101 protein-coding genes, 1 tRNA gene and 1 pseudogene (1 of these 103 running past the window's edge) are annotated in these 115,343 nt (G+C 43.3%); 38 read left to right on the top strand and 65 right to left on the bottom strand.

Annotated elements, in window-relative coordinates; translation table 11 throughout:
* The 3 genes from MHM87_RS05910 to MHM87_RS05900 form a co-directional block, all read right to left on the bottom strand.
* Positions 1 to 240: the 5' end (the start) of an ATP-binding protein gene (locus MHM87_RS05910; protein WP_239258060.1), read on the bottom strand. It extends 903 nt beyond the left edge of the window; 240 of the gene's 1,143 nt are visible here — the first part of the coding sequence; its start codon is at positions 238 to 240; its stop codon lies beyond the left edge, outside the window.
* A 136-nt stretch (positions 241 to 376) separates the two neighbouring features.
* The gene (locus MHM87_RS05905) at positions 377 to 1,840 is read right to left on the bottom strand and encodes a sigma-54 dependent transcriptional regulator (RefSeq protein ID WP_239258058.1); all 1,464 of its coding nucleotides are present in this window, start codon (positions 1,838 to 1,840) and stop codon (positions 377 to 379) included.
* 163 nt (positions 1,841 to 2,003) lie between these two features.
* Complete coding sequence (locus MHM87_RS05900) at positions 2,004 to 2,804, bottom strand: flagellin (protein WP_239258057.1); 801 nt, start codon at positions 2,802 to 2,804, stop codon at positions 2,004 to 2,006.
* Between the two features lie 233 nt (positions 2,805 to 3,037).
* Between MHM87_RS05900 and pseB the strand changes: the two genes are divergently transcribed.
* The 6 genes from pseB (at position 3,038) to MHM87_RS05870 (ending at position 8,596) form a co-directional block, all read left to right on the top strand.
* Positions 3,038 to 4,036, top strand: a complete 999-nt coding sequence (gene pseB / locus MHM87_RS05895; RefSeq protein WP_239258056.1) for a UDP-N-acetylglucosamine 4,6-dehydratase (inverting) — start codon at positions 3,038 to 3,040, stop codon at positions 4,034 to 4,036.
* Positions 4,036 to 5,205, top strand: a complete 1,170-nt coding sequence (gene pseC, locus MHM87_RS05890; RefSeq protein WP_239258177.1) for a UDP-4-amino-4,6-dideoxy-N-acetyl-beta-L-altrosamine transaminase — start codon at positions 4,036 to 4,038, stop codon at positions 5,203 to 5,205. The genes pseB and pseC overlap by 1 nt, the downstream gene beginning before the upstream one ends.
* Before the next feature lie 73 nt (positions 5,206 to 5,278).
* On the top strand, positions 5,279 to 5,986 hold the full coding sequence (pseF, locus tag MHM87_RS05885) for a pseudaminic acid cytidylyltransferase (RefSeq protein WP_239258055.1): 708 nt from the start codon (positions 5,279 to 5,281) through the stop codon (positions 5,984 to 5,986).
* On the top strand, positions 5,980 to 7,041 hold the full coding sequence (gene pseG / locus MHM87_RS05880; RefSeq protein WP_343213314.1) for a UDP-2,4-diacetamido-2,4,6-trideoxy-beta-L-altropyranose hydrolase: 1,062 nt from the start codon (positions 5,980 to 5,982) through the stop codon (positions 7,039 to 7,041). The genes pseF and pseG overlap by 7 nt, the downstream gene beginning before the upstream one ends.
* Positions 7,042 to 7,051: 10 nt before the next feature.
* On the top strand, positions 7,052 to 8,104 hold the full coding sequence (gene pseI / locus MHM87_RS05875) for a pseudaminic acid synthase (protein WP_239258053.1): 1,053 nt from the start codon (positions 7,052 to 7,054) through the stop codon (positions 8,102 to 8,104).
* A 24-nt stretch (positions 8,105 to 8,128) separates the two neighbouring features.
* A complete protein-coding gene (locus MHM87_RS05870) occupies positions 8,129 to 8,596 on the top strand; it encodes a GNAT family N-acetyltransferase (protein WP_239258052.1) in 468 nt (155 codons plus the stop codon).
* 79 nt (positions 8,597 to 8,675) lie between these two features.
* On the opposite strand, the gene MHM87_RS05865 is transcribed toward MHM87_RS05870, so the two are convergent.
* From MHM87_RS05865 to MHM87_RS05830, 8 genes are all read right to left on the bottom strand, one after another.
* Entirely contained in the window at positions 8,676 to 9,287 is a 612-nt protein-coding gene (locus MHM87_RS05865; protein WP_239258051.1) for a pseudaminic acid biosynthesis-associated methylase, read from the bottom strand.
* A gap of 47 nt (positions 9,288 to 9,334) precedes the next feature.
* Positions 9,335 to 12,709 (bottom strand): 6-hydroxymethylpterin diphosphokinase MptE-like protein, encoded by a 3,375-nt coding sequence (locus MHM87_RS05860; RefSeq protein ID WP_239258050.1) that lies wholly within the window; start codon positions 12,707 to 12,709, stop codon positions 9,335 to 9,337.
* A 316-nt stretch (positions 12,710 to 13,025) separates the two neighbouring features.
* A complete protein-coding gene (gene fliS, locus MHM87_RS05855) occupies positions 13,026 to 13,451 on the bottom strand; it encodes a flagellar export chaperone FliS (RefSeq protein ID WP_020743050.1) in 426 nt (141 codons plus the stop codon).
* Between the two features lie 18 nt (positions 13,452 to 13,469).
* On the bottom strand, positions 13,470 to 14,897 hold the full coding sequence (gene fliD, locus MHM87_RS05850; protein WP_239258048.1) for a flagellar filament capping protein FliD: 1,428 nt from the start codon (positions 14,895 to 14,897) through the stop codon (positions 13,470 to 13,472).
* A gap of 10 nt (positions 14,898 to 14,907) precedes the next feature.
* Positions 14,908 to 15,375, bottom strand: coding sequence for a flagellar protein FlaG (locus tag MHM87_RS05845; protein WP_239258046.1), 468 nt, complete (start codon positions 15,373 to 15,375; stop codon positions 14,908 to 14,910).
* 91 nt (positions 15,376 to 15,466) lie between these two features.
* Positions 15,467 to 16,288: a flagellin gene (locus MHM87_RS05840; protein ID WP_020743047.1), complete on the bottom strand. Its 822-nt coding sequence runs from the start codon at positions 16,286 to 16,288 to the stop codon at positions 15,467 to 15,469.
* 724 nt (positions 16,289 to 17,012) lie between these two features.
* Positions 17,013 to 17,837: a flagellin gene (locus tag MHM87_RS05835; RefSeq protein WP_239258044.1), complete on the bottom strand. Its 825-nt coding sequence runs from the start codon at positions 17,835 to 17,837 to the stop codon at positions 17,013 to 17,015.
* Between the two features lie 705 nt (positions 17,838 to 18,542).
* The gene (locus MHM87_RS05830) at positions 18,543 to 19,364 is read right to left on the bottom strand and encodes a flagellin (protein ID WP_020743045.1); all 822 of its coding nucleotides are present in this window, start codon (positions 19,362 to 19,364) and stop codon (positions 18,543 to 18,545) included.
* 239 nt (positions 19,365 to 19,603) lie between these two features.
* Here MHM87_RS05830 and MHM87_RS05825 point away from each other — a divergent pair, with 239 nt between their 5' ends.
* Positions 19,604 to 20,590 carry a hypothetical protein gene (locus MHM87_RS05825; RefSeq protein ID WP_239258042.1) on the top strand — a complete coding sequence of 329 codons (987 nt, stop codon included), beginning with the start codon at positions 19,604 to 19,606 and terminating at the stop codon, positions 20,588 to 20,590.
* On the opposite strand, the gene flgL is transcribed toward MHM87_RS05825, so the two are convergent.
* The 13 genes from flgL to MHM87_RS05760 all read right to left on the bottom strand — a co-directional run bounded on the left by flgL (position 20,587) and on the right by MHM87_RS05760 (position 33,472).
* On the bottom strand, positions 20,587 to 21,810 hold the full coding sequence (gene flgL, locus MHM87_RS05820) for a flagellar hook-associated protein FlgL (protein WP_239258041.1): 1,224 nt from the start codon (positions 21,808 to 21,810) through the stop codon (positions 20,587 to 20,589). The two genes, MHM87_RS05825 and flgL, sit on opposite strands and share 4 nt — an antisense overlap.
* 7 nt (positions 21,811 to 21,817) lie before the next feature.
* Positions 21,818 to 23,860 carry a flagellar hook-associated protein FlgK gene (gene flgK / locus MHM87_RS05815; protein ID WP_239258040.1) on the bottom strand — a complete coding sequence of 681 codons (2,043 nt, stop codon included), beginning with the start codon at positions 23,858 to 23,860 and terminating at the stop codon, positions 21,818 to 21,820.
* Positions 23,861 to 23,876: 16 nt separating this feature from the next.
* Entirely contained in the window at positions 23,877 to 24,827 is a 951-nt protein-coding gene (gene flgJ, locus MHM87_RS05810; protein ID WP_239258039.1) for a flagellar assembly peptidoglycan hydrolase FlgJ, read from the bottom strand.
* 60 nt (positions 24,828 to 24,887) lie between these two features.
* Positions 24,888 to 26,000 (bottom strand): flagellar basal body P-ring protein FlgI, encoded by a 1,113-nt coding sequence (locus MHM87_RS05805; protein WP_014948600.1) that lies wholly within the window; start codon positions 25,998 to 26,000, stop codon positions 24,888 to 24,890.
* 22 nt (positions 26,001 to 26,022) lie between these two features.
* Positions 26,023 to 26,703, bottom strand: coding sequence for a flagellar basal body L-ring protein FlgH (gene flgH / locus MHM87_RS05800; RefSeq protein ID WP_014948599.1), 681 nt, complete (start codon positions 26,701 to 26,703; stop codon positions 26,023 to 26,025).
* A gap of 11 nt (positions 26,704 to 26,714) precedes the next feature.
* On the bottom strand, positions 26,715 to 27,503 hold the full coding sequence (gene flgG, locus MHM87_RS05795) for a flagellar basal-body rod protein FlgG (RefSeq protein ID WP_014948598.1): 789 nt from the start codon (positions 27,501 to 27,503) through the stop codon (positions 26,715 to 26,717).
* A 46-nt stretch (positions 27,504 to 27,549) separates the two neighbouring features.
* Positions 27,550 to 28,293: a flagellar basal body rod protein FlgF gene (locus tag MHM87_RS05790; RefSeq protein WP_014948597.1), complete on the bottom strand. Its 744-nt coding sequence runs from the start codon at positions 28,291 to 28,293 to the stop codon at positions 27,550 to 27,552.
* A 224-nt stretch (positions 28,294 to 28,517) separates the two neighbouring features.
* Positions 28,518 to 29,903, bottom strand: coding sequence for a flagellar hook protein FlgE (gene flgE, locus MHM87_RS05785; protein ID WP_014948596.1), 1,386 nt, complete (start codon positions 29,901 to 29,903; stop codon positions 28,518 to 28,520).
* Between the two features lie 14 nt (positions 29,904 to 29,917).
* Positions 29,918 to 30,604 (bottom strand): flagellar hook assembly protein FlgD, encoded by a 687-nt coding sequence (gene flgD / locus MHM87_RS05780; protein WP_012517628.1) that lies wholly within the window; start codon positions 30,602 to 30,604, stop codon positions 29,918 to 29,920.
* Positions 30,605 to 30,635: 31 nt separating this feature from the next.
* Positions 30,636 to 31,058, bottom strand: coding sequence for a flagellar basal body rod protein FlgC (gene flgC / locus MHM87_RS05775; protein WP_012517627.1), 423 nt, complete (start codon positions 31,056 to 31,058; stop codon positions 30,636 to 30,638).
* A 2-nt stretch (positions 31,059 to 31,060) separates the two neighbouring features.
* Positions 31,061 to 31,495, bottom strand: coding sequence for a flagellar basal body rod protein FlgB (flgB, locus tag MHM87_RS05770; protein WP_014948594.1), 435 nt, complete (start codon positions 31,493 to 31,495; stop codon positions 31,061 to 31,063).
* Between the two features lie 201 nt (positions 31,496 to 31,696).
* The gene (locus tag MHM87_RS05765; RefSeq protein ID WP_014975874.1) at positions 31,697 to 32,527 is read right to left on the bottom strand and encodes a protein-glutamate O-methyltransferase CheR; all 831 of its coding nucleotides are present in this window, start codon (positions 32,525 to 32,527) and stop codon (positions 31,697 to 31,699) included.
* A gap of 15 nt (positions 32,528 to 32,542) precedes the next feature.
* A complete protein-coding gene (locus MHM87_RS05760) occupies positions 32,543 to 33,472 on the bottom strand; it encodes a chemotaxis protein CheV (protein ID WP_014948591.1) in 930 nt (309 codons plus the stop codon).
* Positions 33,473 to 33,749: 277 nt separating this feature from the next.
* Here MHM87_RS05760 and flgA point away from each other — a divergent pair, with 277 nt between their 5' ends.
* The 3 genes from flgA to flgN all read left to right on the top strand — a co-directional run bounded on the left by flgA (position 33,750) and on the right by flgN (position 35,369).
* Positions 33,750 to 34,466, top strand: a complete 717-nt coding sequence (gene flgA / locus MHM87_RS05755) for a flagellar basal body P-ring formation chaperone FlgA (protein ID WP_014948590.1) — start codon at positions 33,750 to 33,752, stop codon at positions 34,464 to 34,466.
* Between the two features lie 102 nt (positions 34,467 to 34,568).
* A complete protein-coding gene (flgM, locus tag MHM87_RS05750) occupies positions 34,569 to 34,898 on the top strand; it encodes a flagellar biosynthesis anti-sigma factor FlgM (protein WP_014948589.1) in 330 nt (109 codons plus the stop codon).
* Between the two features lie 39 nt (positions 34,899 to 34,937).
* Positions 34,938 to 35,369 carry a flagellar export chaperone FlgN gene (gene flgN / locus MHM87_RS05745; RefSeq protein WP_039234146.1) on the top strand — a complete coding sequence of 144 codons (432 nt, stop codon included), beginning with the start codon at positions 34,938 to 34,940 and terminating at the stop codon, positions 35,367 to 35,369.
* Between the two features lie 145 nt (positions 35,370 to 35,514).
* On the opposite strand, the gene MHM87_RS05740 is transcribed toward flgN, so the two are convergent.
* On the bottom strand, positions 35,515 to 36,000 hold the full coding sequence (locus MHM87_RS05740; protein ID WP_014948587.1) for an LPP20 family lipoprotein: 486 nt from the start codon (positions 35,998 to 36,000) through the stop codon (positions 35,515 to 35,517).
* Between the two features lie 300 nt (positions 36,001 to 36,300).
* On the opposite strand from MHM87_RS05740, the gene MHM87_RS05735 reads away from it, so the two are divergent.
* Both MHM87_RS05735 and MHM87_RS05730 read left to right on the top strand, forming a co-directional pair.
* Positions 36,301 to 37,482: a flagellar assembly protein T N-terminal domain-containing protein gene (locus MHM87_RS05735; RefSeq protein ID WP_239258038.1), complete on the top strand. Its 1,182-nt coding sequence runs from the start codon at positions 36,301 to 36,303 to the stop codon at positions 37,480 to 37,482.
* A 683-nt stretch (positions 37,483 to 38,165) separates the two neighbouring features.
* Positions 38,166 to 38,242: transfer RNA gene (locus MHM87_RS05730), tRNA-Arg, on the top strand.
* Positions 38,243 to 38,462: 220 nt separating this feature from the next.
* Here MHM87_RS05730 and MHM87_RS05725 read toward each other — a convergent pair.
* From MHM87_RS05725 to MHM87_RS05705, 5 genes are all read right to left on the bottom strand, one after another.
* Positions 38,463 to 39,164, bottom strand: a complete 702-nt coding sequence (locus MHM87_RS05725) for a hypothetical protein (RefSeq protein WP_239258037.1) — start codon at positions 39,162 to 39,164, stop codon at positions 38,463 to 38,465.
* A gap of 70 nt (positions 39,165 to 39,234) precedes the next feature.
* Positions 39,235 to 40,989: a hypothetical protein gene (locus tag MHM87_RS05720; protein WP_239258036.1), complete on the bottom strand. Its 1,755-nt coding sequence runs from the start codon at positions 40,987 to 40,989 to the stop codon at positions 39,235 to 39,237.
* Positions 40,990 to 41,034: 45 nt separating this feature from the next.
* Complete coding sequence (locus tag MHM87_RS05715; protein ID WP_239258035.1) at positions 41,035 to 41,313, bottom strand: hypothetical protein; 279 nt, start codon at positions 41,311 to 41,313, stop codon at positions 41,035 to 41,037.
* 502 nt (positions 41,314 to 41,815) lie between these two features.
* Positions 41,816 to 42,601 carry an HNH endonuclease gene (locus MHM87_RS05710; protein ID WP_239258034.1) on the bottom strand — a complete coding sequence of 262 codons (786 nt, stop codon included), beginning with the start codon at positions 42,599 to 42,601 and terminating at the stop codon, positions 41,816 to 41,818.
* A 538-nt stretch (positions 42,602 to 43,139) separates the two neighbouring features.
* On the bottom strand, positions 43,140 to 44,483 hold the full coding sequence (locus tag MHM87_RS05705) for an ATP-dependent RecD-like DNA helicase (RefSeq protein ID WP_239258033.1): 1,344 nt from the start codon (positions 44,481 to 44,483) through the stop codon (positions 43,140 to 43,142).
* A gap of 200 nt (positions 44,484 to 44,683) precedes the next feature.
* Here MHM87_RS05705 and istA point away from each other — a divergent pair.
* Both istA and istB read left to right on the top strand, forming a co-directional pair.
* Positions 44,684 to 46,220 (top strand): annotated as a pseudogene (istA, locus tag MHM87_RS05700) (IS21 family transposase).
* Between the two features lie 8 nt (positions 46,221 to 46,228).
* Complete coding sequence (gene istB, locus MHM87_RS05695) at positions 46,229 to 46,975, top strand: IS21-like element helper ATPase IstB (protein ID WP_053103831.1); 747 nt, start codon at positions 46,229 to 46,231, stop codon at positions 46,973 to 46,975.
* On the opposite strand, the gene MHM87_RS05690 is transcribed toward istB, so the two are convergent.
* Genes MHM87_RS05690 through MHM87_RS05670 form a run of 5 tightly spaced genes read right to left on the bottom strand, consistent with a single transcriptional unit; the run spans position 46,963 to position 53,753 of the window.
* On the bottom strand, positions 46,963 to 47,757 hold the full coding sequence (locus tag MHM87_RS05690) for a helix-hairpin-helix domain-containing protein (RefSeq protein WP_239258031.1): 795 nt from the start codon (positions 47,755 to 47,757) through the stop codon (positions 46,963 to 46,965). The genes istB and MHM87_RS05690 overlap by 13 nt on opposite strands.
* Entirely contained in the window at positions 47,754 to 48,263 is a 510-nt protein-coding gene (locus MHM87_RS05685; RefSeq protein WP_239258030.1) for a hypothetical protein, read from the bottom strand. Before MHM87_RS05685 ends, MHM87_RS05690 begins: the two co-directional genes overlap by 4 nt.
* Positions 48,250 to 48,945: a hypothetical protein gene (locus MHM87_RS05680; protein ID WP_239258029.1), complete on the bottom strand. Its 696-nt coding sequence runs from the start codon at positions 48,943 to 48,945 to the stop codon at positions 48,250 to 48,252. Before MHM87_RS05680 ends, MHM87_RS05685 begins: the two co-directional genes overlap by 14 nt.
* The gene (locus MHM87_RS05675) at positions 48,935 to 52,303 is read right to left on the bottom strand and encodes a hypothetical protein (RefSeq protein ID WP_239258028.1); all 3,369 of its coding nucleotides are present in this window, start codon (positions 52,301 to 52,303) and stop codon (positions 48,935 to 48,937) included. The genes MHM87_RS05680 and MHM87_RS05675 overlap by 11 nt, the downstream gene beginning before the upstream one ends.
* Before the next feature lie 46 nt (positions 52,304 to 52,349).
* Positions 52,350 to 53,753 carry a tyrosine-type recombinase/integrase gene (locus MHM87_RS05670; protein WP_239258027.1) on the bottom strand — a complete coding sequence of 468 codons (1,404 nt, stop codon included), beginning with the start codon at positions 53,751 to 53,753 and terminating at the stop codon, positions 52,350 to 52,352.
* Between the two features lie 211 nt (positions 53,754 to 53,964).
* On the opposite strand from MHM87_RS05670, the gene MHM87_RS05665 reads away from it, so the two are divergent.
* The 10 genes from MHM87_RS05665 to MHM87_RS05620 all read left to right on the top strand — a co-directional run bounded on the left by MHM87_RS05665 (position 53,965) and on the right by MHM87_RS05620 (position 66,089).
* Positions 53,965 to 54,573, top strand: coding sequence for a restriction endonuclease subunit S (locus MHM87_RS05665; protein ID WP_239258026.1), 609 nt, complete (start codon positions 53,965 to 53,967; stop codon positions 54,571 to 54,573).
* Between the two features lie 8 nt (positions 54,574 to 54,581).
* A complete protein-coding gene (locus MHM87_RS05660) occupies positions 54,582 to 56,132 on the top strand; it encodes a type I restriction-modification system subunit M (protein WP_239258025.1) in 1,551 nt (516 codons plus the stop codon).
* The gene (locus tag MHM87_RS05655; RefSeq protein ID WP_239258024.1) at positions 56,122 to 57,384 is read left to right on the top strand and encodes a restriction endonuclease subunit S; all 1,263 of its coding nucleotides are present in this window, start codon (positions 56,122 to 56,124) and stop codon (positions 57,382 to 57,384) included. The genes MHM87_RS05660 and MHM87_RS05655 overlap by 11 nt, the downstream gene beginning before the upstream one ends.
* On the top strand, positions 57,384 to 57,617 hold the full coding sequence (locus MHM87_RS05650; RefSeq protein ID WP_239258023.1) for a DUF2188 domain-containing protein: 234 nt from the start codon (positions 57,384 to 57,386) through the stop codon (positions 57,615 to 57,617). Before MHM87_RS05655 ends, MHM87_RS05650 begins: the two co-directional genes overlap by 1 nt.
* An 8-nt stretch (positions 57,618 to 57,625) precedes the next feature.
* Complete coding sequence (locus MHM87_RS05645; RefSeq protein ID WP_239258022.1) at positions 57,626 to 58,900, top strand: nucleotidyltransferase; 1,275 nt, start codon at positions 57,626 to 57,628, stop codon at positions 58,898 to 58,900.
* Positions 58,901 to 58,907: 7 nt separating this feature from the next.
* Positions 58,908 to 59,522 (top strand): SLATT domain-containing protein, encoded by a 615-nt coding sequence (locus MHM87_RS05640; RefSeq protein ID WP_239258021.1) that lies wholly within the window; start codon positions 58,908 to 58,910, stop codon positions 59,520 to 59,522.
* Positions 59,522 to 62,815 carry an HsdR family type I site-specific deoxyribonuclease gene (locus tag MHM87_RS05635; RefSeq protein ID WP_239258020.1) on the top strand — a complete coding sequence of 1,098 codons (3,294 nt, stop codon included), beginning with the start codon at positions 59,522 to 59,524 and terminating at the stop codon, positions 62,813 to 62,815. The genes MHM87_RS05640 and MHM87_RS05635 overlap by 1 nt, the downstream gene beginning before the upstream one ends.
* Positions 62,816 to 62,827: 12 nt before the next feature.
* Positions 62,828 to 63,619 carry a SprT family zinc-dependent metalloprotease gene (locus MHM87_RS05630; protein WP_239258019.1) on the top strand — a complete coding sequence of 264 codons (792 nt, stop codon included), beginning with the start codon at positions 62,828 to 62,830 and terminating at the stop codon, positions 63,617 to 63,619.
* 398 nt (positions 63,620 to 64,017) lie between these two features.
* Positions 64,018 to 64,809, top strand: a complete 792-nt coding sequence (locus MHM87_RS05625) for a potassium channel family protein (protein ID WP_239258018.1) — start codon at positions 64,018 to 64,020, stop codon at positions 64,807 to 64,809.
* Positions 64,810 to 64,883: 74 nt separating this feature from the next.
* Positions 64,884 to 66,089: an SH3 domain-containing protein gene (locus MHM87_RS05620; protein WP_239258017.1), complete on the top strand. Its 1,206-nt coding sequence runs from the start codon at positions 64,884 to 64,886 to the stop codon at positions 66,087 to 66,089.
* A 187-nt stretch (positions 66,090 to 66,276) separates the two neighbouring features.
* Here the strand turns inward: MHM87_RS05620 and MHM87_RS05615 are convergent, their stop codons facing one another.
* The 4 genes from MHM87_RS05615 to MHM87_RS05600 form a co-directional block, all read right to left on the bottom strand.
* The gene (locus MHM87_RS05615; RefSeq protein ID WP_239258016.1) at positions 66,277 to 68,997 is read right to left on the bottom strand and encodes a hypothetical protein; all 2,721 of its coding nucleotides are present in this window, start codon (positions 68,995 to 68,997) and stop codon (positions 66,277 to 66,279) included.
* Positions 68,994 to 69,323 (bottom strand): hypothetical protein, encoded by a 330-nt coding sequence (locus MHM87_RS05610; protein WP_239258015.1) that lies wholly within the window; start codon positions 69,321 to 69,323, stop codon positions 68,994 to 68,996. Before MHM87_RS05610 ends, MHM87_RS05615 begins: the two co-directional genes overlap by 4 nt.
* A 142-nt stretch (positions 69,324 to 69,465) precedes the next feature.
* On the bottom strand, positions 69,466 to 69,687 hold the full coding sequence (locus MHM87_RS05605) for an AbrB/MazE/SpoVT family DNA-binding domain-containing protein (RefSeq protein ID WP_239258014.1): 222 nt from the start codon (positions 69,685 to 69,687) through the stop codon (positions 69,466 to 69,468).
* A 152-nt stretch (positions 69,688 to 69,839) separates the two neighbouring features.
* Positions 69,840 to 71,120: a hypothetical protein gene (locus MHM87_RS05600; RefSeq protein WP_239258013.1), complete on the bottom strand. Its 1,281-nt coding sequence runs from the start codon at positions 71,118 to 71,120 to the stop codon at positions 69,840 to 69,842.
* A gap of 112 nt (positions 71,121 to 71,232) precedes the next feature.
* Between MHM87_RS05600 and MHM87_RS05595 the strand changes: the two genes are divergently transcribed.
* The 3 genes from MHM87_RS05595 (at position 71,233) to MHM87_RS05585 (ending at position 73,748) form a co-directional block, all read left to right on the top strand.
* Positions 71,233 to 71,463, top strand: a complete 231-nt coding sequence (locus tag MHM87_RS05595) for a helix-turn-helix transcriptional regulator (protein ID WP_239258012.1) — start codon at positions 71,233 to 71,235, stop codon at positions 71,461 to 71,463.
* Between the two features lie 587 nt (positions 71,464 to 72,050).
* Positions 72,051 to 72,791, top strand: a complete 741-nt coding sequence (locus tag MHM87_RS05590; protein WP_239258011.1) for a DUF2971 domain-containing protein — start codon at positions 72,051 to 72,053, stop codon at positions 72,789 to 72,791.
* 111 nt (positions 72,792 to 72,902) lie between these two features.
* Positions 72,903 to 73,748 carry a hypothetical protein gene (locus MHM87_RS05585; protein WP_239258010.1) on the top strand — a complete coding sequence of 282 codons (846 nt, stop codon included), beginning with the start codon at positions 72,903 to 72,905 and terminating at the stop codon, positions 73,746 to 73,748.
* An 85-nt stretch (positions 73,749 to 73,833) separates the two neighbouring features.
* Here the strand turns inward: MHM87_RS05585 and MHM87_RS05580 are convergent, their stop codons facing one another.
* The gene (locus MHM87_RS05580) at positions 73,834 to 74,172 is read right to left on the bottom strand and encodes a hypothetical protein (RefSeq protein WP_239258009.1); all 339 of its coding nucleotides are present in this window, start codon (positions 74,170 to 74,172) and stop codon (positions 73,834 to 73,836) included.
* 73 nt (positions 74,173 to 74,245) lie between these two features.
* A complete protein-coding gene (locus MHM87_RS05575; protein ID WP_239258008.1) occupies positions 74,246 to 74,479 on the bottom strand; it encodes a hypothetical protein in 234 nt (77 codons plus the stop codon).
* A 468-nt stretch (positions 74,480 to 74,947) separates the two neighbouring features.
* Between MHM87_RS05575 and MHM87_RS19860 the strand changes: the two genes are divergently transcribed.
* A complete protein-coding gene (locus tag MHM87_RS19860) occupies positions 74,948 to 75,073 on the top strand; it encodes a hypothetical protein (RefSeq protein ID WP_262385737.1) in 126 nt (41 codons plus the stop codon).
* Between the two features lie 161 nt (positions 75,074 to 75,234).
* Entirely contained in the window at positions 75,235 to 75,822 is a 588-nt protein-coding gene (smrA, locus tag MHM87_RS05570; protein ID WP_239219880.1) for a DNA endonuclease SmrA, read from the top strand.
* A 169-nt stretch (positions 75,823 to 75,991) separates the two neighbouring features.
* On the opposite strand, the gene MHM87_RS05565 is transcribed toward smrA, so the two are convergent.
* Together MHM87_RS05565 and purL are read right to left on the bottom strand one after the other, a co-directional pair.
* Positions 75,992 to 76,132, bottom strand: a complete 141-nt coding sequence (locus MHM87_RS05565) for a hypothetical protein (RefSeq protein WP_162889815.1) — start codon at positions 76,130 to 76,132, stop codon at positions 75,992 to 75,994.
* A gap of 259 nt (positions 76,133 to 76,391) precedes the next feature.
* Positions 76,392 to 80,279, bottom strand: a complete 3,888-nt coding sequence (purL, locus tag MHM87_RS05560) for a phosphoribosylformylglycinamidine synthase (RefSeq protein WP_239258007.1) — start codon at positions 80,277 to 80,279, stop codon at positions 76,392 to 76,394.
* Between the two features lie 176 nt (positions 80,280 to 80,455).
* On the opposite strand from purL, the gene mltF reads away from it, so the two are divergent.
* Entirely contained in the window at positions 80,456 to 81,859 is a 1,404-nt protein-coding gene (gene mltF, locus MHM87_RS05555) for a membrane-bound lytic murein transglycosylase MltF (RefSeq protein WP_239258006.1), read from the top strand.
* A 267-nt stretch (positions 81,860 to 82,126) separates the two neighbouring features.
* Positions 82,127 to 82,282 carry a hypothetical protein gene (locus MHM87_RS05550; RefSeq protein ID WP_014975860.1) on the top strand — a complete coding sequence of 52 codons (156 nt, stop codon included), beginning with the start codon at positions 82,127 to 82,129 and terminating at the stop codon, positions 82,280 to 82,282.
* A gap of 101 nt (positions 82,283 to 82,383) precedes the next feature.
* On the opposite strand, the gene tadA is transcribed toward MHM87_RS05550, so the two are convergent.
* Positions 82,384 to 83,007 (bottom strand): tRNA adenosine(34) deaminase TadA, encoded by a 624-nt coding sequence (tadA, locus tag MHM87_RS05545; protein WP_239258005.1) that lies wholly within the window; start codon positions 83,005 to 83,007, stop codon positions 82,384 to 82,386.
* A 323-nt stretch (positions 83,008 to 83,330) separates the two neighbouring features.
* Here tadA and MHM87_RS05540 point away from each other — a divergent pair, with 323 nt between their 5' ends.
* Complete coding sequence (locus tag MHM87_RS05540) at positions 83,331 to 83,558, top strand: hypothetical protein (protein WP_014997581.1); 228 nt, start codon at positions 83,331 to 83,333, stop codon at positions 83,556 to 83,558.
* Between the two features lie 54 nt (positions 83,559 to 83,612).
* On the opposite strand, the gene MHM87_RS05535 is transcribed toward MHM87_RS05540, so the two are convergent.
* The gene (locus tag MHM87_RS05535) at positions 83,613 to 85,580 is read right to left on the bottom strand and encodes a cation:proton antiporter (protein ID WP_239258004.1); all 1,968 of its coding nucleotides are present in this window, start codon (positions 85,578 to 85,580) and stop codon (positions 83,613 to 83,615) included.
* 263 nt (positions 85,581 to 85,843) lie between these two features.
* On the opposite strand from MHM87_RS05535, the gene MHM87_RS19975 reads away from it, so the two are divergent.
* Positions 85,844 to 86,743 (top strand): GGDEF domain-containing protein, encoded by a 900-nt coding sequence (locus MHM87_RS19975; protein ID WP_014975856.1) that lies wholly within the window; start codon positions 85,844 to 85,846, stop codon positions 86,741 to 86,743.
* A gap of 125 nt (positions 86,744 to 86,868) precedes the next feature.
* Here the strand turns inward: MHM87_RS19975 and tilS are convergent, their stop codons facing one another.
* The 17 genes from tilS to rpsB form a co-directional block, all read right to left on the bottom strand.
* On the bottom strand, positions 86,869 to 88,194 hold the full coding sequence (gene tilS, locus MHM87_RS19970; RefSeq protein ID WP_239258003.1) for a tRNA lysidine(34) synthetase TilS: 1,326 nt from the start codon (positions 88,192 to 88,194) through the stop codon (positions 86,869 to 86,871).
* A 286-nt stretch (positions 88,195 to 88,480) separates the two neighbouring features.
* Complete coding sequence (gene accA / locus MHM87_RS05520) at positions 88,481 to 89,437, bottom strand: acetyl-CoA carboxylase carboxyl transferase subunit alpha (RefSeq protein WP_014948567.1); 957 nt, start codon at positions 89,435 to 89,437, stop codon at positions 88,481 to 88,483.
* Positions 89,438 to 89,505: 68 nt separating this feature from the next.
* A complete protein-coding gene (dnaE, locus tag MHM87_RS05515; RefSeq protein WP_239258002.1) occupies positions 89,506 to 92,970 on the bottom strand; it encodes a DNA polymerase III subunit alpha in 3,465 nt (1,154 codons plus the stop codon).
* A 4-nt stretch (positions 92,971 to 92,974) separates the two neighbouring features.
* Entirely contained in the window at positions 92,975 to 93,547 is a 573-nt protein-coding gene (gene rnhB, locus MHM87_RS05510; RefSeq protein WP_014948565.1) for a ribonuclease HII, read from the bottom strand.
* Positions 93,540 to 94,688, bottom strand: a complete 1,149-nt coding sequence (gene lpxB, locus MHM87_RS05505) for a lipid-A-disaccharide synthase (protein WP_156077997.1) — start codon at positions 94,686 to 94,688, stop codon at positions 93,540 to 93,542. The genes rnhB and lpxB overlap by 8 nt, the downstream gene beginning before the upstream one ends.
* A gap of 2 nt (positions 94,689 to 94,690) precedes the next feature.
* Positions 94,691 to 95,461, bottom strand: a complete 771-nt coding sequence (gene lpxA / locus MHM87_RS05500; RefSeq protein WP_014948563.1) for an acyl-ACP--UDP-N-acetylglucosamine O-acyltransferase — start codon at positions 95,459 to 95,461, stop codon at positions 94,691 to 94,693.
* Between the two features lies 1 nt (position 95,462).
* Positions 95,463 to 95,912 carry a 3-hydroxyacyl-ACP dehydratase FabZ gene (gene fabZ, locus MHM87_RS05495; RefSeq protein ID WP_014948562.1) on the bottom strand — a complete coding sequence of 150 codons (450 nt, stop codon included), beginning with the start codon at positions 95,910 to 95,912 and terminating at the stop codon, positions 95,463 to 95,465.
* Between the two features lie 193 nt (positions 95,913 to 96,105).
* Positions 96,106 to 96,621 carry an OmpH family outer membrane protein gene (locus MHM87_RS05490; RefSeq protein ID WP_014948561.1) on the bottom strand — a complete coding sequence of 172 codons (516 nt, stop codon included), beginning with the start codon at positions 96,619 to 96,621 and terminating at the stop codon, positions 96,106 to 96,108.
* Between the two features lie 62 nt (positions 96,622 to 96,683).
* Positions 96,684 to 99,161, bottom strand: a complete 2,478-nt coding sequence (gene bamA / locus MHM87_RS05485) for an outer membrane protein assembly factor BamA (protein WP_014975852.1) — start codon at positions 99,159 to 99,161, stop codon at positions 96,684 to 96,686.
* Positions 99,162 to 99,219: 58 nt separating this feature from the next.
* Positions 99,220 to 100,572, bottom strand: a complete 1,353-nt coding sequence (rseP, locus tag MHM87_RS05480; protein ID WP_239258001.1) for a sigma E protease regulator RseP — start codon at positions 100,570 to 100,572, stop codon at positions 99,220 to 99,222.
* On the bottom strand, positions 100,566 to 101,753 hold the full coding sequence (gene ispC, locus MHM87_RS05475) for a 1-deoxy-D-xylulose-5-phosphate reductoisomerase (protein ID WP_239258000.1): 1,188 nt from the start codon (positions 101,751 to 101,753) through the stop codon (positions 100,566 to 100,568). The genes rseP and ispC overlap by 7 nt, the downstream gene beginning before the upstream one ends.
* On the bottom strand, positions 101,753 to 102,616 hold the full coding sequence (locus tag MHM87_RS05470; RefSeq protein WP_014948557.1) for a phosphatidate cytidylyltransferase: 864 nt from the start codon (positions 102,614 to 102,616) through the stop codon (positions 101,753 to 101,755). Before MHM87_RS05470 ends, ispC begins: the two co-directional genes overlap by 1 nt.
* A gap of 54 nt (positions 102,617 to 102,670) precedes the next feature.
* The gene (gene uppS / locus MHM87_RS05465; protein ID WP_014948556.1) at positions 102,671 to 103,453 is read right to left on the bottom strand and encodes a polyprenyl diphosphate synthase; all 783 of its coding nucleotides are present in this window, start codon (positions 103,451 to 103,453) and stop codon (positions 102,671 to 102,673) included.
* Between the two features lie 9 nt (positions 103,454 to 103,462).
* Complete coding sequence (frr, locus tag MHM87_RS05460) at positions 103,463 to 104,020, bottom strand: ribosome recycling factor (RefSeq protein ID WP_014948555.1); 558 nt, start codon at positions 104,018 to 104,020, stop codon at positions 103,463 to 103,465.
* A gap of 23 nt (positions 104,021 to 104,043) precedes the next feature.
* Positions 104,044 to 104,781 (bottom strand): UMP kinase, encoded by a 738-nt coding sequence (pyrH, locus tag MHM87_RS05455; RefSeq protein WP_014948554.1) that lies wholly within the window; start codon positions 104,779 to 104,781, stop codon positions 104,044 to 104,046.
* A 237-nt stretch (positions 104,782 to 105,018) separates the two neighbouring features.
* The gene (tsf, locus tag MHM87_RS05450; RefSeq protein ID WP_014975850.1) at positions 105,019 to 105,891 is read right to left on the bottom strand and encodes a translation elongation factor Ts; all 873 of its coding nucleotides are present in this window, start codon (positions 105,889 to 105,891) and stop codon (positions 105,019 to 105,021) included.
* A 121-nt stretch (positions 105,892 to 106,012) separates the two neighbouring features.
* Entirely contained in the window at positions 106,013 to 106,744 is a 732-nt protein-coding gene (gene rpsB, locus MHM87_RS05445; RefSeq protein ID WP_014948552.1) for a 30S ribosomal protein S2, read from the bottom strand.
* Between the two features lie 412 nt (positions 106,745 to 107,156).
* On the opposite strand from rpsB, the gene map reads away from it, so the two are divergent.
* The 3 genes from map (at position 107,157) to dapD (ending at position 111,745) form a co-directional block, all read left to right on the top strand.
* The gene (gene map, locus MHM87_RS05440) at positions 107,157 to 107,951 is read left to right on the top strand and encodes a type I methionyl aminopeptidase (RefSeq protein ID WP_239257999.1); all 795 of its coding nucleotides are present in this window, start codon (positions 107,157 to 107,159) and stop codon (positions 107,949 to 107,951) included.
* A gap of 321 nt (positions 107,952 to 108,272) precedes the next feature.
* Complete coding sequence (glnD, locus tag MHM87_RS05435) at positions 108,273 to 110,924, top strand: [protein-PII] uridylyltransferase (RefSeq protein WP_049585981.1); 2,652 nt, start codon at positions 108,273 to 108,275, stop codon at positions 110,922 to 110,924.
* Entirely contained in the window at positions 110,921 to 111,745 is an 825-nt protein-coding gene (gene dapD / locus MHM87_RS05430) for a 2,3,4,5-tetrahydropyridine-2,6-dicarboxylate N-succinyltransferase (protein ID WP_014948549.1), read from the top strand. The genes glnD and dapD overlap by 4 nt, the downstream gene beginning before the upstream one ends.
* Before the next feature lie 130 nt (positions 111,746 to 111,875).
* On the opposite strand, the gene MHM87_RS05425 is transcribed toward dapD, so the two are convergent.
* The 3 genes from MHM87_RS05425 to MHM87_RS05415 all read right to left on the bottom strand — a co-directional run bounded on the left by MHM87_RS05425 (position 111,876) and on the right by MHM87_RS05415 (position 113,709).
* Positions 111,876 to 112,325, bottom strand: a complete 450-nt coding sequence (locus MHM87_RS05425) for a flavodoxin domain-containing protein (RefSeq protein ID WP_014975847.1) — start codon at positions 112,323 to 112,325, stop codon at positions 111,876 to 111,878.
* A 66-nt stretch (positions 112,326 to 112,391) separates the two neighbouring features.
* Positions 112,392 to 113,231, bottom strand: a complete 840-nt coding sequence (gene truC, locus MHM87_RS05420) for a tRNA pseudouridine(65) synthase TruC (RefSeq protein ID WP_239257998.1) — start codon at positions 113,229 to 113,231, stop codon at positions 112,392 to 112,394.
* Entirely contained in the window at positions 113,224 to 113,709 is a 486-nt protein-coding gene (locus MHM87_RS05415; protein ID WP_239257997.1) for a YqcC family protein, read from the bottom strand. Before MHM87_RS05415 ends, truC begins: the two co-directional genes overlap by 8 nt.
* A gap of 66 nt (positions 113,710 to 113,775) precedes the next feature.
* Here MHM87_RS05415 and MHM87_RS05410 point away from each other — a divergent pair, with 66 nt between their 5' ends.
* Both MHM87_RS05410 and MHM87_RS05405 read left to right on the top strand, forming a co-directional pair.
* Positions 113,776 to 114,825: a DUF3549 family protein gene (locus MHM87_RS05410; RefSeq protein WP_239257995.1), complete on the top strand. Its 1,050-nt coding sequence runs from the start codon at positions 113,776 to 113,778 to the stop codon at positions 114,823 to 114,825.
* The gene (locus MHM87_RS05405) at positions 114,826 to 115,128 is read left to right on the top strand and encodes a DUF3301 domain-containing protein (protein ID WP_049585979.1); all 303 of its coding nucleotides are present in this window, start codon (positions 114,826 to 114,828) and stop codon (positions 115,126 to 115,128) included.
* The last annotated feature ends 215 nt before the right edge of the window (positions 115,129 to 115,343 follow it).

Here is a 115,343-nt window from a genome sequence, read left to right as displayed (position 1 = left end):
TAACAGTGCTTTCGCTTGTTCATTGGCTTGGCGTACGATCCCTTTGCCGTCTATAACGATAACGCCCGCAGGCATTACCTGAAGTAAGTGTTCAAGTCGACTCGCCTGCAACCGTAAAGACGAAATATCGTCACTGCTTGAGGGGTCGTATTCATCACGAGATATCGCATTATCAATACTATCTAACGCATAGCTTGATGCTGAGTACTCAGTTGATTGTGGTGTGCTGTCAAAAGCCATATTGCCCTCGTCAAATTGCAGACGCTGTTAAACTATGACTTAGATAAAGCAGAAGATGTGCCAATTCATCATTGGCTTATTTTTCAGTTAGATAGGATGAAATTATAGAGGAAAGCGCAACGTCAATTACCTGACATTACGCTTCTTCAGTACGTTGAATATCGTACTTCCGCATTTTCTCGACGAGCGTTGTTCTGCGCATACCAAGTTTGTCGGCAGCTCGAGCCACCACCCAATCTTGATTGTCTAACGCCTGTCTAATGAGGTTTACTTCCAACTCGGAAAGGTACTCTTTGAGATTAACCCCCTCCTCAGGTAAAGATGAAGAAACCATTCCGTTCAAACCCTCATGGCTTTGCTCGTTAAGATCTTCTTCAGGCTCTTGCGCGGCCGCTTCAGCAAAGAGTGCATTGAATGCTTCACGCTCAAGAATTTCTTCGGGATAATCAGGCTCGTAAGCCTGTATATCACCGTATTGATATTTCTCAGGTAAATCGGCGATATCAACGATTTGACCAGGATAAAGAATAGTTAAGCGTTCAACCAAGTTAGACAGCTCACGAACGTTGCCCGCCCATTCGTGCTCCATTAACGAGGCGATCGCTTGCTCGGTAAAGCGCACACCTTCCACCCCATCACCTTGGATACGACTATTTAGCTCTTGGAGCAGTAAGGGGATATCGTCTTTTCTTTGTCTAAGTGCAGGGCTATCAATTGGGAACACGTTGAGTCGGTAATACAAGTCCTCACGGAACTTGTCTTCACTGATCATGGTTTCCAAATTGCGGTGCGTCGCGGCGATGATGCGTACGTTACACTGAAGGGGCTTGTTGCCGCCTACGCGCTCGAAGGTACGCTCTTGTAACACGCGCAATAATTTAACCTGCATCTGAAGCGGCATATCACCGATTTCATCCAGAAACAACGTACCGCCTTCCGCTAACTCAAAACGGCCTTTACGCGCGCTGATTGCGCCAGTAAACGCGCCTTTTTCGTGACCAAACAGCTCGCTTTCCAGCAGTTCGCCAGGAATGGCACCGCAGTTTACCGGAATAAATGGCCCGTCTTTGCGTTCAGATAAGAAGTGAACATTACGTGCAACGACCTCTTTACCTGTTCCAGACTCACCTAGAATCAAGACAGTGGCATCAGTTGGAGCAACCTGTTCAACTAATCGACGAACTATTTGTATTTGTTCGCTTTTACCAATAAGGCTTCTAAACAGTCGCGTCTTTGTTCCTGCTGTACGAGATAAACTCGGTTTGCGCCTTGAGTATTCTTGGCAACGATGGATAGCTTGGGTCAAAACGGGATAGGTTAATGGCGTTGCAATAACGCTAACGAGATTACAACTCGCTGATGCTTGGCTATTATTTTCAACCAATGCTACAAATGGTATGTGAGGAAACTTCTCAACCAGTCCGCTGACTATGGCTGGCGATATGTGCTCTATAAGAACAGCATCAGCTCCACTATCTTGCAAATACCGTTCGCAATCACTAAAGCCTCGCGATTGACACGATTCTCCCATGAAGGTAACAATAGTTTCCAAGTTTTGAATAAGTTCCTGGTTGTCACTAACCAGCAAAATGTTCTTCATCAATTCCCCGAGAACGCTTTGTTATTATTTACAGTTTAGCGCATTTATAAATTGTAACGACAAAAGATCGGAGCGCAACCGCTGTTTTCGGAAATGTATCAATAAAAAAAGCAGGTTACCCTGCTTCTTTCGATTAATTTTAGCAAAATTAACGTATGTTGGTTTAACTCAACAGTGATAAAACCTGACTTTGCTGCTGATTCGCTTGCGCTTGAACGGTTAGCGCCGCTTGACCAAGCATATCGTTTGACGCCTGCTGTGACACAGCTTGAGCAAAATCAAGATCTTGTATGCGACTACGCGCTTCAGCGGTGTTTACATTAGCTTGAGTAAGAGAACGCGCCGCACTTTCGAAACGGTTTTGAGTAGCACCTAAATCGCCTCGCGCGTTACCGAGCGTTTCAATTGCAGCATCGGTTGCACCTAGCGCATCTTCAATGCTAGTGCCAGATGTAATATCGATAGACAACACATCGTTTAATTGAGCAGCAACATCCTGTGTATTGACGCTAATTGATTGACCCGCACTTGAACCTGATTGGAATTCAAGTGAGCCATTTTCAGATAGTAACGGCTTGCCAGCAAAATTCGTCTGCTCAATGGTTTGGGAGATATTCTCTTGTAGCTGTGTTATTTCAGATTGGATAGCACGGCGATCGCCACTGCTCAAAACACCATTACCAGATTGTAAGGTAAGTTCGCGAATGCGGTTAACATCGTCATTGATGCTGCCTAAACCACCCTCTGCAATCTGCGCCACCGAAATTCCGTCGTAAACGTTATTAATAGCCTGGCGGTTGCCTTCTACTTCTGAAGTTAACCGGTCGATGATTTGCTGGGCTGCTGCGCCGTCAGTTGCATCGTTAATTTTCTTACCACTGGCAAGCTTCTCAAACAGGTTATTTTGCTTTTCTTGGATTTGACCAATAAGCGAGTTACCTGAATCGGAACCTATTTTAATCACGAGGCTACCCTATTAAACTTTCACTTAATATAGTGTAGTAAATAGACAGAAGAATAACGAGTGACTGTTTTTTTAAAGGGTATGAAAATGAATACCCAACGGCTCAACGGTATCGTTACTGTTGAGTATTTCACTTTTTATTTAAGGAAGACTCGTTAAAAACTAATGGTTTATGGCATTGTTGCCGACACATGATATATTTAAACGATAATCATAAAAATCGTGGGCGATCTATGTTTGACGGCAAGTCTATATTGATAACAGGTGGTACAGGTTCGTTCGGTCATAAATACACCGAAAATTTGTTATCACGCTATAACCCCAAGCGCTTAATTATATATTCGCGTGACGAGCTAAAACAGTTCGAAATGCAGCAGAAATTTAATGCTCCCTGCATGCGCTACTTTATCGGTGATGTGCGAGATAAAGACCGCCTTACGCGCGCAATGCAAGGGGTAGACTACGTTATCCATGCTGCCGCCATGAAACAAGTTCCGGCTGCTGAATATAATCCTACGGAGTGCATCCGCACTAATATCGATGGCGCTGAAAACGTTATAAACGCAGCTATTGATAACTCGGTAAGCAAAGTTATCGCGCTGTCGACCGACAAAGCAGCTAACCCCGTTAATTTGTACGGTGCGACTAAGCTCGCTTCCGATAAGCTGTTTGTTGCAGCAAATAATATGGTTGGCGCGGGCAGACCTCGATTTTCTGTAGTGAGATACGGAAATGTAGTGGGCTCTAGAGGCTCGGTTGTTCCATTTTTCAATAAGCTCATTGAAGAAGGCACTGACCATATTCCGGTTACGCATAAAGATATGACGCGATTTTGGATAACACTTCAGCAGGGCGTCGACTTTGTTTTGAAGAATTTCGAGCGCATGATGGGTGGCGAAATATTTGTGCCCAAAATACCGTCAATTAGAATTACCGATTTAGCCGAAGCCATGGCACCAGGTGTACCAATTAAGATAGTGGGTATTCGACCTGGCGAGAAACTTCACGAAATGATGTGCCCTGGCGACATGGCCTTTCACACTTTCGAATATGACGATCACTTTGTCATTGCGCCAGCTATCAAATTTTTTAATAGAAGCAACGACTTCAAAACTAACGCTCTCGGTGAAAAGGGAAATTCAGTAGTTGATGGTTTTGAATACGTGTCAGACACAAACTCTCATTTTCTTACGGTAGATGAAATATTGACGTTTGATCAGGAAGGTAAGTGATGATTCCTTATGGCAAACAGCATATAGATGATGAAGATATCAAAGCGGTTGTTGAAACACTAACATCTGATTGGCTTACCCAAGGTCCCAAAGTTCCTCTGTTCGAAGAAGCGATGTCTGAATACTGCGGAGCGAGATATGCTGTTGCTGTTAATAGCGCTACTTCAGCGTTACATTTGGCTTGCTTAGCACTATCGGTGGGAGAAGGTGATCGAGTTTGGACATCCCCTAACTCATTTGTAGCCTCGTCAAACTGCGCTCTTTACTGCAATGCTATCGTCGACTTTGTAGACATTGATCTTGAAACCGGCAACATGTGTATAAATGCGTTAAAAAACAAGCTGAGAAAGGCAAAAGAAACAAACACATTACCAAAAGTCTTAATTCCTGTGCATTTTGCAGGGCAATCGTGTGATATGGAGAGTATAGCCACTCTTGCGTCGCACTATGGGTTTCGAGTCATTGAAGATGCATCTCATGCCGTGGGAGCAAAGTACAAGAATAGCTTAGTAGGTAGTTGTAAATATGCCGACATTTGCGTTTTTAGTTTTCACCCTGTAAAGATCATAACCACCATGGAAGGTGGAATGGCAATGACAAATGATCCAGCACTAGTAGAATCAATGCGGATGGGCAGAAGCCATGGTGTCACTAATGCTAAAGAGTCAATGACGAAACCTTCTCATGGTCCTTGGTTTTACCAACAAGTTAGTCTTGGCTATAATTACCGAATGAACGATATTGAGGGAGCGCTAGGGGTTAGCCAAGTCAAAAAGCTCTCAGTATTTATAGAGAAACGGAATTCAATCGCAAAAAGGTACGATGAACTATTCAAGTCTTGCCCGCGAATTCTCCCTCTAATTGTTAGTGGCCAAAGCTACTCTAGCTATCATCTGTATGTCGTTCGTATATTGGATATTAGTCAGGAACAAAAAAAGACAATTATTGAGCGTCTTAGAAACGCAGGAATCTTCGCACATTTGCACTACATTCCCATTCATACTCAGCCATATTATGAGGCATTAGGATTTAACGCTGGAGACTTTCCTAACGTAGAGCAATATTACCAACAGGCAATCACCTTACCTATGTTTCCAGATTTAACATCTTCACAAGTTGACTTTATTGTCGATAAACTAATCACATTGCTTGACGAACTCGACGAATAATTTTGGCATTATAACTTTGATTCCCAATTGTGTTAGTGTCTGAGATGTTTTTTGAAAGTGAATATCCAAAAAAATGAATATCGCTATAATTCCCGCTAGAGGCGGAAGCAAACGCATTCCAAGGAAAAATGTTACTCGCTTTTGCGGAAAACCAATTATTGCTTACTCAATTGAAGCTGCAATAAACAGCAAGTTAATAGATAGAGTCATCGTCTCTACGGATGACTATGAGATCGCAAACGTTGCAAAAGAATATGGAGCCGAAATTCCTTTTATGCGAGATAAATCTCTCGCTGATGATATGACAGGTACCACTCCAGTTATCCGCTCTGCGCTAAGTGACTACATAGCCCTTAAAAATAATGTTGAATACTGTTTATGTCTATATGCTACCGCGCCTTTCGTCACTGCGCAGCTATTAGATCAATCGTTAGAGTTGCTGCAACAAACAAAAGCGGATTACGTGTTTACCGCCCATCGGTTTTCCTTTCCTATACAAAGAGCCTTACTGGAGGATGAAATTGGTAACATCCGGCCCTGTAGCGCTGTAGATATTAACAAGCGTTCTCAGGATCTACCACATGCTTATCATGATGCTGGGCAACTTTATGCTGCGCAAGCATCGACGTGGTTAGATACGTCTAAAGCAATATTTTCTGAACGCTCACGAATGTTAAAGCTTCCTTCCCATCTAGTTCAAGATATTGATACATTCGAAGACTGGAAGCGAGCAGAAGTGATGTTCAGAGTACTTAAAGAAATGGGAGAACGCAAATCTTAAAAATTGCTTTTAGAGTGGACGCAAGCCCAGAAATAGGCACGGGTCATGTTATGCGATGCCTCACATTAGCCAAGTGCATTCAAAATATGCTGGACGCCTCCGGCACTCTCTATCGCATAACTTTTGTAAACTCTGAAAAATCGACCCTGTTGAAAGAGCGTTATGGCCTATGTAACATCAATCATGAAGTTGTGCAGCAAATCGATAGCAATGTTAAGCATGTGAACGCTGACATATGGATAGTTGATCATTACCAACTAGATGAAACATTCGAACAAAAACTTTCGTTAACTGGCGCGAAAGTGATGGTTATCGATGACTTAGCAAACCGCCGTCACTATTGCGATTTACTGCTGGATGTCAACTTTTCCGATAAAGGTAATCGATATGAAACGTTAGTTCCTCATAAATGCAAAATGCTGCTCGGCCCAGAGTATGCACTATTGCGACAGGAGTTTTATGAACAGCCAACTCATGATTTTATAAAGCGTGATCCAGTTCGAGTGTTAGTTTGTTTTGGCGGTAGTGACCCCACTAACATGACATCCATAACGCTTGATGCTATCGCGTCGATTAAAGATCTTCAATTAGAGGTCGATATCGTTATTGGAAGCGGTCATAAAGCGAAAAGAGATGTGATAGCTAAGGTCAGTCAAATAAACCTGATTACTAAGCACAACTTACGTTTACATATAGATTGTGACCGAATAGCGGAGCTTATGAAAAAAGCGTCGCTAATGGTTGGTGCGGGCGGTTCAATGCATTGGGAACGCTGTATCTCAGAGCTCCCTGCTCTCGTTATATGCGTGGCAGAAAACCAAGTTGCGACAACGCGATGTTTATCAAAAAAAAACGTATGCAAATACCTCGGATTTTGGGATCAGGTGTCTGTAACTGACGTTGCAAGAGCCCTTGTGTTGTTACTACAATCACCGCACACATTACGGGCTATGTCTAAATGCGCTGGTAATATAGTTCCTCGACACAGTGGTACTCCTTGCGTGACCAAACACGTTTTATCATTACTAGAGCCTTTACCTTTACAACAAGCATGAGAGAAAGAAAGTGAACACCATAAAGATTGGACCATTCAGCATAGGTAAAGATGAGCCTCCGTTTATTATTGCTGAGTTATCAGGTAACCATAATCAAAATTTAACACTTGCTTTAGAAATGGTAGACGCTGCCGCGGACGCTGGCGTTAGTGCTATAAAACTACAAACCTATACCGCCGACACTATGACTATCGACATCGAGGGTGGTGAATTTTTTATCGATGACAAACAAAGCCTTTGGAGGGGCCGCTCGCTATATGAGCTGTACGAAAAAGCACATACTCCTTGGGAATGGCATAAAGCGATATTTGAAAGGGCGAAAGAAAGAGGCATTGTTGCATTTAGCACGCCTTTTGATGCAACGTCAGTTGATTTTTTAGAAACACTAGACGTTCCATGCTATAAAATAGCATCATTTGAAAACACGGATCATGAATTAATTGCTAAGGTCGCTAAGACGGGTAAACCTGTAATATTGTCTACTGGCATGGCAAGCCTTACTGAGATATCCGAGGCTGTAGAGGTACTTGAGCGGAACAATTGTCAGGAATATGTTCTTCTTAAATGCACCAGCCAGTACCCTGCTGACCCGATAAACGCAAACCTAGCAACACTCCCGCACCTACAGCAATTGTTTAACTGTCATGTAGGGATATCAGACCATACCACGGGTATTGGTACTGCAATTACCGCAACAGCTCTCGGTGCAACCGTTATAGAGAAGCACTTTGTAATAGACAGAAATGCAGGCGGTGTAGACGCGGCATTTTCCCTTGAAGCGGATGAATTTGCTCTTTTAGTCAACGAAACAAAACGTGCACGCGTTGCTATTGGCAAAATTTCATATGGATGCACAGAATCAGAAATAAACTCGCGGAAACTTAGGCGGAGCCTATATATTGTAAAAGATATCAAGGAAGGGGAAATACTCACGCGAGCGAACGTTCGAGCTATTCGCCCAGGTCTTGGCCTGCCAATAAAACACCTAAAACATATCCTTGGGAAGCAGGTGTGCCGGTCAGTTAAGAGGGGCAGTCCTCTTTCATGGAGCATTATCCGATAGCGCCTTTTTGAACGGAAGATACATATGTTGACCCGCTTCGTGACATGCGACGATGCAGAATACCTGTTTAAGTGGCGCAACAATCCGCACACAATTGCCATGTCGATAAACTCGATGCCGATCACCTGGAGTGAGCATATTGAGTGGCTCCAACATGCCCTTAATGATGAGAAAAAGTTGCTTATTTTGTGTTACTTGGAAAATTCCGCCCCTGTTGGATTTGTTCGTTTTGATGTGCATCATCACTATGCAGAAGTATCGATCAACCTTAATCCACGTTGCAGAGGAAAGGGGTTAGCTAAAAGATGCTTAATGGCAGCTTTAGTAAGATTTAAAAACAAATTTCAGAGACCTACGGTAATAAAAGCACGTATAAAAATTAAAAATGAAGCAAGTAAGCGGCTTTTCACTGGCGCTGGATTTTCATATCTGAGGACACGAGATAACATCGCGTTTTTCATGCTGGATCTCACAGCTTGCCCAAAGAGTTAAAAATCTTAAAACTTTTTAGTATGCTATTACGCGCGAGTATTCAAAACTAAGATTCTCTTCACTCAGCAGCAATGGTGTATTACTTTTCTAGAAGAAACCACGTAATGTCGTCTTGTGGCGCCCAGTTGTCACGTTTATACAGAAAACCATAGTCAACAAGTTTCATTCCATAACGCTCAATCAGGTCGCCAGCAAAATCTCGCTTAAATAGCTTGTCTTGTTCGCCCCGATAAGTAATGACGGTAGGGGATGGATTATAATATTCAGCGACAAGAACATAACGACGAGAGTTTTCTACTAAGTTGTCATAAACGCAGTGTAAAAATTCTGGATTTATATGGATAAGCACACCAGCAGTAAATGTTAGGTCAAATTTATCAGTACTTATCTTTTCAAGAATTGAGCCTGTAACAATATCCGCGACCCCCTGTTTTTCTGCTAGCTTCGCTGCTTTTCTATTTATTTCATATCCCTTTAAGGACAACGCGGGTTGTAGCTTTTTGAGTGCAACTAAATTCAAGCCAATATTACAGCCTAACTCAAGCGCAGATGTCACATTGTTTGCCGAACGCAACATTTTCGACCACATTGCAACTTTGGAAAGGAGCAGTGATTCAGAGTCATTTCTATCGCTATAACTATCTCCAAAATTACCCGCCCAGAATTGTTCTTGTTCTGTTTTATAGGCCACTGTTTTTATTCCCCTTTTCTAAAAACTTCATCAGACTTAGTACAGCTTCATTTTCTTTTATGGTCACGTACAAGAATTTGTGTAATCTCAAGATTTGCGCTTTTCAAAAATGGTACATACCTGAAACGATCTCCAGCTCCTGTAGATTTTTCACTTTCTCCTAGCAGAGCCTGAGAAAACACTAAAAAGTGATAGGCTTCATAAATGTGAAAAGAAAGTGGGGTTCCTAAACTCGGATTTAGTGACAAAGCCTGTTCAGTCCTATTTGAAGGAAGCTTCGGCACAACAACCTCAATATCTCGATGACATGTAATAGCCAATAGCGAGATGTAACAAATATAATGCTCTATTGACTCAAATTCTGTATTTTTCCAGTCACACATCTTTAGATACTCTGGAATGTAAATAATAGTATCGCCGGCATTCTTCACTTGAAGAGCCTGCCCAATATATTTTTCTTCGAATATAAGATGACAAATTTTAGTGTCAGACAATATAGCTGCTCTTTTTTGACCATCAAATTTCGTAATCACTACTTCGGTTTTATTATTTTCACGTATGTCGAGAGCTAGCGAATTGATCGCATGTTCTAAACCGACTTCGTAGTTTTCTGTGCTGACATATATTCCATTATCTAGGTAATAATCATTTGTCACCGCTTTTTGTCGCTCTTCAGGAAAACTCGTAATAAAATCCAGCTCGTAGGGCACAACATTCATACTCTGATATATTGTTACTAAAAACTCTCGCCAATGGCTTAATATCCCACCTACCAGCTCTAAGCACTCTTCGTCATCCATTATATTGAGCGCTTTACTCAGCGCCGTATTTATGTAATTGACAGAACCATTGAGGTAATAAAGAACGACTGGCTTTCCCTCACGATAATAATCAAATAGTATTTTACGCTGTTCTAAAATTAGCTTTTCAACGACCTCTCGAGTGTCGACTTCGACACCAGCACGGACTCTCAACTTATCTATGCCCTCTAATAAGTCTGTACTCTTGATTCTTTCTTCGAATCGTTCTATAAATCGCTCACAATCTAATGTTTGAAACGCCTCGTTTTCAAGCCAGTTTGTAAGTTTTCTTCTCGAATCTGGCGTAGAGGTAATTAAGACATTCTTTGGATCGAGCGGAATAGTACCTTTAATTTTTGCACCATCGTTTAAGTTATATACTTCAGCATCACTAGAAGAAAGAGTTCGCTCAATCACTGCTTTCGACATTTTGAATTCATATTTCGTTTTGACGTATGGCCTGAGGTTACCTTCAACAACAATCGATGTATTATTTTCTTTTTGATAATCGTAAAGCTCATTACCATTTGAGGTATAGTATCCTGAGTGCTTAGAGTGATGATGCTTTAAATCGACAAACCCCATATCTACGCCAAGCAAATAAATCTGCTTAAACCCAACTTCAACGACAAAGTCAATCGCGAAATTGGATACTGTGGGGTAAGAGTTTCTGAGCGTTGAAAAATTAAGTTCACTCATAAGCGACGTAAGCATTAATGTTGCTGCTTCACCATTTTTAAGTGATAAAAAGGCATCTTTGTAAAGACTTGCCGTATCTGGATGAACTCCGTTTCCACTAATAAGTTTAACCCGTTTTAAAAACTCCCTGTCTTTAATTCGTGCGGTCCAATCAAAAGTCGAACGATTCACTTCGATATCAGCGTGATAATCAGGAACTATATTATGTTTATGTAGGGCCTGTAGCGCCGTTCCACAACTTATGACGATTACGTTTTCTCTTTCAGCTTTCAGAAGGGGAAATAAATTATCTAGCGAAGGGCCATTGCCAACAATAAAAACAGGGACATCTTCAAGTTCCCGCGGCGACTTTTTACGTTCAAGCAAAAATTTCACTCTATTTTCTACTGCCCACTTCGAATGAGAAATAATATAACGGGAGTTTTCAAAATTATCACCAAGACCTACAATGAGTTTTAAGTCTTCGCGTAGGTTCGATAACGTAGGTTCAAGAATGTCGTTGTCATAGCTTTTAAAAAGATAAGTATTTGCAAGATGATAAGTACCTACATTATGAAACTGCGTAAGAAAATCTTGGACCAGATTCGAGCCATCATCACCTATATTTAGATATATTCTTCCACCGCTTTTATCTATTTGCTCTAAAATTTTATGCCAATCAATAGCAAACAAGGATCCATAGAAAAAATCTCTGTTTGGCTCATAAAGAAAAAGCTTTTCAACATCATGAGACTTCATAAGAAATTCGAGCTGATAACCAATACCCAGGCCGAACATTAATACTGACTTTATTTTTTGCCCTATCGAAGCGCTCTCACTTTTATAATTGCGAAATTCCTTTTGCACTCTCATTACTGTTTGGTGGTGATAGTATGGTGATAACTTGCCACCTGCATACCCCAAAATCAGTTCATCTTTGCTAGGATTATCTCTAAACAGCTTATATATTTCTTCAGATTCGCCAACGGGGTCATCTCCTAAAAGAAACTCTCCCCATTTTATGTTCTTTAAATTGGCTTTTTGGTCTCGGTTTACAACGACTTGCCAATGCTTGGTTCTATAATTTTTGAACTCAGATGCAATCTCTGGAAAGTATTTCTCAAAGGCCTTCATATTACTTTCGAATAATTGATGAGTATCGGGTAACTTATGCCAGTTCTTAGTATCGACAACGGGAGCCCACTTTGGCAGGTAACTTTCAAAGCCTTTTTTTTCGACCGTCTCTCTTAGATCCATAGAAAGAAGCCAGTTATTCGATACTAATTCATCAAAAATATCATCGAAAGCGCTATTATGATAATGAAAATATACTGCAAAACGATCCAAAGAAAAGGCTTGCTTTAACTCACTTAGATCACTGAAAAGGCTCTTACCATTATTTGGTATCTGGAAATAGAGCGAAATATTTTGTTCTTGAGCATAATCAAAAATCTTTGGCCAGAAACCAGAGTAAAGCGAGCAGCCAAGGAAATCCGGGTTGGGTTCATAAACCACAAGGTGCTTTGGCTTCAATTTTATAATAAGATCGTAAATATGTAAGCCTAAACCAATACCGAAAACAACGAGACCATCGAGCTTTTGCGTATTAACTGCCTCATCTTTCAATCTTGTCTTACCAAGCTGCAGTACATAGGGACTAAGGAGAAAACGCTCTACATGAGCTGAGATAGCGTTGGTTCTATTAGGACCGTAAAACACGTTTCCAGATTCATATTCAACAATATCTAGCTCGCTTTCACGGTTTATATAAACTGAATGGTGACCATTTCCGCTTTGTTTAATAAGAGAATAGATCGAAGGAACAATACGCTGAAAACATCTTAAACTCTGATTGAAGTTTTTATTAATTAATGAGGAAAAAGACTGTTCGCGCTTCTCTTGTGTTTCGTTTTCAGTGAGGAATAGTTGGATTGCTTTACGCATCTTTATCTGTATCTCTTAACCGCAGCTTCATTTCTCTTAAGCTTTATTACCTCACTTTTTGCATCATGGAGCAAGCGTGAAGTAAGGTCTTCAAGGTATCTATTGGCGTTTAGCTCATTTTCTACAAAATTTCGCCTAGCTTCACCTCTGAGTTTTTTTATCTCCCTTATAACAACTTTGTGCCGAAGTTGAGTAGCGTAAGCAAACTCTTCCGAAAATCTATCAATGTCTAGGAGGTACTGCTGAATTCTCCAATTGACAATCCGCAAAAACAGTGGACTATGCTGATGGTTTAGGTCGACGGTGAAGCCTTCACTCATCCAAGACTTTCTCTTTGTTGGTTCGCATACGCTTCTTGCTTCGCGCTTTCGGGTATCTGAGCCCAAGCATCTCTTATTGGCTCTAATAAACTATAGGATTCATCCAACGGCTCCACCGAATTATGCAAATGCGCCTCATTAATTCTGTCTAAAATATAGCTATACAAAGAATATAAGTTATTAGAGATTTCACCGCCCGCATTAAAATCTAAAGTATCTCTTAGGTGCATGATGATAGAGGTCGATTTAGATATAAAACCCGATTTTGCAACTAAATCCTTACGTTCTATTGCCCCCTTTGCATAGGCAATTCGATCTAACGCACCTTGAATTAACAATAACGTGAGTTTGTGAGGGTCCGCTGTTGAAATATCTTGCTTCAGATTACCTTTTTGATATGCCTTAATGCCTCGTAATGACATAGTAACTCCAATTATTTTTTAAATAAGCGCTGCAAATAGAGCAGAACCAGTTTGATTAAGCTGCGCAACTGTTTTGTCTAAATTCACATATTTTGATCTCACAGTTTGCTCAAAACTGATCATGCGTAATTCAAGTGCTTCTCGGGCTGAATTGATGTTTTCCCGACTTTCCTTCGCACTTTTTTCTCTCAAGCTGATAAGCCCGTCAGAAGAAGAGAATTCATCGACAAAATTGTATATCCTTACCGCAATTCCTTCATTCTCATCTGTAAATAGTTTTGCAATATCATCAAAATTATCTTCAAGCGCATCCTTAAGACGCTCCTCTCCAGAGCCTAATCCAAAATCACTAGACCCAATCTCTAACTTGCCATCTTTATCAAGTTCTACCCCAAGCCGGAAGAGCCCACCCAGAGAAGAATTGCTTACATTCTCACTGACTATTTTTGCAAGGCCAGATTGCATACCTCTTAGAAGAGAGTCGCCTGCCAAGGCTCCATCATCCTCTAGGCTTGACTCGCCATATCGAGTAAGCCTTCCAATTTCATCGATTAACCCATTGTAGTTATCAACGAAATCTCTAATTTTTTGTTCCAATCCCTCTTTATCAAAACCTATTCCTAAAGTTGATGCGAGGGCTGCACCATTAGCGTCTTTAGGAGATAGCTCATTGACAGTGAAAGAAACGTTTTGAATAGTATTGTCAAACTCGTTGCTACTACTTTCAACGGTAATCCCGTCTACTGTTGCAATGGCATTTTTTGCTAACTCAATATTATTCGCTGAGATATTAGACGCACCTCCTCCCGTCGAGAGTCGGTCCAGCTCTGCGTTATCGTTTGTGATAGAGAGGTCGTTACCTGCTCCGGTCTCCTCTGAAACAAAAACAAGTCTTGGTCCTTCAGCAGTTCCGGTTTCAATAATATTAGCAGTCACACCAAAGTTATCAGCAGAATTGTTTACCAACTCCCGTAAGTCTGCAAGCGAGGTTGTGCTATCGACAGTTATAGTAAAGCTTTTATCTGTATTTACCGCGAACGTCAAAGAACCGGTTCCTCCAGATAAAAGTGCGTCTGAACTCGACGAAAAATCGCCAGCGTTAGTCGTTATCCGGCTTCCTGCTGACAACTGATCCACCGTTATGGAATAACTGCCTCTTAATGCAGAAGAAGACGCTTCGGCAGAGAGAACATCATTATCCTCTGAAGGGTTTTTGACGGTTGGTTCCCTACCGTTTATGTCGCTATCAGTGCGGAGTTCGTCTACTGAATCTTTAAATTCAGATAGCTTAGACTTTATTTGGCCTAGACCAGAGATTTCGGCTTCTACAGCCTCTTCTCTCGCGTTTAAGCTTTCTTCCTTTGGCTGCCTTTCAGCCGAAATAAGCTGTTGTACCAAATCATCTAAAGCTAGCCCTGAGCCAACACCTAATGATTGTATCGTCATAATTTACCCCTCAGACTTGTTGATCAATGAACATTCCTACCGTTTGTCCAATATCGTTTTGCAAGTCTTTAATTCTTTCAGCGAGTTCGAGAACATCCTCAGAAGGAATCTGTCTTATAACCTCATCGGATTGCGCGTCTTTCACGATTACCACAGAGCGATTAGTTTCCTCGTCTATTGAAAATGCAAGATCCCGATTTTGAGTCTTTAAAAAAGATTCTACCTTCTTAGTCGCCTCATCAAGCGTAATTTTCGCTTCTGATGACTCGTTATCGGCGATTATTCGGCTTACTTGAGTAGAAAATTGATCATTACTCGCTATAAGTTCATTTGCATTTGTGTTTTTAGACTTATTCTCACTGTCCAGTTCTTGAGAAATAACACCAGTCTCTGATTTTACTCGTATTTGAGGCTCGACACCTCTCCCCATAGAGGGCGAAGCAAATACTTGACCACCTTGCATATTTTGAATTTTCACGAACTATCTCCCCATCTAAAACACAAAAACGAGTGCTCGCAATAAAGCGGGCCCCCGTTTCTGAATTACTGTGCGACTTTTAGAGTATAGCTTACCCGAGCAAAGACAGCGCGGTTTGTGGACGCTGATTAGCCTGACTAAGTACAGAAACAGATGCCTGCTGAATTATCTGGTTTCTAGTCAAAGCCGCTGTTTCAGCAGCGAAATCTGTATCTTTTATCTGAGAACGCGCCGCTGAAACATTTTCTGAGATGTTACTTAAATTTCTGATTGTTGATTGAAAACGATTTTGTAGTGCGCCAAGCTCCGCACGCTGAGCTCCCAATACCGACAGCGCAGCATCCACTTCGGCAAGCATACTAGATGCTCCACCGGCAGAAAGGACATCTCCATCTATCGATAAGCCATTAGCACCAAACCCACCTGTTCTTGAAAGGTTCACGCTAATCGTCTGATTAGCGTTTGCACCAACAAGAAATTTTGCGGAAAAGCCGCCTGCAAGCAAAGTAACGCCACCGAATTCTGTTGTTGCTCCCACTCGAGAAATTTCTTGACGAAGTGCCGAAACCTCTTCTTGCAATGCTTTTCTATCAGCTGTGCTGTTTATACCGTTTTGCGATTGTACAGCAAGCGTTCGTATACGCTGGAGAGATGTAGTTGTCTCCTGTAACGCTCCCTCTGCAGTTTGAGTAAGCGAAATAGCATCGTTGGCATTTCTTACGGCTTGATCTAAACCTTGAATTTGTGACGTCAGTCTGTCAGTAATCTGCAAGCCTGCAGCATCATCAGATGCACTATTTATTCGAAAACCTGAGGAAAGACGTTCAAAAGATGTATTCAATTTATCACTAACGTCAAAAAGCTGACGCTGTGCATTTATTGATGATACGTTAGTATTTACAAATAAAGACATGTTACTACCTCCAAGAGACCTGACCGTACGTATTTAAGCCAGCTCTTTCCAGTTAAAACTAGCAAGGTCACTACGCTTACTAATCCATCATTAATAAAAAAGTATATTACCCCTCAACAATGGTATCGGCTCAAACTTTAAGTTCTTGAGCTTTTTTTTCATTATTTTGAATAAATAATTCGGCAATAATTTAAATTACTGTTTTTTATAATAAAAATATGCACGTGAATTACGTTATACACTGATATGAGAGTGCTTTTGTTGAAACCTATACCATCGCTTCAATTGGGCAAATGATACAAAGTATTCGAGCAATTGAGGTTCAGATACATCAACGAGGCTTGTTTGCTACGACTAGGGATAGATGAAATAATTTTTTCGACAATTAGAAGCAGAACCCAGGAAGACAAACAGAAAATTGGTACCATTATTGCATTAATCCAAATGAATTCTAGCGTTGCTCTACTGGAATTTGAGATTGGTGAGACGATTCGGCGATTATAAAAAAGGCCGAGACGTTCATCTCGGCCAATTTGCTCACGTTAGGAGATGGAGCAAAATTCGTTTTTGTCGGCTAACAGGGCTTAGTAGATTAAACTGGCCTCTCAACCAACACTTCTACATTTTCGGACCTGTTGGTCGGCATTCTATTTAAAAGGGCGGCAATAAAGCCGTCCTTTTCACTTTTAGGATGGCCTCTCAACTCCTTCCTATAACTTCAACTTTATCCACCAAGAAGCGACAACGCGGCTTGTGGACGCTGGTTAGCTTGCGACAACACTGTAGTTGTTGCCTGCTGTAATATCTGATTGCGGGTCAATTCTGCCGTTTCAGTGGCAAAATCTGTATCCTTGATGCGAGACCTTGCAGCAGAAACGTTTTCGGATATATTGCTCAGGTTACGGATGGTCGACTGGAATCTATTTTGGGTTGCCCCTAACTCTGCGCGAGTGCTCCCAATAATAGACAGCGCGGCGTCCACATCGGTCAGCATTGCAGAAGCGGCACCTGCGGAAAGTACGTCTCCATCGATTCCTAAACCCGAAGCGCCAAAGCCACCGGACCTCGAAAGATTTATGCTAATTTTCTGATTAGCATTTGCTCCAACTAAGAAAGACGCAGAGTAACCTCCAGTTAATAAACTTACGCCGCCAAATTCAGTCGTAGAACCAATACGAGACATCTCATTTCTCAATGCTTCAACTTCTTCGTTCAGCGCAACTCTGTCTGCAGTATTATTGATACCGTTCTGTGACTGAATAGCTAGCGTCCGTATACGCTGAAGAGCGTTGGTTGTTTCTTGCAATGCACCTTCCGCAGTTTGTGCTAAAGAAATTCCATCATTTGCATTTCTTACAGCCTGGTCCAGCCCCTGAATTTGAGAAGTCATCCGATCGGTTATCTGAAGTCCTGCAGCATCGTCGGCAGCACTGTTAATACGAAAACCAGACGAAAGACGCTCAAATGCAGTATTTAAATTATTGCTTGTATTAAACAGCTGACGCTGGGCGTTCAATGATGACACATTGGTATTAACAAATAGACTCATGAGTCTCTCCTAACAGTTTCGAGTATGGCGCTATTGGTTTTATTATTTGCGCAATTAATTTAAATATTTGGCATAACCTGTGCTTATAAAACTCTGTCAGTTTATTCTGACGTTTCATTGGCACACTACCAATGGAACTTGCTAAATAGAGAAGTTTCTTCTCTTTGCTGGTCGGTGGGTTTGGTGTTCCAGAACCTCAAACCTCTCACTACCTCCTGGCTCTATTCTCGCCGGTCGGCAGCTCTAATCATTTTTCAACAAACTCCATCTTTTATCGACCTTTACTTGAAATTACTTTAGTATTTTTTTCAAGACTTTTTGTCGATTTAAAGCACTGTATTTCCTAACTTTTAAACTCAGAATCTTAAAATAAACCTGAATTAAAACGGTGCTATTGACGCTTTTAAACATAAACTTTAGAAGCGTAGAGGATAAAAACATCGTTTATCTCCCCTTTGTATTAGTTATCGTCAAAGATCTATTTTTACTTTAGATATTTTTCCAAATTTTTAGATAAAAAAGAGAATCAATAAAAAAACCTATAAACTTCATAGTGTTGGGGCTATGGATTGAAGGCACAAATGTGTGGGTAGGCGGGCTTTATAACAATTAAGTGGCTGAGATATAAAAAAGCTGGCCTTGAAAAGACCAGCTTAAAACGCACGTGAACTAGAGCACTACCTCCTGGCTTCACGCTAATTATGATTAACCTAGAAGCTGTAATGCAGCCTGCGGGCGCTGGTTAGCCTGAGCTAACACAGTGGTGCTTGCCTGCTGGATTATCTGATTTCTCGTGAGACTTGCAGTCTCAGCGGCAAAATCTGTATCCTTTATTTGAGAACGCGCGGCAGATACATTTTCAGAAATATTACTTAAATTTCTTATCGTTGACTGAAACCTGTTTTGCAGCGCACCCAACTCTGCCCGTGTGCTCCCAATTACGGATAATGCCGAATCTATTTCCGCCAACATGCTTGACGCAGCACCTGCTGATAAGACATCACCATCAATTGATAGGCCGTTGGCACCAAATCCACCCGTTCTTGACAAATTAACACTGATTTTCTGATTTGCATTCGCGCCTACAAGGAAGGTAGCAGAGAAGCCACCGGCGAGTAGCGACACACCACCAAACTCTGTAGTGCTCCCGATTCGAGACATTTCCTGTCGAAGAGCTGATACCTCCTCTTGCAGTGCTACCCTATCGGCCGTGCTGTTGATCCCGTTTTGTGACTGTACTGCCAAAGTACGAATTCGCTGAAGGGCATTTGTAGTCTCACCCAGTGCACCTTCAGCGGTCTGAGTAAGAGATATAGCGTCGTTCGCATTGCGAACGGCTTGATCTAATCCTTGAATTTGTGATGTTAAGCGATCAGTAATCTGCAAACCTGCGGCATCATCAGCAGCGCTGTTGATACGGAAGCCTGAAGAAAGGCGCTCAAAAGACGTACTCAAAGAATTACTAACATCAAAAAGCTGACGCTGGGCATTCAATGAGGATACATTGGTATTAACGAACATAGACATAAAGTCTCTCCTACACTCTCAGTCCAGCGTGCGCTGGCTGTCGGCATTGCCGACGTTTTGTTTTAGTAGTCATCAAGACCTGAGGGGTAATTGATGAACTGGCTCTCTCAGAAACTGTATCGACATCATTTAGAATCCCTTTAGAAAAAATTACGATTTTTGCCGATAGGCGGTAAGATATTGCCGTAGATTGACGGTAAGACACGACATAACTGGTGGATTTTTAAGGGAGATTTGGCATGAAAAATAGTTTGATGCTGTTCAACATAAAGCGCATATCCAAGCCTGCAACCCATTGCGCTTTCACTGATTTAATAGAAAATCCGTTCGACAAAAGTCGTAAAACTTTGATGTGCTGTTACCGACAAGCTACCGACCATGTCAGTACTGACGGAGTGGTTATTGTATTAACTCTTGATAAAACTTCGTTTCAAGTTCGCAACAGAGTAGTTATTAGAGAGAATAATGCAGACCTACGAGATCCGAAGTTCTCATACGATGGCTCTCGTCTCATGCTTACTACCTATGCAAAATCCTTCCTTGATAATAGAAAAGTGGTCACAAAAATGGTGACTTTTTTCTCAACCACCGGCTATTCATGGTCTACAGGGAATAGTCACGGTAGAAGCGGTTGGTGGTTGTGGAACAATACTTTTTATAACTCAGAAGTTTATGGTTTTGCGTACAATCGACGAGCGAACTCAGTTTCGCTCTATAAGGGTGATCCTACACGTTCAATGCACGTTCACAAGGAGGAGGCTTTTTGTTTGGGCAAACAAGGTAAAGGTTACCCCAATGAAAGCACAATCTTGTTTGATGATTACGGAATCGCCTCGGTATTTTTAAGACGAGATGCCGATACTTTCAGTGCGCAATTTGGTACGTCAAAACCGCCGTATACCAAATGGCAGTGGCATGATTTAGGTATCTATATTGGCGGTCCGGCCGCAGTGGCGTTAAGTGAAAACCTATATATCGTTGCAGGACGACATATAGATTGGGGCTCACACCAATTTACCACCAGGGTATGGCTATTTGATAGCGTAACTAAAATATTCACTGAACTAAAAACGCTGCCAAGCGGAGGAGATACAAGTTATCCGGGCTTGGTGATTGAAGGCGACAATCTTTATATCTCTTACTACTCCAGCCATGTCGACAATCAAGCCAGAGTTTATATGGCGCGCTTAAACGGCGTTAGTGATTTGATAAATTATGACCGCTAAACGAAATCGAATAGCGATAAGTTAGCTACTTTAGGAAAAGTAGCCAACGCAGCACTCAATGCCGTTTCCTGCTTTGCGAACTCAGTAGACGCCTCTGCGTAGTCTACATCCTGAATAGATGAGCGCTGCGCTTTTGCCGCAATTTCCATATCAAGGTTACTTTCATAAGTACTCTCAGCGATATTCAAACGGCTACCGATGGAAGCCCGTTCTAAAGAAAGTTTCTCAAGTCCGTTATCCAATCCTACTAGTGCATCAGCTATCGATTCTTGAAGTGCAGAATTGTCTATTGTGGAATCCATCAATATGGTCTGAATTTCGTGGATAGACTGGGCCATGCTTTTCTTTTGCGGTGCGTTAAAAGACAAATCTATACTATCACCAGGCACGGCCGTCGCATCAAATTCCATTCCCTTGATGGTAAACGGCTGACCAGACGTAAACGACACCGTGTCAATAACGACACCAGTACCTTGGTTGACCAACTCAGCTTGTCCGGATGCTAGAAAATTAATGCGGTAATCGTTGTTTCCTGCGTTTACAGGGTCGTAATTCTTGTCAAAAAAGGTATCAAATGTTCCCTGCTGTCTCACAGAGGCAGTAGTTACCGTTGCCCCCGTTGTGCCATCAACTGAAAATTTAAATCGCGATAGCACGTTTTCAAAAACTTCATATCCGTTACTGGTTGATTGAATCTTCGAGCTATTAGATAGCTGCACAAAGCTTACACCAGGGTCGCCTGCGAAGGTAATGGCATTCCCACCCGCTGCTGGGTTGTATTCAAACGCCTGGTTGCCCGACTGGAAGCCCGCATACAAATAATTGCCATCTGCATCCTGTGTGTTCATCAGATCAAACACTTCAAGTTTTATCTGCTCTAGTTCCGCACCAATGGCGCGTTTATCAGGGTCATCTAAGATCCCATTTCCAGCCTGGACAATAAGCGTGCGTGCACGGTTAATTGAATCAGTAATATTGGTTAGCACAGCCTCTTGCTGTTCAAGCGACCCCGTTACCAAATCATTATTACGCTGAAACTGAGTAAGCTCATCAATTTCTTCAGTTAAGCGCAGCACCTTCGCTGCACCAACAGGATCGTCGCTGGGCGTGATAATGCGTTTACCGGAAGCTAGCTGTTCTTGGGTTTTCGCCAAGTCGCCCTGATTTTGCATAATCGAGCGCATGTTTTGATCATAAATTTGATTCGTTGATATACGCATAACTCACCTACCTTGCTGACTGCAAAATGGTATTAAATAATTCTTGAGCCGTAGACAAAATTCGTGCTGCGGCAGCATAGCTTTGTTGGTACTTAATCAAGTTTGCCGCTTCTTCGTCTAAGCTTACGCCTGAAACAGACTCAAACCAGTTTTGCGACTGTACTTTCATCGCTTCAGCGGAAGCCAATGAGACACTGGCCATTGATGCATCTTCACCAATGCGTCCTACCATAGACGCATAGGCATCTTGAAAGGTTCTAGGCCTATTCGTCGCTTCGCTACTCACCTGTACTTTGTTTTCATTTTGAAGAGCAGCTAAATTAAGCGCATTGCTGTTGTCGTTAAAGCCATCTGTATTATAGCTAATTGAAAAGCTATCCCCTGCTTTTGGTACACCGTCTAAACTGAGATCAAAACCAGGGTCTGGGCTTATTCCTGCCTGAGTAATAAGATTATTTAAATTTGTTGTTCCTGTGACAGTTGCTAACACTGTACCGCTTCCATCTAATACCTCGTAGGTATCTGCAGCGGTAAAGCTAATTTGAGCTGGCGCTGTATTTAAAAGGCCACCCGCACCATCAAAAGCAGAAGTGCCCACTTCCGTATTTGACACAGTTACATCTGTTACGTTGGCACTGCCTAAGTTAGTGCTATCAGCCCCAGCTCTTACTGGGTTTGCAAAAGCCAAATCTTCGGGGCGGTCGGAGGCTAAACTTATCTTTGAAGCCACGTCTTTGGTTGGCTGAATCAGAAACTCGTTGCCAATGGTATAGGGGTCGCTCCCCGCAAAGTCTATTTCAATACCACCAGGCAATTCATTAAAACCAGGCGATATAGCAAAGTTTGAAAAAATAATGTCATTACCTGAACCATCTTTTTTCGGTGTGCCATCTGGATTCAAAAACGTAATTTCTATTTCGCTGGGCACACCTGCAGAAACTGCCGTCACTTCAATTTTATAATCGGCGTCAGTTAATTCAGCGCCTTTACCCTCGGTAATCTGCGCAGTAACAACATAGTCGCCATTGGTATCTTCGTAGGCTAAGCCTCTGAACGAAGGAATATCGAAAATGTTAGTGCCGATTTGACCGTCTAAATCCATACCCAATTTATTTTGAGTATTCATTGCATCGGCGAAAGCGACGGAGAGCTGACCTACATCACGCATTGTTGGCCCTAACACTTCATTGCGATACTCAAACAACCCACCCAATGCGCCGCCAAGATCACTTTCCAAAATTCGTAATGATGCGTTGTTTTTGGTTTGTGAGCCAAAGTCAGTTTCTAACTTAATTTCTTTCGTCGTTAAATCCGCACTAGAGCTTAACTCAAAAAGGTTGAATGCACCGTTTTCAAGAACGAGTGACTCACCTGACGTAAGATTAATGGTCACAGCACCATTTTGTGTAGTGCTCTCTTTAACCGTAATACCCATGATAGAAGCAAGCTCGTCGATAGCCTGGTCTCTTTCGTTGAGCAGAGCGCTTGGTTGATCGCTCGTATTGTTACCATTGGCAATAACAATATTGCGGTTTAGATCGCCAATGTTGCCAATCAAGGTGTTTGCTCGATTCACCATCGACGTGAACTCTAGGTTGAGCTCTTCCTCTTTTTCTAGCATATAATCCGACAAGGTTCTCATTCGGTTATATAAAGACTCTGATTTACTCAGTACTTGTTCGCGTGACGCCAAATTAGTTGGATCATCAGCAGCAGTTTGCAACGCAGCAAAGTACTCGCTCAATCCTTGAGAGATTGAGTTAGCCTCACTCGCTAATAGGTTATCAATGGCCGCTGTTTTACTAGAGAATGCCTCAAGCTCGCCGACAGAAGTAATGTCCCTGCGCAATTGATTTTGAGCAAATACGTTGATGATACGTTCGGTATTGCCGATCTCTACACCGAAGACTTGGCTGTTTTGAAGCTCAGTGCGCTCGCGAACATAGCCTGGCGTGTTGACGTTGGCAATATTGTTACTGGTCGTTTGTAATAGCTTACTACTGGCGTTAACACCACTGGTGGCTAATGAGAATAAATCGACAGAACTCACAATGTAATCTCCAATGCTATGGCATTAACGTGCTGAGACGATCGCTGTTATACACTGCCATTATCTTGCGCGCGTATTCAGGGTCGGTAGCGTAGCCCGCTTCTTGAAGCGCATGGGTATAGCGCGCTGCGTCAGAAGCATTCTCGACAGCATGGCTGTAGCGAGGCTGTGAAGTGATAAAGCGTCCATAGTCTTCCATTGCGTCTTCTACTGACGAGTAGGACCTAAAAGCAGCCTTTTGTTTTTGCGGCAGTCCATTGTTAAATTCCAACGTGTCGACTACAGCCTGCTCTCCTTGCCATCCCTTATTTGCTTTGATGCCAAATAAGTTGTGCGAGCTTTCCCCATCCGCTTTATGGATAACAAATTTCCCCCACCCGGTTTCAACTGCTGCTTGGGAAATTATTGCTTTAGGATCCATTCCGTATTTTTCTGCCACTTTCTCAGCTATTGGCATTAGGCTCTCTACAAACTGCTCGGGACTTTCGAACATGGCATCTTTTTGTGCTGACTGGCTACGAATAGACTGTGAAGAAAGGGCAATATCCTGCGCCTCAGCTACGTTGTACACACGGTTTCTGTTAAGTGATGATAAGTCGCCGTCACTTCTGATTACACTGGCAGGCGTATAGCTATCCTCAGTTTGACCTAACTGTTTAACAATGACATCAGCGAGACCTAAGCCACCACCGGAAGTGAGGTCTGTTGCTAGCTGTTGGTCGTGCATATCACGATAAAATTTAACTTGCTGCGAATTAAATGGGCTATTTTCGTCAGAAAGGGCATCTTGCGCTTTACGCATTGATTTCAACATCATTTGCACAAATATCGCTTCAAACTGCTGGGCAGCTTCTTGCAATACCGTCTCGTCGCCCGACGCAATGGCTTCACGCATTTTGTTTATGCTGCCCATATCGTGGACATTGCGAGCCATATCAAGCTGACTTTTTGTGCTAAGTGATTCCATCGTGCTTATTCCGCTGTGACCTTATTTTTACTAACGTCTCGTAAATGCTCTTTGCTCGTTTTAAATAATAACGAGCTCTCCACGCAACGCGCCTGCTTGACGTAATGCTTCCAAAATTGCCATTAAATCGCCCGGCGCAGCGCCCACCTCATTGACCGCGCGCACAAGCTGGTCCAGAGTAACGCCTGGCTCAAACTTAAACATGCGGCTATCTGCCAAATCGACATCAACAATCGACTGAGTGGTAACGGCAGTCTGCCCTTCACCAAATGCGTTAGGTTGAGAAACTTGCTGATTTTCAGAGATGGTCACCGTTAGCCCGCCGTGAGTAATTGCTGCTGGTAACAAGCGAACGTCACTGCCAATAACAATGGTGCCTGTGCGGCTGTTTATTACCACACGCGCTGGCGCATCAGCTGGTGTAAATTCGAAGTTTTCTAAGGTAGCCAAAAAGCCCACGCGCTGACCGACATCTCGCGGGGCCGACACGCGAACAGACGCTGCATCAATGGGCTTAGCAATAACATAGCCATTTTCCGGCTGTGCACCTAAACGCTCGTTGATCGTATCTGCAAGCGACTTGGCTGTTGAGAAATCTGGATAATGGAGGTTAAGCGTTAACGTGTCGCCATTGGCAAAGCCTGTTGGTACAGATTGCTCTACCATCGCACCGTTTGGAATTCTGCCTACCGTTGGCGTATTAACGACAATACGAGAGCCATCACCGCCTTGTGCGCCAAACCCGCTCACGACTAAGCTGCCTTGCGCTACAGCGTAGACTTTACCGTCAACACCGCGAAGAAACGTCTGGAGCAGCGTTCCGCCTTGAAGACTGGCCGCTTCGCCAACTGAAGAAACCGTAATATCAATGGTTTGTCCGGGTTTTGCAAAAGCAGGCAGGTCGGCGTGTACCGCCACTGCGGCCACGTTTCGTATTTTTGGCTTGGTGTTAGCGTCAAGACTGATACCAAAGTTGCGCAGCATGGTTCTGAAACTTTGTTCGGTAAACGGGCTTTGTTCACCCGTTCCAGGCAAACCTACAACAAGACCATATCCCACTAATTGGTTACTACGTACGCCTTGAATACTCGCTACATCTTTAATGCGCTGCGCACCTGCCTGTAAAGATAAAAGCATTGTGAAAACGGCTAATACTACTGAAAACAAACGCATGTTCACTCTCCTATCCTAAAACCTAAAGAGGCCACCAAGCAGAATCAAAGAACTTGGTTAACCAACCCTTTTCTTGTGCTCGCGCAAAACTTCCCGTACCCGAATATTGGATACGCGCATTTGCAACCTTAGTGGACACGATTTCATTCTCGGGACTAATGTCTGCCGGACGAATGATGCCGGTAAGACGGATATATTCATCGCCCTGATTCAGGGTTAGCCACTTTTCGCCACGAATAACAAGGTTGCTGTTAGGAAGTACGTCGACCACAGTAACGGAGATAGCGCCGTTTAAGCTGTTGCTTTGGTTAGCTGTGGCATCACCGGAGAAATCTCGGGATGAACTTATTCCCAATTGTACGGACTCTCCGCCAATATTTATCGCTTGCCCAGCTAGCCCGGTTATAGGGTTAAGATTGACGTTTGAATCTTTCGCTGTGCTAGTGTCGGCTGATTTGCTCGCTTGGGTATTCTCGCTTAACGTTACAGTGATGATGTCACCGACTCTTCTTGCAGTAACGTCAGAATATAAGTTGTTAGCAAGCTGCGAACGAAAAAGCGAGCCATCCTCTACTACCGTTTCACGCGGGTAATCTGGCACTACCGGTGCAAACGACGGGTCGTTTGCCTGAACGGGAGGCTCGTTTGTACTGGCGCAACCGCCAAGTATCAGAAGTGCAGCAGATAAACCTAAAATACGCATGATGCTACCTACTAAAGTTGCTGAATAACCTGACCAAGCATTTGGTCGACCGATGAGATAACCTTTGAGTTCATCTCATACAAGCGCTGGCTTTCGATAAGGTTTACTAACTCTTCGGTCACGTTTACGTTAGAGGTTTCCAACGTGCCTTGTGAGATGTAACCCAATCCTTGCAGACCAGGGATCCCCTGAATAGGCGCACCGCTTGACGCTGTCTCTACATAAAGGTTTTGTCCGGTTGGTTGTAATCCGGTTGGGTTAACAAAGTCAGAAATATTAAGCTGACCGAGTACCTGCGGTTCAGCTTGGCCCCGTATGCTCACGCTAATTTCACCATCTTGAGAAATTGTGATTTGTTGCGCATCTTCGGGAATAGCCACTTCAGGCTGAAGCAAAAAACCCGCGCCGGATGTAACAATTTGGCCTTGGTCGTTCAGTGAAAACTGACCATTTCTCGAATATGCTATGGTGCCGTCGGGCTGCAATATTTCAAAGTAACCACGACCTTGAATTGACATATCAAGCGCGTTTTCAGTGGTTAACAGGTTACCTTGCGTATGTGCTTTTTGAGTAGCTACGACCTTCGAGCCTGAACCAAGCATAAGCCCAGAAGGTAGCTCTGTGTCGGCTGACGAACGACCGCCTGGCTGATTGATATTCTGATAAAGCAAATCTTCAAACACCGCGCGGTCTTTTTTAAAGCCCACTGTTGATGCGTTTGCTAGGTTGTTAGACACCACGGCCACATCAGTCTGTGCGGCGTCTAGTCCGGTTTTACTTATCCATAGTGCTGGATGCATGTTAACCTCCGACGTTGCTCATAGGGCAACGGTGATAAAAATTCTTTTACAGGATGCGTAGTAGCTGATTACCGCGAGTATCAAGCTCTTCTGCTTGCTTCATCATTTTGACTTGAAGCTCGTAGTGACGCTGCAGACTTATCATGTCCACCATTTCGTCAACAGCATTAACGTTGGAACCTTCAAGCATGCCCGACATTACTTTTACGTTGGCATTGGCTGGCGCTATTGAGCCATCTTCCATTCTAAATAAGCCGTCATTGCCACGTTCCATGTCTGCATAGTTTGGACTAACTAATTTAAGTCGCCCCACTTCTTCAATAACATTGGCAGGGGCACCTAACTGTCTCATCGACAACGTGCCATCGGCGGCGATATTGAGGTTATCTAAAGGAACAGGAAGGAATATTGGCCCATTGTCACCAAGCACGACGCGATCGTGGATATCTGTCAAAATTCCGTCATCGCCTAACTTGAAATTTCCATCACGCGAGTAAGCTTCTTGACCATTTTGATCTTGTACAGCGAACCAACCATCACCTTGAATGGCTACGTCTAAATCGCGGTCTGTTTTAATCATCGGACCCGACTCGTAATTATTCGACGGGCTCTCTGTCATGGAAAACACGCGAGTCGGCAAACCTTCGCCGTAGGCCGGCATTGACCTTGCCTGCTCTAACTGCGCTCTGAATCCCGTTGTCTGTGCATTAGCCAAGTTATTGGCCCTAATCCCTGTTCCCAGTAGGTCTTGGGAGGCGCCACTTGCTGAAATATAGAGAAGTTTGTCCATGACTGACTTTTGACTCTGATTAAACCTTAAACAAGATTTTGCAAAGGCAGTGCCAATCTGTGGATATTTAGTGCAATTGACAAATAAGGGCGGTATTGAATTGATATATATAGAAAAATAAAAAGGTCGCATTGTTGCGACCTTTCTAAATCGACTCAAATAGGTACAGTTTTCCGCGCCTAAATTTTGCCGCTTAGCAATCTGCTAATGTAGCTTACTGCAAACTATCGAATGTTAAGGATAGTCTGGTTTAGCGAGTTGTTCACTTCAAGCGCACGCGAGTTTGCCTGGAAGTTACGCTGAGCGATAATCATGTCGATGAGCTCAGTGGTAAGGTTAACGTTAGCTTGTTCTAGCGCCGAAGAGTTAATTTCGCCGAAAGTACCGGTTGTTGCTTCACCCGCTAGTGCCTCACCTGAAAGAATACTTTCCTTCCACTGAGTACTGCTCTCTTGAGTTAGGCCTTGTTCATTAGAAAAGCGAACCAAAGCGACACGAACAATAGGTTCAGACGTACCATTAGAGAACGTTGCACGAACCAAGCCATCCGGACCAATGTCGATACCTGTTAATCGACCTACAGGTAAACCGTCTTGTTCTAGTGAAGTAACTTCAAACGCAGAGGCGAACTGAGTCGGCTCATTAGGCGTCGCGTTATTAACATCGAGGTTAAAATCAATGCTTATTTGCTGCGTAGGATCTGAGCCATTAGCAAGAATACCTGCGCCTAACGCTTCTGTTTGCATTTTGAAGTCAAGTGTAGGTAGGCCATCAGGCGTTTCCATGCCAGCAAAATCACCACCTTGAGAGAAGATAAGTTTAGATGCTGTTACGGCGTTACCAGTGTTACCACCGACACTATTTACTGCTGTTGCTGGGTCTGTGTCATTACCCGCTGAATCTGTCATATCAACTAGCGTGTCATCGATTGCAGTAGCAACATACCACTCATTATCAACACCCGGTGTCGCATCCTTTATGAAGTAATAGGTCATTACGTGACTATCACCTAACGAATCGTAAACGGTTACCGATGTTGCTGCGTTGTAGGTAAGCGGATCTTCAGGGTCAAAATCTTGTGGATCTAGGGCTGCATCACCAGCAGGCAAGTTCATTCGAATGTCAACTTCTGTGGTTTGTGCGGGAGAACCCGAAGAGTCTGGAATACGCACTGGCTCTGTAGTACTAAGTGCTACCGAGGCACTTGTACCATCAGAGTTAACGGGGAAACCCAATAAGTTATCGCCGTTACTGTTAACCACGAAATTGTCGCTATCTAACTTGAACTGACCCGCACGTGTGAACGAGAAGTCGCGAGACGTAATTTCAGGTACTGTCGCAAAGAAACCATTACCCGTGATCGCCAAATCAAGCGAGGTATTGGTAAACTGAAGGCTACCTTGAGAAAATTGCTGAGCAACTTCTTGAGTGAGTACACCGTCACCTACTTTAGTTTTACCACCTGAAAGCAGTGATGCCGCATAAACATCGCCAAATTCAGCGCGAGATTCTTTAAAGCCAACTGTATTTACGTTTGCGATGTTGTTGGCGGTTACATCCAAATCTTTTTGTGCGGCTGATACGCCACTCAGTGCAATATTAAAAGACATTATTGATTCTCCTACTAACTGCCGATTTGAATGACGTCATCAAGATTGATACTGACATCACCATCCAAATTCAAAATTACTCCTTGACCACTACCAGCCAAGCTTACACTTCCAACATGGCGATTAACGGCGGTATTCAGCTGAACACCTTCTCCATTCAACTCGCCAGTGGCACTGATAACATATTCACCCGGTGCCATCTGGTTGCCATGCTTATCTTTGCCATCCCATTCAAACTCAATGTTGCCAGCGCTTTGTGTGCCTGCATCAATGGTTTTTATGACTTCACCAAACTGGTTCTCAATAGTGATCGTCATATTCTGAACTGTTTTTTCATTCACGATGACACCCGAAATGCCATCGCCTTCATTGGCCATATAACCCACGTTACCTTGAACCAGCACGTTTTGCCCGATAAGACTAGAGGCTTGTAACGCTTGATTCGATGTCATTGAAGCTGCAAACGACTCAAACTTTTCGTTAAGCTGGGAAATACCGTCGGCCATCGTAAATGATGTCATCTGCGCTACCATTTGATCGTTATCAACGGGTGCAGTGGGATCCTGATTGGCTAACTGCTCAGTTAACATTGAGAAGAAATCTTCCTGGGTTAACTGCTGCTCGGTGCCGTCAGCTATTTTGACGGTTTCCTCTTGCCAATACAGATCAGTATTTAAGCCAGTATTGTTTATGGTATTCACTGAGTAATCCTCACATTATTCAAGCGGCAAGTTACTGCCCTTGACCTAGCTGCAGTACGCGACGGAAAATACGCTTTGTGGTGTCCGCAACCTGCACGTTAGTTTCATACGCTTTGGACGCTGACATCATATTCGCCATCTCTTCCACAATGTTCACGTTGGGTTTATAGATGTAGCCGTTTTCATCTGCCATCGGGTTGTTAGGTGAATACTCCACTTGCAAAGGAGCATCACTTTCTACAATCCCCTTTACTTGAACACCTGCACCTTTCGACTGGTCGCGCATTGCATCTTGCAACGCCGTAGCGAAAACAGGATGGCGAGCTCGGTATGTTTCGTCATAGCTGCTGCTAACCGAGTTAGCGTTGGCAATATTACTTGCCGTAGTATTAAGACGTACATTCTCCGCCTCCATACCCGTACTCGAAATTTGCATTACATTAAATAAACTCATGACTACTGACCTCCTGAGCTAAGCGCTTTTTTCATGCCTTTAATTTTTCCGTTCAAAAATTCTAGGCTGGCTTGGTAGCGCAATCCATTGTCTAAAAACCGATTTCTTTCCGCTTGAACTTCAACCGTGTTACCGTCGCCAGTGTCTGGTTGTGTTGGGATGCGGTATTGCATGTCAAAGTTTGCCGCTACTGACGTAGAATTGCCGCTTAAGTGGCGATCATTTGTCCGCACCATTCCTGAAGAAGCGTGATTGGCTGTACCACCAGATGCTTCTCGCATAGCCGACTGCATTGCTTTATTAAAATCAATGTCCCGCGCTTTATAACCAGGCGTGTTTGCGTTCGCTAGATTTCCAGAAATCACTTCCATACGCTCTGTGCGTATAGTGAGTGCTGACTCATGAAAGCCAACCAGCTTATCTAGGTTAATAGCCATAACATGACCTCTGACATACTAAAAATTTGTTCCTGGTGACAATGTAAGCGGACAATTAAATATCGAATCTTGCCGTTTTACTGTCGTTTGTAGAAATAGTTAGCAAGGCAAATGCCATAATGAGATTTTGACGGAGGGTGTAAGTCAAAAGTGTCGACCTGATCGTAAAAAAAGTATTAGTTATCAGGCCGATAAGTTAGATCATTTTTTTTGATAGTAAAGGCCAGGGTGGCACTTAACCATACTGTAGGTATCACTTGCAGCGCTGATTGATTCAGAGGCGCCAAGGAAAAGCACACCCTGAGGCTGCAGCTGTCCGGCAATTTGTTGCAGGATGCGTTGTTTTACTTCGGCCGAGAAATAAATTAAAACATTACGGCAAAAAACGATATCAAAGCGGCCAAGTGCTGCATAGCTCGAAAGTAAATTTAGACTTCTAAAGCTTACCATCCGACGAACGTCGGGTTTTACCTGCATAAGCCCGCTATCATTTTGCTGGAAAAAGGCCTGTCTCCTTTGCGGGGACAATCCCCTTGCAAGGGACAGTTCGTCATAAATACCTAACTCACACTTTTGCAGCATTTCTGACGATAAATCTGTAGCAACAATCTCAACACCCGCTCTTAATGCACCTGGCCTTTGGCGCTGATATTCAAGTACAGACATCGCAATAGAATAAGGCTCTTGTCCAGACGAACAAGCGGCGCTCCATATGCGAAGCTTCTGATTTTTTGCCGATAGTGTTGGTAGTAACTCTTTTACAAGTAAATCGAAGGGATAGTTGTCTCGAAACCACAACGTTTCGTTTGTGGTCATTGCGTCAATAACGTTCTGTAGTAAGGTTCTGTCGAACCCTTTCACAACCACGTCAATCAGTTCGTCAGCAGACTCATACTTATGCTTATAGAGTAATGAAGCTAAACGGCTGCGCACCAGGTATTGTTTATTATCACCTAATACTATGCCGCATTGCTTTTCCAAAAACTCTCTAAACTTGAGGTAACTTGCTGGCGAAACGTCTTTATTAGCCAATCCTATCTTGCTCCGTTATTCGCACTCAGTCATTAGCCACTTTTGTACCGCGGTAGCAAGTTCATCGGGATGGAATTTCGCGATAAAGTCATCAGCCCCTACTTTTTGCACCATAGCTTGGTTGAAGACACCACTGAGCGACGTATGCAATACAACATGAAGCTTTTGAAGTTCAGGCGTATTCTTAATTTCGGCGGTTAGTGTATAGCCGTCCATTTCTGGCATCTCGATATCTGAGACCAGCACGCCTACACGGTTCGTTACATCGCCGTACTCTTCCGCAATTTCTTTAAGCCTGTTTAATGCTTCAAGACCGTTTTTAGCTAGCTCAATTTCTAAGCCTAGTGAAGTTAGGGCCTTTTTAACTTGGTTTCTCGCTACCGCAGAGTCATCTGCAATAAAGATAATTTTGTTTTCTTGGCCTTCGGTTGTCAGACCTTCTGCCACCTCTGAACTTACTTCGGCATTCAACGGAGAAATTTCATTTAAAATTTTCTCAACGTCTAGAATTTCAATAAGTTCATTTTCAACTTCAGTCACCGCCGTTAAATAGCTTGCTCTGCCAGTACCTTGGGGTGGCGGCATGATCGCATCCCAATTGGTGTTGATAATACGCTCTACGGCACCCACCAAAAAGCCCTGAACTGAACGGTTATATTCCGCAATAACAATAAAGGCATTAGAGAGATCTTCAATTTTACGGCCGCGTGTTGCCATACTTAAATCAATGACCGATATGGTTTGACCACGGATGTGCGCCACACCACGAACCAACGGGTTTAATTTCGGCATTGCTGTTAGCGGAGGACACTGAAGCACTTCCCGCACTTTAAAAACGTTAATTCCAAAGCGTTGGCGGCCGTTCAGTCTAAACAGCAGCAACTCTAAGCGATTCTGCCCAACAAGCTGCGTGCGCTGGTTTACTGAATCTAAAATCCCCGACATAGGTCACCTCTAAGTAATACTGGGCATGATCATTGCCTCTTATGATAAAGATAGACAATATCACTAAATTTTTGCAGGTCAAACGACAGAAAAATGACACTAAATAGCATTTTTCAGTCTTTAGTAGGGTTTATACCTTAACTTAGTCAATGATCCTGCGTTGACGCTCGTGCTTGTAAACCTTATGGATTTACTTTGGCTGTTATTTATTTGCACTAAGCAAACCGGCCGTATTAAGCATAGTCAATAACTTGTAAACTGAACACGAAAAGTCATGATGAAAAATATGAACGCCAAAACGCGCCTTACATTCACACGATTACTGTCATTGACCGTTTTCAGTGTGCTTTCTATGAACTGCTTGGCGACACAAACCAATCACAAACAGGTTGAAGAAGGCGCAAAACAATACCTAATAACTCAACTTGCTGATAATACGCAGGATACTAGCATTGATGTGTCTATTGTGAAGATAGACGATAGGATAAATATTCCTGACTGCCCAACTGGGTTCGAATACAATGCGTCGCAAGAAGCGCTGAGCCAATCGTATATATCAGTTAGAGTGAGCTGCAGAAATAATGAATGGTACCTTTTTACCAGCGGGCAAGTAACGCGTACCAAAGAAATTGTTGTCACTCAAGGCGCAATAAGTCCAGGAACCGTACTAACATCATCGAATCTCTCTCTGGCAAAAGTTGATGTAAGACGATTGCGCCATACCGCATTTACTGAGCTAGAAGCACTTATTGGGGCTAGAATAAAACGCCGAGTGACTGACGGACAAGCTATACAGTCAAATATGCTATGCTTTGTGTGCAAAGGCGACAGAATTACCATAACTGCTGAGGTAGCAGGTATGGAAGTGAAAACAGCCGGAATCGCTCAGCAAGACGGTGTTGTTGGTGACAATATTAAGGTAATTAATGCCAGTAGCCAAAAGGCGGTGATAGCAAGAGTCGCAAGCCCTGAAGAAGTCGTGATACACTTATAAACGAGGCAGCGAATATCTACTTTTTTGTTCACAATTTAGCTAAAGAAATTAGCCAAAAGGCCGATACACTTTACAGAGGCGAAAAAGTAGTGAGGACTAATTATGGCAATTAACAATATAAACAATGGGTTACCGAAAACACCCGTTGATAATGGAAAGGTTGCGCAGCAAAACCAAACGCAGCAATCTCCACAGCAGGCATCAACACAGGCTGCGCAAACCGCATCAGTTCCGCGTCAGGATTCTGTATCGTTGACGCAATCTGCTCAGCAGCTCAACCAAGTTCAGAAGAAAGGTTCGGAAGCGCCTGTGAACCAAGATAAAGTCGATCGCCTTAAGCGAGCGATTCAAAGTGGCGAGTATAAAGTTAATCCTGAAGTGCTTGCCAACAAGATTGCAAAACTAGAAGGTGAGATTTTTGGCGCTAAATAGTGAGCGACAAAACTCGTAACTAATAAGAAGAGAGCTAACGTGACTGAACAAGCAAGCCAATTGACACAAGCACTAATAAAGCAAGTGGAGCAACTGTCTTCACTTGCCGTATTGCTTGAAAAAGAATTGCAACTTATCAGTTCGCGAGACGCAGAATCTTTAATGAACTTATTAGACGAAAAGACAGCACTGTTAACGTCTATTCAGGCTCTCGATGGAAGCATTGAGCGCACAATTAGCGATCAAGGCTCAATGTCAGAAGAAGATGAAGCATTAATGGCTAATGCAAAGAAACTTCTGGACGATTGCAAATACCGCACACAAGTCAATCAAAAAGCCGTAGAGCAAGGACAGCTACGCCTCACACACTTACGTAACTTGATGATGGAAGTTCGTGCCAAAGAATCGCTCACCTATGACAAAAAAGGAAAGCCGAAAGGCGGGACTTTAGGGTCGGGAGTGAGCGCCTAATTTTTTGCGATTTCAGTAAACCCCACTCAGCGAGCTTTAACCATTAAGCCTTAACCGGTAAAAGTAAATTATACCTCTGTGAATTTGCGCATGTTTTAAGACTTCACGATACAGCCACTTGCGCAAACTCCCCTTTCGCTAACGTTTAATAATACTTAACATCCTTTACTCGGCGCGGTTTTGCGGTCGACAGATATATATCGTAAACCTGCTGCATATCTAAAGCGAGTTCGGTGACGTATGTATCTTCACCTACCGGATAGGCTTTTACGACTTCAGCGCCTCTAATGACCCCCTCTACAGATGCTCGCAATGTTTCGCTATCTATAACCAAGTGAGACAGAGACTGATTGCCTTCAATTTTTTGACCATAGACTTGTTCAGTGAGCTCTCGGTATGCATCTAATTTTGACGCTTTCATCGCCATTATAAGCTTCATGCTGTCGCTTTCGCCATGCTGAGAAGAAATCGGCGCATAGCCTACCGCCTTGAGCACGGGATAGCTTTCTGGTTCTATTGTTTCCCACTCAACGTGTTTATCAATAATGCCGCATCCACCAGTGCTTATTGCTAAACCAAGAAAGCAAGACAGCAGTAGCGATTTTGATTTATGTATTTTTTTCAAGCACATAGTTTCATTTCCAAATTGCATTATTAATAAAATCAAATGTGTAGTTACGCCGCTCTCGTCGGTGGCAGCCTTGTAACTACGAGATACCGCCATACTCGCGGTAGCAGATTTTGACGTATTTAAACTGACGCTTTTTACAAACCTTTAGCAAGATACGCGTTGCAAGATATGTGCAAGATTTGCGCCCGATTGATTTAATGGCGACGAAACCATATCAATTGGCACTCTTTTCGCATACTTCGCCTTATAATCCGGGCGCTTTGCATAGCGCAGTTAGACAAAAACCTCCAGAGGTGTGCGGTGCGACATATTAGCAAAACAACGCTGGTAACTATTTTAAATGCTGTCGTGGCGGCAACTTGCCTGTTTGCATTTTTCGTTGGGCAAGCAAATGCCGTGTGGTACGAGGCTACAGGACAGGCTGTGGTGCGAAATGGCGATAAGGAAACTGCCAGACATGCGGCTACCCAAGAGGCACTTAAGCAAGCCATGCTTTTTGCAGGCGCATCAGTTCATAGTGTCGCCAAGCTTACAAATGGTCTTCTTAAAAATGAAGAGATGACCATTCGCTCTACCGGCGAAGTTGAACAACTGGAACTAGTTGATGAAGTTTATAGCGGCGATGTGATTACGGTAAGTATTCGCGCTGACATTTTTCCAAGAGGAAAAGTGTGTGCCGCACAAAATGACCAAAAACATTTCGCTACCACACATTTCAGGGTACGTAACAGAGCGCAACTAACACAGGGGAATATTCCCAATTTCGATGCTTCATTCACCCAGCAGTTAGCGCAGGCCATGCGAAACAAAACTGAAAACCTAGATATTATCTATATCGCGCCACATACTGCAAAATTTGACAGTCGATATACTGACCAAAATGTACGCACGCTTTCAGCGCAAAGTAATACTCAATTTGTGCTGGTGGGCATGATAGATGATTTAAGCGTGACACGGGAAGAGGCTTCGGTTTTTACACCGTGGCGTGAGGGTACTTCTCGACGCTCCTTTGCTATGACCATTCAGGTCTATGACGGCATTAATGGAGGCCTGTTGTTGACTAAGTCTTATCAGAATCAAGGAGAATGGACATTCGACAGATTCGAAGATGTAGATGAATTTTCGACGAAGTTTTGGCAGTCGCTTTATGGGCAAACTGTCAACGCGACAATAGCAGAAGCGATTGAAGACATAAAAGAAGCCACTGCATGCCAGCCAATGACAGGTAGAGTGATTAATGTTGCCGGCGATAAAATTTCTGTATCTTTAGGCAGAGACAATGGCATTTCTGAAAAGGATGAACTATACCTTTATCAAGCTAAAGAGATTGTCGATAACCGTGGCCGTAAATACTTACAATACTCGCTATATCCTGGCAAGTTCGTGGTTAGTAATGCCTACGGTAATTCGTCTCTGGTAGTAAACGAAGGTACAGGTGTTATCGCAAATATTCAAGAACACGATTTTGTAGTAAAAAAATAGTCTTTTTCGATCTGCCTCAACCAGTTTAGAGTTCCTAGTTTATATAGTACTTTCGTCATCTAAGTGAATTAATTGCTTTTGGAAAGGTATCGAATATCAATTACTTCAAGCATTGAATAAAGCGTATCTATAAACTTTTGCTTCAATTCGTTTTTGTAAGAATCCAAATTATCATAGGGAATTTGTTCAACAAAACATGCTGTTTTGTCCAACAGCGGCATAAAAAATTAACAAATTGAACAATCCCCATACACTGCTCTTTAGATTTACGAGACTAGCGGTACACTTTGATATTTAAAAATACGCTGACCATAGCCAAAGCCCTCGTATCAACGAGGGCTTTTTATATGCATTAGAAAACCAGGCCATGGGATCATTACTTTCACGTCAATGACAGGGACGTTCTTCTCATAGCGCTGCACCTTGTTGACAAAGGGTTTCGTATTTTCCCGAACTACGTATAATAAAACTCCCTACGCATTAGGTCCCCATAGTTTAATGGATAAAACAAGGCCCTCCTAAGGCTTAGATGTTGGTTCTTAATTGGGGCATGGGACTGTGCGTATTTAAATCACTGTCAAACATAGATAGGACAGTAGGTATAAATACGCAATAGCTATTATTGCTAAGAAACACTCTTAAATAATGCTGCTGATTATTTGTTGGTATGTATTTTCTATTACCGGGACGTAGCTCAATTGGATAGAGCATCCCCCTCCTAAGGGGAAGGTTGTGGATTCGAACTCCACCGTTCCGGCCATTTCTCGAATAGATAAGATGGATTATTCTTATTCATAGTAGCTCATATCTAATCTGACAATTTTGCTCGAAATTTCGACTTGACCCGATAGGCAGCAAAAGACAATGAGCGGACATATCACGCTCTGCTTAGGATTGAAAAACATGGGCTAAAATTGCAGCGAAGCGACAAAATCTACGTGCCACTGTCCCTGCGAACGTTCGAGCGGCTTATTAGATTGTTACGTGCCTAATCCATTAACTTTACCAACTATTTCGACGTCTTCTTGATCGTATTTCAAAATTATCTGAACATCTTGAGCGTTGTCAAACATGTATCCGCTCTCGGTATTAACAACCTTTACTGCTTTTTGTGACACTAGATTTAAAGACTCAGCGTAACCAATATATCCATTATCTCTAGACCGAATTTCATAAACATTGCCATAGTTATCAATCATTGATACAAGTTTGATTTTTATTTGAACAGTTTCCTTAACTTTATCCAGAGATGATGCATCCCCTATTAATCTATAGTCACTATCAAAAGTTGCAGCAACTCTCTCAACTCTCAAAGGGGTAATTCCTGAAAAAAGAACTGTATTGGCCGAGGTGTCAGAATAGTAAAATCCATTAACACTTCTGGCTAGAATCCTGTCCTCTGAAGATAAACTTTGGTCTATTGAGTCCAACTTAACGGATTTGATGATCTGTTCCGGAGAATAATTTTCTTCAGGGATTTCTTTACTTTCACTTGTTACCGGAAGCACGAGTACTCCGTTATTAACAATTCCATTAAATGAATTATTAATATCAACTTTAGATTCTGTGGATGGTAAAAAATAAAGAAGAAACCCGATAATAGAAGCCACAGAGCCTATAGCGCCTAACTTATTCCAAAGAGTAAGCATTCTGAATCTTTTACGAAGGCTGAATTTTTCCAAATTTTCTTCCAATTGGTAATTAACGCACACATAAAAGGCGCGAGCTCGCGAGCGTATTTAATCTCGTTTGTTAGATTTTTGGGTCAAACATCATCTTACCAATACACCAAATTGACTGTCCAACATTGGAAATCAATTGTTGTCCTTGCCTTAAAAATGAATTTTCGGTGTCAATTCCGGCAAGCTCTAAGGCTTCTCCTATCTTTGAACTCGTCGGGTGTGCATCACCTAGTCGCATATCATAAGCACCTACAATTGGCCCGAAGACTTTACGAGCAATATCGGCTCCAACTTTCTGGGACAGGATGTCTTGCAGTAGTTTGTTTGAGCCAAGAGTGTCCTTATTTGCATGCGCTGATAACGCCCGCAACGCTTTGACATTAAGCCGGTCAGAGAAGACGCGTACAATTTCTTTTGCTAGCCTTAACAATGACGCCTGATCTTTACTTTCGAATCTGGATATTTTCTTTAAGGCTTCTATTCGGTTTATATCATGTGAGAAAAGAGAAACATTAAACTCTTGCTTAAATCCATTCTCTAGCATGCTAATTACTTCGAAAAGCAACTCCTCTACTGCATGTGTGGATGCCGGTTGAGCTTTCACTTGAGAATCTAATAACTCACTGGAAACTTTACCCTCTGGGACTGCATTATGTGCGGCCCATAAGTGTTGTTCCCATGAAGGGAGACGAGCGATGTCATAAGCATATACTGTAATGAAATCTGCTAAGTTGACCCCAAAGTGAATTCGATAACCGGACGTTGAGTGAATAGAACCTGTTTCGGCTGTATACCATTCAAGTGAAAATCCACGAAGCCCCAATAATTCATTTACAATACTTGAACGAAACCACAGCCATCTTCCAACGTCTTCATTGTTTAGTTCAGATGAAGCGATGCGAGTGCTATCTGTTTCGACTATGAATTGAGGTAGATTTGTATCGGCATCCCCTCTAACGCGCTTGCTTATGCCTTGGTGCTCGATCCATTCATCTCGCCAAAACTCTCCTTCCACCTGCACACCATCATAACCGTACTTGTTTCCTTCAGACTGTTCATAATCAGTATTTTCGTTTGTTTCAGGCCCCATTACGGGGGCATCTTCCTCTTCATCTACATCTGTACGCCACGCACGAAACATTGACCAGCTACCACCAAATACATCATTCAAATTGCGAATAAGCAGTTCATATCGGCCGTCATCCCTCTCTTCTTGGTGGTCCTCAAGGCCAACGTATTCGCTATTTTCAAGTGATGGTACGTTTTCCACTCTTTGCCGATAGTACGATAGCTTTAGAGACAAATTTCTAGCTGCTAAATAGTCCAGAAGAAACTCTCTCTTTATTTCGATTAGCCGATGCTTTCCTTTGTCATCGAGAACCTCACGAGCTACTACAATAAAGTTTTCTTCTGGCCTTACCCAGTTATTCCCCTCTTTTATAAGCCGGAGTGCTACAACCAAGTCAGGATTTAGTACCCATAAAGTTCCGCCAACTACAGGTTGAGGGTGTTCAAATACAAGATGAATTCCGATTGGTTCTTTGTCATTCCATTGGTACTGCTCAATTGTGGAATAATAACCATCTTCGTAGGCGTAGGGTTGGGGAGTACACCCAATACCAATATCACTCCAGCTAGCTTTCTCTGCTTTTTGTCTGTGCTCTGGAGGAAATGCTACAGAACCACAACCAAAGTACTCGCCAACATGCCCTGTATTTTTACAGTCTCCTTTTTCATCGTTAATAGATGCCCTCAAAGGCACCCAAGTTGACTTTGAAAAAGTCCGTCGTGTTTCTTTCTTTTGAAGAATCCAATCTTGATTCATGAATCGTCATTTCCCTTGCGCATAACGCTCATGCGTCAGTGTGCTTTAATTTGTTAGTACCCGAACTTCGACAATATCTTCTGGATTTACAGGCACTGACTGATATCCATCTTGGTCAATCCTATATGCGTCTGGATTAGTTAGTGCGTGAAATGAGGAGATCAGTATTTTTCCCCATGGGTTTTCGATAAACGTTTCTACTTGATTGGGGTCAAGTGAGCACCGAACGACTAGCGGAGCACCAATTTCACCAAGCTTTAATCCAATAGGCTCGTCTAATTCAAAACACATGCTTACCTGTTCGCCACCGTACAATCCGAGCAAGTACTCCGTCCCACTCCCCCCAAGCTCTATCTCCGTAAAGTTGAAGAAAATACGTCGATTCCTAACGGAGCTTTGGCCGTAGTCAAAATAGTCACCCCATCGTTTTTTTATTGTCAGGATTTCTTTTTCAGAAAACAGGTGCCCGTGTTCATTTATAAAGGCCTCTCTTATTTCTTCGCCGTCTCGAATCAAAAGTCCTTTTGAGCGGATACTGTCGGGTACTGCTCTCGTGTAATGAACACCAATGATTCGATTGTCTCTACAATACCGATCAAGGTCCCTAGTTAGAGAGGACACGTCACTTCGTTCAACTAACGATTCCGAGAATTCATGCTCCATGCATGCGCTTTCGATAGCCATAAGACGACTAACGAATTCCTCGGGAAGGTCTAATGGTTTACATAGATCTATATTCATATTTTGGTACTAACGCCCGCAACACCGGGCAATTTGGAACGTAGCGGAAAATAGGTCCGCGTGATTGCGAATATTAAATGATTGGCTACCAAAATACCGGCAACGCATTTGAAGTAACCACATCTTTACCGCTCTTCTTGCCATTACAGGCTTCGCAAAGTATTTGTAGATTGGTTGGATCATTTACACCATTGAGGGCGATAGGGACTATATGATCAATCGCAAGCTTTCCATTCACATGATGTAGTGACGTCAAATCGGCCTTACATAATGCACACAGGCCTTTCTCTCTGCAAAATAGCGCCCGCTCCAGCCATTTTGGCCAATAAGTGCACCTAGGTGATCTAGATCCAAGAATATCGGCTATCTTTAGATTGAAAGCCTTCATTGCTTCACGATCAGAAAATAGCAGTGTAAAAACCTCAGGGACAATCATAGAAGGTAGATTATCTAACACGATGTCTTCTAGATAATCCAAAGCATATTCGTACTTATATTCTTCCGTGTGCTCTTCGGTTACTACTATTGTTTCACCTGTTTCATCATCACGAAAATGCTCTTCGATATATTGTTCTAGGGTTAGATATTCAACACTGTGAGCATCAAGCATAAAAAATACTGGATTAACATCTTCGTAATCCCAGCCGCCACCGCGAAAATAGAAGTTCAAATCATCGCGAACAACATAGTCAATATAGTCATGTAACAGCGACCATTTTTGAGGCTTTAATATTTGATTATCAAGATCACTTGCTACTTCAATAGGATCAGCCAGAAAATCATCTTCAAAAATTGCCTTCCTAACTTTGTCAGCGTAGGAATATGACTCACTAAAATTAAAAACATGACATTTCTGAAGAATTTGACTCATTCTCGATTCCATTAACAGCTTATTATACAGATCTTACAGGGTAGCCTACCTTGTAAGGTAGTGGTGGCAAAATGTATCGGCATGCTAATAAGGCTTCAAAAAATTTCAATAAATCAAACCGTAACTAAAACCATCAAACTCGGCAAGGAATTGATGACTCTGACCCAGTGCAAAAAATTCCTGATTTGAGAAGAATTGTCGTGATTACCGATTATGACACCGGGAAACCAGAAACTCACAAATTTGAGTTATACAAAACTGATCCTATTGACTGCTACAAGGTGTTGGTTGATGGGCGACTGTGGAAAAATAGAATTGGATGGACCAATTTCTTGTAGGGTTCAGGAAAGCCCTGCCTCGATTATTAAGGGAGTGAACGCCCTATTTTCGCGCATTGATGATATTAAAAACGTAATGAACCACTGACCGCTTCACGCCCTGAACCGCCTAATAATACGCACTGGCGGGCATAGAAAATAAGTAATCGTTCATTCTAATCCATCTTATCTACTATGAATAAGACGTATATTTCTATTTGTCACTCGACAAGTGGTACTAGACGTTGAGTCATTCTAGGCATGTCTGGTTTATTTAAAGCGAACTGAAAATCACCAAGCTCTGCAAAGGCAACCTTCTTTTTGGCTCGAGTGAACGCTGTGTATAGCCAGCGTTTTGTGCATACTGATGAGTTTTCGCATACAACAACAACTGTATCAAAGCCTGCTCCTTGGCTTTTATGCCCAGTTACCGCATATCCCAGTTGAGGTCCTGAGTTTACGAACTCATCATATGACAGTGTGATAGAGCCAATTCTCTCCATGTTCAAATGAATACCTTCAGCATCATGTTTTACGAAAATGCCGAAGTGACCATTTAAAATGCCCAGTTTGGCGTTATTTTTAGTAAACAGTAGCCGATCATTCGAGTAAATTTTATTACCCAAGACAGTGAAAATACTGAATGCACTTTTTACTCGCAGCCTTTGTATACGGCGATTTATTTTTGACGCAGTTACATTAGTCGGGCATAAAACCATTGCTTCATTAATCAATGCATACTTTGCAATATCGTCTACGGTTGGTTTTATTATCTCGACATACTTGTTTGGAGCAGGTTTACAACCTGCCAATACCGCATTCGCGGCGTTAGTTATTTCTTCGGATTCAGCCCTGAAAACCTTAGTCAATTTGGCAGTAGGAAAGTATGAAATGGCTTGTTCAAAAAACTTCCCGTATCCTACGGCTGACAGTTGATTGGGATCGCCTACAAAAACTAGTTTAAGATTATCCAACCCAAGCTTTGATATATAATACAATTCTTGTACACCAAGCATGCTCGATTCATCAATAATAAGCAGAGTATGAGGACGTACTTGAATATCGCCATTTGAAACACCGTAACGCAATTTAGCTAAAGTGTAAGCTTCAGCCCCTCCTGTTGCTTCGATGATTCTATCTACAGCGATACCACTCAATGCAGCCCCTATGACGTTGAATCCAGTGAGGCTCTTATAAATCCAATTTATTGCACTTATTACTTCAGTCTTGCCTACACCTGCGCCTCCTGTAATACAACTAACATTGTTGTTAAGGGTGGAATGAATGGATAGTTCTTGCTCCTGGGTCAAGGCGATTCGGTTTATCGTTTTGAACATATCCAGGTTTTGAGCAATTTCATAGTCATGAAATTTTATTGACCTGTTCGAACTGATTTTCGTCAGAAACTGCCGAATCGTAGTTTCCATTTCATAGAAAGCCGGATTTGTAATATAACCGCTGTCGAAAATGATGGCCTTTGTTTCCACAGCGATTGATAACGCCAACAGTCCATCTATCTGATAATGCTTGGCTTGCTCGATAAATTCATTTCGATGCATCTGCATGTTCCGGCCCATTCCGATCACCCATTTCGGTTCAATCCGATCACTGATTTCGGTCTAATCCGATCGCCTATTTCGGTTTTATCCGATCAAAAATGACGTTTTTCCGAAATCACTGATCGGAATCCCGAAATCTTCTTCTTTTTCTCATTAAATCAATTGGTAAGCTCCACTTCATCACTTTATTGAAGGAATGAGCTGCCATGGCGAGAAAGAGAACCGATATGAGAAAGATTAAAGACGTCCTGCGTCTCAAATTCGAAGTAGGATTAAGCCATCGAGACATCGGCCAATGCTTAAGTCTTGGTCCTTCAACCGTGAGTGAAATACTCTCGCGCTTTAAATCCAGTGACTTATCGTGGCCGTTGCCGGAAGCGCTAAACGATAAAACGCTCGAAGCGCAGTTGTATAGCACGGGTCCCGTTCAGCGCCAGAAACCTGCCTGACTTTATGCTAATGCAGCAAGAGTTGAAGCGCAAAGGCATGACTAAGCTCTTGCTGTGGGAAGAATATTGCGCCGAGGATAGTGCGTCAGCCTACGGCTACACGCAGTTCTGCGAGCACTATCAGCGGTGGCTTAAAAAGCAGAAACGCAGTATGCGACAACATCACATCGCAGGCGATAAGTTGTTTATTGACTATTGCGGACCAACGGTACCTATCATCAATCCTGATACGGGCGAAGTTCGTTATCACGCACAAATCTTCGTTGCGACCTTAGGCGCAACCAACTACACCTATGTTGAAGCTGGTCGCTCACAACGTGAAGAAGACTGGATAATGGCGCACGTAAGAACGTTCCGCCACCTTGGCGGTGTACCCCGTTTACTTGTGCCGGATAACCTGAAATCGGCCGTTACCAAAGCCCACCGCTACGCGCCTACGCTAAATGAAAACTATGCCAAAATGGCGCGGCATTATGGCTGTGCCATTGTGCCTGCACGCCCATATAAACCGAAGGATAAAGCCAAAGCAGAAAATGCGGTGCTGATTGTTGAGCGTTGGATATTAATGCGATTGCGACGTGAGAGCTTCTACACCCTAGCGGGTCTAAATGCGCGGATTAAAGTGTTAATGGCAGAGTTAAATAATCGGCCACAACGCTTATACCCAGGCTCTCGTCGTGAACAGTTTGAACTGCTCGATAAGCCAGCCTTAATGCCATTACCTGGCACCATGTATGAGTACATCGACAGTAAATGGGCGAAGGTAGGGCCGGATTACCATGTGTTGTACCAAAAGCATGCTTACTCTGTACCACACACTTTAGTGGGCAACACGGTGACCATAGAGGCAAGTGGCAGTGTGGTCAGCATCTATCATCACAATCAACTGGTAACACAGCACGCTAAATCAGCAAAAGAAGGCGGCTTCTCAACCCAGAAAGAGCATATGCCTAACAGCCATGTAAAACAGCGCTTCAGTGCAGAGCGCTTACTGCATTGGGCTGAGAATATCGGTGTGGGTACGCGCGGTGTAGTGCAGTGGCACATCCATAGTCGTAAACACCCAGAGCAAGCGATTAAGAGCTGCCTGGCCATTTTAAATCTTACTAAACAGCATGGTGCTGCGCGACTCGAAGCGGCTTGCCAAAAGGCGTTGCTGCTAGAACGTCCGCACAGAAGCGTTGTAATGAACTTACTCAAACATCATCAAGAAAGCATACCGAGCACCGCTGTTGAGCAGGATGAGCAGCCTGTTACCCACAACAATATCCGCGGCCAACATTACTATCAATAGGAAAACCCATGACACAATCTCAATTACAAGAGCAACTACGTAGCTTACGGCTTGGGCACTTCGCTCAAGCGTTACAGCAACAACAAAGCCAAGCGACAACTTACGACGAGATGAGCTTCGAAGAGCGCTTAGGATTGCTGGCACAGCATGAAATCCATTGTCGGCAAGACAGCAAAGTAAAGCGTTTACTGCGCCAGGCAACCTTGCGCTTAGAGGCTCATGCCAGCCGATTGGAATACCGTGCAGAGCGCGGTCTACGCAAAGATAAAGTCGCCACACTGCTGTGCGGCCACTACTTGCATCACGCCCATAACATTATCATCACCGGTGCAACGGGGTGCGGTAAAACCTATCTTGCGTGTGCACTCGCCAGACAAGCCTGTGAACAACATCATACGGTGCGATATTACCGACTTGGGCAGCTTCTTGATGAACTGAATATCGGCCACGCCGATGGCAGTTACCGACAACAGCTTGCACAACTAGCGAAGAAAAAGCTGCTCATCCTGGACGACTGGGGAATGGAAAAACTCAGCGCACGTCAGGCTAATGACTTACTTGATGTGATGGAAGAGCGATACCAAAACTCCAGTACCATTATCGCCAGCCAGTTACCCGTTACCGAATGGTACAAACTCATCAGTAACCCCACTGTAGCCGATGCATTACTCGACCGTTTATTGCACAACAGTCATCGAATTGAACTGGCTGGTGAATCGATGAGAAAACTAGACCAATCCGATCACTTACGGTAAAACTGGCAGGGACGAAAAAGAAGAAGAAAAAGCGATCGGATAAAACCGAAACGACCGATCGGATTCACCGAAATACGCAGCATCAGACTGCTAGCTGTGCGCTCTTGGTAATTCAGCAGAATGAAGTTACTCAACGCACTGATTCGACGCAGATCGTTCAATGGGAATTTTAAACTTTTGGCGATCTCATCGGATGCTTTAAATCCTATTATTGGCATTAGTTCGAATGGATTCTCTTGTAGTCGCTCGACAGAAAACTCTCCGAATATGGCCAACGCAGAGTGAGCACCTTTAAACGACAACCCGAGTTGCATTAGCGCTAAAACCAGCTCATTTTCAGTTTTATAAGACTGCCAAAACTCTAAAAGTCTATCCGCAGGCAGTCTTCCAATTACATCTTTCAATTCGGTTAAGTCAGAACAATCTAAGGCATCCAAGAGACGTTGGGGCTCACGATTGAAATGCATCTCTAATTTATTAAGTTTCTTGATTCCCAGCCCCTGTATTTGGTTTACGTTCTGCTTACGTAGGAATTGAAATATGTCACGCTCATCTACATTACAAGGATTCCAGCTTGACGCATCAAGGATATGGCCGTGTTCACTTTTTCTAAGAATTCCTTTAACTGTAATCAAATCTCCAAGTCTGGGGGCGTCAATTTCAGCAGGAAGGTGTACTTCTCGACGCTTTTTATTAAAACTTCCGTTTATCCTAAGTTTCTTGTAGCCAGGAGAAACAGAGGTAACTACTAATCGGATTGTTAACCATCGATTATCCGTCAATTTAATTTCTCATTTTCATCAAACAAGACTATTTTATAGCCCGACGAAATATAGGTATCAGCTTCATTTTTTCGACTTAGAGTTCGTTCTAACTTTTTTATTTCATGGACCAATGAACTATTTTTTGCCTCTGAGCGAAGGAGTAACGACTCTAACCTATGAATTTCTCTATCCTTCTTATCCAGGAACTTCTTGAGTGCCTTCAAATCAGGGTTGTCACTTCGTCGAAGTGAACTCTCATGCGCTGATTCTGAGTCTAGTCCGATATTTTTAATGGCCCATTTCAGCAACTCAATAGTATCTTTCGCCCCCCTCTCCTCGTCGAGAGCTTGTCGATCAAATCCCGCTAGTTCTGCTAAAAGTGACTTGTTGACATCCGTTGTGTTCTTTCGAGCTGGAAGCTTGTGTCCGTTTTCTATGGCGGATTTAAGAAAGGCAACTAGTTTTATCGCATTGTTACTTTTTGCAGTTTGAAGAGCTAATTGAGTGAGCTTATTTTGAGCCATACTTCGCACCCAATTTATTCAAATACTTAAGGAAGTATGTAAGATATTTACTATCACTAATTTTTTTCGGTATCCCTCCAAGTCCATCATCGGCAAGAATTACTTTTGAACTATCGTTTTCGTTTCTCAAGCCGATACCGAACCGTTGCTCTTCCAAGTATTGCAGCAATAGATTGAATGCATGAGCAGTATATTCAAATTCCTTTTTAAAATTGTTTTTCTGCTTTTTTTCAGCGATTTGATCAGAAACTTCAGGTTGATTACAAACAAAACCAGATTGCTTGTAATCATCACTTTTATAGTAAGTAATTTTAGCATTGGCATCTTTCAAGTCTGCCGACGTCCTTTTTAGATTTCCTTTTAAACTAACAATTTCTGCGTCTTTTGCTTCTATTAGCCGTTCAAGCTGATTAGTCGAAAAGTGCTTTGCTGAATCAGAGGAGAGGTACGAGTTTCTTTTCTGAAATTCATCATTTAATTTTGCAATGTAAGATTCTTGACGAGTAATCGTTGTGCGACTACAACCTATGTGTTCGGCACATTCAGCTAACAAATCCTCAAAGCGATCAAATTTCATTCGCTTTGGCAGATAATTAATAAACTCTTCAATTGCGTCTAGCTTTGCTTGTATACGTTTTTGTTGAAATGACTTGAAGTTATTCGTACCTTTCTTAACTCCCATTGGTAAGCCCTTGCAACTGAGGGAGTATTTCCGATTTACTCAATTCATCGAACGTCAGTTTATCTTTACGCATAATTGCAGCTATGTGACCGGCAACCACGTCAATATCGCTGAAGCTCTCTTCACCAAATTGAACACCACCATGCACAAATCTTCTCGCTGCTATTTCAACTTTTGCTAAAAAGTCTCCTGACGTGAATTGCGGGTAAGCTTTGGCGTCAACAAGGCGAGATAGAAAACTCTGAATTTCATCTTCGCAATCCAATGAAATTTTAAATGCATGTCTTAGTAAATCTGGATCTCTACAAACATACTCTCCCTGCCCTTGATCTTTTTTAGCATGCTGCTCAAGAGTATTAACGATAAAAACACAAGCAGATATTTCTAACCTATCATTGGTTAGGCGGTCATCTATGCTTTCTATCGTTTGTGAAGAAACATTCCGATGTATTGCATTTTTCAAAACTCTTTGCTTGTTTTTTGATTCAAATTCTAAGCTACGGGCCTTGGCTTTGAGACCGGGAATGTGGTCAAGACCAAACATTGCTATAGGGCATATAGCACATCGTCGCTCTTCTTTGATTATGTCCAAAACTTCAGCTGGACACATTCCCCCAACCGGGCAAATACAGTCATCATATACAGCGACATCTGCTCTATTCTGAGATTTTCGAAAAATATCTACACCATCTTTGCCGGCATAATCTCCCAATTCGGGAATTTTAATCGAGATCAAGTGCTGAGACTTTATTGCATCATCAGAAGAAGTACCTAGCGCGTCTCTCATTGCCGATCCTTGAGCGCTCGGCTTAATCGCATTGTCACCGTATAATAATTTAGTTTGTCGTTTCAGCTCTCTAAAAGTAAGACCTTTTCTTATTGCTTTGTCTGCTGCTTCTAATCTTTCAAGTCGATCTTGTTCGTACTCCCCCTGTGCGTAATGGTCAACCATACCCGATGCAGACCAACCTTGTTGCTCCATCAGAACAGCATCACGGACGTGAAAACGTCTCATTACGGTAAATGTATTACGCATGGCGTGGGGAGTGTGTACTGGTCGATAGACAATTTCCGATGCTTCTGTTTCATATTCAGTTCCATTTGCATCGAAATATTTTGTGTATATGAATTTGGGGTCACGAGGGTTGTCTTTTCGACCTCCTTCCCTTTGACTATCGATATAGACAAATTGATGGCAGTCATCTGTTCTCCCCTCCGAACGACAAAACTTGTTGTACTCCTTTTCAACGAAGCTCAAAAACTTTAACCAATTCTTGTGATAAACACTGTCGTTAAACGGCTTGTTCGTTTGAGGATTATTGAAGAGAGGAACAATACCTTCAGGATAGGTACCATCGCTATCATTGCCTTCATAATAAATTCTTACAGGACTAGTCGGTATTTGCTCTAATTGAAACTGCTTCTCGCGCAATAGCGTTTTAAATATGTACGAAGGTATAGCCACCTCTCTATGCGGATTAGTCTTGTCTACAGTGATATGTAAATTTGAAAAATACTGTTCCGTAGTAAAATTAAACTGATCAAAAAGTGTGATATCTAACCACTGAGTATTTTGTACACGACTACCGATATGCATCGCAGTACGGAGCATTCTAAAAACACTATTAAAAGCAAAAATACGCTTTTTCCCGCTATCAACAAGCTCGAGAAGACTCAACAACGAAGGAAAAATATCAACAGGAATAACTTTACCATCTATTTTCAACTCGAATGTTTCGTCCCAGTCAGCAGGGATTATCATACCTTCGTTTTTTATGAGTTCACTTCTAAACTTTTCCCCATCGATAGTCCCATTAAGTATCGATTGTTGTATGCGGTAATTTACATTCTCAAATTCATCAAATGCCGCTAATACAAAAGGAATAACCTTTCTAGGGAAAGCAACTTTATCCGTCGGTCTTCGTTTACCAGAGCCTTCTTTGTCATAGTCCTTATTAACAGGGTTATTAAATGATTCATCTATGAGCAAATCATTGAAACTTTCTGCATCGGAATGCTCTGCAATAACGTAATCAAAAAAGTCACTACATTCATTTACAAACGATGATAGCGTTGTTTCCGATCTTCTAAGTTTGTAATACTCCTTCGCAGTTAATGGAGGCTCAGGTTTATTTCTGGCTAACTTTAATGGCTCATTCGACCAAAAAGCCCATCTTTTGAAGTCTGAGATTTTATAAGGGATAAGTATATCCGGGTGATTATTAACTTCTTGATACCAAGGGATATATAGGAATACATAATCCACCAATATTCTAAGTTGGCTTCTCCGAGTCTTAAGCGTCGCGGCAGCCCCTCCTCTAGCACGCCCATGAGCGTCATAATATTCCAGAGCACTGAGCCAATCAGGAAATAACGAATGAATCTTTATGTGTTCACGGCCAGGATAAACGTCGGATTCATGAAGAAAAGCCCACCAGTTTTGACTATGTTTATTTCGTCGCTTTATGCGATTGATGTGTTTCGGAAGGATCTTAACGTACTTCTCGATTTGAGTTCTTGTGGCTAATTGTTTGAGAGCTAGATAATTACTGTTCCGTACGTCATTGCCGTAACGCTTTTGCTTCCCATCCTTGCCATATGATTTGTAGTTAGAGTGGTAGTCAGTTAATTGTTCAATATCGAGCGTGGCTATATGCCCAGTTTTATCTAGATGAATAGCTGCAACAAATGTTTCAAAAGCCCTAAAATTAGCCTCAGAAAACTGACATTTATCAGTATCTAAAACGGCCTTTAACAATCTTTTTAAGTTTGTTTTTGTTTTTTCTGCTCTAAATCCGGAACGAATAGCGTTCCATATATCTTGCAGTGAAACATCCTCGAGGTTTTTCCAATCAGTCATCAATACTAGCCGCTGAGTTTCACTATTAAATTTCTTATCCTTGTATATGAATTTCCAAAGCTTATTTGGAATTAAATTCTCATAATCAAGTTTAGAACCTCGTAAAAAGCTTTGATTGAATCGCCAAGACAAAATAATTTCACGATTTCCCCATAGCCATAAATAAAGTAACCCGCACCCGGCTTTGAAGCTTTTAAAATGACTATCACTAGGAAAAGAAATATTGAGAACTCGTCCCAAGTCCTCCTTTGTTTTAGGTTCTACATACAAAGCTTTGTATAACTCACGAAGGACCTTTTCATTAAAGCAAATTCGGCTAACATGAAATTGAAAAGCATTGCGGCCTATATCGTTTGGGCCAGAAAACGACAAATAGTTATCCGGCACTTTTCCTCTTATAGCTTCCAACTTAATGAGTAGTTGATTCAATAGAATCGAGAATTGTGTGGGAAATAACTCATCATTTATTATGACTAGCTCATCGGAAGTATTAATCACTATTTTAGTCCTTTCTGCGCCTAATCGATTTAAGCAATGAGATTAATCATTCGCCTAAAACCGCAAAATGACGCGTCGGCAAACAGGAGTTGAGTTCAGCAGATTCAGCCAGTTGCATCGCTTTATCCATATGCCATTTAGCCATCATGCTATTCAAACTTTCTGGTTGTTCACCACGTAACTGTCTGTCCAAAATTTCCATTTTCCTTAAAATTTTATCTTCTTTCTGACGCGCATATATTAATGTTGAAAGTGGTGATGCGTGCCCCATCATCAGTTGTACTTCAGAAATTGGTAAACCCATTTCACCGCGCTCGAAGTCAGGAAAATCATTTGTAAGAAATACGCCGTATAAATGCCGAAGGGAGTGCTGAGGATGGACTGGGACTAGCCCGATTCTTGATTGAGCAGCTCTAAACGCGTTATTTAATGTTTTATTATCAGCTTCAAATAGTGGTCTACCATATTCTTCTTCAGTTTCTTTGAGAAAAACTAACCCATCTGGAGAAAATGGCGGTTGGTATCTTAGCTGTAGTAGTGCATCAAATAAGATATCTTTTATGATCGGCAGCAAATAAACATTCGCGGTGGCACGTCCTTTCCACGATAACCTCTGTGAACTATGATAATCATGCGATCCACGCAGGTTATTTGGGTCCACAATGCGAATCCGTTTATTTTCGAAATCTACTAAGTCCCAATTCAGGGCATGCGCTTCACTTTGCCGGAGGCCACCTCCCGATTGTAATGACCAAAGGGCTCTATCACGAATATTGCTAGTATCTAACAATAGATCTTCGATGTGTTCAATCGGGAAATCTTTCGCCGAGCCCTTTTGTTTGCTGTGAGATTTACCTCCTTGCTTAAGACGTGAAACTCTTCGAAATTTTTTAATTTTTCTAAGATTTGCCCCTAGAATTGAATTCTGTTGTATTCGTCTAATTTCATACTTAGAAACGCTTTTTTCACGCTTTAATGCCGCAAATAGTTCTACGTTGTCATCGAGTTTTTCACCTAGTACATCAGCGATATAACTTTTGGTGTTGTTTGCGAGATCAACAGTAAAATCTAGAAAATGGTTTATTGCTGCAATTGCTTCAGCTGTTGACTTAACTGGTTTGCGCCCCAGCGATATCGCGACTTTCTTTAAGTGTTGCTTATCGCTTTTTTCTGCTTTATCTAAAAGTTCAGGGTAATCATGAACGACTTTATTTAATACACTTTCATTTGGAACATCCTCCGAAAGAAATACCCCACACTCGATTAAGTAGTCTATGAAGCGCGCAACGTGTCCTCTATAAGCTATTCTGGTTTTTTGAGATGAATATTTGTTAAAAAGCCTCTCTTCATATTGCGTAAATACATCAATGGGCACCGAATCGGCAGACTCTCTCACGTCAATCAGCCTGGATCTTCCATTTGGCATGGACACCAACAAACAGTTTTTCATTCCTCTCACCCCAAAACTTGCACCATTACAATACTGCAAATATAGCCAACCAAGTTAGATGGGTCAAACTTATTGCAGCATTTAAATACTGCAATAAAATTTGACTATTTCGTTTATGCCGTACAATATAAATGTTGTTTTTAGTAAGTCGTCTAAGAGCCTACCTAGACTCTTGACATTCAACTTACCCACTGATTAATAAGGTAAATTTATGAGTTTTAAACTCAAGGATATTGCCGACATACGCCTTGGTCACCCCTTTAGAGGCTCAATAAAGGGCGACGAGGATGGCGATGTCCATGTGGTTCAAGTACGCGATACCGATGACTCAGGCGAAGTGAATAGTTCGAAATTAGTGAGGACATTTCTAGCAGGGCGTAAAAAGCCGGATTGGTTGCAAACAGGCGATATTTTGTTCGTCGCTAAAGGTGCAAAGCATTATGCCGCGTTCGTTGAAGAAGGTGTGTTACCCGCTAAATCGGTGTGCTCACCCCACTTTTTTTTAGTACGGATAAAACCTAAGAAACATGTCGTCGCTTTACCTGCTTTCATCGCCTGGCAGCTCAACCAAATACCAGCGCAACGGTATTTTTTTAATAGTGCTGAGGGATCGCTTTACGTCAGTATTCGAAAGCAGGTTCTTGAAGATACTCCCTTAGTGTTGCCCAGTATAGAAAGGCAGCGCCAATTAATCTCAATGCAACTATGTGCGTTGAACGAGAAAAAGACATTGCAAAGATTGATTGAAAATAGACAACAACAAATCAATGCCATAGCAAAAAATGAATTAGAGCCGTACGGCGGCACAGACCGAGTTTAGGAAAATAAATGACAGATTCAGTAAGCAACTCAAATGAAATCATTGGACAGGACACCATTGTTCAATCCGACGTAAACAAAGCCGTATGGGCTGCCTGTGACACATTCAGAGGCGCTATCAGTGCCGATACATACAAAGATTTCGTTCTTACCATGTTGTTTCTCAAATACATCTCTGACGTATATCGCGATGAGTACAACAAGCTAACCGAGCAATATGGCGATAACCCAGACCTCATCAATGCAATGATGGGTAAACAGCGCTTTGTTTTGCCAACTGGAACTAACTTTTGGGATTTACATGATCAACGCCACCAGGCTGGCAATGGCCAACGTATAGATCAAGCCCTTCATGCAATTGAAGAAGCCAACGGTGGCAAACTAAAGAATGTGTTTCAGGACATCATGTTCAACACAGACAAGCTAGGCCCCGAAAAGCAAAAGAACGAATTACTGCGTCATCTGTTAGAAGACTTTGCGAAAGCGACATTAGATTTTCGACCAAGCAGAATTGGTGGATTAGACGTTATTGGCAACGCTTATGAATACCTGATTAAGCACTTTGCTGCTGGCAGTGGCCGCTCCGCAGGAGAATTCTATACACCACCAGAAGTTTCTGACTTACTGGCAGCAGTGCTAGACCCGCAAGAAGGCGACCAAATATGTGACCCGGCTTGCGGCTCCGGTTCTTTGCTAATGAAGTGTGGCGCAATAGTACGCAAAAATTCAGGTTCAAAGAAATACGCCCTTTTCGGGCAGGAAGCCATTGGTTCGACCTGGGCCCTAGCCAAAATGAATATGTTCCTTCATGGAGAAGATAACCACCGCATTGAGTGGGGAGACACTATCCGTAATCCACTGTTGAAGGATAAAGACGGTTCAGGCTTACTGCATTTTGATGTAGTGACGGCCAACCCTCCCTTTAGCTTAGAGAAATGGGGCTTCGAAGACGCCGGCAATGATCCTTATGGTCGCTTTAGAAGAGGTATTCCCCCCAAGACCAAAGGTGACTATGCCTTTATCAGCCATATGATAGAAACCCTAAAACCTGATACGGGTCGCATGGGCGTGGTTGTACCTCATGGCGTACTTTTCCGTGCATCATCTGAAGGAAAAATTCGTCAGCAACTGATTGAAGAAAACCTGCTCGATACGGTTATAGGTCTGCCAGAAAAGCTCTTTTTCGGTACAGGTATCCCTGCTGCTATCTTGATTTTCAAGAAACACAAAACCGATAACAACGTACTGTTTATCGATGCTAGCCGTGAGTTTAAATCAGGTAAAAACCAAAACCAGTTAACACCAGACAATATCCAGAAAATCATCCACACATACAAAGCCCGTGAAAACGTCGATAAGTATGCTTATCTCGCTAGCTTCGATGAAATTAAAGAGAACGACTTCAACCTCAATATCCCTCGCTATGTAGATACCTTCGAAGAAGAGGCCGAAATCGATTTGGTCGCCGTGCGTAACGAACGTGTTCAACTGAAAAACGAACTACAAGCCCTTGAAACAGAGATGGAAGGCTACTTAAAGGAGCTAGGTTATGGCTCGTAACTTATCGCCCGAACAAATTCCGCCAGGGTGGACATATCAACTACTAGACAAGGTGACCGAACGGTGTAGTGGGCATACGCCTAGTAAGTCTATCCCTGAATATTGGAATGGCGGAATTAAATGGATATCTCTGGCGGACACCTTTCGGCTGGACAATGGGTATGTGTATGAAACCGACAAAGAAATATCTCACGAAGGAATAAAAAATAGCTCAGCACAATTACATCCTGCGGGAACAGTTGTTTTATCAAGAGATGCAGGAATAGGCAAAAGTGGCGTCATGGCTGAGCCTATGGCTGTTAGTCAACATTTCATTGCATGGAAATGCGATAACCAAGAAAAAATGAATAGTTGGTTTTTATATAACTGGCTTCAATTATATAAAGCTGAATTTGAAAGACAGGCAGTAGGCTCAACTATTAAGACAATTGGTCTGCCTTTTTTCAAAAAGTTAAAGGTTGTCGTTCCTCCGTATGAAGAACAGCGCAAAATCGCCAAAATCCTATTCACTTGGGATAAAACGATTAGCACCACCGAACGCTTAATCGACAACAGCAAGCAGCAGAAAAAGGCCCTGATGCAACAATTGCTCACAGGTAAAAAACGCCTACTAGATGATTCAGGTAAACCATTTGAGGGGGAGTGGACGCAAGTTCACTTAGAAGAAGCCTGTTTTGTAAACCCTAAGAAGCCGCCTAAACCTGATGATGGCCTAGCGTCATTTGTCCCAATGGATGCAGTGTCAGAAGATACCAAGCTCATAAAGTATGAAGTGAAACTATATGATGAAGTTTCAAAAGGCTTTACATCCTTTGTGAATCAAGATTGCCTAGTCGCGAAAATAACTCCTTGTTTTGAAAACGGCAAAGGTGCGTTTGTCGATAATCTGCACAACGGCATAGGCTTTGGCTCAACTGAGTTCCACGTTTTACGATCTAGAGAAGGTAATTGCGCAAAGTTCATTTACTACATAACTCAAACAAGAGAGTTTCGAGTAAGAGGAGAAATGAATATGCAAGGCTCCGCAGGACAAAAGCGTGTTACAACTGACTATTTGAAACTGTTCAATGTAAACATTCCACCGACATTGCTTGAACAACAAAAAGTAGCATCTGTTCTGGATAATGCTGATAAAGAAATAGAACTTTTAGAGCGGCAACTAACCGACTTAAAACAAGAGAAAAAAGCGCTAATGCAGCAGTTGCTAACGGGTAAACGCAGAGTAAAAATCGACGATAAGGAGGTCGTATAATGTCAAAAGGTAAAAATCAACACGTAGTGAAACACCCTGATGGCTGGGCAGTAAAAGGAGCCGGAAATAGCAAAGCTACAAAGGTTACCAATACTCAGCAAGAGGCCATAGTTAGAGCTGAAGAGATAGCCAAAAACCAACAGTCAGATACAAAAATACATGGAAGGGACGGCAAAATCAGAGCGGGCAATAGCTACGGTAATGATCCGCACCCACCAAAAGACAAAAAATAAGGACGTTTATGACTACTTCGGAAATGTTTTCGAGTTTTTTGAGCAATCTCGCTATTGATAATGGTGCGTCAATTACTTCTAAATACGAAGAAATCACATCAGCCCTCAATAAAAAGTTTAGGGACACCGAATCAAAAACAGCCAACAGTTTACAGGTCGGCTCATATGGGCGCTGGACTGGAATTAAAGGAATTTCCGATTTAGACATGCTTTATATCATGCCCGCTTCAAAATGGGCTGATTACAAAAATGGCGGCCAATCCACCTTGCTAGACGATACTCGAGCTGCAATCAAAACCAGATACCCTGCTACAACGGTAACAAAAGACCGATTGGTTGTTCAAGTTGTTTACAATAATTTCATGGTAGAGGTTCAGCCTGTATTTGAACAAAGCGATGGTAGTTTTAAATATCCAGACACATACAATGGCGGCAGTTGGAAAATCACCAAACCTCGAGACGAAATAAGAGCAATGAAAGAATTTGTTGCTCAGAAAAACAAAAATCTTCGAAAACTATGCAAAATGGCTAGAGCTTGGAAAAACAAGCATGGGGTCGGTATGGGGGGATTACTAATTGATACCCTGGCATATAACTTTTTGAAATCCAGAACCGATTACGACAACCGTTCAACGGCGTATTATGACTGGATGTGCCGAGACTTTTTTCTTTACCTCTCAGAAGAGCCAAATAAAGATTACTACCTTGCTTTAGGCAGTAATCAACGAGTAAGCGTTAAAAATAAGTTTCAACGCAAGGCGAAAAAAGCGTATGAACAGTGTTGTGATGCTATCGCCGCTGGTGAAACTAGTTCAGCAAACAAGAAATGGAAAAAAGTATTTGGTCGACCATTCCCTGCTGCCCAAACTGAAGCTAAAGCAGTCAAGGCTTATCGTGATACTGAACAATTTATCGAAGACCTTTACCCATTAGATGTTCGATTCAACTTAAAGCTTGAATGTGAGGTATCACAGAATGGCTTTAGGGTCGAATTACTTCGAAATATGCTTTCCAGACGGCTAAAACTTTCACCTTCCAAAAGACTCGATTTTTACGTCACAGAGATAGATGTTCCGGGTGAATTTACCATGAAGTGGAAAGTGTTAAATCGCGGAGTTGAAGCTGAGCGCAGAGACTGTATCAGAGGGAATATCGTTACTGATGAAGGGTACAGAAAGAAGCGAGAGAGCACCAGTTTCGCTGGTGAACATATAGTTGAATGTTATGCAATTCAAAATGGCGTTGTAGTGGCGAAGGATAGGATTCACGTACCAATCCAGTGAGGTATTTATGGAAAAAAACAATTTACTAAAACACATTGCAGAAACTGGTTATAACGTTGGTTACAGCGCAAAACTCCACTTTGCTAGTTTTGAAATGATAGAGAAGCTGCCCGGGCTGATTAGCTTTCTATCAACGGCTTTCGGTATATATGCGTTGGCGTTTTCTGAGTTATCCACCAAATTCATGTCATGCACACTCTTGGTACTAGGCCTTATCGGTTTATACATAACGATGAAAAATGGTGAAAAAGCAAATTATGAAGAGAAAGGTAAGCTATTAACGGACTTATTCAATGAACTGAAACATCTCTTGGCTGAAGCAGAACAAACATCGTCAGATGCGAATGATATAAAACGTAAACTTCAGGATATTGAGTCTCGGTACAACAAAAGTTGCGCTTCTCACCATGTGATGTTCGCATCGTGGTTTGCACACTATAAGTTTTTTTGGGAACAACAAACTGAATGGATTGAAAAACAGCGTCCATTTGGCTTCTTTAGAGATAAAGTTCCATTAACGCTTTGGTTTTCACTCATCGTCTTAGTGCTCTTAATTGCCTTTAATTGCTCGAGTTTGCTAGACGCTTTTTGCCACCATCTGAACGATAACGGTGGCAGCTAATGAAAGTCACTCATGTAAATTTCAAAGAAGAATTCAGTTCAAAAATCCCTGCACTAGCGCTGCTTAGTAACCTTGGGTACGACTTTATACCCCCAGCTGAATGCGAGCTGTTGCGCGGTATTCAGCTATCAAAGTCGGGAAAAAGTTCATCGCAAGTCATTTTGCAGTCTGTGATGAGAAGCTTTCTTGCCAGGCAGCATTTTTCTTTTGCTGGAAAATCACACCAGTTATCTGAAGATGCCATCGACAAAGTGATGCATGAGCTAAGCCCTGCCATGAATTTAGGATTACAGGGGGCAAATGAAAAGCTTTATAACGCATTGATGTATGGGATAAGCGTGACAGAATTCATTGACGGTAAGAAGGCGTCGATGACTGTTCAGCTAATTGATTGGAAAGAACCCAAGAACAATAGCTTTCACTTTACCGAAGAGATGGTTGTACAGAATGCTGAAGGCACAGGAAATCGCATTCCCGACATCGTATGCTTTGTAAATGGCCTTCCCTTTGTTGTGATTGAGGCAAAGCGACCAGACTCTAACAAAGAAGGTAAATCAACCTGTTTTGAAGCGATATCTCAACATATTCGCAATCAGAAACAAGGTGAGATACCTCACCTTTATGCTTTCAGCCAACTGCTATTAGCGGTTAATGGTTATGATGGGTTGTATGCAACGTGTGGAACACCGGAAAAGTTTTGGGCGAAGTGGAAAGAGGAAACGATTCCTGAGACAGAGTTTGTTCGTCTCAAAAATAAAAAGCTGGAATCTGACAAACTTGATAGTCTTTTTTCACACCGAACCCGAGCGGCAAAAGATGACTACTTATCGCTTGTTCACGCAGGAGATTTAACGGTAACGGACCAGGATAGATTGATTGTCAGTTTACTTTCTCCTGAGCGTTTATTAGAGATGGTCCGGTTGTTTGTTTTGTTCGACAAGAAAGCCGGAAAAATTGTTGCTCGCTATCAGCAAGTCTTTGGCATTAAAGCCATGCTTGAACGTATTAACACCTTTGATGAAAAAGGGGCTCGGGAAGGCGGTGTAATCTGGCATACCACTGGTAGCGGTAAGTCATTCACCATGGTGTTCTTATCAAAGGCTCTGATTTGGCTGGAGTCGTTAGCCAATTGCCGTGTAATTGTCGTCACTGACCGGGTAGATTTAGAAGATCAGCTTAGCCGCACTTTTTCTTCTGGTGGTGTACTCACCGACAGAGATAAGAAGTCTGCTATGGCGACCTCAGGTCGTCGTCTTGCTGAGCAAATTGGTACAGGGAATGAACGGGTCATATTCTCCATTATCAATAAATTTGGCTCCGCAATTAAACACAAAATTTGTTTTAACGACAGCCCAAATATTCTCGTTCTGATAGATGAAGGCCACCGCAGCCAGAACGGTGAAAATAATATCCGCATGCAGCAGATGCTGCCCAAAGCGTCCTTCATCGCCTTTACCGGTACACCATTACTGAAAGACGATAAAACCGAAAATAAATTCGGCAAAATCATCCATTCATACACAATGCAGCAAGCTGTTGAAGACCAAACAGTAACTCCTTTGCTTTATGAAGAACGTATTCCTGAGCTAAACGTGAATGACAAAGCAATAGATGCCTGGTTTGACAGAAGTACAAGCAAACTTACCGACGAACAAAGAGCAGATCTCAAACGGAAGTTTTCACAGAAAGGTCAGATATATCAAACAGAAGGGCGTATTGACCTGATTGCTTACGATATCTCTGACCATTTCCAGAACTTCAAGCGTCAAGGATTGAAGGGCCAGTTGGCTTGCGATTCTAAAGCCTCTGCAATTCGTTACAAAGAAGCTTTAGATAAAATAGGCAAACTAACGTCTGTTGTAGCGATGTCTTCTCCTGATACCCGTGAAGGCCATGATGCAGTAGATAAGGAAAGTAAAGACATTGTTCAAAACTGGTGGAAAAGTAATGTGGGTTCGAATGATGAAAAAGCCTACACAAAAGCCATTATTGAAGAATACGGGCGTGATGACGGCCCCGATTTAATGATTGTTGTCGATAAGCTGCTTACTGGATTTGATGAACCTAAAAATACGGTGCTTTATATTGATAAACCGTTGAAAGAGCATAACCTCATCCAAGCGATTGCCCGAGTTAACCGATTACATAGTAAAAAGCAGTTTGGCTATCTCATCGACTACCGAGGCATCTTAAAAGAGCTCGATACAACAATCGAAAAATACCAGGACCTCGCAGAACGCACTCAGGGCGGGTTTGATATTGACGACCTTAAAGGTCTGTATAATCGAATGGACACCGAGTATAAAAAGCTTCCGGGCCTGCACAATGATTTGTGGCAGATATTTAGTGCAGTTAAAAACAAACAAGATGGTCCGGCTTTACGTCAGGTTCTTGCCCCTAAAATTGAAGATGTCGAAGGTCAGTTAGTTGATAATAATCTGAAAAAACGAGACGACTTTTACTCTGCTCTGACAGCATTTTCGAACTGTATGAAAGTAGCCTTACAATCAGCGACTTACTTTGAAGATAAATCATTCGAAAGTAAGCGAGAGCTATTTAAAAATGACTTAAAAATGTTCGTCGCTCTTAGAAAGCAAGTACGTGAGGACGCGAACGAAACCATCGATTACGATGAGTATGCCGAAGATATTAAGAGCCTGTTGGATAAGCATATCGCTGGTATTGAGATTAAGGAGCCTGACGGCGCATATTTGGTCGGTAATCTTGGGAAAAATGTAAAGCCCACTGATATGACGGATGATGAAGCCCGTAACCAGACGGATAAAATCACCGGTCGCATTACTAAAATGATCGAGCAAGATTTAGCCGATGATCCATACGCACAAGAGTATTTCTCAAAGCTTTTGAAAAAGGCAATTGAAGACGCAAAAGCGATGTTTGATGCCCCGGTTAAACAGTACATCTTATTCGCTGATTTCGAACAGGATGTAAAAGATCGCAAAGTTCCGGATATGCCGGAGGCCTTCCACGATGAAAATGGCAAACTCAATAAACACGCTCAAGCCTATTATGGGCTATTTCAACACCTTTTCGGTAAAGATTACTTTAGCGATAAAGGGATTAGTGATGAACAGCTAACCCAATATGCGTTCAGCATTGATGAAGTGGTTAACAATGCTGTCGCAGAGTACTCAATTAATCCTTCTGAAATCGACAATGCGATTAGCATGAAATTGTTGCCAATGTTGTTTGCAGATTTAGGGGTTCAGGATGCCCAGCGCTACATAGAGGAAGTACTCAAAATTACTCGCCTCGGGATTTCGCGTAGTTAAGCCGTTGTAGAAATGATAAAGAAAGCTATCTCAGCAGAGATTCAAAAGAGTACGTGTGAAACCGGTGTGTTCGCCTATGGTGGTGAGATTATTCATTACGACATTATCCGCAGAGCCATAGCGAGCACTTCACGGACCAGAAAAGTTGTGATCAAAGTTCACCCAGATCAGCGCGTAGTTGCCACTGTTCCTGACGATGCCACTACTGAGTCCATCAATAATGCCGTACTGAAACGCGCCAGATGGATTTGGGATAGCATTCGAGAATTCGCTTCTCAAAAGGACTATGTGTTTGAGAAACAGTACATAAGTGGCGAACCTATGTTTTATCTGGGTAAGAGATATATGCTCAAGGTTATCGAAGACAGTGAACTGGTCCCGAGTGTAAAGTTATCCAGAGGAAAACTGAACGTAACGCTGAAGGCAAATATGCCTAATAAACAGCAAAACGTTAAGGGTCTTTTGAATACCTGGTATAAACATAAAGCAAAAGTAACCTTTCATGAGCGTTTAAATGAGATGTTACTTAAAGCCACTTGGGTAGAAGGTCTGCCGCGATTCCGAATAATGGCCATGAAAACACAATGGGGCAGCTGCTCTACCCAAGGAAATTTGATGTTAAACCCTCACCTGGTAAAGGCGCCTAAAGAGTGCATTGACTATGTAATTTTACACGAGCTTTGCCATATCGCCGAACATAACCACAGTGAGAAGTTTTGGCGTTTGCTGACACAAGTAATGCCCAACTGGAAAGAAGTTAAAGCCAAGTTAGACGATATGGCAGAGTTGTATTTGAATGAATAGTTCTAAAATAATTTAGTGTGATTAATGACACTGGTAGTCATTTTATCTTGTAGATCATTTAGAAGAGTGTTTATCAATACGCTTGTAACTAATGTTGCATTATGATTATTGATTTATAAAGAAGGTTTCAGGAATAAGTGATAAGCCGGCTTTGGCGGATTAACACAAAGTCAGATTTTCTCCCCATATCCGGTGCGTTACTTCCGAACTAAGATAAACGCTCCAATCGTCCGTTTTCGTCCTTTAGTACTTTATCCAAATTGCCAGTTTTCCCATGTATAGCAATATGTTGGTTAGTTTGCTATTAATAGTGAAAGTATAAAAGCGATTCATACCTTGGCAGAAAAATGCGTAAATCTCGCATTCTTAAATGTTAAGGGTCAGGATATAAATTCTCGATGGTAAGTAAATTGATAGAGCAAAAGCCAAAATTTTATGGGTGGACATATATTGCTTTTGTAATCACCTACTTTTTTATTTATCTAACGTTTCATAGTGTTTTGGGATTGTCTGATTCTTGCGTAGATAGCGTATATCTAAGTTTGGTGACTATTACTACGCTAGGATTTGGTGATATCACACCAACGACAGATATTGGGAAAATAGTCGTATCTTCACAGGCTTTTTTCGGAGTTATGGTTCTAGGGTTATTCTTGAATTCCCTTTCGCACGAAAGAAGCAAATCTCTCTCTGACACGGAGAAGGAAATTGAAGCAGCTAGAAAGGAAGAGTTGAGGAAGAGCTTAGAAATGCATTCTTGTTTATTACTAGATGTGTTCAAGTCTGCAAACCCTTTCGCCTGGGATAAGCATGCAAAATTTAGTGCGCCAATGGACGATCTCGAAGATTTCTGTAGGTCAACTTACTCAACAATTAATACCCCAAAAAGCAAAATTGGCCCGGTGAATACAAAAATGCTTCTTGAAACTGTGCATCAGAATTACGATACACTTTTAAGTCTAACGCCTGTTGCGGCTGAAATTTCGAGCGAGTACTTATTAGAGTGGAGTTCACTTCTTAGCAATGTCAGGAATCTCAAGCAGCAGTATGAAAGAACGCAGGAAATAGTTGCAGAGGATGGCTCTATTCACTGGCCTTCAAATGATGACATCTGTTGGCAGGTTCAAGGACTTATCCAAGCTAGTCTATTCATAAGTAAGAGAGAAAAAATCCCGAACAAGTCGAGCTAATGGACGTAGAAAAGCTGCGCGCCTGCTTGAGGCGTTGAAATCGTCTTGTTCCAAAGCATCATGAGTGCATATACATGACCAAATATAAAGATCCTTTTAAGGATATTCGCGCATCACTTACTTTCATGTCAGACCCTTTAAAAGAACATCGCGAGATGCTGGCCTCGATTTCTGACCCCATTAAAGATCTTAGAGCAAATATGGCGTTGATATCAGACCCTCTGAAAGAGCATCGCGATATGATGGCTTCGATTTCTGACCCCATGAAAGATCTTAGAGCAAATATGGCCTTGATGTCAGACCCTCTGAAAGAGCATCGCGATATGATGGCTTCGCTTTCTGACCCTATGAAAGATCTTCGAGCAACTATGACTTTGATGTCAGATCCTCTGAAAGAGCATCGTGAGATGATGGCTTCGATTTCTGACCCCATGAAAAGTCTTCGAGACTCTATGACGTTGGCGGCAGACCCTCTAAAAGAACATCGCGAGATGCTGGCTTCGATTTCTGACCCTATGAAAGATCTTCGAGACTCTATGACGTTGGTGGCAGATCCTCTGAAAGAACATCGCGAGATGCTGGCTTCTTTTTTAAATCCGATGAAAGAGCTACGAAAATCGATTGCTCTAATATCTGATCCATTTTCAGAAATACAAAAAACTATAACTGATAGCGCGTCACTTAAATCAATAAGGGATATTGCATTTGAAGTCCGACCTGATATAGAAATAGATAGTCAAGGTACAATTACTCTAGCTACCAAGCGTATAGCTGCATCTGAGCTTCAAGAACTATCAGATAATATATTTCAAAATTCATCGTTGACAGAAACAAGTTCATTAGAAGAGTCTATAAATAATTTAGTCAATGAAATACGGAATCAAAAAGACCCGTTAATTCAAAAAATATTGATGTGCTTTATATACCCATTAATAATCATAGTAATTGCATCATTTATTAACCCGGTTGTAGATCATCACGTTAAGTCATATTTAAATTCAGACAAGAGAGCGCTAACAAAAGAGTTGAAAGCTACTGTAAACGCCACCGTTGACAATAAAGACGTCCTCAAATCACTAAGATATGTGTCAGCCGATGTCTTAAATGTAAGAGCTTCTGCTACGGTAAAATCAGAAACAATAGGCTATTTACGTTTTTCTTCTACAGTATTGGTTATCGAAAAAAGAAAAAACTGGACTCTAGTTGAATGGCATGATCCTGAAACGGAAGCTCAGATCACAGGCTGGGTTTTTACAAGGTATCTTGAGAGATTCAGGTGAAGCTAACAAAGTGAAGTGCATACTTGGATTAGATAAGGTGTAGCGGACACAGTGGCTCATACCTAATTTGGCACTTTACATTAACGATCTTGACTTGCCCTGACAGTCGATATTAGACAAACTTCGGACGGTCGAGCACTGCTAGCATTTTTGCATATACACGGGATGATTATCGTAGAGCACTCGCCTACAGCTCTGGCAGCGCGTTTTCTAGAGGATGGAGAGATCCTGTCTCTGCGACAATCAGTAAACGCGCAAGGTCATATCTGATATGCGCCCGACGCTCAATGGACCATAGCTGTTTCAACCATACTGTTGCTTCCCTTTTATATTTAGGATCTGAGCGTGAAATCGCCAGACCGGCCGTCATGATTATCGCTTCCCTTTTGGCAGCATCCTTGGGTGTACGGCCAATGTCCCTTGCTGCACGTTTAGCGCGGTCTGTTGGATGTAGAGGTCCCGATAATGCGATTACAGCATTGGCCACGTTTATCAACGAACTGGGAGCGACCTCGAAGCTAAGAGCATCACGGAGACCTCGCTCCAACATCGGAAGTGTCGAGTTAATTACAATTCTTTTATCATTGTGCTGATTTACAGCAAGCTTTGCTAAGATGATAAGGTCATCAAGACCGAAGCCTGCGTGCAGTTCAGTTGTGTCAGTTAAGTCCCCCCGATCCTCGGGCGTAAACACAAAATGATTGTCCAGCAGATGTCCTGCCACCTCCTCCAAAAAAACAAAGGCGCTACTTGGAAGAGATACGTCCGATTCGGCTGCTATCGCCCAGAGAGCTGCTAAAGCTTGCTTCTCGTAGGGAAACTTAGCTTCTACATTGATATTCTCCATTATGTTCAGGAGGCGAACCCGGTCTGCGTCATCAAGGTGGTCGACGTTTGCCAGAAGAATTGTAAGTGCGAGTTGCAAATCCTCTTTTCTCCTCTCCTTGAAACTCATTTCAGCAAAATCCAGCAATTGGTTTCGCGCTTGGAAAGAGAATTTTTGGACAGGAGCAATGCGGCGAAGCCAGCCTCCAAGTTCAGTTAGCGCGAATCTTGTGTCGCTTGCGTTACCGAAAAATTCTGCCCATATCAGAACTTTATCGACTATTTCCTGAGGAAGCCTTCCACTTTCGGCAAGAATCGACAGCACCTCTCGTTCATGCATCCTAGCTGGTTGGCTATGCCACCAATTAAGAACGGCTTTCGGGTAAGCCTCGCCAGGCAACACCGCAATCGCTGGTGCAAGCCAATTTCCACATTCCTCCAAAAGCTTCGGTAGATTATTGGCAATCAGCCTATCGTCCACGTCTTGTGCTATGGATTTTGCGAACGACACCAATGCATCTATTTCATTCCGGGTGGGGCGTTCTTCAAACCGAAAAGCGATCCTATCGTTGATGGAAATATCAGAATTGCCGAGGATATTTTCGTAGCGTGTTTCCCATGTGAGATGCGCAGCTCTAAACTCTTCTGCGGTTCGGAGCAAGAAAGCGCTGTCAAGTGAAGGGTCCATCCTAGAAGCCCGTGACAGTACAAGTAGACGCATGGCACGGTCTGATGGAGACGCTGTCTGCGTCTCCATATCTATCGCTAAAATTTTAGCTTCCTCTTCTGGCAACTCACAACCGATTCCATCAGCGTATTCATCTTTTTTCAAATTCCAAACTTGCTCAGCTATGGCATGGTCATTAAATAAATGAACCATATCTAGCGCGAGGGATACTGATGCATTCGATGCCGTACGGCCGATACCTAAATAACCTCGCGTCGTCAATTCGGTCTCGCTTTCTATGAGACCGAGATAAGCCCGCCATCTGAGGCTTTCGTTGTCGCGAAGATAGAGTTCCGCGATTGGCTTTGACCAACGGCTAACACCATTAAAAAGTCCTGGCCAAGGATGGATGGCGTCTTCCTCATTGATGATACTGGAAACACTAGGTACCGTATTCTGATCTTTGATGGCTCTTTCATTGAAGGGCAGTTCCACACGAAGAGAAAAGGCTCCGATATTGGTGAGCGATTGGGCTTTTGGGCCATAGCGGAGCTCGAGGCGTCCCTCATCATTGAAAGCAGGTCGCCAAGTTGCTATGAATACGATTGTGTAGAGAGTGATCGCTATAACGATCGAGGCCGACAAAATCTGCCTAGTTCTAAGAATAAGTGCATCGATAGTGCTGAGGTTACGTTGCGATTGAAAGGACCTTTTGCTCGCCAGCAGGATGGGTTCCTTTGACAACAACCACTGAGTAGGGCTTTGAAGCACGCCGCGCTTGAGCGCGTAAATATGTGTCACGACAGTTTCAGTAGCAGCCTTGAAAAGTTCATCTGGACAAATAGAACCTTCAACCGTACTTGAATGCCACGCTTTTATAAGCGCATCGCCAAAACTTGTGCGGGAGAGAAATGCGTCTTCCCAACTTCGTTGGTTGACGTCGCATGAAGTGACCACCCTAACAGATCGCTTTTTATCTATAGGTCGCCGAGCAAATTCATGTGCAAAGAGACCACTATGACACGTATCAATCAGGACGATTAGATGCTGTGCTTGAATTGGGACAAGGTATTCAATGATCGCGTCCGTCGACCATGATGCCCCCTCAACTGATCCAGACACGTATTGAAAAGTACCATCAACAACACGGCCATGTCCTGCGATGTAAACGATAGCAAGGCTATAGGGCACAGTATGAACTGAATGATGTCCAATTAACGGATGGGTTACCTCTGTGTCTACAAGCAAACTATGCTGGCTATTCTCATCAGACCAGATTGCTTTAAATAGATTGTGGAGTTCGAACGCCGTACGGGCTGCGAAATGCAAGGGCTGTTCACCAGCGCGCAGAGCTTTTGGATGATAATTAGATACGCCAGCACATAGGGTCAAAACCCGTGTGGTGATTGTCTTCACCAACCAAGAAAATCTCTAATAGAAGGCTCCAGGACACCCATTCCGCCCTTTTGCCTTGGCAACGTTTTGGCCATTTTCTCAAGTATTAGAGGTGCTGCAAGACCGATTTGAAAGGTGACCAATGCAGAGGAGCCTGGACCTAGCTGAAGCCAAGCTAGGAGACCACCTAGGCAGATCATTCCCGCAGTGATAAACCAGTAAAACAAAGAAGTCGCATAATGCGGCACATTGGGATTAGTTCTAAGACTGTACCAATGAAGAATTTCGTTCGCACTACCGCCGAGTGAGCCAACAATGAAAACCATCCAATCTTCAGTCAGCATCATAGAGGTTCCTTAACTGTGTTTAATGTCCCGTGTTCTATATATGATATGCATCTTTCCAACATGGTTATATTAACTCAGTTTTCCGAGTGAATCGAGGCCGTCAGTATCCCTTGGTAATCACACTAATCCAGATAGGGACAGTTTATTCGAAATATTTAGAGTTGAGCGTTTCGACTCTAGTCAATGAACCGTGTCCTTCGATTTGTTCATCGCTTAATGTCTGATCTTCATATTTCTCAAGTTTAATTGAATTATTATCTTTCATGACGGTGCACAGCAAAATATCACCGATGCTTAGCTTACTATCCTGACAAAGTTCATCTGGGAGAGGAATCGCCCCGTTTTTACCAACAGTCACAATCATAATTTAACCTATGTTTATACCGTTTAACTTTTATGATATTTCAACTTCCTGAACTTCTTGCTTTTGGCACAAAGCGGCTATTAGCCGTCAAATTTTATTCAAGTCTAAAAATAAAATATTGCAGATATAGTTAAGACTTATTCAATTCGCGATCATCTAATTTTATTTATCTTAATGTTATAGCCAAATGATGGAGAATGATGAGTCAACATGCGCAACAACCAATCAAAAGTACTTTTCTCTATTGTTTGTTTGTTCGCAATTTCGTTTACCGGATTTTCGGCTTTTTGCGTTTTTTGACTACCTGGTGCTTGCAGCTTTGCAAGCCTGGGTGGGGAATAAATCCGTAAAGATTCGGTAAAGTGAAAACTAGTTACGACGTTTAGGAGTTCGGCATTCAAACACACTACATTGATCACCTGCATGACAAGATCGTTAAAATTTAGATTGTAATGATCTGACTTTTTTTCAATAGGGGCTATACCTTGTTGAATTAAAGCGGACTTGACCTTTTCTTCAAATAGCAATGCATTATTACCAGTTTCGTTTTTCAACCTAAAAACAACAACCTCTGATCTTCCATTAATGAATGGCCGACTAGTTGTCATTGATACTTGAAACCCCAGCTTACTGTCATTTATGTCCTTTCCAGTTCGAATATAAAATAACGGTGGAACAGCTTTATTTTCAGGTAGCTCAGGATAAATATGAATTGATTTAGACGCTAATTTAGGAAACGTTGAAGTAATCAAACTAGATCTAGATAATGAAATCAGACAGTTAGATAACTCACTCATAGTTTTGGGTTGTTTTTTATTTATACATTTCCACACTTCTGGAAGCTTAGCAGGGTATTTGATAGACAATGGTATAGTCAATTTCAACCCATATTTCACCAAGTGGTTTATGACAGACAGTGTCGGGATGGCTTTTATTGGAACTGAATTGTTAGAACAGAAGGCGTGAACCAACTCTTGTCTGTTCATGAAACTCATCTGGTTATCAACAAAAAAGTTTATCTGCCTTTCCACATGATTTGCACTTTCAGAGGTACTGTTTAGCGAAAGTATTCCGTTGTCTGAATCAATTTTGCATTTGACGGATTTACACACTGACACCGACAACTTACTAGATATTATGGAGGTTAAATCCAAGCCCCTCATTTTATAGCTGTGGATATTATTTGCACTAAGGGAATGATCTGGCGTCACTAACTTACTGATCTGGCATACCAAAGCTGACGAAATACAATCATTTTGTATATTATTTTGAAATAAATGCTTTACACGCTCAGCAATAAAGTTTGCATACCCTTCTGCGGCTAAGGTCATATGACTTACGTCTGTATCGGACACATTAGCTGCAACCAGTGCGAAAATAGGAAGATTATTTCCGTCCGCATAATTTTTATTCCCGACGTAATAATTGTTCAATTCGCTGCCTAATAATATTAATTCGTTTCCACCCCTAAATGAGGATTATAGTCCGTGGACGATTAAGCAACAAGAAAGGATAGTCTAGTTTTTACATCACTTACAAATTTGTATGAACAGCATTAGGTCTGATGTCGGAAATTTGATCAAAGAAAAAAGGATTAAATCAGGCTTATCACAAGAAGCCTTTGCTCTGCTAGCTAAAGTTGATAGAAGCTATATGGGGAGGATAGAGCGAGGGAAAGCTAATATCACTATCGAATTGTTATACAAGCTAGCCTTCGTACTAAACTGTGAAGTCTTTGAGCTGCTTCCTAAATCCACAATAAAATCAATCGACTGACTGAATCTTTAGCTACTAACTTCATAGCCAGACACTCCTAGCTTTCCGTCAAAAATATGCACAGTGAAAAATTATATATGTCTTCACTTTTTGGAAAGATTACATGTAACGACTAGATTTTAATGTCACAACTAGCTCTGAACTTTATTCCTCTAAAGCGTTACATATAACGCTGTATGTGGGCAATATCCGCAAAGAAATTACGTTGCCTAAATTCCAATATACTGTTTGCGGTGAATAGATTACAGTGCACTAACTCATACAGTTACGAATTCTAAGTTCAACCAAAATCTAACAGTCCGCAGCATTCCATTTTCAGCCTCAGTAGTAGCTGTTTAAGACTCAATTAAGCGAATGGCAGACATATGCGATAGCGAAAGTGCAGAGTTCTAATTGCTCATAGCCGACCTTCTCAACACGTACTTAAATCCCATCACATTAGTTGAAGCTACGTTAATTCACTTTTCCCCAAATTACTGAGAATTCTCATTAACACTAAAATAAATCATTGGAAACCAGCTCATAATCAAGTGTAAAGTATTGTTATCAATAAATTATGTTGGGAGTTCAGGAATGAGTATGACAACATGTTGAACAGCAATAACTACATTGATATTGACCTGAATGTGAAGGATCAATACATCTATCGAATTATTTCGATTGATCGCTTGTTTGAGCTATTTTCGAATAAGGAAAATGTATTGGTTAGCCCAAGAAAATGGGAAGATCCATTCGAAAACTTTATATTAAAGTCAAAGGCTCGCCTACCCAATGGTGAAATAGTAGATTTTGCGTTTAGAGATGATTTCTATGGACAATGCTGGTCTCGCCATAAGGCATCAGATGCCATGTGGAGAATTTACTCCCCAAAATCTAATGGTGTAAGAGTAAGAACAACCATTCCGAAGCTTGCAAATAGCTTGGCTACAGGACTTCAGCCTTGGCAAAACGTTCAGTGCTTTATCGGAAAGGTAAAATATCTAAATAACAAGAAAATGATGGAGTTTGCGAATACTGTATTCAAGGAAAAGACCAGTCCCGAAGCATATGAACTTGCAAAAACACTCCTTGTTAAGAGGCCGGCATTTAGGCATGAAAATGAGGTGCGTCTTTTATATTTCGAGAAAGAAAACGGCAAGCCTCATGGCATCTATAAATACGCTATTGACCCTCATGATCTAATCGATCAAATAATGATTGATCCAAGGGTTGATTATCAGGAATTTCAAAAAATTAAAGTTGATATTAGATCCAAAACCAATTTCAAAGGCAGAATATTAAGGTCATTACTGTATACTCCTCCAAAGAACATGGTGTTTCCCTTTTGAGTATATATGGCCTATCAAGGCAAATGCGCTCGGACGCCAAAAAGCGCCGTTTCGCTTTGCTTTTTTCCTCCGGATATTTGCGGCGTTATGCCATAAAGAGATGAATCGAGAATGAAGGAACTTGACTACTACTTTTCTGCATTATTTGAACAATCCAATCGGATTGATTACATCAGGTATGTTTTGCTCACAATGACAATTACGTGCCTTTCTTATTCGATATTCGCTCATGGCTACCCTTTATACGCTGCCGCAATTATGGCTCTTGTTTTCCAAGTAATCTCCTGGTACCTGAAATCGAGGGTCGCAAGCATCCGATATCTGGCAAACGAATTTCAAAAAATCAGCATGCTTTACCGCGCATACGGGGAAATACCGAGTGAATTTCAACTATCTCATTTGAAAGCTTTGGTAAGCGATAAGATTTCGTCAAGAGTCCAAAATAAAAAGAACAACGATGCAAATGAAACCGAATACAATTTAGAAAACGCAGAAAGCGCAAGAGAAATTTTGCTATCGATGATGCACGAAAATAGTTATTGGAACCATCATCTTTATAAAGCTGTTTTCGTAGTCATTTCTGCCAGTCTATCAGTCATCGTTATCGGCTTGGTGATTACTTCACTATTCGCTCTGCCATTAATGAAAATCGACCCTGAATACACTATTCCGAGGTTGGCATTTACGTTTTTATCTTTCTCATTAATCTATGAGGTTATAGAAAAGGCATTAAAAAGCCATTCATCCTCAAAAATAATGCTGGAAATTGACAATGAGCTTACGCGCTCAAGAAAAGATATTTCTGAAGAGCATCTACTTAAAATATTTAATCAGTATTGCGATATCAAAGAATCAACACCCGATATTCCCTATTTCCTGTACAAATCAAACAGGGCGAAATTAAACGCTGGGTGGAGTAGTAGAGTTAATCTGAACAAAAACATAAAAAATGCATAACATGACCATAAACTCGGCCCATAATTGTACTCAGTGAGGACAAGTTAGAACTTATTCAATTAAAGTCCAGCTAATTTTCCGTAGGTTATCTATGAGAGTTATCATAATTCGACTGTGTCTGTAGCCAAAAGTGGCGAGGCATTCCCGAAAATAGCTCTAGCTTTTCCGCAAGATCGTTTGTAATACGAACCTTCTCATTTAGGAAGTCAACAAATTGCTTGTCAGAAAGGCCTAAACTGCTAGTAATACCTTTGTCATCAGCTATTTCAGATCCGACTTTATGCAAAAATAATTGTTCAAAATACCGAGCCGGATGCAGCGCTTCTTTGTCATGTGGAACGTTGACGAAATAGCCTCTTAAATCACTATCGATACTATCCCCATCAACCAATGCATCAATGTCTAACTTCTGATTATCTGACATAATTCCTCCGATTATCTGTTTCTCAACTACTTAATCTTGAAGTCGATGCGAAATTGATTTGAAAATCAATCTCCTAGTTTAATAGCTTGGAATTTGGAAAAATTTCGCGCACCTGTCGCAGTACAGCTTCTATTAGAAAATCTTTTGATGAAGCATTCCTTCGAAGTTCGATCTGAATTCGCCTAGTATCAAAATGACTAATCAATGCATCATCAAAACCGCCTTCGAAAAGAAGGTCATCGATTTCATCCAGAGATAAATTGGTTTCTCCAATCTCAATTGTCACCGTAACGTCGAAATTTTTCATGTATAAATATCACGTAATTAACCAGCTTAGATAATGGCACAGTCAAATTAGTCAAAACAAAGGAAATATCAAAACTCAAACATAACAGAAATCTGTAGCATTCATTAATGAGTTTAACCAACTGTTGTTCAACAAAGTGAGACTTTCCAGTCAACTTACAACTATTGAATCTACCTGCGGGCTTTTTACTAACCGACGGAAATTTAAATAAGCAAACTCGTGCGTATTTATTTTATCTGCAAAAACTGTCTAAAATAGGGAAAACAATATACACACATACACAGTGTATATATCAACCAGCCCCTATTAATAGTTCGATTCCAGCTGGGGACGCCATTAATTGCGCAACGTTTCTGCTTTTTAGTAAAGATGCTTATACACACCGTCGCCTGTAATATTGAAGAATTTATTATACTTTGGTTGTAATTTAGCCAATTTAAGTAATACTCTTCAAAACAGGAGAGCATTATGACTTTCGATTTCCCCCCACCTGATAACGCTGATAGTTGTTCCGAAACAGCTGAGCAGTGCCCATTTTCTGAAGAAGAGTGGGATGCTATTGAAGCTTTAGCGGAACCCGGTGCCATTTACTAAACGATGATTTTTGGAATTTAATCCCCACTTTATAATTACACTGCAATCGACGGTGCTGCTGTTCGTTGCGCCCGGTGATATATCGAGCGGTTATGCTCCATAGACCAACGGGGCAGAAATAGCGTATAAAAGATAGAGAAGTAGCTTATACGGGGATTAATATGAGCCAATTTGAAAACGACGATATCGATTCGTTTTTTGCAGAAATGCAAGATGTAAAACCAATCGCTTCAGATGATAAGGCTTTATTACACGATCCTGTAAAGGCGCTCGCTGAAAAACAAAAACGAGCGGCTAGGCAGTTAAGCGTCCGCGAAAAACTCGCTAACCCACTGAGCATGGAAGGTGTGAAGCCGGTACCTCCTGATGATTTTATACACTTCCAGCAGCCCGGTATTCAAGACGGCGTTTTTAAAAAACTTCGCCTTGGTAAATACCCTCTAGAGGCCAACGTAACACTTTCAGGGAAAACCTTAGAACAAAGCCGAGACCTGATTTATAGCACCATTAAATCTAGTCACGAACGCGGGGTTCGTGTACTGCTCATAAAACATGGAACAGGTGAAAATAGCAAACCCTTTCCCGCTTTGAAAAAAAGTTATGTTAACCATTGGCTAAGAGAACTAGACGAAGTCATTGCCTACCATACGGCTCAACCCATGCACGGAGGCTTTGGTGCTACATATGTGCTTTTGAAAAAGCATCCGCAGCAGAAATTAATTAACAGAGAAAAAAATAAGAAAGGATAAAATGAGAGGCAAGAACTAGTTGAGTCAGCTTTGCCTTTTTGGACTTGTCTTTAGGTGTAACTTTTAGGCTTTTTCATGAAGCGCTATATGCTGAACGTTTTTATTACTCCCTAATGATTAACGCCCGTATCAAGCAACTTGATACGGGCGTTAGAATTTTTCTTTCAGACTACTTAACTGAAGACTGCACACTTAGCGTTGTTGGAGCTTCGGCAGACTTCGCAGATGTGCTAAAAACAGCAGTTACGAACATCAGCACCACAGCTACAGCCACTCCGGTTAAGCCAAACCCTTTAGAAGAACGATTCATCGGTCGTCTCTTATTATTTAAACCAGCTGGCACATGCCTTTCACTGGTACAACCCTAACTCAACTCCTGTAACCTAATCGCATTCCTTGCTTGCATTACAATAGATCAGTGACAAACTGATGACAAGGGCAAAAATCAAATTTTTGACACTTTGCCAAAGCTTTGACACCTATTTATGGTATCAACGTATATTAAACAGTATTTTTTCGAAAGATAAACAGGGGTTTCCCCCTGTTTTTATCGAACTAACCGTGCTTTGTTACCCAACAAATTTACGGGCATTTCTGAAGATACGCATCCACGCACCGTCTTCTTGCCAATCGTCTGGACGCCACGAGTTTGCCACGGCTCTGAATACACGTTCAGGGTGCGGCATCATGATGGTGCTGCGTCCGTCTAGTGAAGTTAGACCTGTGATCCCCTGCGGTGAACCATTCGGGTTTGCCGGATATTGCATGGTTGGCTTGCCGTAGTTGTCTACGTAACGCATCGCCACCTGCGCGCCTACTTGTGACAGCGCGTTGTCATCGGCAAATTCAGCCTGACCTTCACCGTGCGACACAGCAATAGGCATACGCGAACCTGCCATGCCATCAAGCAGCACAGACTTAGACTCCATCACTTCGACCATTGCAACACGAGCTTCAAATCGCGCCGACTGGTTGGTCACGAAATGTGGCCAATGCTCAGTACCTGGAATCAGTGATTTAAGGTTCGATAGCATCTGACAGCCGTTACACACACCTAAGCTGAACGTATCGTTACGGTTGAAGAAGCCTTCAAACTGGTCGCGAGCCATGCTGTTGAACAATATAGATTTCGCCCAACCTTCACCTGCACCTAATACATCGCCGTAAGAGAAACCGCCACAAGCCGCAAGGCCCGCAAACTGTTCGAGGGTAATGCGACCAGACAACACGTCACTCATGTGCACATCGATAGCATCAAAGCCTGCACGGGTAAATGCAGCCGCCATTTCTAGATGCGAGTTTACGCCCTGCTCTCTTAATATCGCCACTTTTGGCTTAACGCCTTTGGCAATATAGGGCGCTGCTACGTCTTCGTTTACATCATAAGACAACGCAGCATGCAAACCTGGGTCGGCAGCATCTTGCTTTGCCGCGTGTTCTTGTTCAGCACACTCAGGGTTATCACGCAGTTTCTGCATTTCAAACGTGGTTTGTGCCCACGTTGTACGCATTGATACGCGGCTATCTGCAAGTACAGCAACGCCACCGCGACTAAACTCAATCATGTCGGTGCTATTAAGCGTACCGATATCGTGAGTCAATTCAGTTAAACCGAATTCAGTCAGTACTGCGTTAACGGCATCCATATCGCTTTCAAGCACTTGGATTACGCCACCTAGTTCTTCATTGAACAATACGGCAATGTCGTTTCCAACTAGGCTATCAAGGTTAATGCTTACACCTGTTTTACCAGCAAAGGCCATTTCAGCAACGGTGGTAAACAGGCCACCGTCTGAACGGTCGTGATATGCACACACCAAACCTTTTTCAATTAACGTCTGCATTGCGTCAAAGAAGGCTTTAAGGCGAGTTGCAGAGACCACATCTGCTGGGCTATCACCAAGCTGAGTATAGACTTGTGCCAGGCAGCTCGCGCCCAAGCGATTTTTCCCTTCGCCCAAATCGAGTAGCAGCAAGTGACTTGCGCCTTTGTCTGTACGTAGCTGAGGCGTTAGGGTTTTGCGAATATCTTTTACTGCACCAAACGCTGAAATAACCAGTGACAGCGGAGAAGTCACCGCTTTATCTTCACCGTTGTCATTCCATGCCGTTTTCATAGACATAGAGTCTTTACCCACAGGAATGGTTAGGCCTAGCTCTGGGCAAAGCTCCTCACCCACTGCTTTAACCGCTTCATAAAGACCCGCATCTTCACCTGGGTGTCCAGCTGCTGCCATCCAGTTTGCTGACAGTTTAATGCGCTTAATATCGCCGATGTTTGCTGCGGCAATATTGGTTAACGCTTCACCCACAGCAAGACGTGCAGACGCGCCGTGCGATAGTAACGCGACAGGCGTACGCTCACCCATCGACATCGCTTCACCGTGGTAGGTGTCAAACGCTGTTGCAGTAACCGCCATATCTGCCACTGGCACCTGCCATGGGCCTACCATTTGATCGCGACTTACAAGGCCGGTAACCGAACGGTCGCCAATGGTGATAAGGAAGGTTTTCTCTGCCACGGTAGGCAAAGATAAAATGCGATTTGCTGCATCACTTAAGGTAATGCCTGCCTCGTTTAGCGCTGGCGAGCTAACCTTGGTCGAGCTTACGTCGCGGTGCATTTTAGGCGGCTTGCCTAAAAGTACATCAAGAGGCATATCGATAGGTTTGTTGTCAAACTGGCTGTCGTTCAGGTTGAGGTGCTGCTCGACAGTGGCTTCACCAACCACAGCAAACGGCGCGCGTTCGCGGGCACAAATTGCTTCGAACACTGGCATATTTTCAGGCGCGACAGATAAAACATAGCGCTCTTGAGATTCGTTACACCATAGCTCCAGAGGTGTCATACCTGGCTCATCTGACAATACTTTTCTAAGTTCAAAGTTACCGCCGCGGCCACCGTCATTAACCAGCTCAGGCAGTGCATTTGAAAGACCACCTGCGCCCACATCGTGGATAAACTGAATAGGGTTGTTATCCCCTAGCTGCCAACATGCATCAATCACTTCCTGACAGCGACGCTCCATTTCAGGGTTGTCTCGCTGTACTGAAGCGAAGTCTAAATCTTCGTTTGACTGGCCAGATGCCATTGATGAGGCTGCACCGCCGCCAAGACCAATGTTCATTGCAGGGCCGCCAAGCACAATAAGCTTAGCGCCTACCGTAATTTCGCCTTTTTCAATATGCTCGCGACGAATATTACCTAAACCACCAGCTAACATAATAGGTTTGTGATAGCCGCGCACTTCAACACCGTTGAAGCTATTGACTTCTTGTTCAAAGGTACGGAAATAACCCAGTAGCGCAGGACGACCAAATTCGTTGTTAAACGCTGCGCCACCTAGTGGGCCTTCAAGCATAATATCAAGGGCGCTTACAATGCGCTGTGGCTTGCCGTATTCGAATTCCCACGGCTGTTCAGCACCAGGAATACGTAAGTTAGATACGGTAAAACCAACCAAACCCGCTTTAGGTTTTGAACCACGACCAGTAGCACCTTCATCACGGATTTCACCACCAGAGCCTGTTGCCGCACCTGGGAAAGGTGAAATTGCCGTTGGGTGATTATGGGTTTCTACCTTCATCAAAATATCAATATTTTCATGATGGTATTCGTATTGGTGTGACTGCGGGTTCGGGAAGAAACGACCTGCTTGCCACCCTTCCATTACCGCTGCGTTATCTTTGTAAGCTGAATACACATGATCAGGTAACAACTCGTAGGTGTTTTTGATCATTTTAAACAGCGACTTTTCTTGGTCCTCGCCGTCAATGGTCCAGCTAGCGTTAAAAATTTTGTGACGACAGTGTTCAGAGTTTGCTTGCGCAAACATATAAAGTTCAACGTCAGTCGGGTTTCTGCCTAGCTTAGTAAAGCTATCAAACAGGTAGTCAATCTCATCATCAGCTAAAGCAAGGCCTAACGACACATTTGCATTAACTAGCGCGTCTTTGCCTTCGCCTAATACATCTACACTGGTAAAAGTATTGGCTTCGGTATGTGAAAAGAGTACCGCAGCTTCATCAGTATTGGTGAACACTGATTCGGTCATTCTGTCGTGTAAGAAACTAGCGATAAGCGCAAAATCATCTTCACTCACACCGTTTTCTGTTTCTATATAAAACGCACAACCACGTTCTATGCGGTTGATATTTTTTAGACTGCAGTTGTGAGCGATGTCGGTGGCTTTAGAAGACCAGGGAGAGATAGTGCCGGGGCGAGGAGTAATGAGGAAGAAGGTTCCAGAAGGGGTTTGTGCTTGCCTCGCGGGGCCGTAAGTGAGCAGCTTCTCGAGTATCTCTATTTGCTGCTTAGACAAATCACCTTGGGAATCGACTAGGTGAACATATTCGCTATATAGATTTTTAACCCTAACGCCGGATTGACCCAGCTTTGCAATCAGTTTAGTTTGGTTAAACTCTGATAGTGCAGGAGCGCCTCGAAGGACCAACATATTGATTTACCTGGTTTGTTAGAAACAACGACCACCAATGCGACGCGTTGCCTCTTGGATTGATGAGTATTTCGGCGCGGATTATAGAGTAATTATGCGCAGTAAGTAACCTCATAACGCGCTTACATGAACTTTTTTTTAAACTTAGATGGTTTAATGACAACAAGTAAAGGTCTATGCAGTCACAAGACTATAAAAAACGATTAAAACAACAATTAATAATCATATTATCTATTGCTGTTATGAGCTGTGGCGTTCCTACAGTCCCCACGGCCTTGTCTTCATTACTGGAACGGGAGTCTATCCGCGTTGGAACGGTTTATGGCGCTGGTACTTTTTATAATGGTGCGGAAGGCCCACAGGGGTTTGAATATGAATTATTGGCTGGGTTTGCAGATTACCTTGGCGTGACGCTCGACCTTTACCCCTTCTACAGCTATGAAGTCATGTTAGAACAGTTAGAAGAAGGTAATCTGGACATTGTCGCGACAGGCGATGCGGTAACGCCTTCACTTAAAAGTCGTTTTGCTTATGGTCCAGCCTATCAACACGTTCAACAAGAGCTCGTCTTCCAAGCAGGGACATCGAGACCTAGAGACTTATTAGAACTTGATGCCCCTATTGTTACTGTGGCGGGTAGCAGCCAAGCTCACTTACTGTCTAGTTTATTAGGCCAGGTAACCGACCAAGCAAGTGATAGTGAAAGCCCAATAATAAAAACCCAACTTGTTACCACAGAAGATTCTGACTCCGAAGAACTGTTACAACAAGTTGCCAATGGCGACATTGCCTATACGGTAGCAGACAGTAACCGTCTAGCCCTTCAACGCAGGCGATATCCTAACTTAGCCGTGGCAAAAACCCTTAATGAAGATATGCCGATGGCGTGGGCGCTCCCATTACATCAAGATGACTCCGTGAAAGCTGCGCTGATTGAATATTTTGGTACTGTACATCAGTCAGGCTGGTTTACGGTGTTAGAAGACAAGTACTTTGGCCATATTCGCCAGTTTGATTACGTCGACAGTCGTGCGTTTAATTATGCCGCCGAGACAGCACTTGCCCAATACAAACCCTTATTTCAACAGTATGCAGGTGAATTAGACTGGCGACTGCTTGCGGCCATGAGTTATCAAGAAAGTCACTGGGACAGTGACGCTATCTCAAGAACTGGCGTTCGCGGTCTAATGATGCTCACCATGGATACGGCAAGTGACTGGAACGTAGATGACAGAACCGATCCTGAACAAAGCATTCGCGGAGGCTCTCGTTATTTTGCCAGTTTGCTCAATCGCATACCTGCGCGAATTAGCGAGCCAGATAGAACCTGGATGGCTATGGCGTCGTATAATATCGGTATGGGCCATTTAGAAGACGCACGCATTCTTACCGAGCAACAAGGTGGCAATCCAGACCTTTGGGTAGATGTAAAGCGTCGCTTGCCACAGCTTAGGCAAAAGAAATATTACCGTACTACTCGCTATGGCTATGCAAGAGGCGATGAAGCGTTACAGTATGTAGAAAATATTCGTCGTTATTATGACAGCTTAGTATGGTTGGACGAACAAGGAAAAATTTGACGCAGTTCACCTTACTTCTCTCTTGAAAACTGTCATTTCGATGTCATCTTTGTACTGTACCCTAAAAAGAAGTTAGTCAGACACTGACTTACTTTCTCAGTAATAATTATTTTCTCAACGATGACAAGCTCCAAAAGAGCTGCAACTCTTAAATGACAACATCTCTCGAATAACGTGAGACTTGTTCAAATAAAGAGAGCTGTGCACAACGGAAGAAAAGTGGTCACGAAAAACATAAAGTGGCCACAACGCGAGAAAGGAGAACAAATGAAAAAAAATCGATTTATGAAAAAAGGAATAAAATTGAAAAACAACAACAGACGCAGACTTATGCTCAAGCGTTGTCACCAAAAAGTACTTCAGCGCCGCAAGCTTTTTGTTACCAGCGATATGTTCACTCAGTTAACCCGTACGCCTGGCTAAGCCACCTCTATGCCATCTGGTTCACAATGATTGACCATGTAACCGGTACATACCAAATGGGCGAAAACACTAATAAGCACAACTTCAGGCAACGCTATAAATTAGCTTGAAGCATCACCCTCTAGCAGTCTTTTCGCCTTTTTGGCAGCCTTTATTTCTTTCCTGCGCTTGCGAAAAAAATCTGACAATTTGTTAGCACATTCGTCAGCTAATACGCCAGATACAACCTCAAGTTGATGATTAAGCGCAGGATGTTGCAATAAGTTCATGACCGAGCCCGCAGCGCCTGTCTTCGCATCCTTTGCGCCAAACACCACCCGCTTTACCCGTGCATGTACCAGCATACCTGCGCACATAGAGCAGGGCTCTAATGTCACATACAACGTAGCATCAATAAGACGGTAGTTTTGCACTTTGGAAGCGGCCTCTTTAACGGCTCGCAGTTCTGCATGGGCAGAGGGGTCGTTATCTGTTATCGGGGTATTGAAGCCTTCGCCAATAAGCTCACCGTTTAACACCACACAAGCACCGACCGGTACCTCACCAATCGACTCAGCCTTATCGGCAAGCGTTAACGCATGCCTCATCCACATGACGTCTTCTTCAGTGGCGCTCTGCTCCATTGAAATTTCACTTAACGGCTCTTGCTCGGCCGCTTTTTCTTGGGTTTGCTTATTTGCAAGGTCAAAGCTCGATGTTGAAAGGTTGCTATTTTGGTCACTCATTCGTCAATTTTGCTACTTTACTTGGTGAAATTAGTTAACAATTATTTTGTATTGACCTAAGTAAACATCCTAACTCTTTAGAAAGTAATGACTTTTGTCACTTGGCAACTTAATTGCAAACTCTCATTATAACACTGCTGAAGTGATGGACTTACCTGGTTACATTTTTTACTGAAAACCAAGTTAGATAACCGCTATAGTACCGTAAACGAGGCAGTAATTTTACCAATAAGTATTTGACTAAATACTAGGTGAATTAGGCAATAGGCCACATTTTCACCTACACTCTTTTAAAGCCATTTGTGAGGGATACCACCGTGAATATGACCGCGATTGCAATAGTAGCCATTTGTGCTTGGGCATTAGTTTCCATTGTCGATAGTGCAAAAGATAAAAGCAAAAAGAAATTGAACAGCAAAGAAACAGATGCTTACAAAGCGGAAATTGCAGAACTTAAGGAGCGAGTTTCCGTTTTAGAGAAAATTGTGACAGACGAGCGTTACGACTTAAAAAAGCAATTTGCGGATTTGGAAAACGACCGCGTCGCTTAGCGCTCGTTTCCCCGTCAGCGCGCTAGATTAAATAATGCTACGTTTAACTGCGCGCTAGCTCCCTTCTAATAGTTTGCGTTCCGCCCGCTCTACGCGACGGGGCTTACCTGCAATTACCAGCACGTCGTGAGCTTGCAAAATAGCGTCTTTGTCTGGGTCTTTAACTTCATTTCCATCTCGCCTTAGGCCCTTAATCGCTACTCGCATTCTCGAAAAATCAATCTCTTTTATAGCTTTGCCAATACAGGAAGCGTGTTCGGACAACACCACAGCATGGATAAACTCTAACTTGTCTTCTGTACCGTAGGTGATCTCTGTTGTTTCTCCCGGGTAAAAGCCGTGCATATGATCGTAGCGACCTTTTCTCTCAGCACGAACCCGTTTCAAAATGCGAGACATCGGCACGCCGGCGTAATGCAGCACCTGCGATACCAACATCAAGCTCCCCTCTTGCAGCTCTGGCACGACTTGATTGGCACCCGCGCTGTATAGGCTTTCAAGTTGGTAGTCTCGTTTGGTACGCACCATAACATCTGTAGTGCTCGTAATGCTTCGGGTCTGCGTTATCACCTGCTTGGCCTTATCGACTTGATCAAACGTAACAAGCACAAGCTTGGCACCTTCTACATTGGCATTAATCAATATATCTTTTTGACTCGCATCACCGAAGATGACGGGCTCTCCCGCGTTTCGACTCTCGTGTACTCTGACAGGATCCATATCTATGGCAACAAAATGAATGCCTTCCATTTTCAGCATGCGAGCTACCGACTGTCCAACGCGGCCAAACCCACAAATAATGACGTGGTTGGTTAACGGTTCTGCATTACCAAAGCTCACATTGTCATCAAACGAGATATCCTTGTTAACAATACGCCTTGCTATAGTGACGCTGTTATTCATAAGCCACGGGGTTAACGCCATACTGATTACACCCATACACACAATCAGCGATGACTGCTCTGACGTTAACACGCCGTGTGTCGTAGCAAGCGCAGCAATTACAAAACTAAACTCGCCAATCTGACAAAGTTTAACCCCAGCAGACCAGCCATCTATTGCATCGGTTTTAACTAATAGAGATGCGCCTCTTACTAAAATGACTTTAGCTATCATCAAAGCAAAAACGCCAAAAACAATCTCAAACAGGCTGTTCCACAGTACAGTGAGTTCTAACTGCATACCCACGGTAACAAAAAATAACCCCATTAAAATATCTCGAAACGGACGAATGTCGGCTTCAAGTTGATACTTGTATTGGCTTTCCCCCAACATCATACCCGCCAAGAAAGCGCCTAGCGCCATGGATAGCCCGAAGTAATAAGTTAGCCCTCCTGCCAATAAGGCAATCAATATAGTGGTCAGAACAAACAGCTCGTCAGTCCTTGTTCTTGCTACCTCTCTAAACACCCAAGGTAGTAACCACTTACCCACTGACATTAGAAACGCAATGACAAACACACCTTTAAGCAACGCCTCGCCTAAAGCTAGCGCAATACTTACTTCACCAGTCTGGGCTAAAAGAGGAATAGCAATTAGGAACGGAACCACCGCTAAGTCTTGAAAGAGTAAGATACTCACCGCTAATTGTGTACGCCTGTTATTAAGAATGCCCATTTCAGTAGCTTGCTTAATTACAATAGCGGTTGAGCTTAACGCCAGCGTACCACCAATAATGATGGACGCACTCATTGGAATGCCGAAAAACAGAGGAACACAGGTAAACACTGCAGTAGTGAATAACATTTGCCCGAGTCCCACGCCAAATACTAAAGAGCGCATTGCCAACAATTTAGGTAACGAAAATTCAAGACCTAGTGAAAAGAGTAAGAACACTATGCCTACTTCAGCGAGCAGGTGCATTTCTTCAGGGTGTGCAAACACGGAAAGTAATTGTGGACCAGCGAGCACGCCGGCAAAGAGGTAAGCAAGAATTGGAGGGAGATGAATGCGTTTAAATAATGCGACCGCACATACCGATATGAACATCAATATCACGATATTTAAAAAGCTCGTCCCCACACTACCTCCTAAAACTACATAAACTTCCATTTGTAAAACAAGCGCGATAAATCACGCGATTTTACGCTTTAAACTAAAGACTAGTGCCTGAAACACTTTGTTGGCATCTAGTTTGCAAAATCCCCTGTGTAAATGCAGATCCGGCAAGTTTTGCCGCTGTGATCGCCATAAATTCCGCGAAAATGCAGATGTGGCCACAGAAACGTCAGGGCTTTGACACTTGTTTCTTTGCATATCAACGCATTTTGTATAGGGGCACTACTGTGGATTTTTCAACGTCAGTCTACGATAGCACACAACATAACAATTTTTACCCTGCTGAGAGCACAGGTAAATCACTCTCTTTTAGTGAATTATCAGGCTTTATCACGCAGCTACTTTCTACTCTTGAACTACAAGAGTTAGGTGGCGTGTATTTTCAGCAGCTAAACACGTTGTTACCTATTGTCGGGTTTAGCTTGTCTGACTTTGACTCGCGTTGGGTGTATGGTAATGCAAAGATATCGTCAACACTCATTGATTTACCACTACAAGGTGCCAATGCCGTTAATGGCGATCAAGCTCATGTCTATTATTACATTAGTTCACCCTTGTCGTTATCGCAACGGGAGAGTCTATTCCAACTGCATGATTTATTTGGAAAACAAGTAAAGCACGCTCTTTCATTAATGCGTGTGCAACAGATGGCGACTAAAGATGTGTTAACTGGCTTAGGTAACCGAGCGGGCTTTGAGCAGTCAATGACAAGACAACTCGGCTGGGCGCAAAGACACGATGATCCTTTCGCACTTTTGGTGATCGACTTAGACAACTTTAAGTATGTGAATGATAATTTTGGTCATGGCGAAGGTGACAAAGTACTTGTCCATGTTGCATCACATTTATCTAATGTTCTGCGGGATGAAGACGAAGCATTTCGCTATGGCGGCGATGAGTTTTGTTGTTTGCTAGACTGTCAGTCGCAACAGCAGCTAGCTTGTGCAGCCCAGCGTATTCAGATGAGTATCAACAGCTCTAGCTACTTATCTCGCTTAGGCGTATCAACCAGCCTTGGCGGCGCGATTTATCGCGACGGCGATACGATGAGTAGCCTATTTGACCGTGCTGACAACGCCCTGTATCGCGTGAAAAATTCTGGCAAAAATAGCTATCACGCAGCGTAACGTCGCGATTCGAATTTATCAGGATGGCGGCAAAGCAATGCCGCTTTTGCACTTTATTGCCATGGATACCATTAACAAGAGTATCTAGCCCTTTCAAAAAAAGGCACTTTTAGTGCTACATAGATTCAGTCGAGACTAAAGGTTATTTCTATATCTGGCGCTTTGCGCTGCAGGTAAACACAACGTCCTTCAACAATCAGTGCGATAGGCTCGTCGTTAATAAAGATTGCCGGCACGCCGTTTCGCTCCCATCTTGGCACGCGCCATACCTTAAACCATTCTTTCAGCAACTTAGATACGTTCGCATTTTCTGGCTTTACTTTAAGGTTGCGAGCATTGGTTTGCAGAGAAACGGTATCTTCTTCTCGCGCTTTTGGCACTGCAATTCGAATATGGCCTCTAAGCCAAGGAAGCGCGATATCTTGGTTGGGAGCTAATTCTAGGTTTTGCGGTACTTCATGAGTAGCGTTCACCACCCAATAAAGGTCTTGGTCAAACCGTATTACCCTGCCCCATTTAAAGTTCACTTCAGGAGTTGCGTCGTGCTTTGCCTTTAGCATTGCGAGAACTTGGTCTGTCTGTGCTTTTGACGGCGACAGCTCGCCTTGAGCTCGAAACCACGCGCGAATGACCATAGCCTGCCACGGTAACGACAATGCAGCGAGTTGTTGCCCGTCGAGCCTGAGATCTGTGCGTTTACAATCTTCAAAATATTTTTGGGCAGAATCGCTGACTAGTGCGCTTTGTTCAGCGCAAAGCTCGGCGCTGCGCCCCACGGTTTTGGTTAACTTAGGCCATCGCGCCAGCAAGTGAGGTATAATTTCGTTCCTTAAGAAGTTCCTATCAAAGCTATTTTGCTGATTAGATTCATCCTCAACCCACTGCAATATTTCCTCTTCGGCATAAGCCACAATCTCGGCTTTCTCTAGTGCTAGCATAGGGCGCATTATCAAGGTGTCACCTCGGTACTGGACTTCTCCCATACCCGCTAAGCCTTGAGGACCAGCACCGCGTTTAAGCTGAAGCAATACGGTTTCAAGCTGATCTTCGGCATGTTGTCCTAAAAGCAATACACCGCCTATTTGGGTACACACTTCTAACAGTGCGTTGTATCTAACCTTACGCGCTTCTGCTTCCAGGCTTTTTCTCGACCCCGTATCAACATCAACTCGATACAAATGAAATGCTACGTCTTCAAGACGACACTGTAATTCGCAGTGCTTTGCCCACTGTTCAGCATTATCACTTAAACCGTGATGTACATGTACAGCATGAATTGGGCTATCAAACTGTTCCCTATACGCAATAACGGCTTGGAGCAGAACGGTCGAATCCACACCACCGCTGTAAGCAACGACGAGTGGCGTTTGACGTGGTAGCTTTACATCGGTGAGAGATGTCGCGATGCGGTTGACGATATGTTCGATTGTTGGGGATTGTAGAGGGGTCACAGACCGGTAATACCTTATTCTTTCAACGCTATATTTTACTGAGGTTTAACTTTGTATTTGGCTAAGCACTGGCTTTCTAATACCACACTTTCTAATAAGACACTTTTTAATAAGACAAAGGGGTTGGTTACCTATGGTAAACAACCCCCATGTTCTTATGCGACATCACATGAACCAACATGAATTAAGCCACTGCTCGCGAAATTTTATATCAAGCGTCTAAACTGATAGAGCGCAGGTGGACATAGCGGCTAATTGCAATTTTATGCTGGTTTTCCTAATGAAATTAGCAATAACCGAACGACATCAAACGCTGGTAACGCTCTTCCATCAATTTAGTCTTATCTAGCTCTTTAAGCTGGTTAAGCTGCTGCTTAATGACGGCCTTCAAATTAGCCGCCATGCCATTATGATCGCGATGCGCACCACCTAAAGGCTCTTCAACAATACTGTTAATCAGACCTAGCTCTTTAATTTGTGGCGCACTTACGCCCATCGCTTCAGCAGCGAGTGGGGCTTTTTCTGCGCTTTTCCACAAAATAGACGCACAACCTTCTGGTGAAATCACCGAGTACGTAGAATATTGAAGCATATTAACGCGATCGCCAACACCAATCGCTAGTGCACCACCTGAACCACCTTCACCGATTACGGTACACACAATTGGAACAGTAAGCTCGGCCATTTCGAATAAATTTTTCGCGATGGCTTCACTTTGGCCACGCTCTTCAGCACCAACACCTGGATACGCTCCCGGCGTATCGATAAAAGTGATGATAGGCATGTTAAAGCGCTCAGCCATCTTCATAAGACGCAAAGCTTTACGGTAGCCTTCTGGTTTAGGCATACCGAAGTTTCGCTTAATTTTTTCGTTGGTGTCACGCCCTTTCTGATGACCAATAATCATCACCGGCTGATCATCTAGCATTGCTGGGCCACCAACAATCGCTTTATCATCAGCGAACGCGCGGTCGCCAGCAAGCTCGTCGAATTCGGTAAAAATACGAGGAATGTAATCTAACGTGTATGGACGCATTGGGTGACGTGCAAGTTGAGAAACTTGCCATGCGCCAAGATCAGAAAAGATCTTTTTAGTCAGCTCTGCGCTTTTACCGCGAAGCTTATTGATTTCTTCTTCAATACCAACGTCAAACTCGCCACCTTGATTCACCAACCTAAGCTCTTCAATTTTTGCTTCTAGTTCGGCTATGGGCTGTTCAAAGTCCAAAAACTGTATACTCATTTCATGTCCTATTCGTACTACGCTCGTCTATGCAAACGCGAGATGTCCAATCTATCGAACTCTTACCCTTAATGGTAGAGAATTGAAACGGCTTTGTCTCCCAAACATTGTTTGAGATCGTGCAAAAGTTGATCTTCAGGGGTAACGTACCATCTTGCACCACACGCTAAGATTACTTCAGCGTCTGGATGGGTTACCGCTAACTGAACAGGACAACTTCCGCCGTTAAATGCCTGCAGGATAGATTGCATCTGACTCATTTTCTTCGGTTCAAGCAGTTGGGTATCAATATTAAGTGCCAGCGCTCTCGCGTTTTTCTCTCGTGCCTGAACAATATCCATTACATCACGGGCGGTGATTGTATTGCCCCCAGAGAAATCATCAAAGCTGACCTGTCCCTTAATAAGCAATATTCTGTCAGTTTCTAACACACTTTCGAACTGTTCGTACATATCGGGGAAGAAACGTACGTCTATTCTGGCACTCTTATCATCCAGTGTCACTATGGCCCAGCGACGCCCCCGCTTGTTCGTCATCACACGAACGCCAAGTACCAGTCCTACCGCACTGGCCATTTGATCTTTGTTGGTTGGTTTTAAATCAACTAAACGACCGTCGGTGTAGTAACGCAGTTCTTCCGCGTACTGATTGATGGGGTGGCCGGTTAAGTACAAGCCCAGCGTGTCTTTTTCACCTTCTAGCCATACTTTTTCAGGCCACTCAGGGACGTCGGCAAACGCTTGCTTCACGTCTTCTGGCTCGGTAGTCAGTAGGCCAAACATGTCTGACTGACCAAACGACTCGGCTTTTGCGTGCTGTCCAGCGGCGGCAAGGGCTTCGGGTAAACTCGCCATAAGGCTAGCGCGATGCGGACCTAAGTTGTCCATTGCCCCCGCTAATACTAGCTTTTCTAGCACTCGCTTGTTTACCCGTTTAATGTCTATCTTGGCGCAGAAATCAAAAAGATCTTTAAATGCCCCTTGGGTCTCCCGCGCTTCAATAATCGCTTCAATCGGGCCTTCACCTACCCCTTTAATCGCACCGATACCGTAAACAATGCGACCTTCGCTATCAACGGTAAATTTGTATTTACCCGCATTTAAATCTGGCGGCAGTATTTCGATGCCCATGCGCTCACATTCATCGACAAGCGTCACGATTTTATCGGTGTTATCCATATCCGCCGACATTACCGCAGCCATGAATTCCGCAGGATAATGCACTTTCAGCCACAGGGTTTGGTAAGACACCAAGGCATAAGCGGCAGAGTGAGATTTGTTAAAACCGTAACCCGCGAACTTTTCTACCAAGTCGAAGATTTTCATCGCAAGGTCCGGGTCAATATTATTGCCCTTCGCACCCTCGGCGAACGTGCCGCGCTGCTTCGCCATTTCTTCAGGCTTTTTCTTACCCATAGCACGACGAAGCAAGTCAGCGCCGCCCAGTGAGTAGCCCGCCATTTCCTGGGCTATCTGCATTACCTGTTCCTGATACAAGATAATGCCATAGGTAGGCTCTAGAATTTCTTTCAAGCACTCGTGCTGATATTCAGCATCGGGGTAGGAAATTTCTTCACGTCCGTGCTTACGATCAATAAAGTTATCTACCATGCCTGATTGCAGCGGGCCCGGACGGAACAGGGCCACCAGTGCGATAATATCTTCGAAGCAGTCAGGTTTAAGGCGCTTAATTAGCTCTTTCATACCGCGAGATTCCAGCTGGAATACCGCAGTTGTCTCGGCGTTTTGTAGGGTTCTGAAACTCTTAGGATCTTCAAGAGGAATAGCGCTGATATCGACATCAACGTTCTTCCCTTCTTTGATCATATCTATTGCCCACTGAATAATAGTCAGCGTACGAAGACCTAAGAAGTCGAATTTTACCAAGCCCGCCGTTTCAACGTCGTTTTTGTCGAACTGGGTTACGGGGTTTTTACCTTCGTCATCACAATACAAAGGCGAGAAATCTGTGATTGTGGTTGGCGCAATAACAACACCACCGGCGTGCTTACCGGCATTTCGGGTAACCCCTTCAAGTATTCGCGCCATATCGATAAGGTCTTTCACTTCCTCATCGCTTTCATACACTTCTGGTAGCTGTGGCTCTGCTTTAAACGCCTTTTCAAGCGTCATGCCTGGATCTGGTGGAATCAGCTTTGAGATTCTGTCTACAAAGCCGTATGGGTGACCAAGTACGCGGCCTACGTCGCGCACTACCGCTTTTGCCGCCATAGTACCAAATGTAATGATCTGCGATACCGCCTGACGCCCATAAAGCTCAGCAACGTGGTCGATTACTTCGTCTCGTCTATCCATACAGAAGTCGACGTCGAAGTCAGGCATGGATACACGCTCTGGGTTCAAGAAACGTTCGAATAGCAAGTCGAATTCAAGCGGATCTAGGTCAGTAATTTTTAAGGCATAGGCCACCAATGAGCCCGCACCGGACCCCCGCCCAGGCCCTACTGGAATACCGTTATCCTTACTCCACTGAATGAACTCCATTACAATAAGGAAGTAGCCTGGGAAACCCATTTGGTTGATAACTTCAAGCTCAATGCGAAGTCGGTCATCGTACTCTGGACGTTTCGCTTTGCGCACTTCTTCATCTGGGAATAGAAATTCTAGTCGTTCTTCCAACCCCTCTTCAGACACCTTAACCAAGAAGTCTTCGGTGGTCATGCCGCCGGTTGGAAATTGCGGCAAGAAGTACTCGTTTAACCGTACGGTAACGTTACAGCGCTTGGCAATTTCAACCGTATTTTCTATGGCTTCAGGAATGTCGCTAAATAACTCAACCATTTCCTCAGCAGTGCGCAGATATTGCTGGTCACTGTATCGTTTAGGGCGGCGGTTATCATCAAGCGTGTAGCCATCGTGAATACATACACGAATTTCGTGAGCATCAAAGCCTTCACGGTCAATAAAGCACACTTCATTGGTGGCAACCACGGGTAAGCTGCGCTGCTCAGCAAGCTCCACGGCAAGGTGCAAGTAATCTTCCTCACCTTGCCTACCAGTTCTGATAAGCTCTAAATAAAAGCGGTCGGGAAAATGAGTTTGATAAAACTCAAGGGCACTATCGAGAATTTTGGCGTTGTTTTTCATTAAACCCACACCAACATCACCATGCTGTGCACCCGATAACGCAATCACACCTTCACTGTGCTCTGCCAACCATTCTTGATCAATGACTGCTCGGTGTGAGAGGTGCCCGCGAAGATAGGCCTTGGAGATAAGAATAGTAATGTTCTTATATCCCTCATTATTCATCGCAATAAGGGTTAGTCTGAAAGGTTCATCGCCAAAGACTTCATTAGTAACCCAAAAATCAGTGCCGATGATGGGCTTAATACCTAAGTTATGTGCCTCGGAATAAAACTTTACCAAGCCACACATATTCATTTGGTCGGTGATCGCCACGGCAGGCATGCCAAGCGCGGCCACTTTACCTAGAATAGGTTTAACCTTATTCAGGCCGTCCATCATCGAAAAGTCGCTGTGAACACGTAAATGAATAAATGGCGATGACATGATTTTATTTCTCTTCGAGTAGCGCTTTTACAGGTTTAAAACTTTTTCGATAGCAATCTAAGATGCCATATTCAGCGATGGCTTCAAAGTGTGCTTTTGTGGGGTAACCTTTGTGCCCAGCAAAGTTATATTGCGGGTAGGCCTCGTGAAGCGAAATCATATCGTTATCTCGCTCTACTTTGGCAATAATGGAAGCCGCTGAAATTTCTGCGTGCAGGCTATCGCCTTTCACTACCGCTTCAGACTCAAAATTCCACGCAGGAACCCGGTTACCATCTACGCGTACAAAGTCAGGCCTTACTGGCAGGCCTTCCACGGCGCGGATCATAGCGAGCATGGTAGCGTGCAGTATATTAAGCTTATCTATTTCTTCAGGGCTAGCTCTACCTATATTCCAGTAGAGTGCTTTTTCACGAATTTCTTGGGCAAGCGCTACGCGCTTTTTTTCACTCAGTTTTTTAGAGTCGGTTAGCCCTTCAATGGGATTTTCAGGGTCGAGAATGACCGCGGCGGTGACCACATCACCGACTAACGGGCCACGACCTACTTCATCAACGCCGGCAATTAACTTATGCAAACAATTCCTCCACGACAGCTTTTGCTGCTGTTTTATCAGCGTTGCATTTTAGCGTATGGTGGAGGTCGGTGAAACGGGAAATAAGGGCTGAATTATCACTTTCGAAGAAGTTGAGTAGCTGATTGCTCATATTCTCTGCATTTACTTCTTCTTGTAGTAATTCAGGAATAATAGCTTCATTAGCCAATAGATTTGGCAACGTGAAGAAAGGCGCTTTATACAAGCGCTGCATAATTTTATACGTGAGTGGTGCGAGTAAATAAGCGGCCACCATGGGGCGCTTACATAACATGGCCTCTAAGGTAGCCGTGCCTGATGCAAGCAAGATAACATCGCTAGCTATCATCGCATCTCGCGATGTGCCTTGCGTTACCTGAATGGGTAAACGTTCCTCTGCCTTATTGGCTTCCAGCAAGAGTGCCTTTATTTGCGTAAGACGATGTTCGTTAGCAGCAGGGATAAGAAATTGAATGTCGCTGCGTTTAGCATGAATAGCTTCTATGGTCTCCAGAAATACTGGAAGTAGCGTTTCTACTTCGCCTCTGCGTGAGCCTGGAAGTACAGCCAATACGGAAGCATTACCATCTACACCTAATTCTTGGCGCGCCGCATTTTGGTCGGGCTCAATTGCTATAGCGTCAGCCATTGTGTGTCCCACAAAGGTATAGGGAACGTGGTATTTATCGTAAACCTGCTGCTCGAAAGGAAATAAACCCAACACACGATTAGTCGCTTTCGCTATTTTATGGATGCGCTTTTCACGCCACGCCCACACAGTAGGACTCACATAGTGCATGGTTTTGATACCGCGTGCTTTAAGCGCTTTTTCTACTCTTAGATTAAAATCAGGCGCATCAATACCCACAAAAATATCTGGCGGATTTTGCTCGAAGTGAGCAAGAAGCTGCTTTTTAACTTTCAAGATGGCAGGTAGATGGGAGAGAACTTCAACAAGCCCCATAACCGACAAGGTTTCCATATCGAACAGACTATGAAAACCCGCGTTTATCATATTTGGACCGCCAATACCTTCGATAACCGCATCAGGGTATTGGCGTTTTAACTCTGCAACCATTCCGGCGGCAAGCACGTCACCAGAGGGCTCTCCGGCAACCATGCCGATACGGATAGGCGTAGACATAATTAGCGAATAATGCCTCGCTCAGAGTCTTGTAAGAACTTCACCATAAGGGCCACACCAGGGAACTCCTGTGCGGGTTCGGCAAGTTTTTCAATGGCTTCGTCTACGGTATTGCCTTCACGGTATATTGCTTTGTAAGCGCGTTTAATGGCCATAACTTCTTCTTTGCTGAAGCCACGACGCTTAAGCCCTTCAGAATTAATACCCTGAGGAATGTTTTTCTGGCCGCTGACCATAACAAAGGGAGGCACGTCGCGCAGAATAATGCCGCCAGCCCCCAAAAACGAATGAGCTCCAATCTTACAGAACTGGTGAATACCTGCGGCACCGCCAACAATGACGTGGTCGTCCATGTGAACATGGCCAGCAATCGCAACACTGTTTGCAATAATAATGTCGTTGCCAAGAACACAATCATGGGCAACATGAGAGTTGGCCATAAATAAACAGCGAGAACCGATTATGGTAATGCTGTTGTCTTGAATAGTGCCTCGGTGAACGGTTACCCCTTCCCTAAACTCGTTATCGTCACCGATGACAAGTTCAGTAGGCTCGCCCGCATACTTCTTATCTTGGCAGTCTTCACCAATTGAAGAAAACTGATAAAATTTATTGTTTTTACCGATACGCGTTGGGCCGCGTACCACCACATGTGATTTCAGAATACAGCCATCGCCTATGGTGACGTTGTCGTCTACCACACAAAATGGGCCAATGGTGACATTTTCACCAATCGTTGCACTTTCTGAAATTACCGCAGTTGGATGGATCACGTTAAGCTATCTCTCTCATCGCACACATAAACTCTGCAACACAAGCGATATCGCCATCAACGCTTGCAGTGCCTTTAAATTTCCAAATCCCTCTGCGCTCTTTAACTAGAGCAACATCAAACTCAAGCCTGTCACCTGGAACAACAGGACGCTTAAAGCGTGCGTTATCAATCCCTGCATACAAGTATAACTTATCATTGTTACCCATTGTCTTAAATCCTAAAACACCGGCAGCTTGTGCCATAGCTTCAAGAATTAATACCCCTGGGAAAATTGGCTGTTCAGGGAAGTGCCCCATGAAACACGGCTCATTGATAGTGATATTCTTATAAGCCTTTACAGACTCACCCAGAACATAGTCTGTTACACGATCAACAAGTAGGAATGGATACCGATGAGGTAACAGTTCCAATATTTCCTGAATTTCGATGGTATTAAGTGAATTGGCCAAAAACTTTCTCCTGTATACAAGCATGACCTACAACTATTTTATACCAATACAGATGATTGATTGGCATTCTGGTCAAACTCGCCGTAAAAACTAAAAACGGCGGCAACCATACGCTGTTAAGCGCAAAAAACAAATCAGACCAACACCTTTGGGGAGTTGGTCTGATAAATTTTACAACTGACTAGTGCAGTTATTAGTTAGTTTTGCTTACTTGCTGAAGAACTTGCTCAGATAAGTCGTGCTCTTCTTTTGCAAACGCAACCGCACCAGCGTTAAGCACTAGGTCATAACCTTGCTTTGCTGCAACAGAGTCAATAGCTTGCTTAATTAGGCCAAGAAGCTTGTTGCGCTCTTCGTTGCTGCGACGTTGAATGTTTTGCTGCAAAGGTTGACCTTTTTTAGCTAGCTCTTCACGTACTGACAAGATTTTTTGTTCTAGTTCTTTCTTCTCTGCATCGCTCATTGTCGCTGCGTCGCGCTGAAGACGTTCTGCGTAGAACTGACCATCACGCTGCAGTTGATTCACTTCTTCAAGCTGATCTTTAAATTCAGCCTGAATAGCGTTTTGAATTTCAGCCGCTTGAGGCATCGCTTGGAAAATACCTTGCACATCGACAACTGCAACTTTCTGCTCAGCCATTACAGATGTACTAACTAAAGCGCTACCCAACATTGCTCCTGCAACGATATGTTTAACCAACTGTTTCAAAGGGAACTCCTTTTGTGAATCTTATTATAGAGCGCGCCTAAAAACGCGCTCGCTTTAATGTCTTAGAAAGTTTGACCAATGTTGAAAGTGAAGAATCTCGCATCGTCACCATCACGTTGCTGTATCGCTTTCGAGAAGCTGAATACCATCGGTCCCATTGGTGATACCCATTGGACCGATATACCTGCCGAGCTACGATACAGGCTCCAATCAGAATAGTCCAATAGCTCACCGCGTTGTGTAGATGCTATGTCAAACTGACGGTAATAGTCATAGTCGAACTCAGTATCCCACACGTTACCCACATCCACAAACAAACTTGTACGAACTGAGTTATCCATTTCTTCTTCAACAAATGGCGTAGGAACAATAAGCTCGATACCGCCAAGTGCCATCGCGTTACCACCTAGGCTTCGCGTCGACCAAGACAGCTGCGCATCAGCTGGATCGCCCGGGAACACTTCGCCATCAGGTCCAACTATAGTGCCCGTATTGCCTAGGAATACACCGCGAGGACCTACCGTGTTATTCTCGAATCCTCGTAGTGAGTCAGAACCACCTGCCGTAAAGTTCTCTGTAAACGGTAATATTTGCTCATTGCCGTTAATATCACCGTAACCATTCCCGTAGCCAAGACGTACGCGCGCTAGGAAAGACCAGCGCTGGTTACGAGATAATGGGAAGTACCACTTACCGTCAAATACTGTCTTGAAGTAGTTAACGTCTGAGTTAGGCGTGGTAATACTGAATGACGCACGCTGAGACGAACCAGCAGTAGGGAACAGACCACGGTTAAGCGTACTTCTGCTCCAGCTTACGCTTGCCAAGAAGCTATCATATTTAATAGCCGCATCAGGATCTTCACCGTTAGTAAACTGATTATAGAACTGCTCAGTTTGCTCGTAGTAACCACGGTTGAATAGCTCTACGTTGCTGTAGGTCAAACCGAAGTTAATACGGTTGAATTCGTTGATTGGATAACCAATGTTCGCACCAATAGACCAGCGCTTAGAGTTGTACTGAATAACGTTAAAGTCAGAACCGTCGAACTCACTATAGCCCAAGCTTCCACCCAAACTAATACCGTCAATGGTAAAATAAGGGTCGTTGTACGTGATTTGCGCACTGCGCTGATATGAAACCGTGCTTAGGTTAAGACCCACACGTTTACCTGTACCCAAGAAGTTATCTTGCTGGATACCCGCCTGTAGGCTTAGCTTCGTTCTGTCACCATAGCCGATACCAGCATTAAACGAGCCCGATGGCTGTTCTTTTACGTTAAAATTAACGTCTACTTTATCTTCTGAACCCGGGATACGTACCGTTTCAAATTCAACCTCTTCCATATAAGTAAGTCGAGAAAGCTGGTTCTTTGAAGACTCAAGTAAGTTATTCGACAGCCACGTACCTTCCATCTGGCTGACATTTTGACGCAGAACACTATCGGCTGTTACTACGTTGCCGTTAAATTTAATGCGGTTGACGTAGATACGTTTGCCTGGGTCAACGGACAGCGTGAGCTTAACCGTTTTGTCTTCGTCATTAATTTCAGGAACCGTAGTTACTGTTGGGTAAGCGTACCCAAAGCGACCAAGATACTTACTGATAAATTCTTCTGTATACGTTACTTCTGCTTGGTTATACAATTCACCCGTAGTAAGCGGAAGCACGCGTTCAATATACTCTTCGTGCCCGAGTACATCGCCTACCAGCTCAACTTCAGAGATAGTGTATTGCTCACCTTCTGTTACGTTCATGGCGATGTAGATACCTGACTTTTCAGGTGTCATTGAAACTTGTGTAGAGTCAACGTTAAAGCGAAGGTAACCACGGTTTAAGTAATGGTTACGCAGCGTTTCCATATCCCCTTGCAGCGTTTGCTGCTGGTAGCGAGTTTCCGACAGGAAATCCCACCAAGGCGTATCGTATTGCAGCTCGAAAGCCTCCATCAGCTCTTCGTCTGAGAAGATTTCGTTACCTACAATATTGATTTGTTCAATTTCAGCCGCGTCGCCCTCTTCGAAAAGTAATTTCAAGTCAACACGGTTACGCGGTAGCGGCGTTATAATAGCCGTCACGTCAGCATTATATTTACCTATGCTGTAAAAGAAGTCTTTCAGGCCATTCTCGATAGAGGTTAGTACGGTCTTATCGAGCGGCTCACCAATACGAACGCCGTTTCCGTCTAAGCTTTCCTGAAGTTGCTCATCTTTAATATCATCGTTGCCTTCAAAGATGATATTACTAATGGTAGGACGCTCAGCGACACGCACGACAAGCGTATTGCCATCACGGAGAATTTCAACATTTTCAAAGTGAGTTGAAGAGTACAACGAGCGAATAAGCTGCGTTACCCTGAATGTATTAAGCTCGTCGCCAACTTGAACGGGCAAGTAGGTTAAGGCTGCACCAAGTGCAACGCGTTGCAAACCTTCTACGCGAATGTCTTCAACGACAAATTCACTGTCTTGCGCCGCAGCATTGGCAAAGCTAGCACTGGAAAGAATGGCTCCGGCTGCTACTAACTGTTTTAACTTCATCTATTTTTCTTTTCCTGGCCGCGTTTTGTATTAGCTGTTTTGTACTTCCTGATTTGTATCAGGTTATGCGAGCGATATCGTTAAAAATTGCGATACCCATGATCATAAACAGAAGCACGCCACCTATTCTGTAACCCCATTCCTGAACCGCTTCAGGCACAGGTTTGCCTGTGATCCACTCCACGATAAAAAACATGAGGTGACCACCGTCAAGCATGGGCAAGGGTAATAAATTTATTATGCCTAAATTTACGCTTATTAAGGCAAGAAAACTCAAAAAGTACGCAAGTCCATACCCAGCACTTGTTCCCGCACCTTGAGCAATTGAGATAGGACCACTCAAATTCTTCACTGACACGTCGCCCGTGATGAGCTTACCTATCATTTCGACACTGAGTGTCATAAGACGCCATGTTTTATCTAGCGCCTTCCCAATAGCCTCTATAATGCCATATTGATGCGTAAACACATACCCTTCTGGCCAAGGCTCAAATGTTGGGCTTACACCGAGATATCCACTTTGCCCTTGTGGTGTATCGCGGCGCGCTATCGTGGCATCTAACGTCAGTTGTTGTCCATCCCTTTGTATATCAAGCGAGATATTCTCGCCGGGACTTTCAACAATAACGTCAACTAATCGCTCCCACGATGACAACTTAGCGCCATTTAATGCAAGAAGCTCATCACCGGGTTTTAGACCCGCTTGCTGAGCCGCGCTTCCTTCACCTACAAACCCAACTGTTAACGTTGCATCTGGACGATAAGGGGTTAACCCTAAGCTGCTTAAAGGAGACTCGCTATCTGGGTCAAAGTTCCAAGAACCCAGTGTAAAAGTCAGTTCTTTTTCAACATTTGACGAATTTTTAACCGTAATATTGGCTTTTTCGGCGCCAATGTTTGAGACTATTTCCAGGTTTACCGCTTCCCAATCAGGCGTATTCCTGTCGCCAACTTTAATAATTTCATCACCAGGTTGCACACCAGCGATAGCTGCGATGCTTTCTGGCTCAACCTGTTTAACTACTGGCTTAACCGTTTCCAGCCCCACCAGATACATCAACCACAGTGCGAAAAACGCAAAAATAAAGTTAACGCCAGGGCCAGCAGCAATAACCGCCATGCGCTGCAAAACGGGTTTATTGTTAAACGCTTTGTCTTCTAACTCAGGCGGTACGTCATCAATGCGTCCATCGAGCATGCGCACGTATCCACCTAATGGGATCATAGCGATGACATATTCTGTGCCTGATTTACTTGTTTTACGCCATATAGGCTTTCCAAAACCAATTGAGAAGCGCTCTACCTGTACACCGCATTTACGAGCCACATAAAAGTGTCCCCATTCATGTACGGCAACCAAAATACCTAGGGCTACAATGAATGCACCAAGGCTCCATAAAAATGCTAGCACTGGAATTTACCTCGAATAATCTCGTTAGCCTTTGTTCTTGCAAGGCTGTCTTGCTCTAGTATTTGTTGAATAGAACTTACCGATACGTGTGGCATAGCATTTAACGTGGCGTCATTAACTTTGGCAATATCGCAAAACTGGATCTTACCTTCTAAAAAGGCCTCGACTGCCACTTCGTTTGACGCGTTCACTCGTGTTGTTGCACACTGCCCTTCCTTACACGCATCAATAGCCAGCTTTAAATTTGGGTAACGCTCAAAGCATGGTGTTTGAAAACTGAAATTTGAGATATCTGAAAAGTCGAGTGGCGTCACGCCCGCTTCGATTCGCTCTGGATGCGCCAAACCATAGGCAATTGGGGTACGCATGTCAGGGTTGCCCATTTGTGCGATGACCGAACCGTCAACATATTGCACCATAGAATGAATAATACTCTGCGGGTGAATCACCACATCAATATCATCAACCCCAGCGCCAAATAGCCAACAGGCTTCAATAAATTCCAGCCCCTTGTTCATCATGGTCGCCGAATCGATTGTAATTTTTCTGCCCATCGACCAGTTAGGGTGTGTACTGGCTTCATCGATTGTAATTGACGAAAAGCTATCTAGCGGCCTTTCCCTAAACGGACCACCTGAGCCCGTTAATAAAATTTTACGAATGCCGGATGCGGCAAAGTTACCGTATTCATAATCGTGCGGTAGGCACTGGAATATGGCGTTGTGTTCGCTGTCAATAGGAAGAATTTCAGCGCCGCTTTGGTTCGCAGCCTCGATAAATAAAGCGCCAGACATGACTAAGGCTTCTTTATTCGCAAGCAAAACCCGTTTGCCCGCCTTTACCGCCGCCAGTGTAGGCAAAAGGCCGGCTGCACCAACAATTGCAGCCATTACAGCATCAACTTCAGGCGCACTTGATACTTCTTCCAGTGCCTTGGCTCCGGAGAGAATTTCTGCATCCACACCGTACTGGGATGCTAACTCACAGGCTAGTTTGTAGTTAGCGTCATCAGCAATTACCACATAGCGCGGCGCGCATTTCTGGGCCTGCTCCATAAGCAATTCAAGCTGTGAGTTGCCAGTAATAGCAAATACGCGATATTTGTCTGGGTGGCGGTTTATTACGTCGAGTGTATTACAACCAATGGAGCCTGTGGCCCCTAACACTGTTACTGTTTGCATTACGCCATCCAGGTTACATAGCAGAACGCAAAAACAGGGAATGCCGCGGTTAAGCTGTCGATTCTATCGAGTACACCACCGTGCCCAGGGAGAATTTTGCCGCTATCTTTAATGCCCGCACAACGCTTAAGCATGCTTTCGTTTAAATCGCCAAGGGCGGAAACAGCCACCGTAATACCGCCGATAGCAAGGTGAAGCCAAATACGCGAAGGCTCTACCTGATAGTGAAGGGCCGCAAAAGCGATAATAGCGAATGAAGCTGCAATACCGCCTAACAAGCCTTCTAAACTTTTACCTGGCGATACGTTAGGGCGTAGCTTATGGCGTCCGAATTTTACGCCAACAAAGAATGCACCTATATCTGCAGCCCAAACAATCCCCAGCACATAGAAGATGAGTGAAGCACCGTAGAAAGGATCAACATCGTGCAAGCTCGTACGAAGCGCAACAACCGCTACCCATGTGGGTATAAGCGTAAGTGCCCCAAATAGGGTTCTAACGCTGCGACTGTCTTTCCAGAACTTGGAATATTTGGGATAGGCTAGCACCATAAATAAAGACGCTATCCACCATAATACGGCAACCGTTAATATGGCACGGTATAAACCATGTAATTGGCCTTGATACCAAATCGTGCTGGCATCAACAATAAGAGACAAGGCTATACATATGGCAAAGGCACCTGCCATATAAATGAGCTTTTTAGGACGTTCACATACGCCCGACATATTCGCCCATTCATAAGCGCCGATGCCGACAACACCGGCAATGGCTATTTCAAACCAAAAAATAGGAAGAAAAAGAATAGCGTAAAGCGCCAGTGGCGCGAGAATTAATGCAGTTATTATTCGTTGTTTTAGCATAATTTGCCCTTGGCTATCGTTACCAGGGCAAGCCTGATAATTGCCTGTATGGTGTTAACCATCGGCTGTGACTACCTGTTCACCGGTTAAACCGAAACGACGTTGGCGAACGTTAAAATCGTCTACGGCCAATTGAAACACGTCTTCGTTGAAGTCGGGCCATAGTACGTCGGTAAAGTACAACTCTGCATAGGCACATTGCCACAGCAAGAAGTTGCTAATACGGTGTTCGCCACCTGTGCGAATAAGAAGGTCTAACTCAGGAAGGTTAGCTGTTGAAATGTGCGCATTCAGTGCGTCTTCACAGATGCTTTCCACATCAAGCTCGCCGCTTTTCACTTGCGTAGCAAGTTGCTTAGCCGCGTTTACAATGTCCCATCTACCACCGTAATTTGCGGCGATATTTAAGACCAAATCTTTGTTATCTTTGGTCATGTCTTCAGCTTTACGAATTTTTTCGACCAGCTTGGCATCAAACGCCTCAACATCACCAATAACCTGTAGACGTACACCGTTCTTGTGTAGTCTTTTTGCTTCGCTATTGAGGACAAGATTGAACAGCTCCATTAAGACACTGACTTCTTCCTCAGGACGTTTCCAGTTCTCACTTGAAAACGCGAATAGCGTAAGTGATTCAATACCGTTTTGACGTGCAAAGCGCACAACAGAACGAACAGACTCTACCCCGGCTTTATGACCAAAGGTACGAATTTTCCCTTTCTTTTGCGCCCATCGACCATTGCCATCCATAATGATTGCAACGTGCTTCGGGCCAGCAGATTCTGCTGGCACCTCTGCTTTTGTCGATTTGGCTGCGCTTAAACGCTTTCCAATCATAATACTTACTTATACTTCCATTAGTTCTTTTTCTTTGTCAGCAAGCATGCTGTCAACTTTCTTAATGAAATCGTTAGTAATAGATTGAATGTTCTCTTCAGCAGCGCGGCTCTCATCTTCACTGATTTCTTTTTCTTTAAGAAGATCTTTGATGTCACCGTTCGCGTCACGACGGATGTTACGGATAGCGACACGACCACCTTCCGCTTCATTGCGAACAACGCGGATAAGGTCTTTACGACGCTCTTCAGTAAGAGGAGGAAGTGGAATACGAATTGAACCACCTGCACTCATTGGGTTTAAACCCAAATCAGACTGCATAATCGCTTTCTCTACTGCTTGAATAGCGCTTTTATCAAATACAGTTAACGCTAGCGTACGGCTGTCTTCTGCAACTACGTTAGCCACTTGCTTTAGCGGCGTGTCTACGCCGTAATAAGGTACCATGATGCCATCTAGAAGGCTTGGATGCGCACGACCTGTGCGGATTTTGCTGAATTGGCCCTTAAGAGAAACTAGGCTTTTTTCCATGCGCTCTTGCGCATCTAATTCAATTTCATCAATCACGATTTGTATCCTATTGTTCTTAATTAATCGTTGTCAGCGTGGCGAATAACAGTACCTTCTTTTTCGCCCATCACAACACGCTTCAGGCAACCTGGCTTATTCATGTTGAATACGCGAATTGGCAAGCTGTGATCGCGCGCCAAAGTAAACGCTGACAAGTCCATCACTTTAAGTTCTTTTTCTAGTACTTCTTGATAAGTCAGTTCTTCGTAAAGCGTTGCTTCTGGGTTTTTCACCGGATCATCACTATAAACACCATCAACTTTTGTCGCTTTCAATACCGCATCGGCTTCAATTTCGATACCGCGTAAACAAGCCGCTGAGTCTGTGGTAAAGAAAGGGTTGCCTGTACCGGCAGAGAAGATAACAACACGGCCTGACTTAAGAAGGCTAATGGCTTCTGCCCAGTTGTAGGCATCGCAAACACCGTTTAGCGGTATTGCTGACATCATTCGCGCATTTACAAATGCACGATGAAGCGCATCGCGCATGGCTAAGCCATTCATTACGGTAGCCAGCATTCCCATGTGATCGCCAACAACGCGGTTCATTCCCGCTTTTGCTAAGCCTTCGCCACGGAACAAGTTACCACCACCGATAACAAGACCAACTTGAACACCAAGTTCAACCAGCTCTTTAATTTCTTGCGCCATTCTATCTAGCACTTTAGGGTCTATGCCAAAGCCTTCCGCCCCCATTAGGGCTTCACCACTAAGCTTTAACAAAATGCGTCGGTATGCTGATTTTGGTGTGATACTCATAGTTTGAATTGTCCTCGTAAACCCGTTTTGTCCTATGTCTTTCAACAAGCCACTGATGTAAAAAACATAGGACAAAGCGCTTTCGTTTGTCAGGCAGGCGCGTACTTAATCTCGCCTAGCTTCACACTTACGCATTGCAATGGCAACACTAAAGACGTTCAGCTATAAAAAAGCACCTCCTAAGAGGTGCTTTGTAGTTTATCTAACTATTGCTTAATGCAAAAGATAAACACTCAATTATTTCTTAGCAGCAGCCATTTGAGCAGCTACTTCAGCAGCGAAGTCTTCAGTCTTCTTCTCGATACCTTCACCAACTTCGAAACGTACGAAGTTGATTACGTCTGCGCTGTTGTTCTTAAGAAGCTCAGCAACAGAGATTGAAGGATCTTTAACGAAAGGCTGACCAGTCAAGCTCACTTCGCCAGTGAACTTCTTCATGCGGCCTGCAACCATTTTCTCAGCGATATCAGCTGGCTTACCAGACTGGATAGCGATTTCGATTTGGATTTCTTTCTCTTTCTCAACAACTTCTGCTGGAACGTTTTCAGGCTTAACGAACTGCGGGCTTGCAGCTGCAACGTGCATTGCAACGTCTTTCGCTAGCTCTTCGTCACCGCCAGTAAGGATAGAGATAACACCAATACGGCCGCCGTGTACATACGCGCCTAGTGTATCGCCTTCAACGTTGATAACGCGACGAGGAGAGATGTTTTCGCCGATTTTAGCAACAAGTGCATCACGCGCTTCGCTAACTTTAACGCCGTTCATGTCTGCGTCGTTAAGCGCTTCGATGTCGTTGATGTTGTTAGCAGCTGCTACTTCTAGAAGCTCGTTACCAAATTTAAGGAAACCTTCGTCACGTGCTACGAAGTCAGTTTCACAGTTTAGTTCAAGCATAGTCGCGCGACCCGCTTCAACCTTAGTAAGGATTACACCTTCAGCTGCGATACGGCCTGCTTTTTTAGCCGCTTTCGCTTGGCCTGATTTACGCATGTTTTCAATGGCTAACTCAATGTCACCATCCGTTTCAACCAGGGCTTTTTTACAATCCAGCATACCTGCGCCAGTACGTTCGCGCAGTTCTTTAACTAGTGCTGCAGTCACTGCCATTTTTCAATTCCTCAGCATTAAATATAAATTCGTTAGGTAAAAGGGGCGATGTCGCCCCTCTCAATACGTTTCGTATTGTAGTACTGCCATATTATTAAGATATGACAGTAAGCAATCAGAATTACTCTGCTGCTTCTACGAAGTCGTCTTGCTCAGCTTGTACTTCAAGGTTGCTTTCGCGACCTGAGTTGATAGCGTTTGCAGCAGCATCCAAATAAAGTTGGATAGCGCGGATAGCATCGTCGTTACCAGGGATGATGTAATCAACACCGTCTGGGTTAGAGTTAGTATCAACAACACCAACAACAGGAATACCTAGGTTACGAGCTTCTGTTACAGCAATGTGCTCGTGATCTGCGTCGATAACAAAGATCGCGTCTGGAAGACCGCCCATGTCTTTGATACCGCCAAGGCTGTTTTCAAGCTTGTCCATTTCGCGCTGAAGCATAAGTGCTTCTTTCTTAGTTAGCTTCTCAAACGTACCGTCTTGGCTTTGCTGCTCAAGATCTTTAAGACGCTTGATTGACTGACGTACTGTTTTCCAGTTAGTCAGCATACCACCTAACCAACGCTTGTTTACGTAGTACTGGTCGCACTTAAGAGCAGCATCTTTAACTGCTTCGCCAGCTGCGCGCTTAGTACCAACGAAAAGGATTTTACCTTTCTTAGACGCAACACCTGAAAGGTAGTTAAGTGCGTTGTTGAAAAGTGGAACCGTTTTTTCAAGGTTGATGATATGAACTTTGTTACGAGCGCCGAAGATGAAAGGCTTCATCTTTGGGTTCCAGTAACGAGTTTGGTGACCGAAATGCACACCTGCTTTCAGCATGTCACGCATAGAAACATTAGCCATTTTATTTTCCTCTTGGGGTTAGGCCTCCATATACCCCTTGTATCGATTCAGACCAACCTAAATTGAACTGAACACCCCGATACGAAGTGTCGGTATATGTGTGTTTTAGTAAAATAAATTTACCCTCTAAAACGGTGCCAAGTGCACGTGGCAAAATGAGCTTTCCGTCAGGGCGCGCGCTTTATACCACAATACCACCCAAGCCTCAAGTTTTGAGGGTAAAAAGCGACAATTTGAAGTATTTAGGTTAAAGAAAGTATAGAACCTTTGATAAGGTCGCTTTACACCTCTGACTTTATCAAATAAAAACCAGCAATATCATCACCTTACTAAGAATGACCTGAATAGTGTTATAATGCGTAAGTAATCAAAATTCTTCATCAAACTAGTTTCAAACGATTTGAGAGGCGCTGTGACAGCTATTATCAAAACCCCAGAAGAAATCGAAAAAATGCGCGTAGCCGGTAAATTGGCAGCCGAAGTGCTTACTATGATAGGGCCTTATGTAAAGAAAGGCGTTACCACTGATGAGCTAAATACTATTTGCCACGACTACATTGTAAATGAGCAAAAAGCGGTACCTGCGCCTTTAAACTACGGCCACCCGCCTTTTCCAAAGTCTATCTGTACGTCGGTAAACCACTGTATTTGCCACGGTATTCCTTCTGACAAGAAACTGAAAGACGGCGACATCATTAATATCGACGTGACAGTTATTAAAGATGGCTATCATGGCGATACGTCAAAAATGTTTGTGGTGGGTAAGCCTTCTATTCTTGCAGAACGCCTAATTCGCGTTACCCAAGAATGCTTGTACAAAGCTATTGAGCAAGTGAAACCGGGCATGCGTCTTGGCGATATCGGTCATATTTGTCAAACCCATGCTGAAGCGCATAACTATTCAATAGTTCGTGAATACTGCGGCCACGGTATTGGCGCTAGTTTCCACGAAGAACCACAAATTGTTCACTACGGTAAGCCAGGGACGGGTGATGTGTTAGAGCCAGGCATGTGCTTTACCATCGAACCTATGGTAAACGCAGGCAAGCGCTACTCAAAAGTGCTACCAGACCAATGGACTGTGGTAACTAAAGACAGAAGTTTAAGCGCCCAATGGGAGCACACCCTATTGGTCACTGAAACCGGCGTTGAGATTCTTACGCTTCGCGAAGAAGAAACCTTGGAACGCACCATTTCTCACGGATAAATCGACTTCGACAATATTGATAACGTTTCGAATAATCGCGTTAAAAATATGATTTCAGAAGATTGAGTCTATCGAATTATGCAAAGCAGCCGTTGAATTCGCGGCTGCTTTTTTATTGGCTCGTTAGCTCAAATTCCAACTATCAAAGTTCGGCATCGTGTTCGCACTCCCCTCATATTTACTGCGCTACACACCTATAACAAAAAACCATAAATATTCACAATTCAACCTAACTTATGCATTAATTTGCTACTGCGAACTACTAGCAATTCATGCTATTGTTCTTAGCGTCTAAAAAGAAGTCTATTTCAAAGGTGTATTTTGACGCTGCAATCACTGATAAAGAATATCGACACAATTAGCTCTGTTGATGAAATCCCCGCCATTAAATCGTGCGTGGAAGCCAGTTATGCCTGGATAACGGAGTCCTTCGACGCTACGCCGGTTAATCAACTCGTTACCGGTCGTGCACAGTTCGTCGATGCGTTGCTTTGTCACCTTTGGCAACTTTATGGTTTAGATACCGTCGACGAATTATCGCTTTGCGCCGTTGGTGGTTACGGCCGTGGTCATCTGCAACCTCATTCAGACATCGATTTACTCATAGTTAGTAAAAAGAAACTTAAGCCCGATGTACAAGAAAAAATTGGCATGTTCATCACCCTTTTATGGGATATCAAATTAGATGTTGGGCAGTCAGTTCGCACTATCAAAGAAACGGTTAAGCTAGCAAAAGACGATATTACGATTGCGACCAATTTAGTGGAAAGCCGATTACTTTGCGGCAGTGAAGCCACCTTTGATAAATTGTGGGATGAAGTTAACGGTCGAAACTCATGGTCGAGCAAAGCGTTTTTCTCAGCCAAGTATGACGAGCAAAAAAAACGCCACGCCAAATTCAACGGTACCGCTTATAACCTTGAACCTAACATCAAAGAAAACCCAGGGTGTTTGCGAGATATTCAGTCTATTGGCTGGGTCGCGAAAAAGCATTTTAAAGAATACGACGGCTGGAACTTAGTTGGCCACGGCTACTTTACCGAGCAAGAGCACAGTGAGTTAATTGCTTGTCGCATGCACCTTTGGAAAATGCGCTGTGCACTGCATCTGATTGCAGGCAGAAGCGAAAACCGACTGCTGTTTGATTACCAACCTGACGTCGCAAAAATGATGGGATATGGTGAAGAAGGCAAATCATCTGTCGAGAAAATGATGCGGGACTTTTTCCGTACCGTGGCGCGGGTGTCTGAGCTAAACCAAATGCTGCTTCAGCGCTTCAAGTACGACATGCTGAACCAAAGCGTTCAGAAAAGCGTGATCATAAACGAAGATTTCGAACTGCTCGATAACATGATATCGCCACGACACGAAACCGTGTTCTCCTCTCCCGAAGCAATCTTGGACTTTCTGCATTTGGTGGCTAACACGCCAGAAGTACAAGGCCTCAGTACGATTTGCATACGTCAGCTGCGCAACGCTCACCGCGCTTTTGAAGCAGAATACTATGTTGAGCGCCCGCTGTGCCGCGAAAAATTCATGCGCTTAATGAAACAGCCTGAGTTCTTTGATTTTGCATGGGACATCATGCATCAATACGGCATTTTACAAGCTTACCTTCCTGAATGGGATGCCATTGTTGGTATGATGCAGTTCGACCTGTTTCACGCCTACACGGTGGACGAACACACTCACCGATTAGTGAAGCATGTTAACTACTTTTTCTCAAAGGCAAATAAAGACTTCCCACGCTGCGGCAGAATTTGCAGAAACCTTGATAAACCAGAAGTGCTTTACATCGCTGCTATTTTCCACGATATCGCCAAAGGTAGAAATGGCGATCATTCCACATTAGGCGCCCAAGATGTAGCAAAGTTCTGTCAGCAACACGATGTTCCCAGCGACGATGCTGAAATGATTGCATGGCTTGTAGAAAACCACCTACTGATGTCAGTGGTAGCCCAACGCCGCGATATTTATGACCCTGACGTTATAAGCGAGTTTGCTGGCGCGGTAAGAAGCCACAATCACCTTAATTTGCTTTATACGCTCACCCTTGCCGATATTCGTGCCACCAATGACAATCTTTGGAACGACTGGAAAGCATCTTTACTTCGCGAATTATATTTAATGACGCAAAAGGCATTGGATAATGGACTACAGTGTCAAGTAACATTGAACGAGCGAGTAACTACTCACAAACACCAAGCAAGGCAAATTTTGCAAGAGCGCGCTATTGAGCCTGTTGCTATTGATGCATTGTGGGCCCGCCTGGACGACGATTACTTTGTTCGCTTTAAGCCTACTCAAATCGCGTGGCATACTGACGAAATTATTAAAGCTCAGAATGAATGGCTTACACCAGAGCACGATGGCCTGTTAGTAAAAGCAAATGACAACAGTGCGAAAGGTGGCACTGAGGTGTTTGTTTACGGCAAAGATAGAAAAGCATTGTTTGCGCAAGTCGCGTCAGTGCTGGACAGTCGCAACTGTTCAATTCACGACGCCCACGTTACCGTGACCAGAGATGGCTATGTGTTCGATAGCATGCTTATTCTTGAAAATGACGGCAGTCGTATAAGCTCAGAGTCTCGCATTGCGTCCATTGAAAATGCTATTTCTGCCCAACTTGAAAAGCCGGGGCGTTCGCACGAAAATAAGCGTAAATTGCCTCGGCAAATGAAACAACTTGACGTGCCTACTAAGGTACGCTTTTTCAATATCAACGATGAAGCCACGCTTATTGAGTTAGAAGCCCTAGACGCTCCGGGCATTTTAGCTAAAATTGGTCACGCATTCGTTGATACTAATATGACGCTTAAGCTTGCGAAAATTGCCACCATTGGCGAGCGAGCCGAAGATATTTTTATCGTCAGCAATGAGGCTGGCAAAGCATTAACCCAAGAACAACAGGTGAACCTTAAAAAGCGTATCCTGTTCAAACTCGACCAACTTGAAGATATCACAATACCATGAATGAATTGAAAGCCATCATTGAAGACGCCTTCGAAAATCGCGATAGCATTAGCCCTTCATCTGCACCTGATGAAGTAAGAGATGCAGTAGCACAAGCTATTGACCTTTTAAACACAGGTAAAGCGCGCGTTGCAGAAAAAATTGCTGGCGAATGGGTAGTACATCAATGGCTTAAAAAAGCTGTTCTACTTTTCTTCCGTCTTCACAACAACGATGTGATTGAAGGCGCCGAAAGTAAATTTTATGACAAAGTACCGCTTAAGTATACAAACTATACTGCTGAACAGTTTGCGGCTGACGGCGCGCGTATTGTTCCACCAGCAGCGGTACGTACGGGTACATTCGTAGGTAAGAACGCGGTTGTTATGCCTTCTTACGTAAACATTGGTGCGTTTGTTGATGAAGGTACTATGGTTGATACATGGGCGACAGTAGGCTCGTGCGCGCAAATTGGTAAGAATGTTCACCTTTCAGGTGGCGTGGGTATTGGCGGCGTATTAGAACCACTTCAGGCTAACCCCACCATTATTGAAGATAACTGCTTTATCGGCGCGCGTTCTGAAATCGTAGAAGGCGTGATTGTTGAAGAAGGTTCTGTTATCTCAATGGGCGTTTACATCGGTCAGAGCACTCGTATTTATGACCGCGAAACCGGTGAAGTTCACTATGGCCGTGTACCAGCAGGTTCAGTAGTAGTGGCGGGCAACCTGCCAAGCGCAGATGGTAAATACAGCCTTTACGCCGCTATCATCGTGAAGAAAGTAGATGCGAAGACCCGCGCGAAAGTAGGTATCAACGCGCTACTTCGCGGCGTAGAATAAGCAGTACTTCTGGCTTGTCGCTAACGGCTCGGGTTAATTTCAATTAGCCGAGCCACATGCTGAAAGACTCACAAATTAAAAGAGGCGCTTATACGCCTCTTTCTTTTCGTAATCAGGACACTCCTAAGACTTAAGCCAACAGCTTATCTTTAATGGTGTTAACCCACTCTACTACGTCTTTTTCGGGCTCTAGGGTTTCAATCGCGTCAACTTCTAACATATCGGCAACTGCGTTACCTTGTAGCTCGGTCAGTAACGCATGAAACTGTTTACCCGCACCACAGAAACTATCGCCATAGCTGCTATCGCCTAGCGCTGCTACCGCGAATGGCTTGCCGGTTAGCATTGGCGATTCGTCTTTCAGATCTGAAAACACAAACTCAAGGTTTGGTGGTATATCGCCCTGCCCTGTTGTAGAGGTAATGATCAAAAGTGCGTCAGCATCAGTAAAATCTGCAACCGACGGGTCGCTTTCTAGTGAGCAATCCACGCCCTGTTCAGCTAAGTTCTCTTCCACCTGCTCAGCTACGTGTTGCGCATTGCCGTAAACCGTACCCGCAATAATTTTCAATGTTGCCATTTTTACCTCTTAAACCAATGATCGTCGCCTTTGTCGACAGGCGGAAATTCTTACTATTTTATCAACCTAAACGCAAAACGGCGCTAATTTTTCGAGCCATAGTCGCATTTCACTGTGCATCTGTGAATTAATCGTTACCCACTTTCCAGTGATAGGATGAGAAAAGCCCATTTGAGTACAACTTAAGGCCAAATTGTTAAAATTAAAGTGCTGCTTGGCGAATTTGTTTTGTTTGCCGTCCCCGTGGGTCGTGTCGCCGATAATGGGGTGACGAATATGAACCATGTGCCGACGAAGCTGATGTTTACGACCGGTACTAGGAGAAAGCTTAACTAGCGAATATCGTGCACTTTGGTATTTGCCCACAGGCTCAGGCACTTCGAATTTTGCCACTGACTGATACATAGTTGATGCAGGTTGTGGCGGCTGCTGCGGGCGCTTATGCTTGTCTGCAATTTTGTCGTAGCGGTATTTTAGGGCGTAATCGATATATCCGGTATGGTGCACAAAACCGCGAACGATAGCGTGATACGTTTTTATTACCTGCTTGTCCATCATCTGCTGCCCAAGCTTTGCAGCAATTTCTGAGCTAAAGCTAAACACCAGCACACCTGACGTGGGTCGGTCTAATCGGTGAGCTGGGTATACGTGCTGGCCTATTTGATCTCTGAGTGTCTGCACCGCAAACACAGTTTCGTGTCTATCGATCGGGCTTCTATGTACTAATAGGCCTGGCGGCTTCTCAATCGCAATGATGTGTTCATCTTGGTACAACACAGGTAAATGAAGAGCGTTAACACGACCGTCCTCACCAGCGCTTGCCTTTCCTATTATTTGCTCATCTGAATGCACAGTTAATTGGCCTTTTAAATCGTTCTTCATAGTGCGTTGTATTTGCTCACCCAATGTCTCCATTGGCAATGTTATCAATAACTTGAAGCTGAGACAGGGTGCGCTGATTCGCCGATGATAGGTATATTTGCGCTGCAGGCGTAATTTGCATAGGCGGAAGAGGCTGTTCCTGCGTCAACAAGACGCGCATTTTGGGAATAAAAATAAAAGCCAACCAACTCTCAAACGCTAAACAATCGACCGCAAAAGGAACCGCACTTTCCATAGCATTTTTTAGGTCTTGTTCCGCAGGCTCTTCATTTGGCCAAATACCATCTTGATACATGTCTGTTTCTAATTGTATCAATGCTTTAGTTAATGCTATGTGATGAGTGCTATTCGTTTTAATCACATCCTCTCCGCAATTCAAAAACGCTTTACTTTCGAAGCGCGCAGTATAGCAGGGGCTAAAGGTCAACATAAGTCTGCGTGTCTTATCGTTGAATTTCTTCTGCTGTGATACCATTACTCGTATTTGTTGGCGGTCACTCATAGAAGTCCCCATAGATAGATTTGCCCACTGACAAATTTTGATTAAAGCAGTATTTTGGAACGAGTTATGAGCGCTAACAGTATTAATTCTATCAGCGAGTTTTTGTTACATGCAGGCACTGAATACCAGGTTTTTGATTTAGGTCGTCGCCTTGAACCCACAGATAGTCAGACTTTTCTAGAAATAGAAAACGGCAGTGCTTACGCGCCTTACCCTCGTCAGCAGCACGCGTGGTTCGGCATCGTCTTTTGGAATAAAAATGCTTCTACGCAACACTATATTTGGTTTGTGAAACTGCCGCTTGATGAGCAAGGTTTAGTGGTTGCCGCTGCAAGAAATCATTTTCTAGAGATTATTGTTGATGCACTAGGTCAGTCTGTTGCTGAAGATACTGAAAACGCACAAACACTGCCTGACAATCCTTATTCGTTTGTTCCCAATCAATCGCAGCTTGCTCAATTTAACGCACTAGTTAAACGCACCCTAAGCCAACCTTTAAGTGAAGAGGCGCAAAAAGTTGAGGCCTACGTTCAAGCCCCGCAACTTGTTGATTGGCAGCAAATATCCATGCAGAGCGTGGCCGACTTTGTACATAGCCTAAGCCATCACCCCAAACAAGATGTATTAGCGCAGGCAATTAAAACCAACACCTCACTTTACTCGGACGTTTTCCTTAACACATTGATGGAAATGAGTGAAAGCGTTTCTCTGCCTGAAAATTTATTAGCGGCGTATTTGGATGAGATAGATAAAAGTGACGACATCAATTTAGCGGCGTTAAGAGGCACGTCAGAGGGTACCTTTAACCCGACCATTAACAACAAACTACTCGAACTATTAAAAAGCGAAAAGTCGCAGAGACTTGATATTTTAAGCGTTATTGCAGCACGTCATTTCGAGCAAATGGAACCACTACTGCTTAGTGCCTTTTTAGAGCAGGCGGCAAACGTTGATGAAAAAGAGGGTCATAAGGGCGCCTTATTCGCAGGCTTCTTTTCAGATTTAGTTCAAATCCCGAAGTTACGCAGACAAGTGCTAACACTTCTGCATTCCAAAGCCAACCCTCAGATTCTCAGTAATGCATTTCAACAATTGTTTGCACAAGCGAGAAAGTAAATGACGTTACTTGAGTTAGTGGTGTGGATGGTTATTGGGTTTACTGGCTATCAGTTTTGGCGCATTCGAGCCATTTCTGAGCAAACAAACACTTACCTAAAGCAATACTGCGATAAACACGGTTTACAATTGCTGAGTGTGGCAAGAGCTAAAACACGATTTTCATTCAAATATGGAAAGCCTGACTGGCACAGTGTATTCAACTTTGAGTTTTCGAGTAATGGTGAGGATCGATATACTGGGGAAGTTGAATTGATAGGTGTAAGGGTTATGCGAACAGAGGTGCCGCCGCATAGAGTTTAAGCTTCTATGTCAAAAAGCGTGAGCGGTTCTTAATTCACCATTCAGGTCAGGTTTTACATAACAAATGCATACGGATTGGTAATAAACATGACCCGTCCTAAGATAGGTTGACAGTTTTTAGGCCAGCTCCAGTAGCTGGCCTTTTTGTTTGTGCACCTGATTAGGAGTTTTCATATCCAAACTAAGGTGCGGCCTCATTTCGTTGTAAATCTTAA

The organism is Alteromonas sp. Cnat3-28, from assembly GCF_022348265.1.
Classification (GTDB): Bacteria; Pseudomonadota; Gammaproteobacteria; order Enterobacterales; family Alteromonadaceae; genus Alteromonas; species Alteromonas macleodii.
Note: the sequence above shows the minus strand (reverse complement) of the source record. Positions and strands in the feature narration are given on the sequence as shown.

Coding starts and splice junctions, on each gene's coding strand:
- MHM87_RS05905 (WP_239258058.1), bottom strand. CDS start 1,840: ATGAAGAACATTTTGCTGGTTAGTGACAACCAGGAACTTATTCAAAAC.
- pseB (WP_239258056.1), top strand. CDS start 3,038: ATGTTTGACGGCAAGTCTATATTGATAACAGGTGGTACAGGTTCGTTC.
- pseC (WP_239258177.1), top strand. CDS start 4,036: ATGATTCCTTATGGCAAACAGCATATAGATGATGAAGATATCAAAGCG.
- pseF (WP_239258055.1), top strand. CDS start 5,279: ATGAATATCGCTATAATTCCCGCTAGAGGCGGAAGCAAACGCATTCCA.
- MHM87_RS05870 (WP_239258052.1), top strand. CDS start 8,129: ATGTTGACCCGCTTCGTGACATGCGACGATGCAGAATACCTGTTTAAG.
- MHM87_RS05860 (WP_239258050.1), bottom strand. CDS start 12,709: ATGCGTAAAGCAATCCAACTATTCCTCACTGAAAACGAAACACAAGAG.
- fliS (WP_020743050.1), bottom strand. CDS start 13,451: ATGTCATTACGAGGCATTAAGGCATATCAAAAAGGTAATCTGAAGCAA.
- fliD (WP_239258048.1), bottom strand. CDS start 14,897: ATGACGATACAATCATTAGGTGTTGGCTCAGGGCTAGCTTTAGATGAT.
- MHM87_RS05840 (WP_020743047.1), bottom strand. CDS start 16,288: ATGTCTTTATTTGTAAATACTAACGTATCATCAATAAATGCACAGCGT.
- MHM87_RS05835 (WP_239258044.1), bottom strand. CDS start 17,837: ATGAGTCTATTTGTTAATACCAATGTGTCATCATTGAACGCCCAGCGT.
- MHM87_RS05830 (WP_020743045.1), bottom strand. CDS start 19,364: ATGTCTATGTTCGTTAATACCAATGTATCCTCATTGAATGCCCAGCGT.
- MHM87_RS05825 (WP_239258042.1), top strand. CDS start 19,604: ATGAAAAATAGTTTGATGCTGTTCAACATAAAGCGCATATCCAAGCCT.
- flgL (WP_239258041.1), bottom strand. CDS start 21,810: ATGCGTATATCAACGAATCAAATTTATGATCAAAACATGCGCTCGATT.
- flgJ (WP_239258039.1), bottom strand. CDS start 24,827: ATGGAATCACTTAGCACAAAAAGTCAGCTTGATATGGCTCGCAATGTC.
- MHM87_RS05805 (WP_014948600.1), bottom strand. CDS start 26,000: ATGCGTTTGTTTTCAGTAGTATTAGCCGTTTTCACAATGCTTTTATCT.
- flgH (WP_014948599.1), bottom strand. CDS start 26,703: ATGCGTATTTTAGGTTTATCTGCTGCACTTCTGATACTTGGCGGTTGC.
- flgG (WP_014948598.1), bottom strand. CDS start 27,503: ATGCATCCAGCACTATGGATAAGTAAAACCGGACTAGACGCCGCACAG.
- MHM87_RS05790 (WP_014948597.1), bottom strand. CDS start 28,293: ATGGACAAACTTCTCTATATTTCAGCAAGTGGCGCCTCCCAAGACCTA.
- flgE (WP_014948596.1), bottom strand. CDS start 29,903: ATGTCTTTTAATATTGCACTGAGTGGCGTATCAGCCGCACAAAAAGAT.
- flgC (WP_012517627.1), bottom strand. CDS start 31,058: ATGAGTTTATTTAATGTAATGCAAATTTCGAGTACGGGTATGGAGGCG.
- flgB (WP_014948594.1), bottom strand. CDS start 31,495: ATGGCTATTAACCTAGATAAGCTGGTTGGCTTTCATGAGTCAGCACTC.
- MHM87_RS05760 (WP_014948591.1), bottom strand. CDS start 33,472: ATGTCGGGGATTTTAGATTCAGTAAACCAGCGCACGCAGCTTGTTGGG.
- flgA (WP_014948590.1), top strand. CDS start 33,750: ATGAAAAATATGAACGCCAAAACGCGCCTTACATTCACACGATTACTG.
- flgM (WP_014948589.1), top strand. CDS start 34,569: ATGGCAATTAACAATATAAACAATGGGTTACCGAAAACACCCGTTGAT.
- MHM87_RS05740 (WP_014948587.1), bottom strand. CDS start 36,000: ATGTGCTTGAAAAAAATACATAAATCAAAATCGCTACTGCTGTCTTGC.
- MHM87_RS05720 (WP_239258036.1), bottom strand. CDS start 40,989: ATGAATCAAGATTGGATTCTTCAAAAGAAAGAAACACGACGGACTTTT.
- MHM87_RS05710 (WP_239258034.1), bottom strand. CDS start 42,601: ATGAGTCAAATTCTTCAGAAATGTCATGTTTTTAATTTTAGTGAGTCA.
- MHM87_RS05705 (WP_239258033.1), bottom strand. CDS start 44,483: ATGCAGATGCATCGAAATGAATTTATCGAGCAAGCCAAGCATTATCAG.
- istB (WP_053103831.1), top strand. CDS start 46,229: ATGACACAATCTCAATTACAAGAGCAACTACGTAGCTTACGGCTTGGG.
- MHM87_RS05685 (WP_239258030.1), bottom strand. CDS start 48,263: ATGGCTCAAAATAAGCTCACTCAATTAGCTCTTCAAACTGCAAAAAGT.
- MHM87_RS05680 (WP_239258029.1), bottom strand. CDS start 48,945: ATGGGAGTTAAGAAAGGTACGAATAACTTCAAGTCATTTCAACAAAAA.
- MHM87_RS05670 (WP_239258027.1), bottom strand. CDS start 53,753: ATGAAAAACTGTTTGTTGGTGTCCATGCCAAATGGAAGATCCAGGCTG.
- MHM87_RS05665 (WP_239258026.1), top strand. CDS start 53,965: ATGAGTTTTAAACTCAAGGATATTGCCGACATACGCCTTGGTCACCCC.
- MHM87_RS05660 (WP_239258025.1), top strand. CDS start 54,582: ATGACAGATTCAGTAAGCAACTCAAATGAAATCATTGGACAGGACACC.
- MHM87_RS05655 (WP_239258024.1), top strand. CDS start 56,122: ATGGCTCGTAACTTATCGCCCGAACAAATTCCGCCAGGGTGGACATAT.
- MHM87_RS05650 (WP_239258023.1), top strand. CDS start 57,384: ATGTCAAAAGGTAAAAATCAACACGTAGTGAAACACCCTGATGGCTGG.
- MHM87_RS05645 (WP_239258022.1), top strand. CDS start 57,626: ATGACTACTTCGGAAATGTTTTCGAGTTTTTTGAGCAATCTCGCTATT.
- MHM87_RS05640 (WP_239258021.1), top strand. CDS start 58,908: ATGGAAAAAAACAATTTACTAAAACACATTGCAGAAACTGGTTATAAC.
- MHM87_RS05635 (WP_239258020.1), top strand. CDS start 59,522: ATGAAAGTCACTCATGTAAATTTCAAAGAAGAATTCAGTTCAAAAATC.
- MHM87_RS05630 (WP_239258019.1), top strand. CDS start 62,828: ATGATAAAGAAAGCTATCTCAGCAGAGATTCAAAAGAGTACGTGTGAA.
- MHM87_RS05625 (WP_239258018.1), top strand. CDS start 64,018: ATGGTAAGTAAATTGATAGAGCAAAAGCCAAAATTTTATGGGTGGACA.
- MHM87_RS05620 (WP_239258017.1), top strand. CDS start 64,884: ATGACCAAATATAAAGATCCTTTTAAGGATATTCGCGCATCACTTACT.
- MHM87_RS05610 (WP_239258015.1), bottom strand. CDS start 69,323: ATGATGCTGACTGAAGATTGGATGGTTTTCATTGTTGGCTCACTCGGC.
- MHM87_RS05605 (WP_239258014.1), bottom strand. CDS start 69,687: ATGATTGTGACTGTTGGTAAAAACGGGGCGATTCCTCTCCCAGATGAA.
- MHM87_RS05595 (WP_239258012.1), top strand. CDS start 71,233: ATGAACAGCATTAGGTCTGATGTCGGAAATTTGATCAAAGAAAAAAGG.
- MHM87_RS05590 (WP_239258011.1), top strand. CDS start 72,051: ATGTTGAACAGCAATAACTACATTGATATTGACCTGAATGTGAAGGAT.
- MHM87_RS05585 (WP_239258010.1), top strand. CDS start 72,903: ATGAAGGAACTTGACTACTACTTTTCTGCATTATTTGAACAATCCAAT.
- MHM87_RS05580 (WP_239258009.1), bottom strand. CDS start 74,172: ATGTCAGATAATCAGAAGTTAGACATTGATGCATTGGTTGATGGGGAT.
- MHM87_RS05575 (WP_239258008.1), bottom strand. CDS start 74,479: ATGAAAAATTTCGACGTTACGGTGACAATTGAGATTGGAGAAACCAAT.
- MHM87_RS19860 (WP_262385737.1), top strand. CDS start 74,948: ATGACTTTCGATTTCCCCCCACCTGATAACGCTGATAGTTGTTCCGAA.
- smrA (WP_239219880.1), top strand. CDS start 75,235: ATGAGCCAATTTGAAAACGACGATATCGATTCGTTTTTTGCAGAAATG.
- MHM87_RS05565 (WP_162889815.1), bottom strand. CDS start 76,132: ATGAATCGTTCTTCTAAAGGGTTTGGCTTAACCGGAGTGGCTGTAGCT.
- purL (WP_239258007.1), bottom strand. CDS start 80,279: ATGTTGGTCCTTCGAGGCGCTCCTGCACTATCAGAGTTTAACCAAACT.
- mltF (WP_239258006.1), top strand. CDS start 80,456: ATGCAGTCACAAGACTATAAAAAACGATTAAAACAACAATTAATAATC.
- MHM87_RS05550 (WP_014975860.1), top strand. CDS start 82,127: ATGAAAAAAAATCGATTTATGAAAAAAGGAATAAAATTGAAAAACAAC.
- tadA (WP_239258005.1), bottom strand. CDS start 83,007: ATGAGTGACCAAAATAGCAACCTTTCAACATCGAGCTTTGACCTTGCA.
- MHM87_RS05540 (WP_014997581.1), top strand. CDS start 83,331: ATGACCGCGATTGCAATAGTAGCCATTTGTGCTTGGGCATTAGTTTCC.
- accA (WP_014948567.1), bottom strand. CDS start 89,437: ATGAGTATACAGTTTTTGGACTTTGAACAGCCCATAGCCGAACTAGAA.
- dnaE (WP_239258002.1), bottom strand. CDS start 92,970: ATGTCATCGCCATTTATTCATTTACGTGTTCACAGCGACTTTTCGATG.
- lpxB (WP_156077997.1), bottom strand. CDS start 94,688: ATGTCTACGCCTATCCGTATCGGCATGGTTGCCGGAGAGCCCTCTGGT.
- bamA (WP_014975852.1), bottom strand. CDS start 99,161: ATGAAGTTAAAACAGTTAGTAGCAGCCGGAGCCATTCTTTCCAGTGCT.
- ispC (WP_239258000.1), bottom strand. CDS start 101,753: ATGCAAACAGTAACAGTGTTAGGGGCCACAGGCTCCATTGGTTGTAAT.
- MHM87_RS05470 (WP_014948557.1), bottom strand. CDS start 102,616: ATGCTAAAACAACGAATAATAACTGCATTAATTCTCGCGCCACTGGCG.
- uppS (WP_014948556.1), bottom strand. CDS start 103,453: ATGATTGGAAAGCGTTTAAGCGCAGCCAAATCGACAAAAGCAGAGGTG.
- pyrH (WP_014948554.1), bottom strand. CDS start 104,781: ATGAGTATCACACCAAAATCAGCATACCGACGCATTTTGTTAAAGCTT.
- tsf (WP_014975850.1), bottom strand. CDS start 105,891: ATGGCAGTGACTGCAGCACTAGTTAAAGAACTGCGCGAACGTACTGGC.
- rpsB (WP_014948552.1), bottom strand. CDS start 106,744: ATGGCTAATGTTTCTATGCGTGACATGCTGAAAGCAGGTGTGCATTTC.
- dapD (WP_014948549.1), top strand. CDS start 110,921: ATGAATGAATTGAAAGCCATCATTGAAGACGCCTTCGAAAATCGCGAT.
- MHM87_RS05425 (WP_014975847.1), bottom strand. CDS start 112,325: ATGGCAACATTGAAAATTATTGCGGGTACGGTTTACGGCAATGCGCAA.
- MHM87_RS05415 (WP_239257997.1), bottom strand. CDS start 113,709: ATGAGTGACCGCCAACAAATACGAGTAATGGTATCACAGCAGAAGAAA.
- MHM87_RS05410 (WP_239257995.1), top strand. CDS start 113,776: ATGAGCGCTAACAGTATTAATTCTATCAGCGAGTTTTTGTTACATGCA.
- MHM87_RS05405 (WP_049585979.1), top strand. CDS start 114,826: ATGACGTTACTTGAGTTAGTGGTGTGGATGGTTATTGGGTTTACTGGC.